Source organism: Flavobacterium esculini (assembly GCF_048284325.1).
GTDB lineage: Bacteria > Bacteroidota > Bacteroidia > Flavobacteriales > Flavobacteriaceae > Flavobacterium.
In genome coordinates this window covers 1-115,343 of the sequence record NZ_JBLVPI010000006.1, presented here as the reverse complement: position 1 = coordinate 115,343, position 115,343 = coordinate 1, and the positions used below count along the sequence as shown (strand labels likewise).

Here is a 115,343-nt window from a genome sequence, read left to right as displayed (position 1 = left end):
AAACCCTGAAACCTGGTGGCCTATGGAGCAGGATTATTATACTGATGGCTTTGCCTTTGCATTAAAAAGACCACGCTCTACACGTATTCATTTAAAAACTGGAGTCATAGTTTCTGGACAGGAATCGAAAGCAAATTACAATGGCAAGGCGATTGAGGGTGGTGCTGCAACGGTACTGGACATGCCGCTCAACTCGTTGAAAACGCTGAAGAATATCACTTTGAAAACACTCGCAAATGACGTAGTAATCGGCTTGATGGCGGTAACGCTTTTACGATGATTACCCAATCAATTAAAAATTTAAGATTCTAATTATTTTTTCTTTTAATCTTATAAAAATCGCTAATTGAATGAGAAGCTGCCCAAAAAGTAATTTTCGGGCAGTTTTGTTTTATAGAATCGTTGCATGTATTCTATCAAAAATAGTTATTGCTTTTAGTTTGATTTCATTTTTTAAAATACCTGATTCTTAGTTTTTATACAAAAGCAAATTACTAATTCAACATAAGTAACAAGCTAAAATTACAAGACTCGTAATTCGTAATCCATTTTTTTATTAAGTTGATTTGTTTATATGCTTTTTTAAATTATATTTACAAATGTAAAAAACACACTTATAATGATGTGCACCATAATATAAATAGCCTCTTTAAAACACAATAAGGCTTTCAAAAATCACAAAAATGATTCGTCTAAATATATCCAAATAACACTTGTCATATTCTTTCTGTATTCAATTATGTTCAATCTAAGACTGAGAAGAATTTCATAGCTGGACAACAATTTTTTTTGTGGGTTGAAACAGCTTGGTCTGCTTTGAATCTAGCGTTACTGAAGTAAAAGCCAATACTAATTAGTATGCCTAAATAACTAAATTGTATAAAATAAAACATGAATTACTATTCAATAATACCCACAAAAAAAAGGGACACTTATAAATGGCTCGGTTTATTTTTAGCCCTGAATACTCTTGGATCGATGTCAGCACAACAACTTTCTAAAAAGAAAGCTTCTAAATCCGAAATGGCTGCTTCCAATAAAAAAACAAATGCCTACTTATTCACCTACTTTTCGGGTGATGGAAAAGATAAAGAAGCTATTCGATTTGCCATCAGCAAGGATGGTTATAATTTCCGTGCTTTAAATAATAATATGCCCGTTGTCAGTTCAACCCAGATCAGTTCTACAGGAGGAGTACGAGATCCGCATATTCTTCGTGGTGTCGATGGAAAAACGTTTTATATGGTGGCTACCGATATGAATACGTCAAAAAATGGTTGGGGACCAACTTATGCGATGGTATTATTAAACTCAAAAGATTTGGTAAACTGGACTTCTCATGTAGTAAACATTCCACAAAATTTCCCGGAATTATCAGCAGTTAGTAAGGTTTGGGCACCACAAACCATATATGATATAGAGAAAGGAAAATACATGATTTATTGGTCAATGAGCTTCGGCGATGGCCCCATTAAATTATATTATGCCTACGCAAACACCGATTTCAGCGCATTAGAGACCAATCCCAAACAGCTTTTTTTTAGTCCTGACAACAGCACTTGTCTTGATGGTGATATCATTTTTAAAGATGGCAACTATCATTTATTCTTTAAAGCAACGGGAGAGTACCCTGGTATAAAACAAGCAGTATCCAATAAACTTACAGAAGGGTATGTACTGCAGGATAAACGTTTAGAACAAACGGATAAACAAGTAGAAGGTTCTGGTATGTATAAATTAAATAATTCTGACACCTGGATACTAATGTATGATCTTTATAGCAGTGGAAGGTATCAATTTACCAAAACGAAAGACCTGGAACATTTCACTCTAATAGACGAAGAAGTGACGATGAACTTTCATCCAAGACATGGAACCGTTATGCCAATCACTGCAAAAGAGGCTAAAAAATTAGAAAGCAAATGGGGCTACGAAAAAAAAGACACTGGTTCTACAAATTCAAACTAAAATAATTCTGAAATCGCCATTAACAAGACGGTTGCACAAGTAAATGAAATTCGCTGAACACCTATGAAAAATATTAACTCAGTGAAGCAAACACCAATAAATAAAAGAGATACCAAATAGGACCAGTAAGAATAACTTTTATATCTATGAACAAAATTAAATTTCTAGTTGTTTTTTGCCTGTTGTTTTTTGTCAGCAATGCTGTGTTGGCTCAGAAAAAAAACAAAGTACCAAAAGAAAAAAATATGAGAGGGTATCTCATGGTATATTTTAAAGACGATACCCATGGTTTGTATATGGCATTGAGTAAAGATGGCTATAGTTTTACCGATATAAACAATGCCAAACCAATTATAGCCGGCGATACGATTGCAGAGCAAAAAGGAATTCGTGACCCTTACATTTACCGAGCACCAGACGGAATGTTTTATTTGGCACTGACCGATCTACATATTTATGCCCAAAAAGCTGGTAATCGCACTACAGAATGGGAACGCGATGGAAAACAATACGGCTGGGGAAACAATAGAGGATTGGTTTTAATGAAATCTCCCGATCTGATCCATTGGACCCATACCGTACTTCGTGTGGATCAGGCTTTTCCTGAATTGGCAGACATTGGCTGTGCGTGGGCACCTGAACTCGTATATGACGATAAAAAGCAAAAGACCATGATCTACTTTACCATGCGCTTTGGCAACCAAAAAGACAAAGTGTATTATTCTTATATGAATTCCGATTTTACAAAATTAGAAACCGCTCCAAAACTTTTGTTTGAGTATCCAAAAGAGGTTGCCTATATTGATGCTGACATTACCAAAGTAGGCAATAAATACCACCTGTTCTATGTGCCGCATGACGGAACAGCGGGTGTTAAGCAAATGATTTCTGACTCCATCAATACAGGTTATAAATATGACGATAAATGGTACGACCCGGAACCGGTAGGATGTGAAGCGCCAACTATTTACAAACGCATTGGTGAGAATAAATGGGTATTGATATATGACATCTACCGCATCAATCCGCACAATTTTGGGTTTAGTGAAACCTCTGATTTTGTGAATTTTAAAAATCTGGGACACTTCAACGAAGGAGTTATGAAATCGACCAATTTTTCGTCGCCAAAGCATCCAGCGGTTATTCAAATTACAAAAAAAGAAGCCCAAAAACTGGCTAAAAATTGGAACTGCGAAATAAAATTTTAAAAACATAAAAAATGATTCTAACAAATTGGATTAAAGGCTTTGTATTTATTTTACTATTAACTTATGGTAATACTGCTGTTAGCCAAAAATCAACATCCAACAAAAAAAATAACAACCCTGCTCTAAAAGGATTGTATGCTGATCCCGATATTATATTCGCCAAAAAAACTGGGAAGTTTTATATCTACCCTACCAGTGATGGATTTGAAAATTGGTCAGGCACCTATTTTAAAACCTTTTCTTCGACAGATCTAGTCAACTGGAAAGAGGAAGGCGTAATCCTGGATCTGCCTAAAGATGTGAGCTGGGCAAAGAAAAACGCATGGGCCCCATGCATTACAGAAAAGAAAATAGGAAATAAATACAACTATTTTTTCTATTTCTGTGCTGCGCAAAAGATTGGTGTCGCTGTGTCAGACAATCCTACGGGACCCTTTGTTGATTCAGGAAAACCTTTAATCGATAAATATCCTGAAGGCATTACAAAAGGGCAACAAATTGATCCGGACGTATTCACAGATCCCCAAACAGGGAAAAACTATTTGTACTGGGGAAATTCTTATATGGCTTGCGCCGAACTTAATGATGACATGGTTTCCATCAAACAAGAAACCATCAAAGTAATCACTCCTGACAAGACCTTCCGTGAAGGCGCTACCGTTTTTTTTAGAAAAGGCAACTATTATTTCCTTTGGTCAGAAGATGATACCCGAAGCGAAAACTATAAAGTGCGTTACGGAACTTCGGATTCTCCAATGGGGAAAATAAATATACCACAAAATAATCTTGTCATTGCAAAAAACAAAGAAGCTGGCATATATGCAACAGGTCATAATTCAGTGATTCAAATTCCGGGTAAAGACGAATGGTATCTTGTTTACCATCGCTTCAATTATCCAAATGGAATCGCCATGGGCAGATCGGCAGGATATAATAGAGAAGTATGTATCGACAAACTGGAATTCAATACTGATGGCAGTATAAAACAAACAATTCCAACCCATCAGGGAATTAAAAAAGTCAAATTCAAAAAATAGTACAATGAAAAATAGCTGCCAATTTCAAAAACAAAAAAAGCACTTTCTAGGATTACTGTTTATGTGTTTTTCGGCATTTTCGACTTTCGCTAACAATCCAAATGAGGCCTATATATTCTCCTATACTTCCGGAAAAAGTTTCGACGGACTCCATTTTGCTTGGAGTATCGATCAAATCAATTGGCATCCCATAGGGCCGGAATACCATTATATCCATTCCGATTATGGAAGATGGGGATCGGAAAAAAGAATGGTTTCGCCAATACTATTTCTGGGTGCCGATGGACTGTGGCATTGCATTTGGAGCTTGAACGAAAAGGACGGAACTTTTGCCCACGCTTCGTCACAAGACCTTCTCTATTGGGGTCGTCAGTCTTACCCTGTTGTTATGATCAATAAAAACTGTTTGACTCCAGAAGTGACTTACAAGAAAGAAAAAGGGGAATACACGATTTCATGGTTGAGTAAAGATCAAACCGAAACCAAAGCTTGGTGTACCACAACCAAGGATTTCAAAAAATACTCGGAAACCAAAAATATCCCAGTAACAGAATACAAAAACTCACGAAGCACTATCCTTATCGCTGGAAAACAAGAAACTGGGTCCATCAATAAAGTGGCTTGGAGTATTGTTGATGGCTTGATTAAAACCCAACAATTATCAGCTTATAAAACCCAACTTTGGGCGGAAACCACCAAAACCGACACCGAACGTTTTGCCGACTTGAAGCCTGTGGAAGCGAAGTTCACTTTGGACGTTACAAAATCTAAAAAAATCAGCAATACGCTCTTGGGCATCTTTTTTGAAGACATCAATTACGCTGCCGATGGTGGTCTATACGCTGAACTGGTTCAAAACAGGGATTTTGAATATACTATAAGCGATACAAAAGGCCGGGATGTCACCTGGAACAGTACCAAAGCTTGGAGTCTAAAAGGCGAAACCGCCAGTTATACTATTGATTCGATAAACCCAATCCATCCAAACAACAAACATTATGCAAAACTTGCAATTAAAAAAACAGGAGCGGCATTGGTCAATGAAGGTTTTGACGGTATTGCAGTAAAAGCGGGCGAAAAATACGATTTTTCAATATTTGCCCGTGCTACTCATGGTAAAGCAGGCAAACTTCTTATTCGCTTGGTGGGTAAAAATGGAGAAATCTATGGAGAAACTACAACCCAATCGATTACTACCAATTGGAAAAAATACAATGCAGCCCTTACAGTAAAAACAACTATGGCCGATGCCAGTCTGGAAATCATTCCACAAATGACAGGAACTTTGGACTTAGACCTGATTTCGCTTTTCCCTCAGAAAACGTTTAAAGGACATAAAAATGGATTGCGTGCCGACTTGGCCCAAACATTGGCGGACTTAAAACCAAAATTCATTCGTTTTCCAGGAGGTTGTGTTTCCCATGGTGACGGAATAGCAAACATTTATAATTGGAAAAACACCATTGGCCCACTCGAAGTACGAAAACCCATGCGCAATCTTTGGGGCTATCATCAAACGGTTGGTTTAGGTTATTTCGAATATTTCCAATTTTGCGAAGATGCTGGAGCTGAACCATTACCGGTCATAGCGGCTGGTGTTCCTTGCCAAAACTCGTCAACAGGAGGTGCTGGACAACAAGGCGGAGTTCCAATGTGTGATATGGAAAATTACGTGCAAGACATTTTGGATTTAGTAGAATATGCCAATGGTGATGCAACTACCAAATGGGGGAAAAAACGTGCCGAAGCCGGACATCCGAAGCCTTTTAATCTGAAATATGTTGGCATTGGCAACGAAGATCTTATCACCGATATTTTTGAAGAACGTTTTACGATGATCTTCAAAGCAATGAAGGAAAAGCACCCTGAAATAACGGTCATTGGAACCGCAGGCCCATCATTTGAAGGCACTGATTATCAAGAAGGCTGGGATATCGCTTCAAAATTGGGTGTACCAATGGTTGATGAACACTACTATCAATCTCCGGGCTGGTTCATCTATAATCAGGATTATTATGACCAATATGATCGTTCCAAACCCAAAGTATATCTTGGCGAATATGCTGCCCACTTGCCTGGGAAACCCAATAATATTGAAACAGCCTTGGCGGAAGCCTTGTATTTAACTTCTTTGGAACGCAATGGTGATGTAGTCAGCATGACTTCTTATGCGCCATTATTGGCCAAAGACAAACATACGCAATGGAATCCCAACCTGATCTATTTCAGCAATACGGAAGTGAGACCAACGGTTGGTTATGAGGTACAGAAGCTCTATGGTCAAAACGCCGGTGACTACTATATCCCTAGTGAGATTAGCCTTTCCAACAACCAGGAAAATGTAAAAACCCGTATTGTCATATCTGTTGTTAAGGACACTAAAAGTAACGACATAATCGTAAAACTGGTCAACCTCCTACCTGTTGCCGTTACTGCATACGTTGACTTGAAAAATGGTAATCTAGGAAGCAATGAGGCTATAAAAACCGTATTGAAAGGTGATCCAAGCGACAAAAAAGCGAAACCGATAGTTTCCACTTCTCCTGTTTCAGAGTTAATGAATGCTGAATTACCGGCATACTCGTTCACCGTATATCGCATTAAAACTATTGGCTTAAATAAATAAAATTCAAAAAAGATGATACCAAATAGTATTAAAAAATCATTTTGGCTCGGACTTGTACTGGTTTCAACAGCTGCTGTTTACGGACAGTCGTCCCAACTTCAAAGTTTTCCGTTATCCTCGGTTCGTTTACTGGAGGGTCCTTTTAAAGCGGCTCAAGAAACCGACATGAAATATATTTTGGCCCTTGATGCTGATCGACTATTAGTTCCTTATTTGAGAGAAGCAGGAATAGAATCTAAATCAAAAAGTTATGCCAATTGGGAAAATACCGGTCTTGATGGTCATATTGGCGGGCACTATCTTTCGGCTTTGTCAGAGATGTATGCCGCAACCGGAAATAAGCAAATAAAGGAAAGACTTGACTATATACTTAACGAACTCGAAAAATGTCAGCAGAAAAACGGCAATGGATACATTGGAGGTGTTCCCGGAAGCAAAGCCTTGTGGGAGGAGATTGCCAAAGGAAAAATTGACGCTGGAAGCTTTTCATTGAATAATAAATGGGTGCCTTGGTACAACATCCATAAAGTATATGCCGGATTGGTAGATGCTTACACTTTGACTGGAAATGAAAAAGCCAAAAAAATGCTAATCCAACTTTCCGACTGGTGTTTGAATCTTACCGAAACCCTTTCCGATGATCAGATCCAACAGATGTTGCGCAGTGAGCATGGCGGCATGAATGAGGTTTTTGCCGATGTTGCAGCGATAACGGGCGATAAAAAATATTTGGTTTTGGCTCGAAAATTCTCTCACAAAGCAATTCTTGACCCACTTTTGAAAGATACCGATGCCCTTAACGGAATTCATGCCAATACCCAGATTCCTAAAGTAATAGGTTTTATGCGTGTTGCCGAAGTTTCTAGAGATAAAGAATGGGCAAATGCAGCTAAATTTTTCTGGAATACGGTGGTAAACAACAGAACGATTTCTATTGGAGGAAATAGCGTGAGAGAACATTTTAATTCCGCCACCGATTTTTCATCTATGTTGGAATCGCGAGAAGGCCCTGAAACGTGTAACAGTTACAACATGCTTAAATTAAGTAAGCATTTATTTCTTGCAGACCCTTCTTCAAAATATATAGATTATTACGAACGGACGACCTACAACCACATCTTGTCATCCCAGCATCCTGATGGTGGATTCGTTTATTTTACTCCTATCCGACCGCGTCATTACAGAGTTTATTCAGAATCCCAACAATCTTTCTGGTGCTGCGTAGGTTCTGGTTTGGAAAACCACGGGAAATATGGAGAACTCATTTATGCGCACGACAAACAAAATCTCTATGTTAACCTCTTTATTCCTTCGACGCTGAATTGGAAAGAGAAAGGAATTACGCTTACGCAAAATACAAAGTTTCCGTTTGAAGAACAAACTTCCATCAGGCTAACGTTGAAAAAGCCACAGCAGTTTGCCATTAAGTTCCGTTATCCTTCGTGGGTTGAAGACGGCAAAATGAAAATTACGGTCAACAACACAGCAATTAGCTTAACTAAAGACGTGAATTCCTATGTATCCATAGAACGAAAATGGAAAACAGGAGACGTAATTGCAGTGGTGCTTCCAATGCAAAATAAAACAGAACAACTTCCGGATAAATCAGCTTGGGTTTCTTTTGTACACGGACCCATTGTACTTGCTGCAGTAACAGACACAACAGACCTTGTTGGACTAAGAGCCGATGACAGCCGTATGGGACATATTGCCAACGGACCAATTTACCCAATAGAAGATGCGCCTTTGCTTGTTTCAAACAACACTGATTTAGCCACTTCCTTGAAGGCCGTAGCCAATAAACCGTTTACTTTCAGCGCTTCGGATCTTATTTATCAGGAGAAATACAAGAACCTGCAACTCGTTCCGTTCTTCCAGATTCACGATGCCAGATACATGCTCTATTGGCCTTATACGACCAAAGAAAAGTTGCCAGAAATACAAAAAGCAATGAAAGAACGTGAGGAAGCGCAAATGAAATTGGAAGCACTTACCGTTGATGTGGTTTCCGCAGGCGAACAACAACCGGAATCAGACCATAACTTCAAAGGAGATAAAACAGATACCGGAATTTTTAAAGAACGTCATTACCGAAATGGACAAGGTTTCTTTAGCTATGATTTAAAAAATAATAATTTAGAAGCCCGTAAATTGCGCGTCACCTATTTTGGTGCCGACAAGAATAGAATTTTCGACATTTATATTAATGATGTTTTATTAGCCTCGATGAATATGGATGGGACTGAAGGAAATCAATTTATAGACAAGATAATCGAACTTCCAGAAGCAATTCTGAATGCGAAACCAAAAATTTTGCAAGTACAATTTAAGGCAAAACCCAATTCGACTATAACAGGAATTTATGAAGTTCGGGTATTAAAATAAAACAATAGCCCAACTCTATAAGAAAGTTTTAATCCCATTCTTTTAATATAATTTAAATTGATACCAAATGATTAAAGAAAACAAAATAATCGTAAAAAATAAAGTGGCAGTCCTTGCCTTTATTGTCGCATTTCTATTTGTCAGTTTAAGACCCGTTTTTTCGCAAACAACAGAGAAACCCGTCGAAGTAAAAATAATGCTGGACAAACCAGTCGGTGACATGTATCCAATGTGGGCATGGTTCGGGTACGATGAACCTAATTATACCTACATGAAAGATGGCAAGAAGCTACTGACCGAACTGGCAGCACTTTCGCCTACGCCGGTATATGTTCGGGCGCACAGTTTGTTGGTAAGCGGGGATGGCGTTGCCGCTCTTAAATGGGGTAGCACGAATGCTTACACGGAAGATGCCAAGGGCAACCCAATATATAACTGGCGTATTATCGACAGCATTTTTGACACCTATATCAAGCGCGGCATGAAACCACTTGCTCAGATTGGATTTATGCCGCAAGCACTGAGTATACATCCGGAACCCTATAAACATTCCTGGAAACCAGGCGACCCTTACAGCGATATTCTGACGGGTTGGGCTTATCCGCCAAAAGACTACAATAAATGGGGGGAGCTGGTGTACCAATGGGTAAAACATAGTGTGGAACGTTATGGCAAAAAAGAGGTAGAAAGTTGGTATTGGGAAGTGTGGAACGAGCCTAACGGTTATTGGAAAGGCACTATGGACGAATACTTTAAACTCTACGATTATTCAGCTGATGCCGTAAAAAGAGCACTTCCAACAGCTAAGATCGGTGGTCTTAATATCGCTGGTACAAAGAGTGAAAACTCCCAAAAATGGACGAACGCTTTTTTGCAGCATTGCATTAGTGGCACTAATTACGTAACAGGTAAAAAAGGTGCGCCACTGGATGCTTTTCTTTTTCATGCAAAAGGAAATCCGAAATTAATAGATGGCGTGGTACGTATGGATATGTCGCCGCAATTAAAGGATATTTCTACCGGGTTCAAGATTGCCTCTTCTTATCCGGAAGTTAAGAATCTACCCATCATCATTGGGGAAAGTGACCCCGAAGGATGTGCCGCTTGTGGCATGGCTACTAACCCCCAAAATGCCTACCGCAACGGCACTATGTACAGTAGTTATACTGCTGCATCGTTTGCCAGAAAATACCTGTTGGCCGATAAATATGATGTCAATTTTTTGGGTGCTGTTTCTTGGTCTTTTGAATTCGAAAACCAACCTTGGTTCTATGGTTTCCGTGATTTAGCTACAAATGGGGTAGACAAGCCGGTACTGAATGTGTTCCGTATGTTCGGTAAAATGAGCGGTAAACGAGTAACGGTAGAAAGCAATAGGATGACGCCATTAGAAGCCATTGTAGAGAGCAGCGTACGTGGCGAGCAGACAGAAATAGGTGCACTTGCCAGTGTTGATAGAAAAACAGCCGGCATCATGTTGTGGAACTACCACGACCTGGACCAATTGGGAGCTGCAGAACCAGTTCGGGTAAGCATCAGCGGTGTTAATGCCAGAAAAGTAACACTCACCCACTACACCATCGATAGCCAACACAGTAATTCATACGAAGTTTGGAAAAAAATGGGCTCACCGCAAAATCCTACGACTGCGCAAATAGCAACACTCGAAAAAGCCGGTCAATTGGAAACCGTTGGAAATCCACAAAAAATAGACGTGAAAGCAGGCACTCTGGTGGTTGACATCGTTTTGCCCAGACAAGCTGTATCGCTTTTGAAACTAGACTGGTAAGCTATCCAGATGTCATTAGCGTCGTTTGAACTGCAATTCATGATCACCTATCGGTCTTGTTTGATTATTTATTTACAATGCCCCTTATTATCTGGGGTATTGTAATTTTTAAAGATCCTACCCCAACAACTATTACCGCTAAAAATCACATTACTTAAGCACTGATCTAAGTTCCTGACGGTATTCTGAAGCACTTTTACCTGTAAACTCTTTGAACGATTTATTGAAATAACTGAAATTATTGAATCCACTCTCATAGCATATTTCAGTAATACTTATCGGTTTTTCGGCTAATAACTTAGACGCATGAACCAAACGGTAATCATTTACAAACTTCGTAAATGTTTTATTGGCTATTTTTTTAAAATACCGACAAAAAGAAGGCACAGTCATACTTACCAATACAGCCACTTCTTCGAGAGCAATATGCTCCTGAAAATTATCTTTTACATAATTAAAAACAACATTGATACGGTCATTATCTTGCATCTGCATTTCCATAGAGAAGCCTTTTGCATTTAAAACAATACTTTCTTTGGATTGTTCGAGTTCATTTAAAATTGACAACATACTTAATAACCGCTCTAATTGAGACTGTTCCTCCATTGCTTCAATTTTAGTACCAATTGCTTTCTTAGTTTCTCCCAAAAATGAAATCCCTGATTTGGCTTGGTTAAATAAGTTTCTAATATTTTTCATTTCGGAAATATCAAAAAAGTCATTTCCAAGAAAGTCAGGCTTCATTTGTATAACCGTTTCCTTTTTATTCCCCGTTTCTTCATTCGTAAATCCGCAATGCGGTAAATTGCTTCCGATTAATATCAAATCCCCGTCATTATAATAGGAGATATGACTTCCTACTTGTCGCTTTCCAGATCCTCCATTAATATAGACCAATTCGATTTCAGGATGATAATGCCAGTGATTCGCATTATTGTTAGCATTTTCTTCATAATTAGAGAAAAAAAACGAACTTCCAAAAGAAGGTGTAATGATTTCCAAGTTGGGCAGTATAGGTCTCATGTTCCATGAATTTTAGAATTAATGTAAAAATACCTAAAATGCGAATACTATAGCTTTTTTTAACCTTTATCGATTTCGTAAAAGATAAAATAGCACATATATTAGAAAATCTTGTACTATTCTTAATGAATCTGTTAGAATAATTTAGCATCAGATAAATAATCAATTATAAATCTAAAACATTTACTATTATGAAAAAGATTGTAAAATTTAGTTTAATGCTAGCCGTAGCAGCATTAACTACCGTAGAAGCACATGCAGGGAACGCTGATTTCTCATTGGATTTAAAAAAAGAAGAAGGAAAAACTGTAAGTTTTACTTTAAGAGAGACCAAGAAAATCGACTTATCGATTTATGACACAAGTGACAATTTAATTTATCAAGAGAATGTTACTTCTGACGATAATATTAACAGAACATATGATTTGACGGCTTTCCCTGACGGAGTATATTACCTACAAGCAGAAAGCGACCTTAAAATCTCAAAGTATAAAATTGAGGTTGTGGGTAAAGTAGCCAAATTATCTGCTGATGCCATTTCTGAAGTTTACAAACCCATTTTGGTAAACAAAAACGGAATAGTAAAACTTAATCTACTAAACTTAGACAAAACTCCTGTTTCTGTTAAAATTTATAGCTCAAATGATACCGAGTTGTATAATGAAACCTTGCCTGCTGAATTGAATGTGGGTAAAATATTTGACGTAAGTAAGATGCCAGGAGACAGATATACGTTTGTTATAACGTCTAACGGAAAAACTTTTGTCGAAACAGTTGATGCCAAATGATGATTAAATAAATGTCTAATTGAGGAGGCTGTCTTTTGGGATAGCCTTTTTTTTGTTTTAAAACTAACGAAGCTAAAAACACTCATTAAGGTAATGTGACAACTATTAGAAATAAAAAGAGTATCTAGTTTTAGTCATTACCATTGAAGTCACAACTAATTTTTACCTGTTCTATTCTGAAAAAGGTAATAAAAAAATTCCAACAAAGGAATTGCAATAAAAAAAACACTGAATCACCGCTTCTGGATAAATTATTATCACTTCATTTCTAAAACTTTAAAATATTGATTTTCAAATATTTAAAATTAAAAAACAAAGCATTAACCTAAAACACGTAATCAAGATTATAATTTCTGGCACGCTACTTGGATATACCTAATCAAATAAGTAAAAAAGCGTAAGCCGAAAAGCTCATGAGTAGGCAAAACCCAAATTATATTGATTATGAAAAAAATTACCCTTTTAGTAGCTAGTATCTTCCTTATTGGAGGTGGTGTAGCGAATGCAACAGAAAAAACTAATTTTTCAATTGAGAGAAGATTACCTGTTGATTTTAGAAATGCGGAACCAATTGTGTTCACCGAAAGAGGAATCGAGTTTTTTGTGTTTCCTGACGGACAATTTGATTTTAATACACGCCCATCAAATGGTAACGATATGTACTACAAATCAAGAAGAACAAGTGCAGTAAATAAAACGTATGGTACGCCCACAAATTTTAGAAACCAAAATTACGGTGTAAAAGTGGAACATGATTATTCTGGTAAAGTAAGACGTATTGGAAATGTATTTATCAACTATGATTCAAATGATAGAATTAAACGAGTTGGTTCCGTATACATGACTTACAACCGTTATGCCTTAGAACAAGTAGGTGGATTACAAATTATCTACAACCGTCGTGGTCAAATTGTTGATATTGTTGGAAGTGTAAATGGACGTAGAGCGAATGAATACAGCCAAAACAACTATGACAATAATGATCGTGATTATAGAAATAATCAAAATAACGATTATAATAACAATCGTGATTATGGAAACAATCAAAATTCAAATGATCAGGATCAATACTATTATAAAAATGATGGTACAAAAAACCAAAAAGACACTAAAGTAACAGGAAGTTTAGATATTAGAGTAGATAAAAGATAATTAGTTTGTTAAAAATGGTTAGTTAAAAAAGTCCCGTTGGTATTCGTATCAAAGGGACTTTTGTTTGAAAACTATTCTCCGTTTTAGTCACAACCATCGATGTCGCAACTGTTCTCGGCTGTTGTATTCAACAAAGTAACTTTAGATTCAAATTTACCTTCTTCCCATACTTTATCTAATGTTTGTAAAAAAGCGGCTGCGGGTTGCGCACCGGAAATTGCATATTTATTTTCGAAAACAAAAAAGGGAACCCCTTGCACGCCTATTGAATTTGCCGCTGCAATATCTTCCTTTACTTCATTTGCAAAAGCATCAGAATGTAACACTTGTTTAATTTCTTCTGCTTCTAGTCCAACTTCAAGCCCTAATTCGGCTAATGTATTTAAATCATTGACGTTCTTGCCTTCGGTCAAATACGCTTTGAACAACAGTTCTTCTAAATCATTTGCCAGATTGTACTTTTTAGCCAAATGCAACAGACGATGTGCATTCAATGAATTTGCCAGAACTGCTTTTTCAAAATGAAAATCCAATCCTGCCGTCTTTGCATTTTGAGTCATGTTATCGAGCATGTTTTGTGCCCAATCGGTATCTTTCCTGTATTTTTCTGCCAAATGTTCCACCATAGTATCGTCAGGTGAAGCAATAAAACCAGAGTCTAACTGAAAGCTTTTCCATTCAATGGCAACAGCTTCTTTATGATCGAAAAGCTGTAACGCTTCTTCAATCCTTCTTTTTCCTATATAACAAAACGGACACATGATATCCGACCAGATTTGTATTTTTAATTTATTTTCCATCTTCCTTTAATTGAAATTCAAAATTGATTCTATAGCACAAAATTAATCAATTCGTTTTAGAGCTTTTTGAGTTTTGGAGTTTTATTATAAATACCCGAATAGTAAATATTTATTACAATCAAGGAAACAGGACATCCATGAAACCCAAAAAACCATCAAAATTGCTCTTGATGGTTTTTGTATATTTTTAAACTTCCTTTTATCCCAATAAATCCAAAACAAAAGATGGAAACAAACCTAAGGCAATATTCAAGACAATCGCTATAACGGCAACTGCATAAATAATAACCGGCGTTCCTTTTCTTTCTTCGTTTGGTTCTTTGGTATACATCGCCAAAATCAATTTGAAGTAGTACCCAACGCTTATAATAGAATTGACAACTGCCACGATTACTAAAGCCAAATAACCCGCTTGAATCGTTTGATTGAACAAAACCAATTTGGCAAAGAAACCAGCAAAAATAGGAATACCTGCCATAGAAAGTAAAGCGGCAGTAAGAATCGCTGCTAACAGCGGATTCGTTTTTCCCAGACCATGAAAATTCACAACATCTTCGTTATCTCTATTTTTACAAACGTATAAAATTACACTAAAAGCTGCGATTCCAGATAAAGAATAGGCTGATGCATAATACAACAAACTACCCGCTGAAGAGGACAAACTCAACAACGTCATCAACATAAAACCAGCATGGGAAACCCCTGAAAAAGCCAACATACGTTTGACGTTTGTTTGTCTTAAGGCCATGATATTACCAACAGTCATGGAAGCCATAGAAATAACAACTACAATAGTTTTGAATGCCTCTGAAATATCAGCATTCATAACATACAGTAATTTATACAAAGTAGCCATAGCAACTACTTTTGCCAAAGTGCTCATCAAAGCTGTCGTCAACGCAGGAGAACCTTCGTAAACATCCGGTGCCCAAAAATGAAAAGGAACTGCTGCAACTTTAAATAACATTCCAATCGTTAACAACACAATCCCAATTGGAAACCAAATTGGCAATTCAGCCGATTGTGATAATTCTATGATTTCAGTAACGTCAAAACTTCCCATCGCTCCGTAAATTAAACAGATACCAAAAAGAATGATTCCCGAAGCAAAGGACCCCATTAAGAAATACTTCATTCCCGCTTCGTTACTTTTTAAATTCATACGGTCACTTGCCGCAAGAATATAAAGTGATATGGATAATACTTCAATCCCCAAAAAGAACATCGCTAAGTTCCCAAAAGAAACCATCGCCACAGCTCCCGACAGTAAAAACACCTTTATGGCAATGAAATCAGAAATTTTAGATTTATGATTTGCGTAAAAATTATGTCCTAAAGCCACTAAGAAAATAGTAAGCACAATAAACAAAGAAGAAAACACTGTTGAAAATTTACTAACAATAATCATATTATTATAGTAACTCTGTGTGGAATTAAATTCAGATATGGTTAAACCAAGAACCGCCAATAATCCAATAATCGTTATTGGAACAATTGCTTTCCTTAAATTAAAAATTTCAAATAAAAGGCATAAAACACCTAATCCTATTATAGCTATTAATGTATTCATTTTTTATTTGACTTAGTTAATTCGGTTTATTTGAGTTAAAATTTCTTCAAGACTTGGTGTGATCAAATCAATTATTGGTTTTGGATACATTCCAAAAAAGAATAGGACAGCAATTACAATTACCAAAGTTATTCCTTCATTGATTGTTACATCAGCAAAAAGTTTTGAATTGGTTTCGCCTAACATAGCGTGTTGAAACATTTTCAACATATAATACGCTCCTAAAATTATCGTTAATCCTCCTAAAATAGCAAACCAAATATTTATTTGTGAAAGACTGTATAAAACGGTAAATTCTCCAACAAAGTTAAAAGTAGTTGGCAATGCTACAGAAGCCAAAACCAAAATCAAAAACATCGAGGTGAATTTTGGTGTTTGCGCACGAATGCCTCCCATTTCACCAATTGCTCTTGTCTGATATCTCCTTAAAATAATCTCCGCCACAAAAAACAATCCAACAACCACAAAACCGTGTGCAATCATTTGCAAAACTGCTCCACGCAATCCGTCTAATGTCAACGTATAAGTTCCAGCAGCTATTAATCCTACGTGTGCCAAAGAAGAATATGCTAATAATTTCTTCAAGTCTTTTTGTCTCAAGGCTACAATTGAACCATAAATTACACCTGCAATTCCAAGTCCAATAAAGAGGAACATGTATTCTTTAGCAGCAAGTGGCGCTAGTGGTAATTGCCAACGAATAACGCTATACAATCCCATTTTTAGCATAATCCCTGACAAAAGCATCGTTCCAACAGTTGGTGCTTTTTGGTACACATTAGCCTGCCAAGTGTGGAAAGGAATCAATGGAATCTTAATCGCATACGCCAAGAAGAAAGCCAAGAATATCCATAATTGTTCGGTTGCTGATAAATTCAATTTATATAAATCTTCCAATAAAAGACTACCTGCTTTTTGATACATATAAACAAAAGCAACAAGCATAAATAATGAGCCTGCAAGCGTATAGATAAAGAATTTAACTGCCGCTTTTTTGCGTTCTTCTGTGTCTCCATTACCCCATATTAATGCGATGAAGTAAATAGGAATCAATGATAACTCCCAGAATATATAATATAAAAGACCGTCTGATGCTAAGAATGTTCCCGCCATTGCAAATGACATAAACAAGATTAACGCATAAAATGATTTTGAATTTTTATAGTCGTTTCCAAAAGAAGAGAAAATAATAATTGGAGTCAAAACCGTAGTCAATAAAAGCATTGCCAAGGAAAGTCCGTCTGCTTTTAAAGCAAAAGAAATAGTAGGTTTTGTAATCCACTGTTTGATGAAACTGATATTTTCACCTAAATTATAGTGATTTAATAATACAATAGAACAGCCTGCAGCAGCCAATCCAAAGAACAAAGCCACTTTTGAAGCTAGTTTATCGCCTGCAAGAAAAGTTGCAAACGCACCAACTAAAAGTATAATTAATATTAGAGATACATTCATAGTATAAGATTATTGAGCTAAAAATAAATAAGAAACAATGGCACAAAGCCCTAATACGAAAACAAAAAGATAAAGACCAATGCTTCCATTTTGTATTTTCTTTCCTTGATAACTTATTTCGTTGGTAACTTTTCCGAATCCAAAAACCAAAGCTGATAAACCAGTTTCTATAGTATCTCTGAAAAAACGAGACAAGACATTAATTGGTTTAACAAAAATAGCATCATAGCATTCATCAACATAATATTTATTGTAAAGTATTTTAGAAAACCCTGTAATTTCAGCATCTTCTGTAGGAACTGCGTTTTGTTTGACGTATTTGGCGTAAGCCAAACCAATCCCTACCAATCCACCTACGATTGCAATAGCCATCAATAGGTATTCTGTAGTTCCTAAATGGTGCTCCACATTCAATAATTCCGGTAAAATAGGCGTTAAATACCCATTCAACCAACTATTTCCTGGTAAACTGATCAAACCACCTATTGTTGCCAATATCGCTAAAACGATTAAAGGAAAAGTAATCAAAGAAGGACTTTCGTGCAAATGGTGTTTTTGTTTTTCGGTTCCTCTGAATTCTTGGAAAAATGTTAAAAACATCAATCTAAACATATAGAAAGCAGTCATTATTGACGCAACCGAAGCGACAACCCATAACGGAATGTTATGATGGAAAGCCACTAATAAAATTTCGTCTTTAGAGAAAAACCCGGAGAACAATGGAACACCGGAAATCGCTAATGAAGCGATGAACATGGTGATAAAAGTAATTGGCATCGCTTTTTTCAAACCGCCCATTTTGCGCATGTCTTGCTCTCCGTGCAACGCGTGAATTACAGAACCGGAACCCAAGAACAAACAAGCTTTAAAGAAAGCATGTGTGATTACGTGAAAAACAGCCACTTCATAAGCGCCCAATCCCAAAGCCAGGAACATTAATCCCAATTGAGAAACAGTAGAATAAGCCAAGACTTTCTTAATATCATTTTGAACCAATCCAATTGTAGCCGCTACTAAAGCTGTAACTGCTCCAACAATCGCAATAATATCATTTACCAAATGCATACTCGGCAAATCAAGACTGTATAAAAAGTTTAATCTGGTAATCATAAAAATACCTGCAGTAACCATTGTCGCCGCGTGAATCAATGCCGAAACCGGTGTTGGTCCAGCCATCGCATCCGGCAACCAAGTATATAATGGTATTTGTGCTGATTTACCACAAGCTCCAATAAATAGAGCAAAAGCGGCAACTCCAATCCAATAGCTATTTAAATTGGTAGCTGTTGAAATAGCCGTTTTTAATGTAGCAAAATCTAGCGTCGAGAATAAGCTTCCAAGAATGAAAACTCCAACTAACAGACCTAAATCCCCAATTCGGTTCATGATAAAAGCTTTCTTAGCTGCATCATTGAAATCCTGGTTTTTATGCCAAAATCCTATCAGCAAATACGAACAAAGACCTACGCCTTCCCACCCGATGAACATTACTAATAAGTTACTTCCTATTACTAAAGTGATCATGAAAAATATAAACAGATTCAAATACGCAAAGAATTTGTGCATATTTTCATCCTCGTGCATGTAACTGATAGAGTACAAATGAATCAAAGATCCAATTCCGGTGACGAAAAGCAACCATAAAATTGACAATTGGTCTAATTGAAATCCGAAATCAACTTTGAAATTACTGATTTGAATCCAGTCAAAAAGTGAAATATGAATTCCTTCCGGTCGCGCTGAAATTCCACTGAAGAAATAAGCGGTTGCAATAAAAGAAACCACAACAGAACCGGTTCCAAGTATTCCAGACAGACTTTTCCCCAGACTTTTCCCGAAGAAAACATTGATTAAAAATCCTAAAAAAGGAGCAAGAACTAAAACTAAAGCTATATTGGTATTCATTTCCATTTATCCTTTTAAGTTTTTTAAATTATCGATTGTAATTGAGCCTAAATTTCTAAATATTGAAACTAGAATTGCCAATCCTACTGCAACTTCTGCGGCAGCGACAGCCATCGAAAAAAACACAAAAACTTGTCCTTGCGCATCTTGATGATAGGTAGAAAATGCCACGAACAATAAGTTTACTGCATTCAGCATTATCTCAATTGACATGAATACGATAATGGCATTTCGTCGGTATAACACTCCAAATACGCCAATACAAAAAAGTATCACACAAAGGAATATATAGTTTTCTATACCTATTTGATTTAAAATATTGTTCATCTTATTTTTGAAGTTTTTCTTTTTTAGACAATAAAACAGTCCCAATCATCGCAACCAAAAGCAATACAGACGCAAATTCAAAAGGAACCATATATTCATTTAGTAATATTCTCCCTAATACTTTTATCGACTGAAAATCTTCGCCTGTTGAAACATACTCCCCAACAATCGGTTTTGAGTTTATAAAAATCAAGATCAAAACGATGCATATCAAACAAAAAGAAACAATAGCACCTAATCTGGTAATCCTGGGTCTGTGCACTTCTTTTTGCTCATTTAAATTCATCAACATAATAGTGAATAAAAACAAAATCATAATCGCTCCTGAATAAACAATAATGTGAACAATTGCCAAAAACTGCGCATTCAATAACAAATAATGACCTGCAACCGAAAAGAAACAAATCACTAAATAAATAGCACTGTGTATTGGGTTTCTGCTAAAAATTGTCAAAAATGCAGTTGACAAAGTTATCGCTGATAAAACACAAAAAATAATAAGTATCGTAGACATTAGTTAGCGTTTTTAAGTTGAGCGTTTTTCATTGCCATTTCCAGCGGCATGACCAATTTGTCTTTTCCAAAGATAAAATCTTCTCTTTCATAACTGGAAGGAACCAATACTTTTGAAGTCGTCAGGTAAATGGCGTCTTTCGGACAAGCCTCCTCACACAATCCACAAAAAATACAACGCAACATATTGATCTCATATATTGACGCATATTTTTCTTCTCTGTACAAATGTTTTTCATCTGCTCTGCGCTCTTCCGCTTTCATTGTAATCGCTTCCGCAGGACAGGACAGCGCACACAAACCACAAGCGGTACAATTCTCACGGCCTTCCTCGTCGCGTTTCAACATGTGCTGACCGCGATACACGGGGCTCATTTCACGTACTTGCTCCGGATATTGAATCGTTACTTTTCGGGTAAACAAATGCTGAATCGTAATTATCAAACCTTTGACAATTGCAATAAGATACATTCTTTCCCAAAAAGTCATCTCCTTGTTAGAGACCTGCTTTTTTCTTCCCGATAAGGATATATTTTCTATTGACATTTTTTATTTTTATTTGAAGCTTATTCCTGCTATTCGTTTCAATCTTTTATTTTTAAAAGAAAAAATAAAAGGATTTCCACTGCTATCAGGGCTAGGGCTTTTTCGGTACTAATTAAAATCCTAAATAAGTTGCAATTTCACTTCTCAAAATTACAGTTCCGGTAATTATAATATTAATGATAGACAAGGGAATTAATATTCTCCAACCCAAATGCATCAATTGATCGTATCTGAATCTTGGAATAGTCCAACGCACCCACATATAGAAAAAGATGAATCCACACAACTTGATAAACAAAGCACCAAATCCTAAAACATTGGCAATATTCACTCCCCAATTTTCAACAACCCAATTCATCCCGGGATAATTATACCCTCCAAAGAATAAAACCGCTAAAATCGTAGAAGAAATAAACATATTCGCATATTCCGCAAATAAATAAAATCCCATTTTCATCGATGAATATTCCGTGTGGTATCCTCCAATCAATTCACTTTCGCATTCCGCTAAGTCAAAAGGAGTTCTGTTCGTTTCTGCAAAAGCACAAATTAAAAATATAATAAAAGATAACGGTTGGTAAAACACATTCCAATTCATTCCTGCTTGTTGTGCCGAAATCTCTCTTAAACTCAAGGTTCCAGTCATCATCAACAAAGCAATCATCGAAAGTCCCATGGCCACTTCATACGATACCATTTGCGAAGCCGCACGAACGGCACCCATCAAAGAGAACTTATTATTAGATGCCCAACCACCAATCATAATTCCATAAACACCCACTGAAACAACACCAAAAAAGTATAACAATCCAATGTTTAAATCCGTAGCCTGCAATAAAATATCTCTCCCAAACAAATGCAACCGGTCTCCCCAAGGAATTACGGCACTCGTCATTAAAGCGGTACTCATAGCAATTGCCGGACCTACAAAAAACAAAAATCTATTTGGAGTGTTTGGCTCAAATTCTTCTTTCGAAAATAATTTTAAACCATCGGCAAGCGGTTGAAACAATCCAAAAGGACCCGCTCTGTTTGGTCCAACACGATCCTGCAGCCAAGCGGCCACTTTTCGTTCAGCCCAAGTGGAATACATTGCCATCAACATTGTCAAAGCAAAAACTGCAACAATGATGACACTTTTTTCTATGATAATAGTACTATCCATTATTACCCAAGCTTTTTTGATTAATAATGTCTTCTTCAGTCAATGGAATTTCCACCATGCTTATTTTCTTGCGGTCTTCTTCTCTACCTAGAAGGATATGATCTTCAGTAGCGATTTCCACTTTTTGTAATTTTCTGTTGTATTTATTTTGATTGATAACCGAATCTTTTTCGAATGCTCTCGGTCCTTCGATAATCCAATCTTTTATTTCTTTGTGGTCAAAACGGCATCCATTACAAATAAATTCGTCTACTTCATGGTATTCGTCTTTTCTCCCTGTAACACGTTGAATTTCGTCACCAAACATCCAAACCGTAGTTTTCCCGGAACAAGTAGGACAATCCCTGTGCGCATTATAAGGCTTGCTGAACCAAACTCTAGATTTAAATCGAAACGTTTTATCCGTTAAAGCTCCTACTGGACAAACATCAATCATATTTCCGGAGAATTCATTATCAACTGCTTTTGAGATACAAGTCGAAATATTAGAATGATCTCCTCTATCCATTACTCCGTGTACACGATCATCAGTCAATTGATCTGCAACCATTACGCAACGGTAACAAAGAATACAACGGTTCATGTGCAATTGAATATTTGGACCAATGTTTTCTGGCTCAAATGTTCTTTTTTCTTCAATAAAACGAGATTCTGATTTCCCGTGCTCAAAGCTTAAATTTTGCAAATCACATTCTCCTGCTTGATCACAAACTGGACAATCTAACGGGTGGTTAATCAATAAAAACTCGGTTACTGATTTTCTGGCTTCGGTTACTCTTGGTGAAGATTTACTGTTCACTTCCATTCCGTCCATACAACCGGTTACACAAGATGCCATTAATTTAGGCATTGGTCTTGGATCAGCCTCACTTCCTTTGGCAACTTCCACTAAACAACAACGGCATTTTCCTCCGCTCCCTTTTAGTTTAGAATAATAGCACATTGCCGGCGGAACTACTTCTCCACCTATCATACGTGCTGCCTGCAGGATTGTTGTTCCTGGTTCTACTTCTATGCTTTGACCGTCTATGGTTACTTTCATTTTCTGAAATTCTTGACTTTATACGATTACTTTAGAAACTAAATGCTTTACTTTTTCAAAAGGTTCAGCAACAAAATGATCTCTATTTTTTATTTTTTCCGGGAAACGAATATGGTATTCAAACTCATCTCTAAAGTGACGAATTGCTGCTGCCACTGGCCAAGCTGCCGCATCACCTAAAGGACAAATGGTATTTCCTTCAATTTTACTTTGAATGCTCAAAAGCAAATCGATATCTTCTTCACGACCGTGACCATTTTCTATTCTGTGCAATACTTTTTCCATCCAGCCAGTACCTTCACGACAAGGGGAACATTGTCCACAACTTTCATGGTGATAAAAACGGGAGAAATTCCAAGTATTACGAACAATACAAGACGTATCATTGTAAACGATAAATCCACCTGACCCTAACATCGATCCTGTTGCAAATCCACCGTCACTTAACGATTCGTATGACATCAAACGATCTTCGCCAGCGGCTGTTTTATAAATTAAATGGGCTGGTAAAACGGGAACAGAACTTCCTCCCGGTACAAAAGCTTTTAAAGGTCTATCAGAACTCATTCCGCCTAAATATTCATCAGAATTCATGAATTCGTAAACACTTAATCCCAATTCAATTTCGTAAACACCAGGGTTTTTAATATGCCCTGAAGCCGAAATTAATTTGGTTCCTGTAGAACGCCCAATACCAATTTTAGCATATTCCGCACCTGAATTATTAACAATCCAAGGCACAGCAGCAATTGTTTCTACGTTGTTAACAACCGTTGGATTTGCCCAAAGTCCTGAAATAGCAGGAAATGGTGGTTTGATACGAGGATTTCCTCTTTTTCCTTCCAATGATTCAATCAATGCAGTTTCTTCACCACAGATGTAAGCTCCGGCACCACAATGAACATAAAGTTCTAAATCGTATCCTGAACCTAATATATTTTTCCCCAAAAATCCAGCAGCTTTTGCTTCGTTAATGGCTTTTTCCAATATTTTATAAACCCACATGTATTCTCCACGAATGTAGATGTAAGAAAGGTTTGCACCCAAAGCATAACTGGAAGTAATCATTCCTTCAATCAATAAATGAGGAATAAATTCCATCAAATAACGGTCTTTGAAAGTTCCTGGTTCTGATTCATCCGCATTACAAACTAAATGTCTTGGTTTTCCTGATTTTTTATCAATAAAACTCCATTTCATTCCGGCTGGGAATCCTGCTCCACCACGACCACGCAATCCTGAAGTTTTTACTTCTTCGACAACTTCGTCAGGTGTTAATGTTTTTAAGGCTTTTTCTACTGAAGTATACCCCCCATTCTGACGGTATACTTCGTAGGTTTTAATTCCGGGAATATTTATTTTATCTAATAATATTTTTTGTGACATATTATTTATCGTGTAATAGTATTGTATCGTTTTTGCAATCTGCAATTAACTGGTCGATTTTTGCTGCCGTCAAATGCTCTTTATAAAAATCACCTAATTGCATCATTGGTGCGTATCCACAAGCCCCTAAACACTCGACGCCTCTAACTTCGAATAAACCATCTGGAGTAGGCTCACCCACTTTTACACCTAATTTTTCACAAGTGTAATCCATTAAATCCTCGACTCCATTCAAACAACAAGGAGAAGTTTGACAAAATTCGAACATGTATTTTCCAATTGGTCTTTGGTTGTACATCGTATAAAACGAAACTACTTCGTAAACTTCAATTGGTTTTATCAAAAGAATTTCGGCTACTTTATTCATTAATTCAATACTCAACCAATTCTCGTGGGCATCTTGAACTTCATGCAAAACAGGCAATAATGCTGATTTTCTTTTGTCCTCAGGATAATGACTTATTAATTCATTGATGCGAGTCATCAATGCTTCCGTCATATTTATTTCTTGTTTGTGATACGTTCTTTCCATTTTTATTTTTTTTGCCACGAAGGCGCAAAGTCACAAAGTTTTATTTTAAAATCTAAAATCGTTAATCAATACTCTTTATGCGTCTAATTCTCCGGCAATAACATTTAAACTTGACAAAATAACAATTGCATCTGATAGTAATGACCCTTTAATCATTTCAGGATACGCTTGATAATAAATAAAACAAGGTCTGCGGAAATGCAATCTATAAGGCGTTCTACTTCCGTCAGTAACTAAATAGAAACCTAGTTCCCCATTTCCGCCTTCTACAGGATGATATATTTCAGCAACTGGGACAGGAATTTCTCCCATTACAATTTTGAAATGGTAAATCAACGATTCCATGTTTGTATAAACATCTTCTTTTGGTGGGAGATAATAATCCGGAACATCAGCATGAAAGTCATTTCCTTCAGGCATTTTTGCCAATGCTTGACGAATAATACTCAAACTTTCCCAAACTTCGGCATTACGAACACAGAAACGATCGTAAGTATCTCCGGATTTTCCAACAGGAATAATAAAATCAAAATCTTCGTAAGAAGAATACGGTTGTGCTACCCTAACATCATAATCAACACCCGCAGCACGTAAATTTGGACCAGTAAATCCGTAAGCCATAGCTTGTTCAGCTGTTATAGCCCCTACATTTACCGTTCTGTCAATAAAAATTCTATTTCTTTCGAATAAGTTTTCAAATTCTTTCCAAGCTGCTGGAAATTCTTCTAAAAACACATCTAATTTTCTAAAAGCTTCTGGTGACCAATCTCTTTCGAAACCACCAATTCTTCCCATATTAGTAGTCAAACGGGCACCACAAATTTCTTCGTAGATTTCATATACTTTTTCTCTAAATTGGAACACATATAAAAATCCGGTATAGGCTCCGGTATCCACACCAAGGATTGAATTACAGATAATATGATCCGTAATTCTAGCCAGTTCCATTACAATAACTCTTAAATATTGCGCTCTTTTAGGAACTTCAATATCCAACAATTTTTCTAATGTCATCCACCAACCCATATTATTTATAGGTGATGAACAATAGTTCATTCTATCAGTAAGAGGCGTGATTTGATAAAAAGGGCGGTTTTCTGCGATTTTTTCGAAAGCTCTGTGAATATAACCAATAGTTGGTTCCGCTTCTAGAATTCTTTCTCCATCCATCAACAAGATATTTTGAAAAATACCGTGTGTCGCTGGATGAGTAGGTCCTAAATTGAGGATAGAAAGCTCGCTTCCGTCTTCGTTTAATTGGGCTGCAATTCTTTTAGCATAGCGATGCTCTGGTGGTAATAATAGTTCTGACATTTATTTAATGTGAAAAATTATAATAGTGAGTATTTTTAATAATTGTCGGTAGTTCTTCCAAAGAAACGGTCATCTTTATCCGTTCTTCCGCTATCTTCCATTGGAAACTCTTTTCGCATTGGAAAAGAAATCATTTCATCCATATTCAAAATACGTTTCAATTGTGGATGCCCAATAAAATTTATCCCATAAAAATCAAACGTTTCTCTTTCCATCCAATTCGAACTTAAGAAAATGTTTGATATTGTTTTTATTTCTGGGTTTTCACCGTTGATAAAAGCTTTGATTTTAATTCTTTTATTTTCGTACCAATTGTGTAAATGATAAACCACTGCAAATTGATGATCAACATCATTGTCAGGATAGTGAATCCCACACAAGTCAGTTAAAAAATGAAAACGTAATGTTGGGTCATTTTTCAAAAAAAGAATCACCGTCGTAATTTTATCAGCAGCGACTTCAAATGAAAATATATCTTTTTCCTGCTTGAATTCAAAAACAGCCGAATCAAATGTTTCAACTAATTTTTCTTGGATTTGTATTGTTTCTAGCGCCATTATTTTATTTGATATTATAAGAAGCCAATAATTCTTGGTATTCTGGAGAACTTCTTCTTCTTACAGATTCATTTCTCACTAATTCCTGTAATTTCATAACACCATCAACAATTTGCTCTGGTCTTGGCGGACAACCCGGAACATAAACATCTACCGGAATTACCTTATCAATTCCCTGCAAAACAGAATAGGTATCAAAAATTCCACCGGAGCAAGCACAAGCACCAACAGCGATTACCCAACGAGGTTCTGACATTTGCTCATAAACCTGACGTAAAATAGGTGCCATTTTTTTTGAAATTGTTCCCATCACCATAAGCATATCCGCTTGACGAGGAGAAAAACTCACTCGCTCCGAACCAAAACGTGCTAAATCATAATGCGAAGCCATTGTAGCCATAAATTCAATACCACAACAAGAAGTTGCAAATGGTAAAGGCCATAATGAATTAGCGCGAGCCATTCCCACAACATCATTCAGTTTTGTAGCGAAGAAACCTTCACCAACAACACCTTCAGGTGGATCAACCATATTTATTTTAGAATTGCTCATTTTTTATTATTTTGAATTATAAACTTTGAATTATAAATTACAATGAAACCATTTAAAATTTAGAACTCAGCATTTAAAATAAATCTTTATTCCCACTCTAACGCTTTCTTTTTGATAATGTAGAAAAAACCTACCAAAAGCAAAAGCATAAAAATTACCATTTTAACCATTCCTTCCATTCCCAATTCTTTGAAATTGATTGCCCACGGATAAAGAAAAATTACCTCAACGTCAAACAAAACAAATAATATAGCAACCAGAAAATATTTAACTGAAAACGGAATTCTCGCGTTACCCACTGATTCGATACCGCATTCGAAGTTTTTGTCTTTGATTTCAGAGTTGCGTTTTGGGCCTAATTTCCCAGAAATAAGAATTGTCCCCACTACAAAACCTACAGCTAAAACAAACTGCATTAAAATAGGGATATAATTTAATTGATCGGACTGCATAAGTATGATTTTTTCGTGCAAAAATAAGACACAAAGATAGGTTTCAAGGAATTAAAACACAAGCTAAAAATTGAAATTAATTTCCCTTAAAATATGATTTTCTTGTAATTTTTAACGATTATAAATAATTTCATATTTACAACGTTCTTTTTTCATAATAGTGCAAAAAAAAACGTTCCGATATAATCGGAACGTTTTAAACATTCGTAGGCAAAAAAAATTAATTTTTTTATGCTTAGATCACTGCTACTTTCGCAGCAACTTTTCCTTTTCTTCCTTCTTCTTCTTCATAGCTAACTCTGTCACCTTCGCGTAATTCTTCCGCGTTGATTCCTGATGCATGAACAAAAATGTCTTTTCCTGTTTCTTCGTCTGTAATGAATCCGTAACCTTTAGATTCATTGAAAAATTTAACTGTACCTGTACGCATTGTAATAGTAATAATAATTTATAATGGAGCAAATGTAATATTTAATATAATACGAAAGACATTCTTCGCTTTTTATTTTGTAAAAATATTGATATTCAACGTTTTCAAACAAATTTAAACGGCAAACTACAGCAAGTCAATTTTAATATGCAGCTCTTTTAATTGCGATTCATCAATTGTAGACGGCGCATCAATCATAACATCTCTACCTGAATTATTTTTTGGAAAAGCAATGAAATCCCTAATAGTTTCTTGCCCACCTAAAATCGCCACTAACCTATCCAATCCAAAAGCTAAACCTCCGTGTGGCGGTGCACCAAACTGAAACGCATCCATTAAGAATCCAAATTGTGCTTTAGCTTCTTCTTCGGTGAAACCTAAATATTTAAACATCAATTGTTGCGTCGCTTTATCATGAATACGGATTGAACCTCCACCTATTTCATTTCCATTCAAAACCATATCATACGCATTGGCACGAACTTTCCCTGGATTTGTTTCTAACAAATGCATGTCTTCCGGTTTAGGGGAAGTAAAAGGATGGTGCATTGCATGGTAACGACCGCTTGCTTCATCAAATTCCAATAATGGAAAATCAACAACCCAAAGAGGAGCAAATTCAGCTGGCTTTCTCAAACCTAATCGTGTGGCTAATTCCATACGCAAAGCACTTAATTGCCCGCGAGTTTTATCAGCTGGTCCAGAAAGAACAAAAATCATATCTCCAGATTGTGCTCCAGTCGTTTTTGCCCAATTACTCAAATCGTTTTGATCGTAGAATTTATCTACTGATGATTTATAAGTTCCGTCTTCATTGCATTTTACATATACCATCCCTGACGCACCAACTTGAGGACGTTTCACCCAGTCAATTAATCCATCTATTTCCTTACGAGTATAATTCCCTGCTCCAGGAACAGCGATTCCCACCACTAATTCCGCAGCATTAAAAACTGGAAATTCTTTGCTTTTTGCTACTTCATTCAACTCGCCAAATTCCATTCCAAAACGAATGTCCGGTTTGTCATTTCCGTAGGTGCGCATGGCATATTCGTAGGTCATTCTTGGGAATTTCTCTACTTCTACACCTTTTATTTCTTTCAATAAATGCCTTGTTAGTCCTTCGAAAATATTTAAAATATCTTCTTGTTCCACAAAAGCCATCTCGCAATCGATTTGCGTAAATTCCGGCTGTCTGTCTGCACGTAAATCTTCGTCACGGAAACATTTGACGATTTGGAAATATTTATCCATTCCACCCACCATCAATAACTGCTTAAATGTTTGTGGTGACTGCGGTAAAGCGTAAAACTGTCCTTCATTCATTCGAGAAGGAACAACAAAATCTCTTGCTCCTTCCGGGGTAGACTTAATCAAATAAGGCGTTTCCACTTCACAAAAATCCAGATCCGAAAGGTATTTGCGCACTTCCATCGCTACTTTATGACGAAAAAGCAAACTGTTTTTCACAGGATTTCTCCTAATGTCAAGATAACGATATTTCATTCTAATATCTTCACCACCATCCGTTTCATCTTCAATCGTGAAAGGAGGCGTCAACGAAGCGTTAAGAATAGTAAGTTGGGTAACTAAAATTTCTATTTCGCCTGTAGGAATATTTTTATTCTTTGCTTCACGCTCAATAACAGTTCCTTTTATCTGAACCACAAATTCGCGCCCTAAGGTTTTCGCTAATTCGAAAACCGTTTTGTCAGAACGACCTTCGTCGAAAATTAATTGCGTAATTCCATAACGGTCGCGCAAATCAACCCAATTCATAAATCCTTTATCACGGGATTTCTGAACCCAACCGGCAAGCGTAACTTCTGTATTAATATGTGAGGCGTTCAATTCGCCGCAATTATGACTTCTATACATGATCCAAATTTTAGATTATTTCATCTGTTCGCCCTGTCGGCTCGGGTGCAAATTTAGGACTAATTATGAATAATGAATTGAGAATAGTGAATTTTTACACTATTGTTTTTTACCTCAATTTATTTTCCAATGTTAAGCTTTTGTCTAATGTTATTAAATTGTTATCAAAAAGTTTTTTTAATGTAAAGTATTTATTAATTTTGATGAAGAAACATAAAATATTAAAAACTATAGATATGAAAAAATGTATTATTTTAGTTGCAATGTTGTTCTCAGGGATGATTTTTGCACAAGAATCAAAACCAGTATTGGAACCTTTTGGTAAAAAGGTTAGAGCAACTTACTTTTTTGAAAATGGACAAGTGCAACAAGAAGGTTTTTTTGAAAATGGAAAATTAGAAGGTGTTTGGGTTTCTTTTGATGAAAAAGGAAACAAAACTTCGTCTGGTGAATATACAAATGGCGTTAAAACCGGTAAATGGTTTTTTTGGTCTGAAAAAGGCGACAATGGCTTTAGTAATTTAAGTGAAGTTGATTATTCCAATAACAGAATAGCTTCTGTTAAAAACTGGAGACAAGAAGCGATAGTTAACATCGACTAAAGACCAATTCCTTACTTTATAAAAAAAGCTTTCGCCTAAAACAAGGGCACTGAAAAAGGCCCTTTTTTCAAAAGACTATTAAAAACGAGATTAAATAAGACTTTGATCTTATTTAATCTCGTTTTTTTGCGAAATTTAATTTTAAGTGACCGCAGGTATTTCTAACAACTAAAAAGGAGCGAAACCATAGTGTTTTCGCTCCTTTTTAGTTGTTTTCATTTTTCGTTTTTGAGTGCCCTCGTTTTAGGTGAAAGCTTTTTTAGCTTTATTCTTTTTCGACAAAAATATTATTCATTAATATATTGACTGGAAACAAAATTTAAAAAGGTTTTAAAACCAGCACTATATTTTTTTAAATTTACAGTGTAATAAAATGCTCCTTTTTTGGAATTAAGCATATCTTTATCTTCCAACTTTTCCAATAATTTTGTAGACAATAACTTCCTGTTGAAGTTTCCTTTATCAAATTCCATGTTATAAACAGCCTCATAAAGGCTCTGTAATTGTGGCATAGTAAACTTATTTGGCAACAATTCAAACAATAACGGATGAAGCGCAGCCTTATAACGCAATTTTTCCTTGGCCAGCTCAACAATAGCAGAGTGGTCGAAAATTAATTCCGGTAATTGATTAATAGAAAACCAAGCAGGATGATAGTCTTCATTGATTTGTTGATTGTATTTTTGAATATCAATTAAAGCAAAGAAGGCAACAGAAATAATTCTCTCCGCCCCACCTCTTTTGGGTTCCGAAAAACAATGCAACTGTTCCATATACAAACCATCTAAGCCGGTAAGTCCTTTAAGTACGCGAACCGCAGCTGCTTCAGCACTTTCATCATCGTCTAAAAATCCTCCTACTAAACTCCATTTCCCTTTAAATGGTTCAAAACTTCTCTTTATAACCAGCAATTTTAAATCCTGGCCATCGTATCCGAATATGATACAATCCACCGCAAATGAGAAATTTTTTTCTTTTAAACGCCCCTTCATACCAATTAAATTTTATATACACCCCTTTAAAATCAAAAGCCCTTTAGTTAAACATTTCAATTGATTAATCACTAACTGAAAAAGCTTAACTAAACGGCATTGATTCGATTACAATAGTAATCAAAAAACTAGTTTTTGTAAAATAATTTTACCAAAACTTAGCATATAAAGCAAAAATAATCAATAATGTGATTACTATCAATACTGTTGTTTGAGGTTTTACCTTAAACATTTCGGCATCTAATTCAAATGCTTTAGGATTTACTTTTGGACCAGCGAAACTTATTGCAATCATAAGAAGCATCGTAAACATAAATGACAATCCCATACAGATGTGAAACGGTATTTCAAATCCACCTTTACCATTTGTGTAAGCTGTGTAAAGTAATGTTTCATTGCCAAATAAAGCTGGTGCAAATTCATTAAATAAAACAGATAATAGAAAACCGGCTATAACACCTACTATTGCTGCAGTACCTGTAGTTCTTTTCCAGAACATACCAAGGAAAAACATGGCAAATACACCCGGACTAATAAAACCAGTATATTTTTGGATGTAAGTAAAACCACCCACACCACCAATTCCTAATAAATCATTCCATGTAAATAGGACTGCGAGAACCATTGCTCCAAAAATAGCATATCTTCCTATGTTTACCTGAGCTCTATCGGTCGCGTCTTTTTGAATGTATTTTTTATGGACATCCAACGTGTAAATAGTGGAAATACTGTTTACTTTACCAGCCAAAGAAGCTACAATAGCTGCAGTTAAAGCTGCTACAGATAATCCTTTTAAACCAGTTGGCAAGAAAGTTAACACTGCTGAATAAGCACCGTCTTTTCCACCTACTAATTGAGGTAAATGTCCATTTTCGTATAAAACATAAGCGGCAATACCAGGCAACATAACAATAAGTGGCATTAATAATTTTAAAATACCTGCAAACAAAATACCTGTACGGGCAGTTTGTAAATCAGCACCCAATGCTCTTTGAGTAATGTATTGGTTACAACCCCAGTAATTAAGGTTGATAATCCAAATACCCGCTAAATAAGATAACATTCCAGGGAAAGTAAGGTATTTATTGATGTCGTTTTGCGATGAAGCAGCAGTTGGTTTAGGAATAATCATTTTGAAATGCTCTGGTGCTTCTCTCATCAATACTTTGAAACCCGCAATAGCATTTTCGCCAACTCCGAAATAGTGTCCAACCGTAGTCAAAGCGATATAAGAAGTAACCAGTCCACCAATTATTAAAACCGCAACCTGAATTACATCAGTATAAGCAACAACTTTCATTCCTCCTAAAGAGATCAACAAGGCAAAAACGGCAAGGCCAATCATAATAACGTGTAAATATTCACCTCCGGCCAATCCGTTGATGGCTACAGCGCCTAGATATAAAATAGAAGTCAAGTTTACAAATACATATAGGAATAACCAAAAAACAGCCATAATTAAAGCAGTTGATTCGTTATACCTTGTTTTTAAAAATTGGGGCATCGTGTAAATCTTGTTTTTTAAATAAACAGGGATAAACCAAACGGCCACAATAATCAAAGCAATAGCAGCAACCCATTCGTAAGCAGCAACAGCAATTCCTAAAAAGAATCCTTCACCACTCATCCCAATAAACTGTTCTGCGGAAATATTAGAAGCTATCAAAGATGCTCCAATCGCCCACCATGTCAATGTTCCTTCTGCCAAAAAATAAGCTTTGGCATCGTGTTCATTTTTTTCGCGTTTGCGATAAATGGTATATCCATAAGTGGATACCACAATAAAATAGATAATAAAAACTGCGTAATCCGCAAAAGCAAGGTTCTGGTTCATGAGTAATTTGTTTTTTAGAAAATTAATATAAATAAATGAGATTATTGTTGTGGGTTATTTCTTTTTTTAATGAATAATTGAACTATTTTTATATTTACCGCTGTTCAACATCCTATGCGTAAAATTATTATAAATTAAATAATTGATTATAAATTGTGATATATGTTTTAAATTCATAATTTTTTTATGAATTACGAAAGTCAAAAGTAAAATAAAAAATTTTATTTACATCATTTACAAATGTATTTTTTACATTTAATATTGTTACATCGTTTAAAACTTAAAAAAAATGTAACTAACTCGCTAATTTATAGCAGTATTTCGCAACTATTTTTTATTTATCAATGATTTTATCAGCTTGTAATAGCTTTTTATTATAAACTAATTATTATTCCTAACTTTTTGTTCCCATTTCCAGGCACTTGCAATCCCTTCTTCCAGAGTTGATTGTGTTTTCCAACCAAGAATACCGTTCGCTTTATCTGTATTGGCATAAGCCGAAATTACATCTCCTTCTCTTCTAGCGACAATTTTATAGGGCAATTTTTGTCCGCTTACTTTTTCGAAAGCTTTAATCACTTCCAAAACAGTACTTCCCGTACCGGTTCCAAGATTGAAAATTTCTATTTTATCTGAATTCTTTTTGTCAACTAACCTTTTCAAAGCAATAACATGTGCTTTTGCTAAATCGACAACATGAATATAATCCCGTACACAAGTTCCATCAGGTGTTGGGTAATTATCTCCGTAAACAGATAATTCTTTTCGCAATCCAATTCCGGTTTGGGTAATAAATGGCACCAAATTTTGTGGTGTTCCGATGGGTAATTCGCCTATTTCTGTTGATGGATGCGAACCAATTGGATTAAAATAGCGCAACAGAATAGCGTTTATACCACTTACTTTTGTAACATCAGTAATGATTTCTTCGCCTATTTGCTTTGTATTTCCATAAGGGGACATTGCCGGTTTAACCGAGGAATTTTCGTTAATCGGCATCGTATCGGCTTGACCATAAACAGTACAAGACGAACTGAAAATAAAATGAGCCTCTGGTTTTAGTTGCAATTCCTGAAGCAAATAAATTAAGGTATTTATGTTATTTTCATAATACAACAAAGGATTTTCCACACTCTCACCCACTGCTTTTGAGGCTGCAAAATGGATTACACCACCAACATCAGAATGTTTTTTGAAAAAATCCTGAACTGATGTTTTCGCTCTCAAATCCAACTTTTCAAAAATGGGCATTTTACCTGTTATAGCAACTATCCCTTTCAAAACCTCTTCAGAAGAATTGGAAAGATTATCAATAATTATAACTTCAAAACCTTCATTTTGCAATTCAACTACAGTATGCGACCCAATAAATCCTAAACCACCAGTAACTACTATTTTCATAATTTGTTTTTATAATGAACTTCTGACTGCTCTTTTAATATTGAGGCACTCTTTTCTGGAGTAATATCTCTTTGTGACTCACCCATCATTTCGTAACCTACCATAAATTTCTTCACTGTTGCAGAACGCAACAATGGCGGATAAAAATGCATGTGAAATTGCCATTCCGGATGAGACTCCCCATCAGTTGGTGATTGATGAATTCCTGACGAATATGGAAATGATGTTTCAAAAAGATTATCGTACCTGGTTGTCAATTGCTTTAGAATTATCGCAAAAGCAGTTGTCTCAGCTTCAGTAAAATCAGTTATTTTCCCAAAATGACGCTTGCTGATTATCATTGTTTCATAAGGCCAGATTGCCCAAAAAGGAACTAATGCCACAAAATGATCGTTTTCACTTACAATACGTTCGTTCAGTTTTAATTCTTCTTTCAAATAATCCTGTAAAAGATTGCTTTGATGTTTGTCGTAATAGGCTTTCAGATTATTTTGTGTTTTCTCCACTTCCGTTGGCAAGGACGATTGTGCCCAAATTTGTCCATGCGGATGTGGGTTACTACAGCCCATTACACTTCCTTTATTTTCAAAAATCTGAACGTGATTAATATAATCAACAGTACCTAAATCCGTATATTCTTTTTGCCAAGTCTGAATGATGTTTTCAATTGCAACAACAGGCATTTCCGGTAACGTCAAATTGTGTTTTGGAGAAAAACAAACCACTCGCGAGATTCCTCTTTCTGGTTGTGCTTTGAAAAAAGTTTCATTTTTATTTTCTTCAAATGCAATTTCTTCTTGCTTTAAAGCGGCAAAATCATTTTCAAAAACAAAAGCGTTTTCATACGCTGGATTTACCTCACCATTCGCTCGAACATTCCCTGGACATAAATAACAAGTCGGGTCATATTCTGGAAGTGCGTCTAATGTTACGGTTTCATTTTGACCTTGCCAAGGTCTTTTTGAACGGTGCGGAGAAACCAAAACCCATTCATTGATTAACGGATTATATCGTCTGTGCGGATCTTCGTTGATGTCAAAATTTTTCATTCTAATTATTGTTATAAAGTGATGTTCCGTTACCGATTTTAACATCATAAATTTTTAATTCTATCCCAAAAGTATCAAAATAAAGTGCCGAAAGTTTCTTTTTAACACCCTCTTCATGCCCCTTTTTTATTAAGTTGATTGTACAACCACCAAAACCACCGCCCATTAGTCGGGAACCAATTACAGCTTCTTCTTTTTTAAGCGTGTCAACAATCATATCTAATTCGGCGCAACTTACTTCATAATCAAGTGATAATCCTTCGTGAGTTTCGAACATTAGTCGGCCTAACGTTTCGATATTACCGCTATCTAAGGCTTTACATGCTTGGACAACACGATTGATTTCTTTTACAACAAAAAGGCTTCGTTTGAAAACTGCAGCACTCATTTTGTCTTTCAAACTATTCACTTGATTTTCGGTGGAATCTCTAAAACTATTGATTTTTGGATAATTTTTTTTAATAATAGCGATTCCTTCTTCACATTGCTGTCTTCTTTCATTATAAGCCGATGTCATCAAAGAATGTTTCACATTACTATCGAATAAAATCAAAGAATAATCACTGAAATTAGCATCATGGTATTCATATTCCAAGGTTCTGCAATCAATTTTTATCACTTTATTTTCTTGTCCCATGACACTCGAAAACTGATCCATTATCCCACAATTAATACCAACCCAATGCTCCGCTTTTTGTCCCATTAGTGCGATGTCTATTGGCTTTATATTCAAATTAAAAAGCTCATTAATTCCAAATAGAAAGCCACACTCTAAAGCTGCAGAAGAAGACAAACCAGAACCAACGGGAATATTACTGCTAAAAACACAGTTAATGCCTTCGAACTCAAAATTATTTATTTTCAATTGATTAACTACACCACGAATATAATTAGTCCAAACATTATCCGTCAATTCCATTGAAGCAGTAACGTCCATTTCAAATTCATCGTCAAGATCCATCGCAATTATTCTTGATGCATTTGAATTGCTTTTTTCGAAAGCAAAACAAATAATTTTGTCTATCGCTGCTGGCAAAACATATCCGTCGTTGTAATCTATATGTTCCCCAATTATGTTAATTCTTCCTGGAGAAAGCACTATTTTTTGTGGTTCAGAACCAAATGTCTCTTCAAAAAAAGCGGTCGTTCTTTTAATTAAAATATCATTCATTGTTTAGAAATTGTAAGTGTTCCTTTTTTAAATTTATGGAACTTGATGTTATTTTTATTAGTTTTTTTATCAAAAAGATTGAAACTTATAAATCGTTTTGTGATTATAGGTCTCCTCTTTTTTCAAAACTGAATTCGGAAAATTTTGCTGATTCGGCGCATCAGGAAAATTTTGTGTTTCAAAACAAATACCGCTTAGTGAATGATAATCTACATTTTCTTTTCCTTTTATTCTATTGAAACAATTACCGCCAACGTAAATATGAACTCCTGGTTGATTCGTGTAAACCGTCATTTTTAGATTATTCTTTTTATTGAAAAGCGAAGCTGCAAATTCATTTTCTTTTTCCAGAACAAATGTAGTATCAATTTTTGAAGGACATTTTTTTGGTTTACTAAAATCAAAAGATGAATTAGCAGTGTTTATGAACCCTCCAGTTGGAATATTTTCATTTGTTGTCTCCAACATTTTTTCGGAATTTACAATCAATTCCTGTTCTAAAATATCGGATTCGTGACCATCAAGATTAAAATAATTGTGATGTGTTAAATTCACAATTGTATCCTGAGTAGTGTTTGCTTTGTATGCTATAATCAATTCGTTTTCCTCAGATAAAGTGTAAGTTACCATAACTGATAAATCTCCTGGATAATTCTCTTCATTATTAGGACTGAAATACGACAACGTTATTGATGGATTTCTACCTTCATTTACATTTTCAATCTTCCATTTTTTTTGGCTAAACCCTGTATTTCCACCATGCAACGAATGATTATTATTGTTTTTATTTAAATGGATTTTTTTTTCGTTCAAACTAAAAGTACCATCCTTTATTCTTCCGGCATACCTGCCGACAGTTGTCCCAAGATAAGGAGCACTTTCTAAATCAAATGATTTTATATAGGCCTCTAAAGTATCAAACCCCAAAACTACATCTACCATTTTACCGTTTTTTAACGGCATTTTCAATGATGTAATAGTAGCGCCATAAGTAACAACCTTCAATTGCATTCCATTTTTGTTAGTTAATTCATAAGAATCAACAGCTTCGCCATCAACCATCAAGCCAAACAATTCCATTACAGATTCAGTCATAAAATGTGATATGTATTTTATTTTGATTATTTTTTTATGAAATATGAAAAACCAAAAGTAAAATAATTACGCCTATAAACATACCAGTACCTACCAGTTTTTAATATATTTGCAAAAACCATTTCTTTATGAAAATCATAACCGTTCAAAATAATCAGGGTATCCCAAAATACAAACAAATCATTTCTTCTATTGAAAAGACCATAGAAGATGGTTATTTAAAAAAGGATGAAAAGCTCCCCTCTATAAACAAAGTATGTCTCGAATTTTCATTATCCAGAGATACTGTTTTACAAGCCTATGACGAGTTGAAAAAAAGAGGCATAATCTATGCTATTCTTGGAAAAGGATACTATATAAAAAGCACGGAAGTCACAATAAAACAACGGATATTTTTACTTTTTGAAGAACTAAATATTTTCAAGGAAGACCTTTACAATTCGTTTTTAGAAAACATTGGAAAAGACGTTCAAGTAGATATTTTCTTTCACCATTTTAACATTCAAGTTTTCCGAAAACTAATAAATGACAGTAATGGCAACTACACAAAATATATTATAATGCCTACAAACCTAGTTGAAGCAGCTTCAATTATAGAAACCCTACCAGTAAATGAAGTAATCATATTAGATCAAACCAATTCCGAATTAAAAGACTATCCCGCTATTTACCAGAATCATAAAAAAGATATTTATAACGGGTTACTAAAAGGAAAATCTAAATTAAGCAAATACGAAAAACTGATTATGATTTTTCCAGGATTCAGGGAACCATTAGGCATGAAAATGGGTTTCGATAATTTTTGCAAAGACTACGCTTTTAATTATGAAGTAATTACTGAATTTAAGAATCGCGAAATAAAAAAAGGCGAAGTTTATATCATTCCGAGTGATAGGGATTTAGTTCTTGTAATCGAAAAAGCAAAACTTCAAAACCTAAAAATAGGCAGAGATTTTGGCATTATTTCCTATAATGAAAGTCCATTAAAAAAAATTGTCGAAAATGGTATAACCACAATTTCAACAAATTTTGTAGCCATGGGAAAAATTTTAGCTGAGATGATTCTGAAAGGAAAAAAAGAACAAATTGAAAACAAGAGTGCCTTGATTATCAGGAATTCTTTATAAGAAACAATTCCCATATTGGTATTCATAATTTTAAAAAATTGTAAATACCATTTTTTATTGGCAAAGAAAATATGGCTCTAATTTAAAAAAGCAAGAAAAATAATTTATTTGTTATTGTAGAATAAATTTATATATATTTGCAAATGTATTTTTTACACTTATTATTAATTCCTACGTTAAACACTAAAAAACAGCATTTTATTTGACCAACTAAAAAATGACTGGTACAAATAATCAAACACAACAATACTTTTTTAAAGCTATTAGCATGTTTAATATTAAACCAACCATTTCAGAGCCAAACCATTTGAAAATGATTTAGAAACTTTAGAATTTTTATGTTGCAATATTACAATAAAAAACGAATCATGTATTTTTTCTAATTACAAGAAACTATTATAATTAAATTATGAATAAAAAAATAGACCAATTAGCAGCTGATAATATAAGAGCACTTGCCATTTCAATGGTAGAAAAAGCAAAGTCAGGACATCCAGGAGGTGCCATGGGCGGTGCCGATTTCATGCATATTTTGTACACTGAATATCTGAATTTTGATCCTACAGAAATGGATTGGACTTTTAGAGATCGTTTCTTTATGGATGCTGGGCATTTATCAGCATTAATGTATTCTCAATATTATTTATTGGGTAATTATAAAAAAGAAGATCTTCAAAATTTTAGACAATGGGGTTCTGCTACACCTGGCCACCCAGAAGTAGATGTACTCAGAGGTATTGAGAATACTTCAGGTCCTCTTGGACAAGGGCATGCTATGGGTGTGGGAGCAGCAATTGCAGCAAAATTTTTAGATGCAAGATTTAAAGGACTCTTCAATCATAAAATATACGGTTTCATTACCGATGGTGGTGTACAAGAAGAAATTTCTCAGGGAGCAGGAAGAATCGCAGGACATTTAGGATTGAATAATTTTATTATGTTTTATGATTCTAATGATGTGCAGCTTTCTTCTATGACCCATGAAGTCACCTCTGAAAATACAGCAATGAAATATGAAGCTTGGGGATGGAATGTAATAACTATAGACGGGCATGACCATGAGCAAATTAGGAAAGCGCTGCATGAGGCCCATGAAGAATCTGAAAAACCGACTTTGATAATTGGAAAAACAATTATGGGAAAAGGTACTGTTACTGCAACCGGCGACATGTATGAAGGTGAATGTGAACTCCACGGAAAACCAATTGGTGAAACCAAAGCAGATTACACAAAAACACTTATCAATCTAAATGCAAATCCTGAAAATCCATTTGCCATTTTTGAAGAAGTTGAAACGCATTATGCCAAAATACTAGCGATAAAAGCGGAAAAATCAGCCTATAAAAAACTTCAAATAGCAAGTTGGAGAAAAGAAAATCCAGAACTATCTCAAAAGATAGATTTGTTTTTGTCCGGAAAACTACCTGAATTAGATTTAAGCAGTGTGATCCAAAAACCTAATGCGGCCACAAGAGATGCTTCCTCAGCAGTACTTGCGTATTTAGCAGAAAACGTGGAAAACATAATTGTTTCATCGGCAGATTTGTCTAACAGTGATAAAACAGATGGTTTTCTAAAAAAATCATCCATATTACAAAAAAATGATTTCAGTGGAGCCTTCTTACAAGCTGGAGTTGCAGAACTGACTATGACAGCTATTGCCAATGGAATTGCACTTCATGGAGGTGTTATCCCTGTAGTGGCAACATTTTTTGTGTTTTCCGATTATATGAAACCTGCCATTAGATTAGCAGCAATTCAAGAACTAGCGGTAAAATATGTTTGGACGCACGATTCTTTCCGAGTGGGTGAAGACGGACCAACGCACCAACCTATTGAACAAGAAGCACAAATCCGTTTAATGGAAAAAATAAAAAACCATTCTGGAGACCAAAGTTTATTGGCGCTACGCCCAGCCGATGCAATAGAAACTTCGGTAGCTTGGAACATGGCCTTAAACAATACTAAAACACCAACAGGCCTGATTCTTTCCAGACAAAATATTAAAGACATTCCTGCGCAAGGAACGTCAAGATACGAAGAGGCAACCGAAGCTACAAAAGGAGGTTATTTAGTGAAATCTACGCAAAATCCTGACATTACTTTAATCGCAAATGGATCAGAAGTTGCCACACTTTTAGAAGCAGCCGTTATATTAGAAAAGGATAAAAAACTAAAAATAAATGTAGCTTCCATTATATCCGAAGGCTTATTCATACAGCAATCAAAAGTATACCAAGACAGTATTATTCCAAAAGGAAAATTAGTATTTGGACTTACAGCCGGACTTCCGGTAAATCTAGAAGGCTTGATAGGCGATAGTGGAAAAGTGATTGGATTGGATCATTTTGGCTATTCAGCTCCCGCAACTGTTTTGGACGAAAAATTCGGATTTACAAGTGAACATGCTTGCGCAGCGATTCTTAAATATATTGAAGAAAATAAATAAACAACCAAAAACTAAACAATAAAAAGATATGAAATTTTTTATCGATACCGCAAATTTAAAAGATATAAAAGAAGCCAATGATTTAGGAATCCTAGACGGCGTAACTACTAACCCGTCGCTGATGGCGAAGGAAGGAATTACGGGAGCTGAAAATATTATTGCTCATTACGTCAAAATATGTGAATTGGTGGATGGCGATGTCAGTGCCGAAGTGATTTCAACTGATTTAGCAGGAATGATTGCCGAAGGAGAAAGATTAGCAGCTTTGCACCCTCAAATCGTGGTAAAAATTCCGATGATTAAAGAAGGTATAAAAGCGATAAAATACTTTTCGGACAAAGGAATCAGAACCAACTGTACTTTAGTATTTTCTGCAGGTCAAGCATTGCTTGCCGCAAAAGCCGGAGCCACTTATGTATCCCCTTTCATTGGCCGGTTAGATGATATTTCTACTGATGGAATGGCATTAATTGCTGAAATCAAATTGATTTATGATAATTACGGTTATGAAACACAAATTTTGGCTGCATCAGTACGCCATGTCATGCATATTTTGAATTGTGCAAAAATTGGAGCCGATGTAATAACGGGTCCGTTGAGTGCCATTGAAGGTCTATTAAAACACCCGCTTACCGATAGTGGTTTAGCAACTTTTTTAGCAGATTACAACAAAGGGAATAGTTAATTCATAACCCTTTAATCTTTTAGAACTATCCTATTTCAGCCATTTTATATAGTATGGTAGTTTTAATTCATAGGAAATAATCTAAAATCTTGAAATTGTAGTAAATCAAAGAAAAATACCATTATTTCTGCCCATTTTTTACTTAATTACACAAAAAAAGGAAGTCTCATAATCGAGCCTTCCTTTTTTATTTCCTGAAATAATGAAACTACCTTCTTATCAAAAAGTTGATTTCAAATTAAAAACTTAAAACTATTTATAAGTTCAAAACAAAATCATTCAATAATTTTGCATCATATTTTTCTTTGTCAAATGTATATAGATAGGAACCTTTTCTTGAAGACATCATATCCTTCTCCTCCAATTTTACAAGAATATCTAACGAGTTTATCTTACTGATAAAATTCCTCTTGTCCAGTTCTTTGCTTAAAATAGCTTCGTATAATTCCAACAATTGACGCATCGTGAATTTTTCCGGTAAAAGTTCAAATCCAACTGGTTTTATAGAGGTTCGATACCGCAATCTTCTAATCGCATGTTGTACCATAGAATCATGGTCAAAAATTAGTTTCGGAGCTTGAGCAACACTAAACCATTGGGCATGATAATTTTGAGTCAGTTCGGCATTATGATTTTCAATATTAATCAAAGCATAATAGGCGACCGAAATGGTCCTTTCTACTGGATCCCGATCTATTTCACTATACGTATACAATTGCTCCATGTATATATCTTGAAGTCCAGTATAGTTATCAAGTATTCTAATAGCTGCACTATCCAATACCTCATCTTTTCTAAGAAATCCCCCCATTAAAGACCACTTCCCTTTTTCAGGTTCAAAATCTCTTTTAATTAAAAGTATTTTTAATCCTTCATGATCAAATCCGAAAATGATACAATCTACTGCTAATAAAACCTTGTCAGCAGAACTATAACTATTTAACATACTAAGCTTTTTAGGGTAAATATATAAACTTCCTTTTAGGTTTCATAATTTTATTAATGTGGATTTTACACTTAGTAATTTGAAAGACCTAAACATAAAACTCAAATTCGTTTAATGAACTACTATAACTCTATTAAATATAGCACGTTGCATTATTCCGATTACTTTCATAATGAAATTCTGCTTTTAATTCTTAAAAACAGAATTCTTTTATTGAAATTACAAATAGATTAAATCTAACATTTTTCAATATCAATCGATTAAGATAATTTTATCCCATTCATTATTGCATAATTTGGCTCTTCAACTAAACGAGTAAACTACAAACAAGGCTTTTTTCACAATATAAATCTAGTTTCTAAGTCAAAAACACTTTGAAAATTAACTATTCTAGTTTTTTTTTAAAATAATTAAGAAAGGTGATTTTTTATATAATTGTTGGTTTTTTGAAACAAAGCGTAAATTTTACATAAAGTAATTGTGAAAATTTGCTTTTTTTTAAAAAAATCACAATGTTTAAGTGTTATTTTTACACTTAAATTATGAGATATATTTTTTTTAGGTGCTTTTTTTACCAGATTAATTTGTTTTTATAGATATTTTTTAATTAAATTTACAAATGTAAAATACACACTTATAAATTAACCAAAACAAAACAGAATGAAAACAAACCAACGATTATTTTTCTATTGCAATTTTTTATTGCCAAGAAAAGAATGGCTACTAGCAATAGTAGTTATGTTATTTTCTACTTATACTCTTTCTGCTCAGGAAGCTAAGGTCATTACAGGAACCGTTACGTCAACAAAAGACGCAATGTCTTTACCTGGTGTAAATGTTTCAATAAAGGGTACTAATACCGTAACAGTTACTGGCTTTGATGGACAATATTCAATAAAAGCCACATCAAAAGATGTTCTTGTTTTTTCTTACATAGGATTTTCAAATCAAGAAATTACTGTTGGAAACAAATCTCAAATAAACATAGCATTAAATGATGATTTGAATAAACTCGATGAAGTAGTTGTTATTGGGTACGGAACACAAAAGAAATCAGACCTTTCTGGATCAGTTGGTATTGTAAATATGGAATCCGCAAAAAAAACGGTAACCTATGATGCCGCAAAAATGCTTCAGGGACAAGTAGCTGGTGTAACGGTACAATCTTCTGGAGAACCGGGCGGGTTTGTAAATATTAAAATTAGAGGGCTTAACTCATTTACAAACAACAATCCTCTTTTTGTAATTGACGGTATGATTGTAGATTCTCCATTTGATTTCGCTCCGGGGGATATCGAATCAATGCAGGTATTGAAAGACGCTTCATCGGCCGCTATTTATGGAGTTCGTGGTGCTAATGGTGTTGTTATTATTACAACCAAAAAAGGAAAAGCAGGAAAACTAAATATCAAATATAAATCTCTTGTTGGTTTTCAAAATGTGGCTAAAAGATGGGATGTAACTGATAGAGTAGGATACCAAACGATTACCAGCGCAGCAGAAAAAAATGCAGGATTAAGTGTAGCTCCAGGAAACGACCCTACAAATCCACTTTATATTAATAATGTCGATACCAATTGGCAAAAAGAAGCTTATGAAACTGGCATTATAGAAAACCACTCGTTAGCGTTTAATGGTGGGGCTGAAGAATTAGCCTATAATATGAATATGGATTATTTCAAAAACAGCAGTTATATCAAATCTCCTCAAGACTATGAAAGATTGTCTATGAATATGAATTTGAATGGAAAAAAAGGAAAATTCAAGTACGGTACTAAAATAGGATATACCCAATCTAACAAAGAAAATTTTAACAGTTATGTAGGAGAAAATGCAGTTGGTGCTTTAGTTGGTGCAATTCCTACAATGCCGGTTTATGATGCAAACCGTTTAGGCGGTTACGGAGGTACAACCAACTTAACACAAAGAGCGATATCCCTTAACGTTATCGGATTCAATAACTTAATCGAAAATAACGGAAAAAGAAACCGTTTTATTGGAGATGTATGGGGAGAATATGAAATTGTAAAAGGATTAAAATATAAAATGGATGCCAGTTTTGACCGATTAGATTATGAAAACAGAAGGTACATTCCACAAAGTGATTTAGGATGGTATTATATTACTACCAAAGAAGAAGCTTCATTAGATGTATCAACAGGCAGTAATGATAAAACATTCTTTAACAACACATTAACCTACTCATTAGACATCCAAAAACATAAATTTGATATTTTGGCTGGTTGGGTACAAGAACGCAACGATTCTTACAACCACTGGTCAAGAGGTGTAGGCTATGATGCTGGTGAAATAAGCAAACTACAATATGCAGATGATACCAGTACAGGAGAAAGTAATGTAACTATAACTGGTAAATCATACATAAGCCGACTTAATTATTCTTATGATGATCGTTATTTATTGCAAGCAAACTTTAGACAAGACAAAACATCTCTTTTTAGCGAAAAAAACAATACCGCTAATAACTACTCATTCTCAGGAGCTTGGAAATTAAGCAACGAAAAATTTATTCACTTACCTGAATGGGTAAACACTATCAAATTAAGAGGTAGTTATGGTAAATTAGGAAACAATACTCTTCCTCCGTATTTTTTCGCGACAACAATCAATAGTTTTGCAGGGTATGATTTTAATAATCAATTGGCTCCAGGCACAACAGTTGTAGCTTCTTTAGATCCAAATGTACGATGGGAGGATGTAAAAACAACCGATGTGGCCCTTGAACTTGGATTGTTCAACAATGACCTGCAATTTACGGCAGAGTATTTTGTGAAAAATTCTACAAATTTATTGGTTGATGTTCCGTTACCGTTTTCTACAGGTGCTTTCCCAGCATCTATTAGAACAAATGCCGGCGCAATGAGAAACAAAGGACTTGAATTTTCTACAACCTACAACAACAACGATAATGCTTTCAAATACAGCATATCTGCCAATATAGGAACGTTGAAAAATGAAGTATTACAAATTGGTATCAATGGGAATCCAATCTATGGTGCTGCTTCAAAAACAGTAGTAGGTAGATCTATAGGCGAAATTTTTGCTTATGAAACCGCTGGTATTTTTCAAAACGCTGCAGACCTTGCTGCATCACCAACACAAACCAACGCAGGAGTGGGTGACATCAAATTCAAAGATATCAATGGCGACGGTATGATCAGTGATCTTGACAGAACATTTCAAGGTATAACGATTCCTAAATACAGCTACGGTTTTAACTTTAGTGGTTCTTACAAAAACTGGGACATCGCCATGTTTTGGCAAGGTGCTGGAGGAAACAAAGTTTTCAATAGTATATACCGCAATTTAATGTCAGGTCAATATGGTAATCATAGTACCGACATGCTAAATTACTGGACACCTACAAATACAAATACAAACGTACCTCGTCCTATTATCGGAGATCCTAACGCTAACACCCGAGATTCTAATCGATTCATAGAAAATGGAGACTATATAAGACTACAAACTATGGAAATTGGATATCAAATTCCGGTTTCTTCTAAAAGTTTTATTCAAAAAGCAAAAGTGTATGTAAATGGGCAAAACTTATTGACTATTAGTAAATATAAAGGAAGTGATCCTGATTTTAATAGCAACGACGGGTCATTCTCTAGAGGATATGATGGTGGTTCATTCCCAAATCCTAGAACTGTTTCTTTAGGACTTGAAGTGAATTTTTAAAAACAACCAAACTAATTAAAACGAATCAAAATGAAATATAAAATATTTAATTATCTAGCTGGTTTCTTTTCACTGGCAGTTATAACAACAAGTTGTGTCAACAATGAAGATTTAATTCAGCTTGACCCTAATAATGATGCTGCAGATTCATTCTGGAAAAATGATCAAGACGCTATAGAAGGTGTAAATGCCGCTTATGGTAGTTTGTTAACTGATGGTACTTACATGCGAAGTACTCCTTTATTATTAGACTTAAAAGGGGATGATTCCAGAAGTAACAGTCCATGGGATGCGATGTACAATGTAGGTCGTTTCAACTCGAATGTTTCAAATTCTGCTATTTATGGTTGGGCTTATGAAACTTATTATCAGGGAATTTACCGTGCTAATCAAGTTTTGACCAATGTAGCCACCATCAACATGACCGATACAGCTCTTAAAAGCAGAATTTTGGGGCAAGCCTATTTCTTGAGAGGATTGTATTTATTTCATGCGGTAAATATGTTTAAAAACGTACCGTTACCAACAGAAATTGCTGCTTTCTATCCTCAAAAAACAGAAGCTGAAGGTTGGAAACAAGTTATTGCTGATTTTAAAGCAGCAGCAGATTTACTTCCTACTTCTTACACTAATGTTACTGGTTTAGATGCAGGTCAAAAAGGACGTGCCACAAAAGGAGCAGCTTTAGGATATTTAGGGAAAGCATACTTGTTTACCAAAGATTTCCCGAATGCAAAAATTGCATTCAAACAAGTCATCGATTTAGGAGTTTACTCTTTAGTTTCTAATTACCGTGATAACTTTACTGACACTAACGAAAACAATTCAGAATCACTATTCGAAGTACAATTCAGCAGAAGTGCAGGTGGTGTTGATTTAGGTTGGGGTGGTGCTCCAGCTACAGGATGGGGAAAAACATCAGCAAGAGCCATTACCTATGGACCTAGAGCTTTTGGATGGACAGATGTACAACCTACAAGAACATTATTTAATGAGTTCCATGACGAAAAAACTACGGCAAATACAACAGATCCACGTTTAGATGCCACTATGTTCTATAACAAACCAGGTGGAATGCAACTTTACGGACAAAATTTCGCTACTGTTTATGCAGGAAATTTAGCAGATTTAAATGATTTATTTTGCCGAAAATATCAAAATTCTGATGGAGCGTATGCAAACGAATTTGACTGGCGTTCAGGAATAAACGAGCGTTTATTACGTTATGCTGACGTATTGTTAATGTATGCCGAATGTTTAAACGAAACTGGCGATACTCCAGGAGCTTATACGTACATTCAAATGGTTAGAGCTCGTGTAGGATTGCCTAATTTAGCTACTGCAAAACCAGGATTGTCACAAATAACCATGAGAGATCAAATTGGACACGAAAGATTCTTGGAATTCCCATTAGAAGGACACCGTTTTGATGACATTCGTCGTTGGGGTTGGTTGCAAGATCCAGTAAAATTAGCATGGTTAAAATCAAGAGATGTTGAATTTAATTCTTATGCAACAGGAAGAGAATACTTTCCTATACCACAATTAGAAATGGATAACAATCCAGGTTCAATTCAAAATACCGGATACTAATATTATTTATTTGAATTAGTTAATACTTTAATATCACATGGTAAAATTTACCATGTGATATTATAACTTAAAGACAACATGAAAAAAGCATCATTACTATTACTTGTTTTTACTTTTTGCACTCAAATTATGGTTGCACAAAAAGAAACCACAGTACTTTCTATAAAAAGTACTGCAAATGCACCTACTATCAATAAAAATATCTACGGACATTTTGCAGAACATTTAGGAAGATCTATTTATGGAGGCTTTTTTGTTGGGGATACATCAAAAATACCCAATACAGCCGGCGTTCGAAATGATGTTGTAGCGGCTTTAAAAGACTTAAAAATACCAAATTTACGTTGGCCGGGCGGTTGTTTTGCCGATACCTACCACTGGAAAGATGGTATTGGACCAAAAGAAGAACGACCAACAATTGTAAACCAATGGTGGGGAGGCGTTACCGAAGACAATAGTTTTGGAACCCACGATTTCTTAAACCTATGCGAACTACTGGGTACCGAACCTTATTTAGCCGGAAACATGGGCAGTGGCACGGTTCAAGAATTGGCTGATTGGGTACAATACGTAAATTTTGGAGGTAAAAGCCCAATGAGTGATTTGCGTATTAAAAATGGCAGAACAGCACCTTGGAAAGTAAAAATATGGGGAGTTGGTAACGAAGCTTGGGGTTGTGGCGGCAACATGACAGCCGATTATTACGCAGGTGAATACCGCAAATATGCCACCTTTATGTCAGATTGGTCCAACACAGGAGGCTTAATGCGTGTAGCATCTGGAGCGAACAGTGCCGATTATAACTGGACTGAAACCTTAATGAAAAACATCCCAGGTAATATGCTTGGCGGAGTAGCTTTACATCATTATTCCGTAATTGATTGGGACAAAAAAGGAGATGGTGTCGATTTTACCGAAGACATTTATTTTAGAACCATGACACAAGCATTAAAAATGGAGGAACTCGTTATTAAACATTCCGCCATTATGGATAAATACGATCCAAAGAAAAAAATAGCCTTGGTAGTTGATGAATGGGGCGGTTGGTACGAAGTTGAAAAAGGCAGCAATCCTGGCTTTTTATACCAACAAAACACCATGAGAGACGCCGTTTTGGCGGGAAGCACCCTGAATATTTTCAATAATCATGCAGACAGAGTTCGTATGGCCAATTTGGCTCAATGCGTCAATGTACTACAAGCGGTTATTCTTACCGATAAAACAAAAATGTTGTTAACGCCAACCTATCACGTAATGAAAATGTATAGCGTACACCAAGACGCTACTTTAATACCCCTAACATTTGAGTCGCCTCTATACACACTCAATGACAAAAATCTACCAGCCATAAATATTTCGGCTTCAAAAGACGCCAAAGGCTTAACGCATGTTTCATTGGTAAATATTGACGCCAAAAAAGAAAATAAAATAGAGATTGACATAAAAGAACTTGGAATTAAAAATGTTACAGGAACCATAATCACTTCAACTAAATTGCAAGACCATAATACATTTGACAATCCAACAAAAATTCAACCCGTAATTTTTAAAGGATTTGAAATTAAAAAAGGCAAACTTGAAATAACAATTCCTCCTTTTTCTGTTGTAACTCTAGAAGGGAAATAAAAAACACGAAAATGAAAAAATCAAATTCCATTATAAAGTTAGTACCCTATTTAGTACTTTTTTTATTGATACTATCCGTGAGTAGTTGTTCCAGTAGCGATGACAGTCCGAGCCCTGCTCCAACACCGACACCAACGCCTACACCAACTCCTACACCAACATTTGCAGGACCTACTTATGCAGATAATTATTCCTCCATTGCTGCATGGGGTTCTAATTCGCAATGGAATTTAGCCAATGTACACGACCCTTCTGTCGAAAAATGTGGCGATTATTATTATATGTACCAGACAGATGCTTCTTATGGAAACGCACATGATGGACACGGGCATTTTCATTACAGACGTTCTAAAGATCTTGTAAATTGGGAATACATGGGACCTTCAATGACAACAGCACCAGCTTGGGTAAAAGATTCATTGAATAATAAAAGGGCTCGTATGGTTCCGGCTTTACCAGCAATTGCAAACCCTAGATACGGCTATTGGGCGCCTTACATCAAAAAAGTAGGTAGCAAATACCGAATGTATTACAGCATTGTGGTAGATGAACCAATTACAGGTACTAATTTTGACACTTCGTGGTCAGAAAGAGCCTTTATTGGATTGGCAGAATCGGACGATTTAGCCACTAATGTTTGGGTTGACAAAGGAATGGTAGTATGCTCTGAACCAGACGGATTAAAACCGTATTCTTTTACAGGTACCAGAAATTGGGAAAATGCTTATTTCAAATTTAATGCCATCGACCCTACTTTTACCGTTACTCCAGAGGGCGAACATTATTTAATTTATGGTTCTTGGCATTCGGGTATTGCAGCACTTAAACTGAATCCAACCACAGGAAAACCAGATCAATTAAAAACGTTAAGCGATTACGGAACCCGCATCGCTTCTCGAAGTGCCACCAGTCGTTGGCAAGCTTCCGAAGGTCCAGAGATTATTTACAATCCGGACACTCAATATTATTATCTTTTCTTGGCTTATGATGGTTTAGATGTTCCTTACAACACCAGAGTTTGCCGTTCCAGAAGTATTACAGGTCCTTATCTTGGAATCAACGGTGCCAATGTAAGCAATGGAGCCGATGCTTGGCCAATGCTTACGCATCCTTATGGATTTAACAACCATACCGGATGGGTTGGATTTGCGCACTGTTCCATTTTTCAAAATCCAGATACCAAACAATGGTTCTATGCTTCTCAGGCTCGCTTGCCAAAGGATGTACCAGGTATCAATGCATCAAATGCCATCATGATGGGACACATTCGCGCCATAAAATGGACAGAAGACGGCTGGCCTGTAGTTGATCCCGAAAGATATGCTGCAGTTCCAGAAACTTCCATTAGCGACGCGTCATTCATTGGAACATGGGAGCAAATTACCATGAATTATCAATATGCAGTTATTCAAAAATCAACTACAATATATTTAACCGCTGACAAGAAAGTAAGCGGTGGAGTTACTGGAACTTGGTCATATGATAGCACTAACAAAACACTAATCGTCAATGGCATAAAATGTAAAGTTAGTGATGCTTGGGACTGGGAAAAAAGCACTCGTAAAGTAACCATTTCTTATTCTGGACTTACCGCTGCGGGAGTTCCAATTTGGGGTAAAAAAATAGATTGATAGATTCTTTTAATATTTAGATTAGTTAGTAAAAAATGCTCCTCTTGTTTCTTTACAGGAGAGGGCATTTGGATAAAACAAACACAGTAAAAAGCTGTAACGTCTTTAAAGAAATGAAAAAAACACTCTCCATCCTATCGCTTTTGGTACTTATTGCGTCTTGCAAAACCATAAAGCCAGATGAGGTTACGGCTTTCGCCAATGGAAATGCAAATCAAACTTTGACAATGAATAATCCCATTATCAAAGACAAATACACGGGAGATCCTGCAGCTTTGGTATACAAAGACAAAGTATATCTCTATGCCGGACATGATGAAGCACCAAATGATTTCAATTTTTATAAAATGAATGAATGGTTGGTATATTCCTCATCCGATATGGTGCATTGGCAAGAACATCCTGTACCGCTAAAAGTGACTGATTTTACTTGGGCAAAATCCGATGCTTGGGCTGCTCAAGTTATTGAACGCAACGGAAAATTCTATTGGTATGTGACCGTTTCACATGGAAATATCAATGGAAAAGCGATCGGTGTTGGTGTTTCCGACAGTCCAACAGGTCCTTTCAAAGATGCTTTAGGAAAGGCTCTTATTACCAATGACATGACCACACAAACCAAGATCGATTGGGATGATATTGACCCAACTGTTCTAATTGATGATGATGGCCAAGCCTATCTTTTTTGGGGAAATACTGTTTGTCATTATGCAAAATTGAAAGCTAACATGATTGAACTTGACGGCCCAATACAGACCATCAGTTTACCCAATTATACCGAAGCACCTTGGATTCACAAACATAACAATTGGTATTATTTGTCCTACGCCTATCAATTTCCTGAAAAAATAGCCTATGCCATGAGCAAGTCTATTAGAGGACCATGGGAATACAAAGGAATTTTAAATGAACTAGCCGGAAACTCGAATACAAATCATCAAGCTATAATTGATTTCAAAGGGGGTTCATATTTTATCTATCACAATGGGGCTACTCAGCCTAACGGTAGCAGTTTTAGAAGATCCGTTTGTGTGGACCGTTTGTATTACAATGAAGATGGAACTATGAAACGAGTAATTATGACTTCGGAAGGGATAACGCAGTAAGCAATTTTCAGTCGCAGTTTTCAGTAATTACCTTAAAAATAAACGATTAATAAAACCATCTAAACTTACATTTTCTTAAATGACTTACATGGTTTAAAAAGTGAAACATCTAAGAAATATAAGTCCATTTAAGTTGAAATCAAAAATAGCTGTAAAAGCATTAAATAGAAGAAACTTACATTTTCTTAAATAACTGATATGGTTTAAAAAAAGTAAAATATGAAATTATATAAAAAAATACATCTCCTGCTCTTCATGCTTGTGCTGACAATGACAATTCCTTCATGGTCACAAAACATTACCGTTCATGATCCCGTGATGATTAAACAAAAAGACACGTATTATTTGTATTGTACGGGACAAGGAATTAGTGTTTTTAGTTCTAAAGACATGAAAAACTGGAATCCGGAACCTACTGTATTTAAAGAAAAACCGGTTTGGGTTGACTCAGTCGTACCTGATTTCAAAAATCACATTTGGGCACCAGATATTTCATTTCACAACAACACCTATTATTTGTATTATTCAGTTTCTGCTTTCGCAAAAAACACTTCGGCTATAGCTGTAGCAACTAATACTACTTTAAATTCAAAAGACCCTGCTTATAAATGGGTAGACCACGGAATTGTAATCCAATCAGTTCCAAACCGTGATATGTGGAATGCGATAGATCCGAATTTAACATTCGATGAAAATAACACGCCTTGGTTGGCTTTTGGCTCTTTTTGGGATGGTTTAAAAATGGTCAAATTAAATCCTGATTTAAAATCAGTAGCTCAACCAGAAGAATGGTTTACCATATCAAAGCGCAAAAGAACTTTTGAATTAGCCGATACTAATCCCGGAGATGGCGCACTGGAAGCTCCCTTTATATTCAAAAAGAACGGGTATTATTATCAATTTCTTTCGTGGGACTTGTGTTGCCGTGGCGAAAAAAGCACCTACAAAGTAGTGGTTGGAAGATCAAAAAACATCACGGGTCCTTACGTAGATAAAGACGGAAAACCATTAAATGAAGGAGGAGGATCTTTATTGATCCAAGGCGACAAAAACTGGTACGGAGCTGGTCACAACAGCGCTTATACTTTTGATGGCAAAGACTACATTATTTTTCATGCCTATGAAACCAAGAATAATGGAAGACCAAAATTAGAAATCAAAGAATTGAAATGGGATGCCAATTTATGGCCTATTGTTCAATAACGCAATTAAAAATAGATGAAATGACCCTCATCACAAAATTAAAATCAGTTCCAATAAGTCTATCTTGTCTGACAAGGTGTTAGAAAAAATAAAAATTGGATTGATTATAAAGAGATAAAGACCAAATAGTAAAAACAATTAAAGTTTAGAGTTCAATTCAAGAAACTTCAAACCTTAACTTTAAAAAAAATAAAAAAATGAAACCGAATTTAATCACTAAAATTACCCTTTGTGGCCTATTACTGAATGGTATATATGTCAATGCCCAAAAAACGAATCTCGAAGTTAATATCGCCAATACAATTACTAAAATTCAACCTACGATGTATGGTGCCTTTTTTGAAGACATCAATTTTGCCGCGGATGGTGGATTATATGCTGAAATGATTAAAAACCGTTCTTTCGAATTTGAAACGCCACTAATGGGCTGGAAACAGCCAAAAAGCGACAAACATTCTTTCAATGAACAATCAGGTATTGCAACAACCATTAAAGTATTGGAAAATAAAACCAATCCAAATTTTTGCAGGGTTCTTGTAAATAATGACAAAGGATTTGAAATGATTAATGAAGGATTTCGAGGAATGGGAATAAAAAAAGAGGCTCATTATAATCTTTCTCTAAAAGCGGCGAATCACAATGGCGCTATTAAAAAAATTATCATCCAGTTTATTGATAAAAACAAAAAAGTTTTAGGCGAAACCAGCATTGTTCCCACAGCTGCTGACTGGAAAAATTATACGGCTCAACTTACAGCTACGGGAACCGAAGCCAAAGCACAATTGAAAATCACTTTCGAAGGAACAGGAACAATCGATCTAGATATGATTTCCCTATTCCCGGAAGACACTTGGAAAAACAGAAAAAATGGTTTACGAAAAGACATCGTGCAACTTTTGTATGATATGAAGCCCGGATTTTTGAGATTTCCCGGAGGTTGTATCGTTGAAGGAAGAACATTGGCACAACGCTACCAATGGAAAAAAACCGTGGGTGATGTGGATAAAAGAGAAACCTTAATCAACCGATGGAATACCGAATTTGACCATAAACCGGCACCTGACTATTTTCAGACTTTTGGATTGGGATTTTTTGAATATTTCCAACTTTCCGAAGATCTTGGCGCACAACCCTTACCTATTTTAAGTTGTGGAATGGCATGTCAATTCAATACCGGAGAATTAGTACCAATGGATGAGTTAGATCCTTATGTGCAAGATGCGTTGGATTTAATTGAATTTGCAAATGGTGGGGTTGAAACTCCTTGGGGAAGAATCCGTTCTGAAATGGGACATCCAAAACCTTTTAATTTAAAACTTATTGGTGTTGGAAATGAGCAATGGGGACCTCAATACATCGAAAGATTTAAAGTATTTGAAAAAGCCATAAAATCAAAATATCCAAAAATGACCATCGTGTCAGGTGCAGGTCCATTTCCAGAAGGCGATTATTTTGAATATGGCATGCAGGAACTTAAAAAGTTAAATGCTGAAATCGTAGATGAACACTATTATAAAAACCCACAATGGTTTAGAGAAAACGCAACTCGTTATGATAAATACGACAGAAAAGGGCCTAAAGTTTTCGCAGGAGAATATGCTGCCCAAAGTGTGGCTATTGCAAGTCCTGATAACAAAAACAATTGGGAATGTGCGTTTTCTGAAGCTGCTTTTATGACAGGTTTAGAAAGAAACGCCGAGGTGGTGAACCTAACTTCCTATGCTCCATTGATGGCGCATGAAGAAGCTTGGCAATGGACACCGGATTTACTTTGGTTCAACAATTTAGAAGCCTATGGTTCCGCTAATTATTACGTGCAAAAATTATTTTCAACTAATAAAGGAACCGATTTAATAGCCATCACAAAAGACGGAAAACCAGTAATTGGACAAAATAATCTTTTTGCTTCAGCGGTAAAAGATGTAAATACCAAAGAAGTAATCGTAAAATTAGTAAACACGGCTGCAACGGCACAAAAAGTGAATTTAGACTTAAAAGGAAGCAAATTAGCCTCAAAAGGAACTGTTATAACACTTACAAGTCCAAATTTACAAGATGAAAACTCTTTTGCTAATCCCAAAAAAATAAGCCCTACAGAAAACGAATTAAAGTTGAAAGGAGAGAAAGCTAAAATGGACCTTCCAGCCTATTCGGTAACCGTTTTGAAGATAATGTTGAAATAATCACAACATAATAATTGTATTATTGACATTTATTTTTTTTTTTACTCATAAACAACTATTTTATTGATGTTTTGATAAAAATGATCTAATTAAATTAAATTAAGTGTTTTTTATACACTTATAAAATAAATATATTTATATTTGCATCTCTCTTAAAAAGATTTTAGAATGAAAAATTACGTTATAGGATTAGACTACGGAACAGATTCTGTTCGAGCGATTTTAATAGATACAGAAAACGGGCAGGAATTGGCATCGAATGTTTGTCACTACAAGCGTTGGAAAAATAAAGAATATTGTAACGCATCTATAAATCAGTTTCGTCAACACCCTTTAGATCATATCGAAGGATTAGAATCCACCATAAAATATGTTGTTGAAAACAGCACTATAGATCCTTCCCTTATACGAAGTATTTGCATCGACACAACAGGTTCTTCACCTGTACCAGTTACTAAAGATGGGACACCATTAGCTTTGACAAAAGGCTTTGAGAACAATCCTAATGCTATGATGGTATTATGGAAAGACCATACTTCTATAAATGAAGCGAATGAAATCAATGAACTTGCCGCTAATTGGGGTGGAGAAAATTTCACAAAATATGTGGGAGGAATTTATTCTTCCGAATGGTTTTGGGCAAAAATTTTGCACATAGCCAAACAAGATGAAGCTGTAAAAAATGCCGCTTACACTTGGATGGAACATTGTGATTTAATGACGTATTTATTGATTGACAATAAAGAATTAAAATCGTTTAAAAGAAGCCGTTGCGCAGCTGGTCATAAAGCGATGTGGCACGAAGACTGGAGCGGTTTACCTTCAGAAGAATTTCTGGGGAAACTACATCCTTATCTTGCGGCACTTCGCGGAAGATTGTACGATGAAACCTATACATCAGATCTTGTGGCAGGAAATTTAAGCCAAGAATGGGCTACCCGATTGGGACTTACCACAAATACAGTTATTGCTGTTGGAACATTTGATGCGCACTCAGGTGCTGTTGGAGCAAAAATAGAAGAACATACCTTGGTTCGTGTTATGGGAACCTCAACTTGTGATATTATTATTGCTTCAGAAGAGGCAATAGGAACTAAATCAGTACGTGGAATCTGCGGACAAGTTGACGGATCAGTAATCCCTGGTTTCATTGGTTTAGAAGCTGGTCAATCCGCTTTTGGAGATTTATTGGCTTGGTATAAAGAATTACTACTGTGGCCAACAGATCATTTATTAGCTACTTCTACCCTTTTGACTGATACTCAAAAAGAGCAACTAAAAGAAGAAATGAGCGATAATTTAATTATAAAATTAACAGCAGAGGCAGAAAAAATCCCATTATCAGAAAGTGTTCCAATCGCCTTAGATTGGATTAACGGAAGAAGAACACCGGATGCCAATCAGGAAATAAAAAGTGCCATTTCTAATTTATCATTAGGCACAAAAGCACCTCATTTATTCAAATCACTAGTTAACGCCATCTGTTTTGGTTCTAAGAAAATAGTAGACCGTTTTGAAGAAGAAGGGGTAAAAATAAACAGTGTCATCGGAATTGGTGGTGTTGCGAGAAAATCACCTTATATCATGCAAACCTTGGCTAATGTTTTGAACAAGCCTATTAAAATTGCAGCTTCGGATCAAACACCGGCATTAGGTGCCGCTATTTATGCAGCAGTTGCGGCAGGAATTTATCCTAATGTAATTGAAGCCAGTCAAAAAATGGGAAGTGATTTTGATGGGGAATATTTCCCTCAATTAGATAAAGTTGCAGCCTACAACAAATTGTTGTTAGCGTATGACCAATTAAGTTCTTTTGCAGATCCGTCTCTTAAAAAACTACAACCAGAACACTATGTATAAAGATTTAAAACAAGAATGCTACGACGCAAACATGCAATTAAACGCATTGAATTTAGTAGTATATACTTTTGGAAATGTAAGCGCAGTAGATAGAAAAAATGGTGTTTTCGCCATTAAACCAAGCGGCGTTCCTTATGAAGATTTAAAACCGGAAGACATTGTTATTGTAGATTTTGACAATAACATTATCGAAGGCAACATGCGTCCTTCATCGGATACAAAAACGCATGCTTATTTATATAAAAATTGGCCAAATATTGGCGGTGTGGCACATACTCACGCTACGTATTCTGTGGCTTGGGCTCAATCACAAAGAGACATCCCAATCTTTGGAACTACACATGCCGATCACTTAACATCTGATATTCCTTGCGCAGCTCCAATGAGTGATGCACTAATCGAGGGAAATTACGAACACAATACCGGTATCCAAATTTTGGATTGTTTCAAAGAAAAAAACCTTTCTTACGAAGAAGTTGAAATGATTCTAATTGGAAATCACGGACCTTTTGCTTGGGGGAAAAACGCTGCGAAAGCGGTTTATAACAGTAAAGTTCTTGAAGTAGTCGCTGAAATGGCTCACTTGACATTACTAATTAACCCAAATGCACCAAGACTAAAAGATTCCTTAATAAAAAAACATTACGAACGTAAACACGGAAAAGACTCGTATTACGGACAGTAATTGTCCAACACATTGAACAGTTAAACGATTAAACAAATAAACGATTAAACAAAAAATATGATCGATATATCTCAAAAAGAAATTTGGTTTGTAGTAGGAAGCCAAGAATTATACGGTGAAGAAACACTACGAAAAGTAGCAGAGCATTCAAAACACATTGCAAAAGGATTAGATGCTTCATCGCACATACCCGTAAAAATCGTGTATAAAGATGTGGTAAAGTCTCCATCTCAAATTACTAATGTATGTTTAGAAGCTAATTCGAACAAAAACTGTATTGGGATTGTGGCTTGGATGCATACTTTTTCGCCTGCTAAAATGTGGATTGGCGGTTTAAGTATTCTTAAAAAACCGTTGTGCCACTTACACACACAATTCAATGCTGAAATTCCATGGGCTTCAATGGATATGGACTTTATGAACTTAAATCAATCGGCTCACGGAGATAGAGAATTTGGTTTCATTATGTCAAGAATGCGCAAAAAGCGCAAAGTGGTTGTAGGACATTGGGAAGACGAACGCGTTCAAAAAAAATTAGCTATTTGGTCCAGAGTAGTTTTAGGTTGGGATGAATTCCAAAACTTAAAAGTTGCCAGAATTGGAGACAATATGCGTGAAGTTGCAGTAACCGAAGGAGATAAAGTCGAAGCCCAAATCCGTTTTGGTTTTTCGGTAAATGGTTTCGACTCTTCGGACGTTACAAAACATATTGACACAGTTTCTGATTCCGACATAAACAAACTAGTTGAAGTATATGAAGCCTCTTATACATTAGCTCCAGCGCTTCAAAAAGGTGGTGCTCAAAGAGACGCATTAGTAGAAGCTGCTAAAATAGAAATAGGCCTTAGAGCTTTCCTTGAAGAAGGCGGTTTCAAAGCGTTTACAGATACTTTCGAAAATCTTGGTTCGTTAAAACAACTTCCTGGAATTGCAGTACAACGCCTTATGGCTGATGGATACGGTTTTGGTGGTGAAGGTGACTGGAAAACTGCAGCGATGCTTAGAGCAATGAAAGTAATGAATGTAGGTCTTGAAAGCCAAGGCGGAACTTCCTTCATGGAAGATTACACGTATCATTTTACACCTGAAAAATCATATGTTTTAGGTTCGCATATGTTAGAAATCTGTTCTTCTATTGCTGATGCAAAAGCTTCTTGCGAAGTGCACCCATTAGGAATTGGAGGAAAAGAAGATCCAGTTCGTTTAGTATTTAATGTAGCTGCAGGAAATGCAATTAATGCTTCATTAGTTGATATGGGTAACCGTTTCAGATTGATTGTAAACGAAGTAGAAGCAGTAGCGCCTATGGCTGATTTGCCTAAACTTCCTGTTGCACGTGTTTTATGGGATTGCAAGCCCAACCTCGATATTGCAGCAACATCATGGATATTAGCAGGTGGTGCGCATCATACGGTGTACAGCCAAGTGATCACCACGGAATATATGGAAGATTTTGCCGATATTGCAGGAATAGAATTGCTTGTTATCGATGAGAAAACTACTATCAGAGATTTTAAAGATAAAATCAATGCTAACGAAGCGTATTACCACCTTTTTCAACATGGCATGTAACACCAAAAATTTAAAATTATGAATATAGTAAAACGTTGTATTTATGGAATTTCCATTATGAGTTTAGCAAGTATGAGTATTCAATGTAAAGGAGATAAAAAAGCCGGAGCCGATGAAACTGCTTTAGAAGCTAAAGCTACAGACTCAGTATCTATAGCAAAAGCGGCATATGGCAAAACGGATAAAGGCGAACAAGTTGATCGCTACACGCTGAAAAACCAAAAAGGAATGGAAGTAAATATTATTACTTATGGTGGTATTATTTCATCTTTAAAAGTGCCTAACAAAGCGGGAGTTTCAGAAGAAGTTGTTATCGGTTTTAATTCTTTGGAACAATACATGAAACCCAATCCTTATTTTGGAGCCCTTATCGGAAGATATGGTAACCGAATTGCAAAAGGTAAATTTACTTTGGACGGAAAAGAATATTCTTTGGCTATCAATAACGAACCAAATGCCTTACATGGAGGACCAGAAGGATTCCACAGAGTCGTTTGGACTGCCGCTGAAGCAAAAGGTGGCGATAGCGCTTCCTTGAAATTAAAGTATGTGAGTAAAGACATGGAAGAAGGGTATCCAGGAAACTTAACTGTTTTTGTAACGTACACGCTAAAAAACGACAATTCCCTGGATGTACTTTATGAAGCGACTACAGACAAGAAAACAATCGTGAATTTGACGCAACATTCTTATTTTAATTTATCATCTGATTTTTCTAAACCAATCTTAGATCATGAAATAACTATCGATGCTGACAAATTAGTTCCAGTAGATGCGACCTTAATACCTACAGGTAAATTGACCGATGTAACGAATACGCCTTTCGACTTTAGAAAACCTAAAGTTGTTGGAAAAGACATAGAAGCTAAAGACGATCAGTTGAAAAAAGGATTGGGTTACGATCATTGTTGGGTACTAAACAATCAAGGCAAAGGCGAACGTTTTGCAGCTTCTGCCTATGATGCAGGAAGCGGAAGATTGCTTGAAGTATACACGGATCAACCAGGAATACAATTATATACCGGAAACTTTTTAGACGGAACTTTACCAATGAGAAATGGTGGGACCTATGCGCACAGAACTGGTTTATGTTTAGAAACGCAACATTATCCAGATTCTCCAAATCAAAAAGATTTTCCATCTACGGTTTTAAGCCCAGGGGAGAATTACAAAACAAAAACAACATTTAAGTTTTCAGTAAAATAAATTTAATAAAAAGACACTAACTATTATAGATTATTTTTCTATACCATAATTAATAAGTTGAATGGTTTGGTTTATCATATGGAATTAGTTAGTAAGCCCGGAAGTAACACTTTCGGGCTTTTTTATGCTTGTTTATTTTTATACAGCAAAGAAATTAAATCATCTCTTTGTCATTCCTGACAAATTTCAAGACACAAATTTGCAATATGAAAAAACTCATTCTCTTGCCTATAAATAGAATTAAACAATAATTTTTCACAAAAAAAAACCTCGAAAGCACAAACTCTCGAGGTTTTTTAGAATTAATAAGATCCTTTTATAATACTATATCTTCACCACAAAACCACCATGAGGTTTCATCGTTACTTTTAGTTTAGTGCTTTTTGACACTGCATTTTGCTGAAATCCTTTCTCATTTTCAGAAATAATAAAACCTTTACTATTGGTTACAAAAGACAAATCAATCTCCATTTCTTTTGTCGTGTTTTCTCCATTAACTCCAACGATATGCCAAACGTTATCTTTTTTTCTTGCCATTACAATATATTTTCCGGGATACCCATCAATAAATTTAGAGTCATCCCAATTGGCTGGAATATCTTTTAGATAATCGACAACATAGGCGGGCATTTTGGCCATTCCTTCCGGTATTTCGGCGATGTGTTGCACTCCGGATAAGAATAAAACAGGCAATGCTAATTCGTAAGCTGGAGTGGTTCTTCGTTTTATATTTGGAACTGCATCTAACACCATTGGCGTAAAATCCATTGGATCAAAAACATTTCTTGCAAAAGGAAGCATCGCACAATGCGTTGGTTCTAAATCAGCAATATCTTGAAAAAAGCTAATGTACTCGTACCCTTTGACTGCTTCTGCTGAAACTAAATTAGGATACGTGCGTTGCCATCCTCTAGGCAAAGTAGCGCCATGGAAATTTATTAATAATTTATGGTCAGCAGCATCCTTTAACATATCATGGTAATAGGCAATCATCGATTGTCCGTCACCCCCAAAAAAATCTACCTTTATTCCAGCAATGCCTAAATCATTAAGTCTCGAAAACTCCCTATCTCTATCGGCATGTGTGAGTAATTTGCTTTTAGGCTCCTCTAATGTACTATTCCATGATCCAGATGAATTGTACCAAACCAGTACTTTTACATTTTTTTCTTTGGCGTAAGCCACTAATTCCTTCATTTTAACATCGCCTATTCTGGTATCCCAACCGGCATCAATTAAACAATACGCCCAATTCATTTTAGAAGCATAATCAATAAACTTAAGTGTAGTTTCATAATTAATAGACTCGTCTTTTAACAAAACCCAACTCCACGAAGCCAAACCACTTTTTATAAAGGAAGTGTCCATAGGAATTGCCGGATCAGCCAAATCAGTTCCTAATGTACTTTCAGTAATTGTTTTTAAGGATCCAATGGCAACTATTCGCCAAGGGGTGTACCACGGTAATTTAGATTCTGGATTCAAAGCACCATTAGGAAAAACTTCTTCTTTTTGCGGGAAGGTTACCTGCAATGCTTTTGATGCATCGTTATACACCAATCGGGAGCCACAATAATTACTCGATAAGCCTGTTTCCGACACTAAAAGCCAAGTATTATTCAAATTAAATAAAGCAGGATACACCCACCCTTCTCCAATCGCTGGTTTTGTATTTACGGGAACACCCATCGCATAATGTTCCTCGTAAGCAGGATTGGTTTCTTTCCATCCTGTTTTAGCTTTAGACATAGGTTGCAACCAAGCTTTGGTTGTTGTGTCAAAATTATAAGTGGTTTTCTCTTCCACTATTTTTTTGATTGCTGTTGAGGTTTCTGGGAAATGGTATCGCAACGCAATTCCATCACGGGATAATTGAAAAATAATATCCATTGATTCTCCGGTACTGTTTTGTAAGCGCACCGTATATTGATTTGCAGCATAAGAAATTTGTTTTCGTTTCCCTTGCAACATGGAATAGGTTGATTTAATTGGTTTAGATTTAGAAACCGTCACTATTTTCAAACCGGTATAAAAATTGGCATCTTCTCTTATAATCCCCAAATCGGAAGTATTGATAACCAATTTGTCTTTAAAGAAAACTTTGTAAGACATCGTCTTGCTTGAAGTTAGATTAAATTCCATTTTTATTGTTTTATCCGAATTGACAAAATAATAAGCGGTTGGTTTCCCCGCAAACGAAGTCAATGATACAGCCAATAATGCTAGCAAAACTATTTTTTTCATAATTAAGTGTTTAATTTACACTTACAAGAATACAAAAATAAATTTATATAAATAACGATGTAGTTAAAATAGTATCAGAGTGCTAGTTAATTATATGAAAAACGTTTGAAAAGAGATTAAAAACTAGAAAAGAAATATTTTTACACGATTTAAGACTAAACTCTCTAATAAACTTTTAACCGATTGACATCAATCCATTATTATGAGAGAAAAAATTAAACTTTTGTTGATACTAGCTATTTATCAAGGAGATTTATACTGTAAACAATTTTCTCCTCTAAAAACTAACATGTCTGTCGATTTTTTTCGTTTCACTAAACTATCTCCAATCATTATTTCTGCTTTATGTTTTGGGAAATAGTTTATCATTTCACTTCCATTTAAAAGTTTAAGCATTGGAGTCATGTGCTCATGAGCATTCACATATTTACTTATTACTCTTGATGAAAATTCTTCATTCAAAATAGCATCTCTATATTTATTTTCAAAACAGCCATAATGACTTAATAAAATTATTAAGCTGAATACAAATAATAACATTGTGCCAAGGATAATTTTATCTTTTTTGTCTAATATTTCATTGATACTACCAACCATAATTTACATTTTATGCAGCTCTAATTTAATAATAAATTACCAACATCTTTTTATATGAATAACAAATACACACAATCAATCTCTATATAATTTGTTAAGTTTTATAAACTGCTGTTTCTGTACCAAACAAATATAAAGAAAATAGCACAAGCAGAATCGCTTAGATAAATAAGATAAAGTATAAAACCAAAAAAACCGCTTCTTTCGAAGCGGTTTTTGTACCCGGAGCCGGAGTCGAACCGGCACGGTTTCCCACAGGTGTTTGAGACCAGCGCGTCTACCAATTCCGCCATCCGGGCTTAGCTAGACATGAAATAACGACAGTTACTTCAAACGCAATAAAAGAGGTGATTGTGTTTAAATCAACCATCAATTCCTTTAACACGGTGCAAATGTAAAAAATAATATTAAATGTTCAACTAAAAATACTTAAAATTTTCCTTTCAGAGTTGAATAAATTTTATAAATTTGCACCTCGCTAAAAACGGAACACACAACTAACTACACCCGAGGCAAATACAAACATAAGGCTTTATTCGAAAGACAAAGCCGAACTGTATGGAGCGCAGCGGAATAAAAACAACAAATTAAATGTCACACCTAGAACCAGAAGCTAAAATTTTTGCTTGTTCACAAAGTGTCTATCTTGCAGAAAAAATAGCAGAGCAATACGGAATTCCGTTAGGGAAAATTACCATGTCGAAGTACAGCGACGGTGAATTTCAACCTTCTTACGAAGAGTCTATCAGGGGTTTACGCGTTTTTATTGTTTGTTCAACTTTTCCAACTGCCGACAATTTAATGGAATTGTTACTGATGATTGACGCAGCAAAACGTGCTTCGGCAAGACACATTACCGCAGTAATACCTTACTTTGGTTGGGCAAGACAAGATAGAAAAGACAAACCAAGAGTTCCGATAGGAGCTAAATTAGTAGCTAATTTATTAGATGCTGCCGGTGCAACACGAGTAATGACCATGGATTTGCATGCTGATCAAATTCAAGGATTCTTTGAAAAACCAGTAGACCATCTTTTTGCATCGACTATTTTCATACCGTATATAGAAAGTTTAGGTTTAGACAATTTAACGATTGCTTCTCCTGATATGGGTGGTTCTAAAAGAGCTTATGCGTATTCTAAATTTTTAAATTCAGATGTAGTTATTTGCTATAAACAAAGAAAAGAAGCAAACATTATCGACACCATGGAATTAATTGGTGAGGTAAAAGGCCGAAATGTAATCTTAGTGGATGACATGATTGATACTGGAGGCACTTTGGCGAAAGCCGCAGATTTAATGATTGAAAAAGGAGCATTAAGTGTAAGAGCCATTTGTACGCACGCTATTTTATCAGGTGGCGCTTACGAAAAAATAGAAAACTCGCAATTGAGCGAATTGATAGTTACCGATTCTATTCCATTAAAGAAAGAATCAAACAAAATAAAAGTGTTGAGTTGTGCACCACTTTTTGCCGAAGTTATGCACATGGTGCACCACAACAATTCCATTAGTGGAAAGTTTATAATGTAAGACATAAGTCGTGAAGTCAATGTCTTAAAGTCATGCTGATAGCCAAAAGCTAGAAGCCTAACAAGTAATATTATTTAATAACTATATTTTTTTACAATGAAATCGATTACAATTAAAGGATCAGAAAGAGAAAGCGTGGGCAAAGTAGCAACTAAAGCTCTACGTAATGCTGGATTGGTTCCTTGCGTATTATACGGAGGAAATCAGGCAGTTCATTTCTCAGCAGAAGTTATGGCTTTCAAAAACTTGGTTTACACTCCAAACGCTCACACAGTTGAGATCGATCTTGGAAAAGGAAAATCATTTAACGCTATTTTACAAGACATTCAGGTTCACCCGGTGTCTGACAAGATTTTACATATTGACTTCTTTCAATTATTTGATGACAAAGAAATCACTATGGAAGTTCCAGTAAAAATCGTTGGTAACTCTAAAGGAGTTATGGCTGGTGGAGATTTACGTTTGAATACACGTAAACTTAAAGTAAAAGCACTACCGAAAAATCTTCCAGATTTTATCGAGGCTGATATTACTCCACTTGACATGGGTAACAAATTATACGTTACTAAAGTGGCTTCTCCAGACTACAAAATCATGCACCCAGACAACACAGTAATTTGTCAAGTGAAGATTTCTCGTGCTGCTATGAAAGCGGCTCAAGAGGCAGCAAAAGCAGCGAAAGCTCCTGTAAAAGGAAAGAAAAAATAATATTTTTTCAACCATTCAAGAAAGCATCAGTTGTAAAACTGGTGCTTTTTTTTTGACCTTTATTTTGTCATTTCCAGGAACGAGAAATCTCATTATCCTTGTTTTTATTTTTAGGAGCACAGCTATCCATTTTCAGAACAACACTCCTCCTGCTGTCCGCTCTATCTTTTTTATCCTGAACTTGTTTCAGGATCCTGAAACAAGTTCAGGATAAAAAGGATGCCACTCCCATCAGGGCTATCCAGAAATATTTCACTTTCAATACCTATTTTCTAAAAATCTAATAGTTCAAGAATCTAATTAAGTCTATTTTTGCAGCATGATAAAATGGATTTCAAATTTATTCACATCAACAAAAACAGACGACACTACAGATTGTATGAAACCGGAGGTTCACGAACACAAAAACAACAATATAAAAAGCGTGAGTAATAAATTTCTAATAGTTGGACTCGGCAACATTGGCGCCGAATATGTAAACACCCGACACAACATCGGTTTTAAAGTAGTCGATTTTTTAGCTCGAAAAGAAGGAATCAATTTCGAAACCGTAAAACTGGGTTCCCTAGCCGAATATAAATTCAAAGGAAGGACTTTTTTACTTTTGAAACCCAACACGTACATGAATTTGAGTGGAAAAGCGGTACAATACTGGATGGAAAAAGAAAAAATTCCTTTGGAAAACATCTTGGTAATCACCGATGATTTGAATCTTTCCTTTGGAACCATCCGCATCAAACCAAAAGGAAGCGACGGGGGACACAACGGATTAAAGAACATCAATCTGATCTTGAATACGCAAAACTACACGAGATTCCGTTTTGGGATCAGCGATGAATTTAAAAAAGGAAAACAAGTTGATTATGTCCTTGGAGACTGGGATGACACTGAAAAAATAGCACTTCCGGAGCGATTAGAATTAGCTTCAGAGATTATAAAATCTTTTGGAACTGCCGGATTAGAAATCACAATGACCGCATTTAATGGTAAATAAAAAAAGGGAAACGTTTTAAAACGCTTCCCTTTTCTAGTAAATTTATTTTGATTATTCAATCACTATCTTCCTTACCTCTTTTCTATCTCCATCAATCACCGTCAATAAATAAAGTCCAGACTGAACATTTTTCAATTGGATATTTTCATCGAAATTTAACTTGCTTTCAAATTCATTTTCAAAAAGCTTCCTGCCTAATAAATCATGTACTAGTACCTTCACTCTATTTGATGACATACTGGCAAATTGAATATTAAAATTCCCTTTGTTTGGATTTGGATACAAGACAAAATCATTGATTTGAAAATCAGGTGCTGCCAAAGTAAAGGTTTCCGTACAAATGGTTATCGATGCCGAGTTTAATGTCCCCACATTAGCCAGATAAGCATCTCGAACTCTCAATGTCCAAACTCCTTGTTGATTTTGCCCATTAAACGCTGACAATGGCGCATATGGAGCTACAGTTTGAGCAGTAGTAATTCCACAAGCAAGTACACTTCCCAAATCATCATAATTCAGCGTTAAGCTACTATTAGTATCTCCGCAACTTCTTTCAAATAATTTCACAGTAGTCCCTTCTGGGCTTACCACCTCTATTTGTACATCTGACAAATACGAATGAGTAAAACTTACTGCAAAATTCACATCTGCTATAGTTCCAGTCGAACTCGGCACACTAACTGTTTTAGAGGTATAAGTAGCAGATTCCGGTATTGCAAAAGGCGTAGTAAAAGTATACGTATTACAAGATGAAGTAACGGAATATCCAATAGCAAATAATTTACTGTTTACCGCATAATAAATGTTTGCTGTTGGCTCGATTAAAATTCTACATTTTTTTGCAGTAACATTTGGAACCGTGATGGTTTCAGAACCATCATTTGGAGTATTCGAAACTAAAATTGCAGAAAATGTTAAACCTCCATCAGTAGAAAGCTTGATATTTATATTTGTAGATCCAGCCAAAGCATCTGAACCATTTACGGTCCATGTTATTGTTTGCGCTGTTCCTTGAGACCAACTTAAATTTTCAGTATTTTGAGATGTAATAGCAAATGGACCAACTGTTCCGCTGACATTTACAATCATTGCATCTGTACCCGTTTGAGCCGTTCCAAGCGCAGCATTATCCCTACCTGTCAAAGTAAAATGAAGTGTTCTTGCAATTGTAGCAACTGATTCCCAAGCTGTGGTTAATTTACCGGATAATACCGTATTGTAATTAGGCATATAGCGTATAGGCGAACTACTTGGATAGATCGATCTAAAAAGAGGACCATCAGCTTTAGCCGGTAAAGCGAAACTATTTGCTCCACTTGTAGTCGTAGCTGTATCATTTTGTTCCCAACAATAAGAAATAGTGTCCCCATTAATATCTGAACCAGTACCTGTCAACTTAAAAGCCGTACCGTTAGGTATTGTATAATCTAAACCCGCACTGATTGTTGGTGGGCTATTACTTAATGCTGTACTGACAGGACAGGTTTTTGTTAGTAGATTATCTTGTATTTGCTTAATGCTTACATAAGCAAAGTAATCATCCGAATTACTTTGAACATCATAATCCGTAATCCCAGCATAACCCATAATGGTTGATCCGCTTCCCGGCTCGACATTTACACCTGTTCCTTCAAGTGAATAAGAAAATGTGTGTTCTGCGCCCAGCTGATGCCCCATCTCATGAGCTACAAAATCAATATCAAAAGTATCGCCTTGCGGCTTTGCATCGCCCGGTGATGTAAAAGCACTCCCTTTGGCTAGTGGCTTAGTAACTGTTGGACTTACACACACACAACCTATACAACCTGAATTACCGCCATTACCTGTAGCTCCAAATAAATGCCCTATATCATAACCCCCTTCAGTTATAGTATTGGTTAAATTACTCTGCAACTCTTGATTCCAGGTTCCTCCAGCACCAGTTGTCGCATCAGAATATGGGTCAGTGGCTGCATTAGTATAAATTATGAGATTGTTGTTTGTAATAATATTCAATTTCACAGCTAAATCTTTATTAAAAATACCATTTACTCTTGACATAGTAGCATTCATACCCGCCAAAGCACCTGCTGTAGTTCCTCCAAAATAGGCAGTATATTCACCCGTGCAAGACAAAGCCAGTCTTAACGTTTTAAAGACTCTGTTACTAGCTGAAATTTTACCCGTTTTGTTTAATAATTGTTTGTTTAAAGCTACATCTTCGGTTTTACAGGTAAAAGGCAGGCTTCCTTTGGTTCTGTTCTTTGAATTAAAAAGGACATATACTGTTTTGTCTTTAGAATATTGTTCAATAAATTCGGAACCACTGTCTCCCCTTAAAATCATGGTTTGAATTCCCTGCGGTGAGCAACTGAAATAAAGTGATGCATTGTTATCTGTAATTCCAATACCACTATAAGCTCTGATATCTGGATATTTTGCTTGCAGCTCCGGTTCAAAATTAGAGGACTCCCAAACTGAAAATTTTTCTAAAAGACCATTCATATTCGGAATAGAAATTTCAATTTTATTGCCATTTGCTGTTTTATCCTGAAGTGGCGCCAAAGATTGTCTAATAGCAACTTCGTCTAACTTGAACAACAATTCATTATCAGCACTTGGTATCGTACTAATTCTATTTGAAATCCCACCCTTATTTTGTTCGATTCTTTTCCAAGGAGAAACATCCTGAGCGTGGATTATTGGACTAGATAGCAGCAGCAGAAGAAAGAATAGTATAGTTTTTCTCATGATTAGAAAACATTTTAGCATCAAAATTAAAGTATTTATATTAATGTATCAATGCAATACCTAATATATTAAATGAATTATTAGCTTCAAAATGCCTATTTTTGGTTTTTAAGCCATTTTTTTTTAGAAACCTAAGCGAAAATCAATTCCTCATACCGTTACTTTTAAAATAGATAGTATAAATTTGCACTTTTATAAAACATTTGCTTTGAAGATTTTTCATTCTATAAACGATTTCAGTTCCACAAAAAAAACAATCCTGACTTTGGGCACTTTTGACGGAGTTCATATTGGTCACAAAAAAATCCTGAAAAAAGTAATACAAAAAACTAAAAATGAGAATTACGAAAGTTTAGTACTTACTTTTTTTCCTCATCCCAGAATGGTTTTACAGGAACATTCCGATATAAAACTACTGAATACCATTGACGAAAAAATAGATTTATTGGAACGAATAGGCATCGAAAATCTTGTAATTCATCCTTTTGATGAGGCTTTTTCGAGATTAACCGCTGAAGAGTTTGTTAAAACTGTTCTTGTAGACCGCTTTCATATCCAAAAAATAATTATCGGTTACGACCATCGATTTGGAAGAAATCGCACTGCTAATATTGATGACCTTATTGATTTTGGAAAACAATACGATTTTGAAGTAGAACAGATATCGGTTCAGGAAATAAATGATATTTCCGTGAGTTCCACCAAAATCAGGAAAGCATTATTAGACGGAGATATGACTTTGGCCAATGAATATTTAGGATATGATTATTTCCTTACCGGAATTGTTGCCAAAGGAAAACAATTAGGAAGAACTATTGATTTCCCAACCGCCAACCTAAAAATCGAAGAAAACTACAAGCTTATTCCGCAAAACGGGGTTTATATCGTAAAAAGCACCATCAATCAAAAAACTGTTTTTGGAATGATGAATATTGGATTCAATCCTACTGTTGATGGACAAAATCAATCTATAGAAATCCATTATTTTGATTTCAATGAAGATTTATACAATCAAAAAATCAGGGTTTCCATGTTGCATAGAATTCGTTCCGAACAAAAATTTGAGTCTTTTGCTCTTTTAAAAGAACAACTAGAAAAAGACGAAAAAACCGCACTGGCCTACCTTAATAAAATTTAGCTTTCTGTAAGATTATTTTTTAACGCATTTCACAAAATATTGTCATATTTTCTGTAAATTTGGTGTATAATGTATTTTTTATCATAGTCGTATTATTTTTAACTCTCCTAAAAATTACTCATATGAAACTGCCAAAAGAATTTTACAATGGATTTATAATTTTCCTCGGAATTGGAATTTACTTTTTGTTAATGGAACTTTTGGGCCTTGCTGATTTATTTTACTTGCGCCTCTTTAATGTCTTATTCGTGTTTTACGGAACCAATAGAACGCTAAAAACAAATTTTTCAGAAGGTAAAAACATTCTTGTTTCCAATGCTGTCTCGGCATTGATCACATCACTCACAGGAGTTTTTTTAAGCATCATTGGATTAATAATTTACAGCTATTCAAAAGGTGGTGATGCTTATGTAGGATCGTTATCAAAAACATTTCTATTTGGCGGAAATCCCTCTGTGATGACGTATTCAATTTCTCTACTTTTTGAAGGAATCGTATCCGCCGTAATTGTCACATTTATGTTGCTATTATACTGGGAAAGTCGCTACTCTTCAGACAAACATTAAAATTAAAGCTCAATCACAAAAAAAGAGGGTGTTTACCAGCAATCTATAATAAGCTTTACTTTTCATCCTATTTTTTAAAAGGTCAAAAAAAGAAACCTTTACACAATTCAAATAGGCCTTCTGTTTTTAAACTTTTAAAAACAAATCGAATGAAACTACCAAAAGAATTAGTAAATGGAGGTATTATTTTCGCTGGAATTACACTCTATTTTTTGTTAATGAATGCATTAGGCTATGCTGATTTATTTTATTTACGCATCGTTAACGTGTTTTTTGTTTTTTATGGCGTTGACAAAACTATTGAAATGAATGTTTCCGAAGGTAAAAAAACTTTTATTGCTAATGCAATAGCAGCAATAATCACATCATTGATAGGAGTATTTTTAAGCATTATTGGATTAGTAGCCTACAGCCACATGCAAGGCGGAGATTCTTATGTAAAATCATTGTCGAAAACATTTCTGTTTGGCGGGAATCCATCAGTAAATACGTATTCCATTTGTTTACTATTTGAAGGGATTGCATCTTCAGTAATTGTCACTATGTTACTCATGTTATATTGGAACAACCGTCTCACAACTGATTAACATTCTCTGCAAAACATTGGCTATTGGCTTTTAGATACTATTGCATTGCTTCTTTAGAACAATTTGACTACTTTTGGTGCATCAAAAAATCGTATCGATGAGCATCACAAAACATAACTGGACGAAAGACGAAATTATCGCAATATATAATAAACCTATGATGGATTTGCTTTTTGAAGCAGCTTCAATTCATAGAGAACATCATGACCCTAACGTTGTTCAAGTTTCAACTTTATTATCCATAAAAACAGGCGGTTGTCCGGAAGATTGTGGATATTGTCCACAAGCAGCACGTTACCATACTGCTGTCGAAGGCAATGATTTAATGTCGGTTAGCCAAGTAAAAGCACAAGCCTTACGCGCTAAATCTAGCGGTTCTTCCCGTGTATGTATGGGAGCAGCATGGAGAAATGTAAAGGACGGCCCTGAATTTGATCAAGTACTGGAAATGGTTCGTACCATAAACAAACTTGACATGGAAGTATGCTGTACACTTGGAATGATCACTGAAAATCAAGCACATCGTTTGGCAGAAGCTGGCTTATATGCCTATAACCACAATTTAGACACTTCAGAAGAATATTATAAAGAAGTAATCTCAACACGTGGATTTGAAGACCGTTTGCAAACCATAGAAAATGTTCGTAAAACGAATGTTACCGTTTGTAGCGGTGGAATTATTGGAATGGGAGAAAGCATTGAAGATAGAGCAGGAATGCTTGTTGCTCTTTCTACTCTTAATCCCCAACCGGAATCAGTGCCGATAAATGCTTTGGTTGCTGTTGAAGGAACCCCAATGGAAGAAGAGAAACCAGTAGAAATTTGGGAAATGATACGAATGGTAGCCACTACTCGAATTATCATGCCGGAAACTCAAGTGCGTTTATCCGCCGGAAGAATGAACATGAGCCGCGAAGGCCAAGCCATGTGTTTCTTTGCTGGTGCCAATTCTATTTTCGCAGGAGACAAATTATTGACGACACCAAATCCAGATGTAAACGAAGACATGAAAATGTTTGAAATGCTGGGCTTAAAACCTCAAAAACCATTTACAAAAGTTTCACAGCCTCGAACCATTGAAGCAGAAAATTCACAATTTGCTCCGTTAGGTGAAAAACCAAAATGGTCAAGACCGGGACATAGCATCGAGAGAAATCTTGAAGCATCCAATAAAGAAAAATAGACTTTTCAAACACATAACAAACACCATCTGATAGTAGTAGATGGTGTTTTTTATACATTACTTTTCTTAATAAATAATTTTCTTGTTAACTGTATGTCCATTTTGTAATACAATTTTCACTAATACAATTGATTGGTTTGAAGCAAAATTTGGCACCGAAAACCCAATGCTATCTATATTGTTTTTTTGATATATTTTTCTTCCTGACAAATCATATAGTATAATTTTATCTATTACTTCTGCAGTTGAATTTATTTGTATTTGTTTGCTCTTATTAAACACGAAAACGGAGTCTTTCTCTGTTTTAAACGTTTTCACAGCTAAAGTTTTATCCGTAAAATGCAATACAAAACGATTATTAAAAGTACCTATTTCTGTATTAAAAAAATAGCTTCCGTTTTTTAAATTAAAAATTGTATTGCTTAACTTGTCTTCGATAAAAACTACCTGATCGGATAATAATCCATCAACAGCATCAATATTTATTGTAAAAATACCCTCAATAGTTGTACTGTAACCTAAAGAAACAACGTCTGTTTCATTAAATGGTAAAGCCCTACCCTGAATCACTAAATTCTTATTCTTATTAATACTATAAAAATCGATGTATTCATTTCCGTCAAAACTTTCTCCGTCAAAACCGGCATCATAATCATTAGTCGCTCCTTCTATATAGCCAATTAAAGTTTGCTTGAAAGCTCCTTCGCCATTGGATAAATTTAACCAGATTCGATCCTTCTCAATATTTATCTGATTTTGTTTTTTTATTGCATTCGATTTAAAAAAACTAGAATTATTTCCAGCAATACGCATGCTGTTATTAAAAACGACTGCTCCGCCCCCACTAATACTTGTTACAAAGAATGCTTGACCGGATGCAATTTTACCATTAGGTTTCGTATTATTTATCCCTAATTTCAAAGCGGCACTAGTTCCTACTCCTCCTGATAAATTATAAACAGCATAATCATCTGAGGTATAGACATTATTTGTTATAGCAGTATTATGAGTCCAGAGATAAATTTTTCCATCTGTGACGCCAGCATTTGTTGTAATAAAAACATCAGCATCAATTGCTGATGGATATGGATTTCCTATAAGATTTGAGGTATTGGTTGCTCCTATTGAAACTGAGACAATTCCATTATTAGGAATCCCTAAAAAAACAGCTTCATGAATAAAAGGCATAATTGTTGAATAGTTTTCAGGACCCCGGATAATATAACCGTTTCCTAAACCCATAACATTTGCTGGTGTTTCATTATGCCAATTATCTGCGGAAGCATCAAAAGAATAAAACTTATCAGAAAGTGTATCGGGAGATACATCAATCAATTTTTGCTTTGAAACAGGCGAAGACCAATAGGTATAATCCGTTTTAATAATTGGAGTAGTTTCTCTTTTCATTCGAATACTCCCTGTGTTAATAATTTGATCTTCGGATTGATAAAGAGCTGCGCTATTTTCTAGAACTAATGTTCCAGAACCTGAATAATCAAAAATTAAACCTAAAGTATTTCCGCTTGAAACTGTAACAGAATTCCCTATTCCAATAGAACAAGAACATGCATTTGCAGAGGTAAACGATGAATAATCCCCATTAAAAACCAAGGTTTTTTCAGCTGAAGGCAAGCCATTACTCCAAGCCATTCCATCCCAAATAGAACTATTAACACATAATTTAATTCTAGCGACACGATGTTTTGTTATTCCGGAAATAGAATTAAAATTCCCGCCAATCATCACTTTATTATTTGGAGTAAAACAAATACTATACAATGTACTGTTTAAATTTACTAAAAAAGTAGCATCGTAAACGCCAGTCGCAAGCAATCGCACCATACGTTTGACAGCAATTCCATTATAAGTTCCAGAAAAAGTTCCTCCTACTAACAATCGGTCATTAGGTTGAACCAAAACTGTCCTAATTTCACCGTTACTAAAACCTGTTCCTGAAGTAAAAGAAACATCTAAACTACCATTACTATTCAGTCTAACTAATCTTTTTGCAGAAGCGCCTCCATAATTTAAAAATGTCCCGCCAATAATGAGTTTATTATCCGATTGCAAGGCAATTGCATATACGTATTTATCAAAACCAATTCCAATAACAAAACCCGTATCTATACTTCCATCCGTATTCAAACGCACCATCTTATTATACGAAACACCATTAAAAGTTGTGAATCGTCCCCCTAAAACTATTTTTCCGTCTGGTTGTAACAAGACTGTTTCTACTATAGCATCCGCACCCAAACCAATATTAAAACCAGAATCAAGAGTTCCGTCAGGTAATACTCTAGCGATTCTATTTGAAGAAATACCATTATAAGTTGTAAAATTTCCAGTAATAATTATTTTTCCATCAGGTTGAAGTGCTACAGCATAAATTTGATTGCCAGCCCCTATGCCAGTTGTAAATGAAGCATTTAAATCCCCATTGGATAATACTCTAGCTATTCTATTAGCAGCAACTCCATTATAGCTAGTAAAATTACCCACTAAAATAATTTTATTATCTGACTGTATAACAGCACTCTTAATTATATTATTCGCTCCAATACTTGAAGAATTAAAAGTGGGATCGATAGCTCCATCTTCTAACAAACAAGCAATTCTATTGACACTTACTCCATTGAATTTAGTAAAGCTCCCAAAAGCCATCGTCTTATTATCCGGCAAAGAAATAATCTTTAAAACTGAATTGTCAAAACCCACCCCAGCAGTTAGATACCCAATATCTAAGGTTCCAATCAAATCAATTCTAGCAAGTCGTCCTTGGTTTTGGGAATCAAAAACAGAAAAAGAACCGCCTACATACCACGAGCCATTTAAATCGTCAGTCATGGCATAAACAGTTGCAGTTGCTGGTCCAGAACCAATGTCAAAAGTTGGGCTGATAACTCCATTAGGATCTAACAAAACTAATCTATTGACATTGGCTCCATTATAAGTACTAGTAAAAGAACCACCAACCATTATGGCGCCAACTGGATTTACTTTGATAATATCTACTCCACCAGTGCTAAATCCTGATCCGGAAATAAAACTTCCGTCAATAGAACCATTCGTATTTAACCGAATTATTTTATTAGCTAAAGTTCCATTAAAGATTGTAAAATCGCCTCCAACCAAAATTTTCCCATCTGACTGTAACAAAAGAGCTCCAATGTCTCCATTAAAACTTGTTCCAATTCCAAAAGTAGTATCAATGCTCCCATTGGTATTTAACCTGATTATTCTGTTACAGGTAGTTCCGTTGAATGAAATAAACGAGCCCGCCACAATTATTTTACCGTCAATTTGAATCTGAAGTTCTTCGGCTGAGCCGCTAGTTCCTGAACCCGTAACAAAAGAAGTGTCTAAGTTTCCGTTTGGTAATACCCGGGCGATATGATTCGCATTTACTCCATTATATTTAGTAAAACTGCCTACAACAATTATGCTTCCATCGTTTTGTAAAGCAACATTATGGACTATCCCAGTGTTTGCAGCTAGTGTAGTATTAAAAGTGGCATCAAAAGAACCATCATTATTCAGTCTAATTAATCGTCCAACAGCTGTACCATTAAAAGCGGTAAAAGATCCTCCCAAAACTATTTTACCATCTGGCAATAGCAACGAACAATATATTTTTCCGTTAAAACCTGAGCCTAATCCAAAGGAAGTATCTTTAGACCCATCTAAAAACAATCTACATAAATACGGAGTTACAGCACCATTAAAATTCAAAAAATCCCCTCCTACAATTAATTTTCCATCAGTTTGTAAAGAAACCGTTCTAACTGTATTATCAAAGCCATCGCCTTGAAGTCCATCATCGAAGGTATTAAACGCTACATCTACTTTCCCTTGTTGGGAATAGATTGAACTGAGAAAAAAAAGGCTAAGAAAAATAACGGAAAAATGCAGTTTTACTATCAAATTTATATCGGATTTATAGTTTCAATATGAATGACAAAAAATTCATAATTATTTCATTTTAAGAACATCATAAAATTACATACATTACTATTGTAATACAATACCCACTTTTAGTGATATTTATTTATGAATATTGATACTATAAAACACCCTGAGGAATTGAACATTCGCTATAGATTCAGCATAAATAATTCAAAGACCGAATCTCTTAATTTTTACTTATTGGATTCAAAAAAAATCCCATCCTGTATAAAAAAGGATGGGATTATAAAAATTTAAGTTGATTAGATTGTTCTAACAAATAATTTTCTTAGAAATTACCTGACCATTAGTTAATCCAACTTTTACTATTATCGTTTGCTTATTCAACGTAATATTTGAAGTTTGAAATTCGTTTCTGTTTACTGCATCCTTATCAAACACTTTTCTTTCAAGTAAATCAAAAACAGTAATTCGTTTTATATTTTCAAGTCCAGACTTCATTTTTAAATTCATTTTTATCTTTAGAAACCAACACCGCCTTATTAAACACTTCAAAATCAATGATTCCTAAAATTTTGTCTATATAACGCAATCCAAAACAATCATTGAAAGTTCATGCTGCCGATATAAAATTATAGGGCACCAATTTAATATCATGAACCACAGTCAGCTTTATCCTCAAGACAGATATTTTGTTCTTCAGAAAATAATCCATCAACATGATCAATAGCAATAGTAGCATTTCCAGCACCATTTATAGCATACCCCAAAGGAACTATATCTGTAATAAAAAATAATGATTTAGCTTGAATAGCTAATTTATCACTTCCCAGCAAACTATATAAAGCATACGGTTGTGTGTCGTTATATACTAATCCATCATACTCCGGGTCAAAATCATCAGTAGAATTGATTATATAACCTACTAATGCTTAACTTCCGTTTGAAGTATTAGTAGTTAAATTGAGCCAAATTCTATTAGTCTCATCTAAACCATTTTGTTTTTTTTGAAATTGATACTGACTTATAGAAATTAGTATTTACATTATTAATATCCCGCATTGAATTATCAAAAGTCACATTACCGTCAGCCTTTCTTGCACAAAAAAACCTGAATCAATGTATTTGGTTGATGTTTCCTCATTTCCTGTTCCGGAAGAAACCCCGGCACCTCCAGCTTTAGTATAAGTAGAGTAATCGATATCATCATCATTATTACCTACTATGCTGTGATTATGAGTCCAAAAACATAATGTTCCCGAAATAGTTTGTGTACCAGCTTCGGCAATAATATTTGCATAAATAAAATCATCAGCCATCAATAGCTGAGGGATATGGATTTCACAATTGACATTTACCACTTCAAACATCTAGCCTGATGTTCACGGTTACCGGAACATTTATGATCCCATTATTAGATACTCCCGTAAACTGGAACGAAGGAGTACTTGTATTTGCTCCTTCCGGAGAACGAATGGCATATCCAATTCCAGGCTTAAAAACAGTAGTTGAGGCATTTACATTGGCATAACTCTAAAACTATAAACAAAAAAACCCATTTGTCTAAACAAAATGAGTTTCTCATAAAATGCTTTAAATCAATTTAGTAAACTATTTTCTTTGTGATTGTTTTGCCGTTTTGCAATATAATTTTGACTAATAATACTTGATGATTAATACCTAAATTAGAAATAACTAACTCATTGGCATCTACATTAGTTTTCTGATATAATGATTTTCCCAACAGGTTATACACCTGAATATTATTCATAGTTTCAGCCGATGAATTAATTTTTATTTGTTTATTCTTATTAGAAACCAAAACTGTATTATCGGAAATCTCAAAATCACTATTCCCTAAAGTTTTATTGGTATTAACATATCGCAATACAAAACGATCATTAAACACTCCCGTTTCCGTTGCAAAACTATACGCGCCTTCTTTTAGATTTTTAACACTATTAGTATTCTTATCTTCAATAAAAACATCCTGAGAAGCGAGTAAGCCATCAACTTCATCAATAGTTATTGAAAAAACACCTTTGATAGTAGAACTATAGCCCAAAGGCACTTGATCATTTTCATCAAATGGTAAAGTCCTTCCTTGAATAGCTAAATTTTTATTTTCGTTGATACTATAAAAATCTATAAACTGGTTCCCATCAAAACTCTCCCCATCAAAAGCATTATCATATCCATTGGTGGCATCTGGAATATAACCAACTAACATTTGCTTGAAAGCGCCCTGTGTATTAGTTAAATTAAGCCATACCCTATTTTTTTCTGCTAGGCTAACTGGTTTTTGTTTTGAATCACTGAACTTGAAAAACTGGGAATTATTCACTCCTAAAACACCCCCAGAAACCCGCATACTGTTATTAAACACAACATTACCGGCAGCTATACCTGTTGCAAAAAATGCTTGTCCGGAAGTAATTTTACCAGCAGGCTTGTTAGAAATCTGCTCAACACCCCCAACTTTATTCCCAATCATTGTTGAAACCCCTCCCGTAAGATTATAAGTAGCATAATCATCCGAAGTGTATGCATAAGCACCAGATCCTGCACTAGCATTAGTAATATTTGTAGCTAATTGAATGGCAGTATTGTGTGTCCAAAAATAAAGGGTCCCATCTAATACTGAACTATTAGTTGTTAAAAATAAATCTGCATTTAAAGCAGATGGATAAGGATTACCTATAAGATTTGACGTTTCTTTTCCTGGAAATGGAATTGGAACAGAAACAATTCCATTGTTTGGCACGCCTTGAAAAGGAGCTTCATAGAATCCTGGAGGCGGTGTTGACGGATAATGTGGCCCTCTGATGATATAACCGATACCTATTGACATGACATTAGCTGAACTCTCTTGATTCCAATCATCAGCAGCTGCATTAAAGGAATAAAAAAAATTCGATGGAGTTTTTGGAGAAAGATTTTTCAACGTTTGAGCTGTAACTGGTGAAGACCAATACGTATAATCTGTTTCCCTAATAGTAGTATTAATTCTCTTATAAGTTATGTTTCCTGTATTAGCATTACCATTAATTTGTAACAAACTAGAGTTATTTTCGAAAGTTAAAGATCCCCCAGAAACAGTTACTTCATTGGTTAAGGTCAAAGTATGTCCTGAATTAACAACTATAATTCCTGAATTTACTTGACAAGAACAACCAACTAGATCAGCAGTTGAAGAAAAATTTCCATTAAAAATGATTTTATCCGCACTTGTCGGGGCACTCGGCGACCATGAACTTCCATTCCAGGTTGAAGTAACTGAGGCTAAATTCATTACCACATCAGCAGAGGCTGGAGAAATACATCCATTAGCCGTAGTCACGGTAAAGTTATTAGTTGTTGATGGACTTAAACCTGTAATAGTAGTAGTAGTTGTGCTTCCTGATATCGCTCCCGGATTTATCGTCCAATTTCCTGCAGGCAAACCGCTCAGAACAACACTTCCTGTACTCGTAGAACAGTTAGGTTGTGTAATATCTGTTTGCGTAAATACCGGGGCTGATGGAGCGTTTACTGTTACGGATTGTTGAGCCTCTATTGCCCCTCCACAGCCTCCTGTTATTGTATAAATAATAGCACAAGCTCCTGCAGATACTCCCGTTACTAATCCCGAAGCATTAACGGTTGCTACTGCGCTATTACTACTATTCCAAGCCCCTGTCCCACCACTTAAAACTATTGTGTTAGCTGTATAAGTTGCCGTACCTCCAATACATAATGAACTTATCCCAGTTACTGAAGCTATATTGACATTTGGATTTACTGTTATAGTTCCAGTTGCATTCACAGCACCACAACCTCCCGTTAATGGAATGCTATAACTAAAAGAACCCGATGCGGATGGTGTTCCACTTATGGTTATCGTATTCGATACCCAGGCTACAGTTACTCCAGCTGGTAAACCTATTGCTGTACCAATTCCTGTTGTTCCTGTTGTTGTATGGGTAATATTCGTCAATGTACTATTGATACACAATGTTGGTGTTGATGAAGCAATCCCTACTGTTTTGTTTGCAGTCACAGTTATAGTTCCCGTTGCATTCACATTACCACAACCTCCTGTTAATGGAATACTGTAATTAAAGGAACCCGATGTTGTAGGTGTACCGCTGATGGTGATCGTATTCGATGCCCAAGCAGCTGTAACTCCAGCTGGAAAAGTGGCAGTTCCAATTCCTGTTGCCCCAGTCGTGGCGTGAGTAATATTTGTCAATGCAGTATTGATACATAAAGTTGGTGCAGATGAAGCTACGCCAACGGTATTATTTCCATTCACTGTTATAATTCCCGTTGCACTTACAGTACCACAACCTCCTGTTAATGGAATACTGTAATTAAAAGCACCAGTTACCGTAGGTGTACCACTAATAGTAATTGTATTAGAAGACCACGAAGCGCTTAATCCCATAGGCAATCCAGTGCCAGTTCCAATTCCTGTTGCACCTGTAGTTGTATGTGTAATATTTGTCATTAATGTATTAACACAAAGTACTGGTGATGATGAAGTGGCTACTGCACTATTCAAATTGACAGTAAAAGCTCCAGAAACTGCAGTTTTAACAGGCACCACGCAAGAACTATTTATTACACAATAATAATATTGAGTACCTCCAGTAGTACTTGATGGGGTATAGCTATTTGATGTCGCTCCAGAAATAAGACTACCTCCAGAATTAGAAGCACCAATATTACTATACCACTGATAAGTCAAAGACGACCCATAAGCTGAAACAGAAATTGGTCCAAAAACCCCACCACATAAAGTCTGCCCTGCAGTCGATTGAGTATACGTAGATGCTGAGACATAAACAGGAATAGGAGCCGAATATTTAGTCCCACAACCACTTGCGCTTGATGTATATTTTACTCTATACCAAGTTGTAACAGTTAAACTCGAAGGAGCATAACTACTCGAAGTCTGTCCTAAAATTGTAGAATAAGTTCCTCCGGCAGTTAAACAATATTCCCATTGATAAGTTGGAGAGGGAGCATCTGTCGTAAATGTCATTGTAGTTATCGTACCGCCAGAACAAACAGTTTGACTCTGTGGAGCTATTTTTGCAGTATATGCATTGTCAGGATTTGAAGTTCCACACCCAAGAGAAGTTCCTGAACAGTTAGAAATACAATTATTACTAGACCCATAGATTTGAGATGAACTTCCTTGAGTAGTCATCGCACCAGTGGTGTAAAACTGACCAGTGGTTCCTGAAATATCAATATTCCCATTATCAGTTATATAATCACCATACACTTGCAATAAGCCATTGACAATAAAGGCTCCAGTACTATTGCTATTTACGATATTACCATAAACAATAAAAGTTGCCCCTTGCTCTATTGTAATACTCGCTTTATTTCCAATTAAAAAATTATTAGAAGTTGATCCAGAGGTACCTATTATTAAAGTAGCTCCACTTTTTACAGTCAGTGTAAAAGTTGCATTCCCTCCAATATTAGTAACACCTCCAATAGTAGTTGTACCAGAAGCAATAGTTAAGCTACCAGAAGCATTTAAATTTGTAAGATTATAATTAGATCCCCCAGGCTGATCAGTTACATCTTGATTAAATGTATAATTTCCAGTACCAATAGTTAAATTTTGATCGAGTGTGAGAGGATTATTTACTATTACATTAATAGCATCGGCCGGAACAACAGTTGGTGTCCATGATGTTGCTGTCGACCAAATATAGGCTCCTCCCGATGTAGAAGTTTGTCCATTCGTTTTTACAGAAAAAGCAAATAATAAAAATATAATAACATTAAATTTGGCCAAGAGTATTTTTTTGATCATCTATATTTTTGTGGTATTTAAACAAATCTAATTCTAAAATCCATGTCTTTCTAAAAGAAAAAACTTACACTAAAAAACAAATTAAAAAAAACAAATTCACACTACACAATAAAGTCGTTCATATGTCATATTTATCCGTTATCTAACCGCTTTACAGACTCCTATAAATTCAGACTTCCTGAAAATAAATCTCAAAAATATGAGCAGATTAATTTTAATCTTATTTTTATCACAATTTTGAATTTAGAAAAATGGAATTCGAAATGGAATTTGAAAAAAATAAAACCTTCCTTAGTTCTATGTAGAATGACTTGGGGAAACATGAAAAACCCGAACGGCATGTTGGTTTTGATTACAAAACTTTAAATGGCTTTTTTGTATCAGGAATAGAACTCAACCAAATTTTTAAAAGTGTGGAATTAAGTGGATTTTACCGATACGTTCCCAATCAACTTATCTAATTCAAGGACAATATTGTTGCAAAAACAGATTAGCACTTAAAAAAACGCAAGATTTTATTGACTTTAGTTAACTATCTTCATGGTTTTATAATCAATACCGATGGCGTATTATTGAGCCAAATGCTGTGAGAATCCAGCAATTTTTTCCAACTTTCTAAACTAATGATCATCAAATCCTGGTACTCTAAAAATTCTTTTTTAATCGTTCTTTCCTGCATCATCATAATGTGATTGGGCGCTATTTGTTCTATGGAACGAATTCCTTCTTGGATTTTCCGATTGTTTCTAATGTGACCCACCGCATCCAAAACCGTAATTTGAGAACCATTATTGTGAATCAGTTTTTGGGCAAATTCAATCAAAAAGGCATCTTCATCACTAAAAATAGGCATGAAAACCTGATTGATTTCATCTAATTCTTTATCCACAAGAATTCCAACTGACATTTTGCTTTTGGCGATAATTTGCCTTGTTCTTTCATCAAAAGGAGAGTTTTCAAACAAGCCTTCTTTTCCAGTAAATTTATCAATCAAGCGATCCGGATTGATGATTCTTGTCGTAAAACCAAGCACTTTACCCAGTAATGTTCCTTCAAAAATAGATTGCCCCAAACCTACTAATAACAAATCATATTCGCCTTGATTAGCCGTGTCCGTTATATCTGAATCAATATCATTTGATGCCTTAAAAAGGGTAATGATTTTTTGATTTAAATTTTCAGATTCTGAAACAACCGGTAGAAACATTTCTCGTTCATAATCTTTCACATCAAAGGAGTGCAACTCTGAACTCAAGGATAAATGCATTGCGGTAACAACAGTATTCCCACTTTGTTTTTTGACCAAACTATTAGCCACTTTCAACAATTTTTTTCCTTTTTCGGGTGTGGCAAAAGAAATCAGGACTTTATATTTACTTTTATTGCTAATTTCTTCTGGGATGACACTGCCTTTGGTCTTGAAAATATAATTAATTAAATCCAAAGCCGGACCGGTCATAAAAGTGGTTGCCAGTGCCATAATAACCATCATGGTAAAAATTTGAGTGGACAAAACACCTAAATCATAGCCAATATTCAATACAACCAATTCCATTAAACCTCTTGTATTCATTAAGGTACCAATAGACAGACTATCTTTCCAGCTATGGCCTACGAACTTTGCTGCAAGGGCACTACCAAAAAACTTACCGACCACTGCAACCAAAATAATCAAGCCCGTAATTTTCCATAAATAAGGATCGTCGATTAATCCTATTTGGGTTCTTAAACCCGTAAAAACGAAGAATAAAGGAAGTAAGATTACAACAGAAACATCTTCTACTTTTTCGATAAAAATAGTCCGGAATTTACTGTTTTCCGGCATAATTGCCCCAGCCAAAAATGCCCCGAACAAAGCGTGAATTCCTATTAACTCTGACGCATAAGAAGACAATAATAAAGTCAAAAAGAAAATAGCCACAACGGGTTTATTCATACTTTCTTTTGTAGCATTCAAATCCCCAACTCTTTTTAGGAAAGGCCTAACCAATTTTAGCATCACAATTACATAAAATACCGCCAATGCAATAACATATAACGAACTGGTAAACGAACCTGCTTTTACAATAGCAATTACGGCTGCCAGAATGCACCATGCCGTGATATCATCGGCAGCGGCACAGGTAATTACAATGGCGCCTAATTTAGTTTTATGAATTCCACGTTCCCGAACGATACCCGCCAAAACTGGAAATGCAGTAATACTCATGGCAATTCCCAGAAACAAACCAAAAGAAAGGAATTCAACACCTGGAGGTGCAAAAGAATGATATATAAAATAAGCAAGCCCCAATCCTAAAGTAAATGGAATAATAATACTGGCGTGACTAATAACAACAGCGTCATGGGCTTTATTTTTAAGCACTTTTAAATCCAATTCCATTCCAATAACAAACATGAAAAGAATTAATCCAATTTGGCTCAAAAACTGCAAGTTGCCTAACGAATCTTTCGGAAACAGCATTGCCGAAAATTCAGGAAAATACATCCCGATTAAAGAGGGACCTAAAACAATCCCTGCTATCATTTCCCCTATTACTGTTGGCTGCCCAATTCTTCTGCAAACCCATCCAAAAAATCGAGCTACCAAAATAATAGTGACGATTTGCGCCAGAAGAATGGCTAGAGGATGCTGCAAATTGTGGTTCATCGATGTTAAGAAATCAGTCCAATGTCCTTTTTCTATTTGGTGACGAACAATATTTTGTCCTATTTCCAACGTTTTCCCTTTTAGGACAATCCAATACATCAAAGCAGAAAATCCGCCTATAATTATCAGATAAAAAAATGAATTTTTAAAACTTCTCATGCAACCTGTTTTTAAATTATCAATGTTTTGCGATGCAAATATGGGAAGTGATTTTTGAGGAATAAAGGGAAACACAAGGTAATTTCCTTCGAATGTAACAAGATTGGAAAACTTTGTAATAAGTTAGATTTTCACTTTTATTAAAAAATCAGAACGATAGGTTTCGCTCAAGATTAATGTGGTGAATTTTCCGTTTTGTTCCGGATGGTTCAGCGTAATTTCATTGTGATTGAAAAATTTAACCGTCCTCATCGCAATAATCTCCTTTTTGTTCACTCTACAAAAATCCGTCTCAGGAAGCTGGCTTAAAAGAGAATCAAAATTAATATTTTTTAAAATCAAGGAGCTCCCATCAGCAAGAAAAACTTCCTTATCTCTACTATCACTCCCCGCAGTTCTAATGTATTGAATCTGATGAAAATACAACAATGCCTTCCCTTTATCAGTATTCAAATGAATGACTTTTTTAGTAATCGAAGGTTTATTGAACCGCTCCAAAGCCTTTGCGACTGCTTTTTGCAAACGCTCTTTCGTAACCGGTTTTGTGATATAATCAACTGCATCAATATCAAATGCTTCGGCAGCGTAGTTTTTGTAGGCAGTGGTAAAAATGACTAATTTATTCTGCAGTAAACTCGCAAGAGTCAAACCATCCATTCCTGGCATTTCAATATCTGAAATACACAAATCAAAATCGAGTTTTGGAATTTCTGCCAGTAATTTTTCGGGATTGTTGAATGCCTTTACGATTTCTAATTCCGGAATTTGCTCACAAAGCATTTTCAGGTACGTCAATCCAGGCAATTCATCGTCCAGCAGCAAGCATTTGAGTTTTGTATTCAAGAAGATTGATTTTTAAGTGCGCGATATAAATGTCATTTTCGACAAATTTATCCAGTTTGAACTGATTTTTGTATATAATTTTTAACCTTTGTTCCAATGTCGTTGCTCCAATACCGCTTCGTTCTTTTTTCAAGGTCTTTTTGTCTGAAATTTTATTCGAAACGGTCAAATAGAAACAATTGTCTTTGAATTCAAATAACACCGAAATAAAAGCATCAGCACTCTGCAAATCAGCATGTTTAAACGCATTTTCTATTAAATCTATCGAAATTAAAGGTGCTAAAAGTCGTTGTTCATAAAGCATTTCGCCTTCATTGATTTTAGTTTTTACTTTCAATTCAAAAAGCGGACTCACTTTAATTTTATTGATTTCTATTAGATTCAGTGCAAACTCAATTTCTTCTTTTGAAGAAACAAACTTTTTTTGGCTTTCATATAAAATGTAATCCAGCACATTCGCTAATTTATCCAACGCAAAATAGGTTTGATAAGCATGCGACTGAATTGAATTGAGAATATTTTTAAAAAGATGGGGATTAAGCTTGGACTCTAATGTTTCCAACTGTAAATTATTCACTTTCATTTCCAGTAAATGAAACTTTTCCTCAACACTTTCTTTTGCTTTTCCTGATTGGATTAATCGATAGATAAGATAGCAAAGCGCAATTATAAGTATCAGAATAATCGCCAGAAACATATAAATCATTCCATTATTTTCTTGAATTTGATTCATATTTTATGTTTAAAATACTTTAGAAAGTAAAATCATTTTCCCATTTAATGGCTCGACACGAATTTCAGCCCAATAATCGAGGCTATTAAAGTAGTGATAAAGAAAACCCTCCAAAAATCAGCTGGTTCTTTAAAAATAAAAATCCCAACCAGAACAGTCCCCACTGCTCCTATTCCTGTCCAAACCGCATAAGCAGTTCCTATTGGTAATGTTTGCGTGGCTTTATAAAGTAACACCATACTAATGGTTAAACAAACTAAAAACCCACCCAACCATAGTGTAGCGGTAACTCCTGAACTTTCTTTGGCTTTGCCTAAACAGGTTGCAAAACCCACTTCAAAAAGACCACCAATAATTAATAAAATCCAGTTCATCTTTAGTGTTTTAGAATCAAAACTGACGGAACCCCTCTCAGCCACACACTTCTTGAATCCACAAGCGTTTTCCAATTTTCATGACTAATCACCATTAAGTCTTCGTTTGACAAAAACTCCTCTTCAAGAATCTTGTCTCGCATCAAAGTGATATTTTTAGGATATTTTTGTTCCAAAGAATTTATGGCGCTCTTAATCACAAAATTGGAATCGATATGGCCATTTACATCCAAAATCACTATTTTAGAATTGTTATTATAAATTAATTTCTGGGCGTAATCCAACAAAAACGAATCTTCAGAACTAAAAATCGGAAGAAAAACTTCGTCCACTTTTTGCAAATCCTTATCAATCAAAATCCCAATAGGCATCTTGGTTTTAGAAATAATTTGCCTGGTTCTTTCATCAAAGGGGGAATTTTCAAACAATCCCTCTTTTCCGGTAAACTTGTCAATCAATCGGTCCGGATTGATTATTCTTGTGGTAAAACCAATTACTTTTCCAAGGATTGTGCCTTCAAAAATTGATTTTCCTAAACCTATAAGTAACAAATCGTAATCTCCTTGATTCGCAATATCAGCAATATCCGTTTCAATATCAATCGTCGCTTTAAAAATAGTGGTGATTTCCTGTTTTAGTATTTGAGATTCTTCAACAATTGGAATAAAACTATTTTTCTCTTTATCCTCCATATTAAACTGGTGCATTTCATCACTCAAAGACAAATGCATAACTGTAATAGTGGACGTTTCTTTTGTTTTCTTTACTAAACTATTGGCCAATCGTAAAAGTGATTTTCCTTTTTCATTATTACCAAACGAAATTAATATTCGGAATTTATTATGGTTTGCTTCTTCTTCAGCGTCAACACCATCTCTAGTTTTAAAGATATAATTGATTAAGTCCAAAGCCGGCCCCGTCATAAAAGTAGTGACCAACGCCATGATTACCATCATTGTAAACACTTCGGGAGTCAACACTTTAAGCTCTAATCCAATGTTCAGCACGATTAATTCCATCAATCCTCTGGTATTCATCAAAGCACCAATGGTTAAACTGTCTCTCCAACTCTGACCTACAAATTTAGCAGCTAAAGCGCTCCCTAAAAACTTCCCGACTACCGCAACCAGAATAATAAATCCCGTCACTTTCCATAAATAAGGATCATTAAGAAGTCCGATCTCCGTTTTTAAACCTGTAAAAACAAAAAACAAAGGCAATAAAAGTATCAAGGCTACATCCTCGACTTTCTCAATAAATATAGATCTGAATTTTGGAACATCCGGCATAATAGCTCCTGCCATAAAAGCCCCAAAAAGTGCATGAATACCAATAACTTCAGTTGCATATGATGAAAGTATCAGAACCAGAAAAAAGATGGCTACAACCGGTTTTACTATACTGTCCTTAGTTCCATATAAATCCCCTATTCTTTTCAAAAAAGGTTTTACAATAAAAATCATCAATAGAACATATATTATAGCCAGTGAAATGATATATAATGAACTAACGAATGTACCCGCTTTTACTATCGCAATTACCACCGCCAAAATACACCAAGCAGTAATATCATCAGCAGCAGCGCAGGTAATAACAATCGCGCCCAACCTAGTTTTATGGATTCCTCTTTCCTGAACGATTCGCGCCAAGACAGGGAAAGCAGTTATACTCATCGCAATTCCCATGAACAAACTAAAGGAAAGAAATTTTACGCCTTCGGGAGCAAATCTATTGTAAACAAAGTAAGCTAACCCAATCCCCAGTGCAAAAGGAATAACTATACTGGCATGACTAATTACAACGGCTTCATTAGCTTTATTTTTTAATACTTTCAAATCGAGTTCCATGCCTATGACAAACATGAAAAGTATCAATCCTATTTGGCTTAAAAACTTTAAATTCCCTAACGATTCCACCGGAAACAATGTAGCTGAAAATTCAGGAAAATACATCCCTAATAAAGAGGGACCTAAAACAATACCGGCTATAATCTCCCCTATAACTGAGGGTTGCCCAATTTTTTTAAAAACCCAGCCAAAAAAACGGGCTACAAGTATTATCGTTATAATTTGGGCTAAAAGTATCGCTAAAGGATCTTGAAAACTATGTTGCATAGAAGCTATAAAATCATTCCAAGAACCATTCTCACTTGTAGCACCGGTAATTTTTTTACTTCCTTCTAAATGTTTTCCTTTTTTAATAATCCAATACATTAAAGCAGTGAAACCACCGGTTACACCGAAATAAAATAATGCATTTTTGTAGTTTTTCATATTTATTTTTATGTGAACTTACTCCTCTTTTAAAAATGCAAAGATGAGAAAACCAAATATATAATTTATATCTCATAAATTATATTAATGTAAAATAAAAAACAAAGGATTATCCCTGTAACAATAGAAAAAGTTTGCTTTAAACTTTATGATTTATAACGGTTTTCATTACATTTGCATGCATTTTTAAAACAGCTATGAAAAAGAAAATAACAGTAGGATTTTGGGAATTAATCGCCCGAATTGTACTTAAAAATAGAATCGTAATCCTAGGAATTATTCTTGCCCTAACCGTTTTTCTGGCATTGCAATGGAAAAACCTGGGTATGACATATACCGAAGCCAATTTACTTCCTAAAAAACACACTGTAAATCAACAATATGAAGATTTTTTAAACAAGTTCGGTGAAGAAGGTAATTTGATTGTTATCGGTTTCAAAGACAACACTTTTTTCACTCCAAAAGCTTTTGCTGCCTGGAATGAATTGATGACTGGTTTAAAAAATTCCAAAGAAGTAGAACTAGTCGTTTCTTTGAATGATTTAAAAAAATTACAAAAAAACGAAGCAGAAGAAAAATTTGAATTGGTGCCGCTTATCGACCAAACCCAAACTGTAAACCCAGGATATTTACAGAAAATAAAAAACGAACTCTTTAACAGCCTCCCTTTTTACGAAGGATTATTATTCAATAAACAATCGGGAAGCATTCGTTCAGCGGTTTATTTAAACAAGAAAATTGTCAATACGGCAGGAAGAAAGACTTTCATCATTGACAATCTGGTTCCAAAAATCGATAAATTCGAGAAAACAACCGGAATCGATCTTCGTGTTTCGGGAATGCCTTACATCCGAACGATAAATGCAGAGAACATGAAAGGCGAAATTGGTCTTTTCATTGGTGCAGCTTTGTTCATTACTTCCTTAATATTCTTTTTATTCTTCCGTTCGTTTCGAGCGACATTTATATCCATTTGTATTTTGCTTTTTGGAGTGATGTGGTCTTTTGGGACATTGGGATTATTCCATTACAAAATCACGATTTTAACGGCTATTATTCCGCCATTGATTATTGTTATTGGGATTACAAACTGTATTTTCCTGATTAATAAATACCAACAGGAAATAAAACTGCATAATAATCAAGCCAAAGCCTTACAACGTGTAATTTCCAAAATTGGTGTTGCTACGCTGATGACGAATTTAACAACAGCTGCCGGTTTTGCCACATTTATGATTACGGGTAACGACTTACTTTTTGAATTTGGATTGGTGACTTCCATCAACGTTATCTCCGTATACCTGTTGACGCTGGTTGTTGTGCCAATTTTTTATAGTTTTATGCCTTTACCAAAGGAAAAACACCTGTATCACTTGAGCAAAACTTACATTTCAACGTTGTTGGATTGGGTGGAGAACATTGTAAAATACAAACGAAAAACGATTTATATCATCTACGCTTTACTACTTTTATTTAGCGTAATTGGGGTTTCACAAATGAAAGTTTCGGGAAGTTTGATTGGTGAAATGCCAAAAAGCGCCTCTTTCTTTAAAGACATTGTTTTCTTCGAAAAGGAATTCAACGGCGTTATGCCATTGGAAATCATGATTAACACCAAACGTAAAAAAGGGGTTATGAAGTTGTCCACGATGAAAAAAATGGATGAACTGCAAGAAACCATTGCTACCATTCCAGAATTATCAAAACCTATTTCTATTGTAAATTTGGTTAAATATTCCAAGCAAGCGTATTACAACGGCAATCCGGAATATTACGAGTTACCTACTTCGCAAGAACAGGCTTTCATCCTTTCGTATGCCAAAAATGCCACTAAAAATACCAAAGAAAACTTAATGAAAAGTTATGTGGATTCTACGGGACAATATGCCCGAATCACCACTTTCATGAAAGATATTGGAACCGTGGAAATGGCAAGAGTGGAACATCAGTTGCGTCAAAAAATCGACAAAGTTTTCCCAAAAGAACGTTACGAAGTGACACTTACCGGAAAAGCATTGGTTTTCCAAAAAGGAACTTCTTACTTAATTGATAACCTTATTGAATCCTTGATTTTCGCCATTTTCTTGATAGCGCTATTAATGGCCTATTTATTCAGATCGGGAAAAATGGTAATGGCGTCCGTAATTACTAATGTTTTGCCGCTTTGCATCACCTCCGGATTGATGGGGTATTTTGGGATTCCGTTGAAGCCATCGACGATATTGGTTTTCAGTATTGCTTTTGGGATTTCGGTGGATAATGCGATTCAGTTTATGGCAAAATACCGCCACGATTTACTGCAAAACAACGGAAAAGTCAAAAAATCAGTATTCAGTGCGTTGAGAGAAACCGGAATTAGTACGTTCTATACTTCGGTGGTATTGATTCTTGGATTTGCGACTTTCACACTTTCGAGCTTTAGCGGTACCATTGCGCTTGGCGGTTTGATTTCTTGTACGCTGTTGTTTGCCATGTTTGCTAACTTATTGGTTTTACCGGCATTGGTATTGACTTTTGAAAAGAAAAAAGCCAAAAAAGAAGACCTTGTAGAAGTCGAATTAGTGAATTAGTTTTTTTATTTGGAGCTATTTCCCGCTTTACACTCTATCTTTTCTTGTCTCAAAAAAGAGACAAGAAAAGGATGCCGTTTCAATCAGGGCTAGGGAATTGTGGTAACTTATAATCGATTTAGTCAATTCGCACTTTTATCCTGCACCGTTTTTTTTAACCTTGTAGGTCTTGAAATTCATTATTATAATACCTAAAAGGTTAAAAAAAACGGTGCAGGATATCCCTCAAAAATATTTCTTGAAACTCCAAATCTATCCATTCGTTTAGCCCCGATAGCAGCGGCATCCTTTGTGTTTTTTATTTAAAAACACAAAGATATAGCGGATAGCGGGAGATTGCTTCAGAAATTCGCAATGACAGCCAGATTACCCTATTTCTCGCAATGACTTTTAAAACAAATCCTTTATATTTGCACTTCGGTTACAAGACAATTTTCAATATCAATTATATACTTAAAATGAGACACACAAAAGTTAAAGACTTACTAAACAGTACCACGACGCTTCATGAAGTTAATGCAAAAGGATGGGTGAGAACTTTTAGAAACAATCAATTTATCGCGTTGAACGATGGTTCAACTATCAATAATATACAATGTGTTGTCGATTTTGAGAATACTCCAGACGAGACTTTAAAGAGAATTACTACTGGCGCAGCGATTTCTGTAACTGGAACTTTGGTAGAAAGTAAAGGCGCTGGGCAACAATTTGAAATTCAGGTGGCAAAACTGGAAATCCTTGGAGATTCGGATGCTGAGAAGTTCCCGATACAACCTAAAAACAAACCGAGCTTGGATTTCTTGCGTGAAAATGCACATTTAAGAGTTCGTACCAATATGTTTGGTGCGATTATGAGAGTGCGTTCCGTACTATCATATGCAGTTCACAGTTATTTTCAAGAGAAAGGTTTTGTGTATGTGAATACGCCAATCATCACGGGATCGGATGCTGAAGGTGCCGGTGAAATGTTCAAAGTTACCGCTTTGCCATTTGACGGAACGCCAAGAACTGAAGACGGGAAAGTGAATTACAAGGAAGATTTCTTCGGGAAAGAAACGAATCTTACGGTTTCGGGACAATTGGAAGGAGAGACTTTTGCTATGGCTTTGGGTCAGATTTATACTTTTGGACCCACCTTTAGAGCCGAAAACTCGAATACTTCGCGTCACCTTGCGGAATTTTGGATGATTGAGCCAGAAGTGGCTTTCAATGATTTAAATGACAACATGGATTTGGCCGAAGATTTTATTCAGTATGTAATCAAATATACGATGGACAAATGTCCGGAGGATTTGAAATTCCTTGAAGGAAGATTATTGGATGAAGAGAAATCTAAACCGGTTGCCGAGAGAAGCGAAATGGCTTTGCTTGACAAATTAAACTTTGTTTTGGAAAACAATTTCAAACGTGTTTCGTACACGGAAGCAATTGATATTTTAAGAGATTGTACACCAAATAAAAAGAAAAAATTCAACTATATCATCAACGAATGGGGTGCTGATTTACAAAGTGAACACGAACGTTATTTGGTGGAGAAACACTTTAAATGTCCGGTGATCTTGTTTGATTATCCAGCAAATATAAAAGCATTTTACATGCGTTTGAACGAGGACGGAAAAACAGTTCGCGCCATGGATATCCTTTTCCCTGGAATTGGAGAAATCGTAGGTGGTTCTCAAAGAGAAGAACGTTTTGACGTTTTGGTAGAAAAAATGAAAGCATTAGGAATTGACGAAGAAGAATTGTGGTGGTATCTTGATACACGTCGATTTGGTTCAGCAGTTCACTCTGGTTTTGGACTTGGATTCGAACGTTTGGTATTGTTTGTAACCGGAATGACGAACATTCGTGACGTAATTCCTTTTCCAAGAACGCCAATGAATGCGGAATTCTAAAAAGGTTTATTCGGTTAATCGTTTATTTGTTTAACCGATCATCCCGAATAAACGATTAAACAAATAAACGATTAAACTTAATGCTAAAGCAATTCTTAAATTTAAAATTATCTCAGAAATTATCTCCTCAACAAATCCAGTTGATGAAGTTAATTCAATTGCCTACGCAAGCTTTCGAACAACGTTTATTGGAAGAAATGAACGAAAATCCAGCGCTGGAAACTGGAAAAGAAGAAGAGGATTATGAGAAAGATGAGTTCGAGAACGAAGATTATGACGATTATGATGATGCTGAATCGGAGCGAATTGATGCCGAAGACATTAACATAGACGAATATTTAAGCAACGACGAAACACCGGATTATAAAACACAAGCCAACAATTATAGTGATGATGACGATGATCGCGAAACGCCTTTTGCGGCTCCTGTAAGTTTTCACCAGGATTTAATCAATCAGTTGAATACGTTCATCTTGAATGATGAAGAGCGTGAAATTGCCGAATTTCTGGTAGGAAGTATCGATGACATGGGTTATATCCGTCGTAGCGTTCCTGATATGGTGGACGATATGGCATTTACCCAAGGAATTTACACCGATGAGAAAATGGTGGAAAAAATGTTGCAGGTTATTCATGAGCTAGAACCTTCGGGCGTGGGAGCACGAGATTTACAGGAATGTTTATTGTTGCAATTGAAGCATAAAACACCTACGGAATACGTGGAATTAGCCACGGATATTATCGAAAATCAGTTTGATGCGTTTACCAAAAAACATTACGATAAATTAATTCAAAAATACAATGTTTCGAATGAGCAGCTTAAAAAAGCCATTCACGAAATAGAAAAACTGAATCCAAAACCAGGTGGCTCTTTTACGGGAAATAATAAAGTTACTGAAAACGTAGTTCCTGATTTTGCCATCAGAATTGTGGACGGTGAACTGGAATTGACCTTAAATGGACGAAATGCTCCTTCCCTGCATGTTTCTAAAGATTATCAGGAAATGATGCAAACCTACAAGGATTCCCGTGATAAATCAGCGCAGCAAAAAGATGCGGTACAGTTTATCAAACAAAAACTGGATTCGGCTAAATGGTTTATCGATGCGATACGCCAACGCCAAGAAACGCTTTTTGTAACCATGAATGCCATTATGCATTATCAGGAGGAATATTTCCTTGACGGTGATGAAACCAAATTGAAACCCATGATTCTAAAAGACATTGCCGATATGGTAGGTCTTGATATTTCGACCGTTTCTCGTGTGGCCAATAGTAAATATGTAGAAACGCCTTATGGCACCAAACTGATAAAGGAATTCTTTTCGGAATCGATGAAAAATGATCAAGGGGAAGATGTTTCTACGCTTGAAATCAAGAAAATTCTTCAGAATACTATTGAGGAAGAAGACAAGAAAAAACCACTTCCGGACGATCAACTAGCCGAAATCCTTAAAGAGAAGGGCTATCCAATTGCAAGAAGAACGATTGCTAAATACAGGGAACAACTCGATATTCCGGTAGCGAGAATGAGGAAGAAAATGTAATCTGGGATTTAAAATACTAAAAGGGGAAACTTGTTTCAAAACAAGTTTCCCCTTTTTTTTATGAGAAAAATTTACTGTTTCACAATATGTTAAATATCATTAGAAGTGGGTATTGTTTAGGGAGTTGAAAAAATTGAACTTGCAGAGTGGGAGTTTGAAAAAAACATCATCTTAAAAAATCGTATTTTGTCGATTTTAAATGACTAAAAACAAAACAATTATACCATCCTGATTTGGAGAGTGATATTTATGAATTAGACTTCAGTTTAAAGAACATCCTAACTTTAATAATAACCATATATGAAGATTGTAAATTTTACATTAGAAAATTTTAGAGGTTACAGAAAACCAATAACCATTTCATTTAACGACTTAACAGTTTTAATTGGAAAAAATGATATCGGTAAATCTACAATTTTAGAAGGTTTAGATATATTTTTTGAAAATAGAAAATTAGATTCCGATGATGTAAATCTCGAAGCTAAAAAGAACAAAGATGCTGTTAAACTTACAGTTGTATTTTCAAGTCTTCCAAGTGAGATTAATCTTGATGCCGGTGCTAAAACAAATCTAAAAGATGAATTTTTACTTAATCCTGAATTGCTTCTAGAAATTAAAAAAGATTTCTCAACTGTATCAAAACCTAAAACCTTCATTGTCTGCAATCATCCATCTAACATAGACGCAAACGACTTACATACTTTAAAAATTAAAGAGCTACAAAGCAGAGCAAAGCATTTGAACGTTGCTGGTGATTTTAAAGCAAGTGTAAAAAATGAAATACGAAAAGCAATCTGGGATAATCTTGGGGTAGCATTAACTTTAAATAAAACTGAATTAGAAATTAGCGAAGAAGGAGTCAAGGACATCTGGGACAAAATATCTCCAGAACTTCCTTTATTTGCTCTTTTTCAATCTGACAGAAAAAATGATGAAAAAGACAAAGAGATCCAAGATCCTTTAAAATTTGCAGCTGAACAAGCTTTTAAAAAACATTTAGTAGCATTAAATAAAATAAAAGAAGAAGTTGAAAAAGAAGTTGCTGAAATCGCGAACTTGACAATTGAGAAATTAAAGGAAATGAATGAAGAAGTTGCTAAGCAACTTTCTCCTCAATTTCCAAAAGAATTAAAATGGCATACACTTTTCACTCCAACTCTAACAAGTGATGACATACCAATGAATAAACGTGGAAGTGGAGTAAGAAGACTTTTATTGATCAATTTTTTTAGAGCGGAAGCAGAAAGGAAAAAAAAGGAAAAAAATATTCCAAATGTAATTTATGCAATTGAAGAACCTGAAACTTCTCAACATCCTGACTGGCAAATCAAACTTATCGATGCTTTAAAAGAGCTTGCAGAAAATGGAACTGCGCAAATAATAGCAACAACTCATAGTCCATCATTGGGTAGTTTAATTCCTATTGAAAATCTAAGATTTATTTACAGAGATGGAGCTGAAAATAAAATTGAGGTTGGAAGCGACAGTAACTTAGAAATTATTGCTAAGACATTAGGTGTTTTACCTTCTCTTGAAAAACAACCTGAACAGGTAAAAGTTTTTTTATGTCTAGAAGGTCCCAGCGATATAGCTTTTTTCAACAATATAGCACCATTATTCGGAGTTGATTTAATAAACGACAATCGAATTGTTGCAATCAGTTTAGGTGGTGGGACTTTAGGACATTGGGTTACAAATAATTATCTAAAAAAGCTAAATAAGCAAGAAGTACATATTTATGACAAAGACGAAGATCTAAAATATAAAGAATTTGTTGATGAAGTAAACAATAGAGGATTAGAACATTATGCTGTCCTTACCAAAAAAAGAGAACTTGAAAACTACTTTCATGAAAGTATTGTAATTCCAAGTTTCCAAATAAATGATGGTTTTCCAATAACAATAGTAATTGATGATGAATCAGATATTTCTACATCTATTGCAAAATTAAGGCATCAGCAAAGAAGTCCATTAAAAGTATGGGAAGAGCAGGGAAAACATTATCGAGATAAATGCTCAGGACATGTAAAAAAGCATTTGAATTCAAATACTTCCTCTCAAATGACAATTGCTCTACTCCAACAGAGAAATGCTTATGATGAAGTTAATCATTGGTTTGAAGAAATTAAGAAACGATTAAACTAACAAACCAAATTTACTAACCTTACCCTTAAAACCCTGTATGATATTGTAGAAAAAGGTTTAGGTGGAAAAGTAAAAATTCAGATTGAACTATAGTCATATCACAAGGAAATTAAAAAAACCCTTTCGGAGTTCTAAACTTCGAAAGGGTTTGTCGTTTCAATACTTTTATATTCCAATCCAGTTTTGGCTCCCTCTCCTTTGGAGAGTCCCGAAGCTTCGGGAAGAGAGAGGATTTACTTATCCTGATCTTTCCGCATCGCATGATAATATGCGGCACGGCTCAACGGTTCATATTCTTCGGTTTCGCCTAACATGACAAGTTTGTCATTATCAGTTTTGCGGAAACTATAATTAGCCAGATTTCCGGTGCGGGTGCATACGGCGTGAACTTTGGTGACATATTCGGCAGTCGCCATCAATGCAGGCATCGGACCAAAAGGATTTCCCTTGAAATCCATATCCAATCCGGCAACAATTACTCGGATTCCCTGGTTTGCCAAATCATTACAAATCTTGACAATTTCGTCATCAAAAAACTGCGCTTCGTCAATACCCACCACATCACAACCTTGCGCTAAAATAGCAATATTTGCGGCCGCAGGAACGGGCGTAGAACGGATTTCGTTAGCATCATGCGAAACTACCCTATCGTCATGATAGCGTGTATCAATTTCTGGTTTGAAAATCTCCACTTTTTGTTTGGCAAATTGCGCTCTTTTCAGACGACGGATGAGTTCCTCGGTTTTACCCGAAAACATGGAGCCACAAATGACTTCAATCCAACCAAATTGTTCTTTATGATTTACTGTATTTTCGAGAAACATTTTGTATTTTTCTGACTTAAAAAATGAATAGTTTTTATTACTTTGTAACGGATAAAACCGACTTAAAAATTTTATACTTTTACGTCGTTTCAAAAGTATGACATTTTTATTAAAGGTTACTTCTTCCTTATGCTAAATAAAACTCAGGAAGAAATTTATTGAAAAAGACCCGCCTAACACACTATAATTTCAAAGTTATGAAAAAAAAATTGGAAGCCGATTTAATCAGCATTGCACACAGAATATTACAACTAAAAAATAAATCTGATATCAATCAATTATATCTGGAAACGCAGAAACTGTATGAAAAACTTTCTGTCTTGCGATTTGTAGACGAGCATTTTAGTGAAGCAAAACCAACTATTGGAATTGTTGAAATAGAGAAAAAAATTGAGGAAGTTTTTGACCAAAAGGAAACTGTACAATCCGAAACTAAAACAACTGTTGAAGAGATTACAATCGAAAAAAACACAGAAAAAACGGGATTATTTCAGCCAATTGCAACTATTGTTCCTGAGGAAATAATTACTGAAGAAACTATCGAAACGCCTCTAGAGAAAAAAGAAGAAATCGTTGCAGCGGAAGAACCAGTAATTGAAGAAGAAATAGTAGCAGAAGAGGAAACCGCAATTGAAGAAGAAATAACAGCTCCGGAAACTGCTCCATTCCTGCCCGCTTTCGAATTATCAGAAGAAGAGGAAGTGGAAGAAGAAAAAGTAGCTGAAATTGAAACGCCAAAGAAAATGGAAGCAGTCCAGATTTCTTTCGAAGATTTATTAGGTGGGAATTATAGTGATACCCAGTTTGTAAAAGTACATCCGCTTGAAAATATCCCTACTGCCATTGCAATTGATTTCGAAGAAAAACAATTGGATACTATTGAAGAAGTGAAACCGGAACCGGTGGAACCAAAAACAGCTTCCTTAAACGAAAAGTTAGCTAAAAATATCAATATTGATTTGAATGATCGCATTGCATTTACAAAACACCTTTTTGGTAACAGCAGTGAGGATTACAACCGTGTTTTAAATCAATTAATCACGTTTGACACGTTCTACGAAACTAGAGATTTTATTCAGGAAATGGTAAAACCAGATTATAATAACTGGGAAGGAAAACAAGATTACGAGGAACGTTTTATGGACATTATCGAGAAAAAATTCTTGTAATTCTGTTTGAATTGTTCTGAGTGTTCCTTCGAACAAAAACAAAATAATAAAAAAAGGAATGGATTTTAAGTTTTAAAATTGATTCCGTTTTACTTCTTATCTCGAAAATTCGGGATGTGTTTAATTTTTTAATTTATGTCAAAATTATATATCGTTCCCACACCTATCGGCAATCTCGAAGACATGACTTTTCGAGCGATTCGGATTCTTAAAGAAGTCGATTTGATTCTCGCCGAAGACACGCGAACTAGCGGAAAATTGTTGAAGCATTTTGAAATTGGCACGCACATGTACAGCCATCACATGCACAACGAACACAAAACCATCGAAAATTTAATTTCGAGATTAAAAGCCGGAGAAAATATCGCCTTGATTTCGGATGCGGGAACGCCTGCCATTTCTGATCCTGGTTTTTTATTAACCCGAGCTTGTGTCGAAAATGGAATTGACGTAGAATGTTTGCCTGGTGCAACGGCTTTCGTTCCTGCATTAGTCAATAGCGGCTTACCCAATGACAAGTTTGTTTTTGAAGGATTTTTGCCTGACAAAAAAGGACGTCAAACTCGCTATTTAGCTTTGGCAGAAGAAACGCGCACAATGATTTTATATGTTTCTCCGCATAAATTAGTAAAAACTTTAGCGGAATTCATTACCTATTTTGGCGAAGACCGACAAATATCAGTTTCACGGGAATTATCAAAAATGCACGAAGAAAACATCCGTGGAACGGTCAAAGAAGTCGTAGCCCATTTTGAAAAAATAGCACCAAGAGGCGAAATTGTCGTCGTAGTCAGTGGAAAAACAATTACCAAAGACCCTAAAAAATCAAAATTTTCATCAGAAGAATAATATAAATATGAATACAGCATCTTTCTTAGAAAAACTAAAAGAAACTCCGGAAGCAATTGCATTTACAGAAACCATCGCTACCATTGAAGAAAACTATACTTTTACTCCAACTACATTTCAAAACGGTTCTCAAATCAATGCCGCAGGAGAAAATTCCGGCTCTTGCAAATTATTTGCTTTTGCCCAATTACAAAACTTAACCGAAGCAGAAACATTAGCCTGTTTTGGAGCCTATTATTTTGACGACGTTTTGAAAAACCCAGAAGGAACGGATCATCAAAACATTCGTAATTTCATGAAAACAGGATGGAACGGAATTCAATTTGATAGAATAGCTTTGATCTCAAAATAGCATTGCTAAAATTGTAAAACTCTTTCCTAAATATAAAAAACCAAACTATATGCGTTGGACCATTAAATCAAAACCTTCCGAAGATACCGTGAAACATCTCGCTCAAGCTTTGAATGTAGAAGATTTTGTGGCAACATTATTAGTGCAACGTGGCATTGAAACTTTCGAGGGTGCCAAACGATTTTTTCGTCCCAGTTTAGATGATTTACACGATCCATACTTGATGAAAGATATGGAAAAGGCGGTAGAACGTATCGAAAAAGCGATTGAAAACCAAGAGAATATTCTCGTTTTTGGCGATTATGATGTCGATGGAACAACAGCTGTTTCCCTCGTTTCTTCGTATTTAAGAACCTATTATCCTAACGTTGCCACTTATATTCCGGATCGTTATGATGAAGGGTACGGAATTTCTTTTAAAGGAATTGACTTTGCCGATGATAATGGATTTTCACTTATCATTGCTTTGGATTGTGGTATAAAATCCATAGATCATGTGGCCTACGCCAAAGAGCGAAACATTGATTTTATCATTTGTGATCACCACAGACCTGGAGTAAACTTACCTGAAGCCGTTGCGGTTCTCGATCCAAAACGGGATGATTGTAACTATCCGTATGATGAATTATGTGGTTGCGGAATTGGTTTCAAATTGATTCAGGCTCTAGGTCAAAACCGTGAGGAAACCATCGAAGACTTATTTCCTTATTTGGATTTGGTTGCGGCTGCCATTGCGGCTGATATTGTCCCGATGACTGGCGAAAATAGAGTATTGGCATATTTTGGATTACAAGTCATCAACACTCAACCGAGACCCGGAATCAAAGCTTTGATTCACCAAGTAAAAAAACAAACCTTAGATATTACCGATGTCGTTTTTATCATCGCACCAAGGATCAACGCTGCGGGTCGCATCAAACACGGTAATCATGCGGTGGAATTATTAACCGAATTTAATTTTGAGCAGGCGCAACAATTTGCCTCTGAAATCGAAAAATACAATTCCGACAGGAAAGAATTAGACAAACAAATCACCAAAGAAGCACTTTCGCAAATTGAAGACAATCAGGAAAAAGAGCGATTCACTTCCGTAGTTTTTCAAGAAGATTGGCACAAAGGAGTCATTGGAATTGTAGCTTCCCGATTGATAGAAACCTATTATCGTCCAACCTTAGTTTTTACCAAAAGTGGCGATAAATACGCAGCTTCTGCTCGCTCTGTAAAAGGATTTGATGTCTATAATGCACTCGAAGCTTGTGCGGAACATTTGGAGCAATTTGGTGGTCACATGTATGCTGCCGGAATGACTTTAAAAGAAGAAAACTACCAACTTTTCAAAGATGCTTTCGAAAAAGAAGTCGAAAAAACCATCCATCCTGATATGTTGACTCCAGAAATTTCAGTTGACGCCGAAATTAATTTTGCCGATATTACTCCAAAACTGACTCGGATTCTAAAACAATTTGAGCCATTTGGACCGCAAAATATGACCCCCGTTTTCTTAACCAAAAATGTAAAAGATACCGGTTACGGAAAGCCAATGGGTCAAGAAGACGAACATTTAAAACTGTTTGTAAAACAACATAATTCCGAGGGCATTGCTGCGATAGGCTTTGGCTTAGGCAAAAAATTAGAAACTACTAAAAACGGCCACCCTTTTGAAATGGTTTATTCTATTGATGAAAATGAATGGAAAGGAAATGTCAGTTTACAATTACGATTAAGAGATATTAAATAATATGGTTACAAAAATGAAACACTCACACGATCCTTATGCAGCCTTACGTTATAAAGAATTCAATACTTTTTTATTATTACGTTTCGCCATGGTTTTTGCCTGGTCCATGCAGTTTATCATTATTGAATGGCAAGTATACAGTATCACCAAAAATCCACTTTCATTAGGAATAATTGGATTAATGGAAATAATTCCTGCTATTGCCATGGCCTTATTCGCAGGACATATTGTAGATCAAAAGGAGAAAAAAGGACTTCTTTTCAAGTGTATTTTAGGATTTTCAGCAATCAGTTTTGGGCTGTTTATGTTAACTTGGCCGCCAATTGTAAGTGGATATTCTACACAAGCAATTTTGTATGGCATTTATTTTCTGGTTTTTCTGGGCGGAATTGTACGTTCCTTTCTCGGCCCAACGATATTTTCGCTTTTATCATTGATTGTTCCGAAAAAAGTGTATCCAAACGCAGCCACATGGAGTAGTACGGTTTGGCAAATAGGCGCTGTTTTAGGACCTGCTGTAGCGGGTTTTTCAATTACTTTGATTGGTGTTCACTGGTCAATGTGTTCCGTTTTTTTATGTTCCGTTTTTTCTTTAATCGTTTTGTCCCAAATAGCCGCTAAGCCTATTTTGAACCCAAAAATTGGGGAACCCATTATGGAAAGTTTGAAAGAGGGCGTGAAATTTGTTTTCCATAACAAAACCATTTTGGGAGCTTTATCACTGGATATGGCGGCGGTTCTTTTTGGCGGAGCGGTAGCTTTGTTACCCATTTTTGCCCAGGATATTTTAAAAGTCGGACCCGAAGGTTTTGGTGTGTTGCGAGCTGCTCCAGCTGTTGGTTCTTTCTTAACACTGATTATTTCAGCCTATGTGCCAATGAATAAAAACGCGGGAATAAAGCTTTTGTCAGCGATTTTTGCTTTTGGAATCTGTATTATTGTCTTTGGACTTTCCACTATTTTCTGGTTGTCTGTATTGGCATTGTTTTTAAGCGGTGCTGTTGATGGAATTTCGGTGGTGATACGTCAAACTATTTTGCAATTGAAAACTCCGGATCACATGCGGGGCCGAGTTTCGGCAGTGAATTCAATCTTTGTGGGCTCTTCCAATGAATTGGGTGCTTTTGAAAGCGGATTAACAGCAAAATTAATGGGAACGGTAACTGCAGTTGTTTTTGGCGGAAGCATGACACTTTTGATAGTGCTTGGAACGGGAATATTCTCGCCGGGCTTTAGAAAACTGGACTTACAAAAGGACATTGACGAACATGAAAAAGGCGATTAACAAACAGAGATTTTCTCAAAACACTTTATATAGCTAGTCGGTAAAATAATCTCAGGATTTCTTACCGATTTTTTTATGTCTTTTTTATATTTTTTTATTTAGAATAAATCTAAATAATTATTATATTTGTTTTAAACAATTTTCATATGAAAGAAATAAAACAGATATACTACAATGATTCAGGAACTTCTTTTTACTGGAAAAAAGAAGATGAAGTAATAACAGACAAAATTCAATTGATTTTTAGAGAAACGGGGTTTTATTTTACCAAACACGAACTCCAAGTTTTTAAATATTGCATTGAAGAAAGTAGCATACTAAATAAATGTTGTGACGATTGCGAACTTAAAAACAAATGCCAGAAATTCTTACTAAAAACACCTTGTTCCCAAATTGATTTGTCCGTTTCCATGGAAGAATTAAATGCCGTAAAAGACTTGGTGGAAGGGACTTTGTTTAAAATGAATCTGGATGATTATTTATATGGTGTAGGGATGAATTAGTTTTCATACTTTTTGATTTCGAAAGTATCGCCATCAAAAACACCATACGTGAAATACGTTATCCAGTCACCAAGATTAACATATTCGGAATTTTCACCAACCGTTACTTTCATTGGCAAGTGACGGTGTCCAAAAACAAGGTAATTGTAATGTTTGGTTTCTAGTTTTCTTTTGGAATAGAGAATCAACCATTCCTTGTCTTCACCAAGAAAGGTTACATCTTCATCACCGGAAATCAATTTATTTTTTACCGAAAGATATTGCGCCAATCCTACTCCAATATCAGGATGAAGCCATCTAAAAAGCCATTTTGAGAATGGATTTGTAAACACTTTTTTCATGCGTTTGTACCCCAAGTCACCGGGACCTTTCCCATCGCCATGACCCACTAAGAACGTTTTATCACCAAAAGTATATTCCTGATTATCATGATACACCGGAATATTCAACTCTTTCTGGAAATAATCATCCATCCACAAATCATGATTTCCCACGAAGAAATAAATAGGGATTCCGCTGTCGCGAATTTCGGCCAGTTTACCCAAAACACGAATAAATCCTTTTGGGACCACTGTTTTATATTCGAACCAAAAATCAAATAAATCACCCACTAAAAAAATAGCTTCCGCGTCTTTTTTTACCTCATCGAGCCAAGCCACAAATTTTTGTTCTCTCGGAAAACTCAATTCCGGGGTTGGGGCTCCAAAATGCTGATCGGAGGCGAAATATATCTTTTTGTTGTTCGGTAATTTCATGAAGCTACAGTATCGATTTCATATTGTCACTTGCAAACCATTCGGCGAAAGAAGATTCGGTTTCCTGTAATTTTAGGGAGAACAATTTAATTCCTTCCGGTAATCTTCTCATTATTCTTTGAGAAAAATCGACTACCATATTCTCGCTTGTTGGCTGATAGTCTACCAAAATAACGTGATGTCCCCGATTTTTTAATTCGTTTGCTAATTCAATATGAGGAGTGGTTTCGTTAAAAACCGTAGCATGGTCAAATTGATCTACAATTTCTTCTTTTACAATTTTTTTCAAATCAGAAAAATCGATTACCATTCCAAATTTTACGTCGTTACGGTTTTCGATTGGCTGCCCTATTACGGTTACTGACAATTTATAACTATGCCCATGAACATTTTTACATTTCCCGTCATAACCATACAAAGCATGACCGGTTTCGAAACTAAATTGTTTTGTAATTCTGATATTGCTCATCGAAGTTTAATTTTGATTGCAAATTTAGCAAATTGATATGAGAAATGAGTTGTAAATCTTGGTATTTGGATTCCAATGGTGCCTAGCCCTGATGGAAACGGCATCCTTTTGAGAAGCTGATTTTTCTTCACCTTCTCAAAAGATATAGTGGACAGCAGGAAATAGCTCCTAAAGAAATTCTAAAAAGATTACTTTTTAAATTGAGACAACGCCTTTTTGGTAAAATCAGATAATACTAATCTCCCCGAAATAGCGGCACGCTCCAGCAATAGTGTTTCCCAATCTTGGGTTCCTTCCCACAACACTTTTTTCATTTCCAGTAACGCTTCCGGGTTATAACTGGCCAATTTAGCACTGAAATCAGTTATTGCGACATCAAGTTCTTGGATAGTTTCGAAAGTATTGGCATACAAACCCTTGTCTTTTGCCCAATCGGCGGTTTTCCATTCGTGTGCTGCCAGCGTCATTTCAGCCATGGCCATTTTTCCAATTTTTCTGGAAACTACGGGTTCAATTACAAAGGGTCCAATTCCTATCGCCAACTCTGATAATTTGATCGAAGCATTGCTTGTTGCCAATGTATAGTCGCAAGCCGAAGCAATTCCTACGCCACCCCCAACTGCTTTTCCGTGAATGCGCCCAACAATTAGTTTGGAGCAATTTCTCATGCCATTAATCAAATGTGCAAATCCCGAGAAGAATCTGGTTCCTTCTTCTAGACTAGAAACCGCCAAAAGTTCATCAAACGAAGCTCCGGCACAAAAAGCAGCCGTGCCTTCGCTTTTTACAATAATCACCGATACAGCGGCATTCGTACTCAACCTATTGAACTCCTTTGTTAGACGGTCTAACAATTCTCTTGGAAAGGAATTGCTCGCCGGATGACCAAATTCAACTGTTGCGATTTTATTTTCGATTGTTGTGATGATCGAACCTGTTGGAATTTCTGTTACCATAGCACCTATTTTGATGTAAAGTTAAAAAAAGTAAAGGATGCTTTTGCTTTTTTTTCAAATAGTATGGATTTGTATTTATGAAATTTGCTTTTTGCTTTATTAATATCTTATATTTGCGATCTAGTTTGGGGGATTAGCTCATTTGGCTAGAGTGCTTGCCTGGCAGGCAAGAGGTGACCGGTTCGAATCCGGTATTCTCCACCAGTAAAATCAAGCCTTACAGAGATGTAAGGTTTTTTTATTTTATCTAAGTGCCCTTTTAGAGTGTAGTTTCGGAAAATTATATGAAGTAATTCTAGTCTTACTACTTTTTTAGTCGAAAATCTTAAATTGCCCTTCAATATTCCGCTTGTTCCATTTATTTGAAGTTGGATATGGAATTTGAATAACGCACCAAGCCGTATTATGAACATGGAAAATCATTGTCAATTTATTATTTCTTCTCCAATCCCGCACAACTATGTACGAAAAGACATTTTCTTGAATGTGAATCCATTTTTTTAATTTAAATTTTTCAGAATGTGTCAGTAATACTATTTCTGATGGTCTTGTTTCTTCGGCTTGAAAAGGATAGAATCCAACACATTTAAATAAATTTAGTGGAGCGTGTTTTTCATATTTGTTATAATAAATTCCGAAAGCATACTTTTCAATAACTCTTTTTAATCTATCAATTTCTGGTTTAAAATAAGTTCTACCATCTTCTTCTTGAACTAGGGAATTTAATAGCCGTTTATATAATGTACTATTTCGCTCTCTAGATTTGTAAATTTTCCCTCCTGATTCTGTTCTTGTAACTAAAGGTCCACTTTCGGATAGCGTAGCCAAAACATTCAAAAAATATTCTTCATCTAAAGAAAATGAATTATTGCATATTTGACACGCTGGAATTGTTATTAAATTATTCGGATATGGTTTTTCCAATAAACCTTTTGATGGAACATGTTCTCGATTATTTGCCTTTTCTCCGCAATACAAACATTTCAAATCGTCTTTCAAAATCGAGTTTTATTAAAAAATTACATCAAACGTTCTAGGATTACATAGGGTATAGGATTAAATTAAGCCTATTATTCGGATTTGCCAAATACAAAACCAAATTTCCATAAACCAAATGCTCAAATCTGTTTTAGTTTTATATGTTCATTTTTATTTTATCATATTAACTAATGTATAATGCTTTCCTTTTTTCCAAATATTTAGCAACGATTCAAAAGGTTTAGGAAGGCAACTAACAACAGAATCTACAATTTCTTCAGCTGTCTGTTTACCTACTCCGTTTAAACTAAATTTACCTAAACTATTTGTATCAGAGCGTGAATGTTGTATTAATGCTTCAAGTATATCATTAGCTGAATCAATAACCTTATCTTTAATCATCTCTTCAATTTTGAAAATTATGCAGTTAGAAAAATCTGCATCAGAATTTAGGAGTATTAATTCTGTCCCACCCGAGTATTTCCAAGAAGTTTCTAGTTCTAATTCGTCAATGAATAGTGCAAAAAGTTTTTGACTAAATTCCCATTTAAAGCTTACTCCATTGCTGTATTTTACAACTCCTACTTCTTCTTTATCTGGAGCATAAATGTCATTCCAGTATGCTCCGTAACCTGCACAATACACATGAAGTCTCTCACTAGTTCGACTATCTAAATACCCAAATCTTTTGATGATGTCTTCATATCCAAGTTTAGAAAATTTGGGAGCGAAAAGAATACAGCAAATTGCATTATTATGTTCCTGTCTATGTTGTTTTATTGCGTTTAATGATGGAGCTTCAATCATATTATTCAGATTATTATTTATGGTTTGACTTAAATGAGGTATTAATGTCCTATCACTTTAAAATGAAGTGTGCTTAGTAGCCTTCAATTTTCGACTTTGTAGAAAACATAATAAAGAGATTTAAATTATCCTAATCTTCATTTGGATAGAGACGTGTATTAGTGTAATATTTTATTTTTTTATTTCGTTCCACTTTTCAATAATTCTGAGAATTACATGTAGATTGTCAACACATGCAAATATCATTTGATAACCTTGTATTACACATGGTAAACTTCTGTCTATTTCAATCAAATTAAACGAATTTTCAATATCACTACTTGGTAAATGGGCATCTCCGTGTCTTAATTCGTATACTCCAACAAATGTGCTTAATATTTGTCTTGCTTCTTCTTGTGGTATCTTTAGCGATAAAAGGTTTTCGACAGTTTTTAAAGAACCCCATTTTGTGTTTTTAGGAGGTATTGCAATTTTCTGGAGAGACTCTACGTCAATGTCATCAACAATTATTCTTGCAATATCCTTAGCAAGAGAGAATAAACCTTTCTCATCAACAGCTCTAAATCTGTTTATTGATTTTATTATATTATTAATTGAACTGTGTCCTCTGAAAAACTGGATACTGAGTTGCTTTTTAGCTGCTTCATTTATTTCATTAATAACACTTTCAATGAATTCTTCAGGAGCAAGAGTGGAGGCAGGGTCTGCTTTTACCTGAGATGCGTGTAATTCTTTGGATATACCACCTTCTGGAGAAATATTGTGTCCTGCCCAAATTTGTTGTTGCCATAATGGCAAATTACCTATGTCTTTTGCATATACCGTAATTAGACCTAAGTCATTCATTCCAAAATGAATTCCCCAAGCTGGTGCGCATGAAACACTACCTGTGTCTTTTGTATACCAATTTAAAAAGCTACCCCGCTGTGATAATAAAGTTGAAACTAAATCTGGTTTAAACCAAAGCCATTTACCTCCTTTTTTCAAGTCACTTCCGCTTTCTTTATTTCCTGTCACATCAACAATGTAAAAAATATCAATTGGTTGTTTATCTCCTAATACTATTGGGCTTATTTTAGATGGATTAATCCATTCGTATTTCCAAAGTTCTGCTATAATTCTATACAACTTCTTCCCTTTAAAACTTTTTTCATAAAATTCAGATTTTACATTAGTGTCATTTGGAAAAGAAGTCATATCAGGCACGTCATCATCTTCATCAATATCAGTTCTGCCTACATGAGAAACTGCTATTTTCTGTCCAAATGAAAATCCGCCTTCATGGATTTCTAAAACTCTACACTCCCAAAAATCTTTACCGTCTTTACTATCTTTAGAATCTTCATTCCATGAAAGAGTAGATTTATTGTCGAATATTTTATCTCTACTGAAATAAGAAGTTATGTATAATCCGCAACCTCTTGCACACAAATAGTCTTTGAGAAATTGATTTTTGATTTGAAGAACTATAGGTAAGCCTTCATCATCTCGTTCAAGTTTTGCAACTTCTACGTATCCTTCTTTTGGGCATAGCCAAATATCTCCTTCTCTTTTTAATCCTAAACTAATAACTAAATCTTGATGCAAGTGCCATTCATTGTTGTCAAAATTGTTATCAAAACTTTGATTTAAGACTAAATGTATTCCTTCAAAATCTTCACCTTCGTATAAGTCAGATTGCATATATTTTCCACCAAAAAAGCTAAAACCATGTATATGACTTATCCCAATATCACTCCAATTCAAATTTTCAGTCTCAGTTTTTTTGTCAACAGAAATCATTACAGAACCATGACCAATAAATTCTTCTTGGTAGCCAATTTTACCAAAACCTATATCATTTCGTATTGATTTTTCTGCACGAAGAGGAATCCAAACTGAATTATCCAATTTGCGTTTTCTCAAATCTTGCATTTCAAACCATGATTGATTCATATTCTGAGTGATGTTATGTTTTAATATTGCACTTAAGGTCTTGCTAGTACAGCAGGTTTGAGACTAAATAAAGCTCTATTTCGGATTTGTCAAATCATCTCAAATACAAAACCAACTTCCCATTAAGTAAATTGCCCAAATCCATTGTAATTAGCTGTAGTTATTGTAGACTTACGAGAATTTGAATCTTTTTTTCCAAGTCACTTGTGTCAATTTTACCTTTAGCTATTGACAAAGCTTTTTCATAGAATGGTAATATAAATTTTGAAAAGCTTCTTTTCTTAAAAGGGTTAGTTTCCTTTTCCATTTTTTCAAACCGTAAATCACCAAATTTTAATAAAAGAGTTGTTGTAAAACTAAGCTCATTATTAATATTTCTCTCCATCACTTTTTCAACCATATTATGAAACTCTGTATCATTTTGATGAATATCATCTTTCCCATGGTACCTTTCTAATTGTTCGTGAAGTTCTATTTGCTCTATTGATGGGCTATCAAATCTTATATTATGTCCCTCAAACATATCCGTTCCTGAATTATACCAAATACCAGAATCATGAAATTCATCAAAAAATTTAACTGCATTTGCAATTTTAAATCCTTGAAGTCCATTTTCATTACCAAGTATTGTTACAGTACATTTATTGGGGAAGTAACCAATCACATCTTTGTCTACTTTATAACTTTCAAAATGTTTAAAAAATTCCTGTTTGAATGTTTTTAAAAAAGAGGTTACATTTTCAATTAAAGGAAATAATTGGTCTTGAAGATTTAACTGATAATATGTGGTTCCGTCTATATTGACAGGTTCAGAGTCATGTAGAATAAATTCTTCATCTGATAAAGAATAAGTTGAATGGAAAAAATTGTTTCGTATTGCTGTGTGAATATTTTTTTCAATAAAGTCAACAATATTTATGAAATTAGAATCATAAAGTTTTTCGAGTAAAAAATTTTGCTTTTCACTAATTCCTAAGAAGCGTTCATACTTTTTAGTTTTCCAATATAAATATGATGATGGTTTTAGACCTAGATTAATATTGCATAAACTGCCAATTATATTATAAAAATCACTATTTTCTTGAAAAGTAGAATATATTAACAATCCAATTCTAATTTTCTTTTTTGGTTCTGCTTCAGTATTGTAAAGTTCTATGTAATATTCCATAGCCTCGAACCATTCGTATAAATTAGTTATTAATTTATGAGTTCCTAGACCTCGATAATTGATTAAAGTTTGAACAAAATCAAACTCATTTTTTGTTTTTGCTCCTTCAAAAAGGCGTATCAATTCGTTGTTAATTTCCTCCATTGTTCTGAATAATTATTGCTAACTTATTAATTTGATGACTCTGCTACAGCTTTACACCTTATTTTTGGTGATTGTCTGTATTTATGTACACATTTTTTCAAAACCCAATTTACATTTTATTCTTTACAAATCATCGAATGAACATTTTATTTGTAAGATACTTTTTAAGCTTTAGGAAAACATATCTTTCAATGGTTTTGCTTCATAGAATATACTATTCATTAAAATATCCAAACCCTATTTTGTTAATTTCCTTTACGACCTGAACCTTGTCAATATAATTATTCAGTGTTACTTTTGCTGACCTTTGATATCCCAAAGACTCAATAAAACCCGTTTTAGTATGCAATTTGGTTAAAAACGTTTTTCGCAAATGCTTAATACTAAAATCATCAGAGAGTCCCGCTTTCTTTCTAAAAAAAGTAAACGAATGGCTTAATTGGGTTTTAAGAGTTTTTCTAGAAATATCATAATCATCGGCAATCAGATATTTATCAGCACCTAAATATTTCTTATACTCTAATCTATTCAATAAGTTCTCTAACTCAATTGAGGTTGGAATCATAACTTTTTTAGGAGCCTTGGTGTTGTTCCAATTATGAGCCCTTTCAAATTTTAAATCTGTTCCAACTAAATGTTGAATATTTCCATCATCATCTAAAACAATATCGGAAAACTTTAAAACCATGGTTTCTTCTATTCTCATACCTGTATATGCAACTAATTCAATAGCATCTTTAGTATAATGGAAAAACCGGTCAAATTGATCACCACTTTCCAGTGTAAATTGACCACCAGTTCCGGAGCAAACTGACCACCACTTTCCAATTCAAATTGACCACCTAATTTTGGGGTAAATTGATTATTAAAAACTACTGACTTTTTCATGTTGTTAGAACCATACATTCGTTAAAAAAATACGGATTATGGCAAACAAAATAACAGACATGAGTAAAATTAGAAAAGTAATTAAATTCTATTGTGACGGAAAAAGCAAGTTATTTATAAGTAGCTACTTATCCCTTTCCAGGAATACGGTAAAGAAGTATATTTCTTTATTTGAAGTTCTCGGATTAAGCTTTGAATTAATTGATAAAAAAACAGATGCAGAACTAGAGCTTTTGTTTTCACAGACTACTGTGGAATCAATTAGTCCCAAATTGCAGACACTCCATAGTTTTTTCCCTAAAATGGAGCGTGAACTAAAAAAAGTTGGCGTTACCATACAACATATGTGGGAACAATATATTGCCATAAACCCTGAAGGTTACAGGAGTTCTCAATTTGCTCATCACTACAAAGTATGGAGTAAACGAGTCAATCCCGTAATGCATATGAATCACAAAGCCGGTGATAAAATGTATGTGGATTATGCCGGAAAAACACTCTCCATTATTGATAACGACACTGGGGAAATCAAAGAAGTACAATTTTTTGTAGCTATCTTGGGAGCCAGTCAATACACGTATGCCGAAGCTTCCATGAGCCAGCAAAAGGAAGATTTTGTCACTTCGGTAGAAAATGCCATGCGTTTTTTTGAAGGCACTCCTGAGGCAATTGTCCCCGATAATTTAAAATCTGCAGTAATAAAAAGTAGTCGTTTTGAGCCAACAATTAATGAAACCCTGGCCGATTTAGCCGAACATTACGAAACTACAATCTTGCCAGCCAGAGCTTATAAACCCAGAGATAAGTCATTAGTTGAAGGAGCTGTTAAGATATTGTACAGAAGGATTTATGTAAACTTAAAAGAAACTAAATTCTTTAGCCTTGAAGAATTAAACCAGCAGATATGGGATTTATTGGATACTCATAACAGTCGAAAACTCACAGGACGCCCTTACTCTCGAAAAGAATTGTTTTTAGAAGATGAGAAACAAAAACTGCGCCCACTGCCACAAGAGCGCTTTGAAATCAAATACCAATCCTTTGCAACGGTAATGCAAAACGGGCATGTCCAATTAAGTCAAGACAAAAATTACTACAGTGTTCCATATCAGTATGTAAAGAAAAAAGCGAAACTCTTGTACACCAAATCAACCGTGGAGATCTATTATAAATACAATCGAATAGCTGTTCATGAACGAAATTACAAACCT

91 protein-coding genes, 2 tRNA genes and 1 pseudogene (1 of these 94 running past the window's edge) are annotated in these 115,343 nt (G+C 35.2%); 45 read left to right on the top strand and 49 right to left on the bottom strand.

What is annotated here, in order from left to right; translation table 11 throughout:
* The 7 genes from ACNQGG_RS07265 to ACNQGG_RS07235 all read left to right on the top strand — a co-directional run.
* A protein-coding gene (locus ACNQGG_RS07265; RefSeq protein WP_417962590.1) for a DUF4450 domain-containing protein crosses the window boundary here: on the top strand, positions 1–280 show its 3' end. Its footprint begins 3,422 nt before the window's first position; only the last 280 of its 3,702 coding nucleotides appear in the window; its start codon lies off the left edge, out of view; it ends in the stop codon at positions 278–280.
* 611 nt (positions 281–891) lie between these two features.
* Positions 892–1,968 carry a glycoside hydrolase family 43 protein gene (locus ACNQGG_RS07260; RefSeq protein WP_417962588.1) on the top strand — a complete coding sequence of 359 codons (1,077 nt, stop codon included), beginning with the start codon at positions 892–894 and terminating at the stop codon, positions 1,966–1,968.
* 245 nt (positions 1,969–2,213) lie between these two features.
* Complete coding sequence (locus tag ACNQGG_RS07255) at positions 2,214–3,176, top strand: glycoside hydrolase family 43 protein (protein WP_417962586.1); 963 nt, start codon at positions 2,214–2,216, stop codon at positions 3,174–3,176.
* Between the two features lie 11 nt (positions 3,177–3,187).
* Complete coding sequence (locus tag ACNQGG_RS07250) at positions 3,188–4,213, top strand: family 43 glycosylhydrolase (protein WP_417962584.1); 1,026 nt, start codon at positions 3,188–3,190, stop codon at positions 4,211–4,213.
* 4 nt (positions 4,214–4,217) lie between these two features.
* A complete protein-coding gene (locus ACNQGG_RS07245) occupies positions 4,218–6,839 on the top strand; it encodes an alpha-L-arabinofuranosidase C-terminal domain-containing protein (protein WP_417962582.1) in 2,622 nt (873 codons plus the stop codon).
* A gap of 12 nt (positions 6,840–6,851) precedes the next feature.
* Complete coding sequence (locus ACNQGG_RS07240) at positions 6,852–9,224, top strand: beta-L-arabinofuranosidase domain-containing protein (RefSeq protein WP_417962580.1); 2,373 nt, start codon at positions 6,852–6,854, stop codon at positions 9,222–9,224.
* Positions 9,225–9,291: 67 nt separating this feature from the next.
* Positions 9,292–11,013, top strand: a complete 1,722-nt coding sequence (locus ACNQGG_RS07235; protein ID WP_417962578.1) for a GH39 family glycosyl hydrolase — start codon at positions 9,292–9,294, stop codon at positions 11,011–11,013.
* Positions 11,014–11,163: 150 nt separating this feature from the next.
* On the opposite strand, the gene ACNQGG_RS07230 is transcribed toward ACNQGG_RS07235, so the two are convergent.
* Entirely contained in the window at positions 11,164–12,036 is an 873-nt protein-coding gene (locus tag ACNQGG_RS07230; RefSeq protein ID WP_416856102.1) for an AraC family transcriptional regulator, read from the bottom strand.
* 191 nt (positions 12,037–12,227) lie between these two features.
* Here ACNQGG_RS07230 and ACNQGG_RS07225 point away from each other — a divergent pair, with 191 nt between their 5' ends.
* Positions 12,228–12,824, top strand: a complete 597-nt coding sequence (locus tag ACNQGG_RS07225; protein ID WP_416856101.1) for a hypothetical protein — start codon at positions 12,228–12,230, stop codon at positions 12,822–12,824.
* Between the two features lie 444 nt (positions 12,825–13,268).
* Positions 13,269–13,976 carry a hypothetical protein gene (locus ACNQGG_RS07220; protein WP_417962575.1) on the top strand — a complete coding sequence of 236 codons (708 nt, stop codon included), beginning with the start codon at positions 13,269–13,271 and terminating at the stop codon, positions 13,974–13,976.
* Positions 13,977–14,059: 83 nt separating this feature from the next.
* Here the strand turns inward: ACNQGG_RS07220 and ACNQGG_RS07215 are convergent, their stop codons facing one another.
* The 17 genes from ACNQGG_RS07215 to aspS all read right to left on the bottom strand — a co-directional run bounded on the left by ACNQGG_RS07215 (position 14,060) and on the right by aspS (position 30,401).
* Positions 14,060–14,776 carry a DsbA family oxidoreductase gene (locus tag ACNQGG_RS07215; RefSeq protein WP_417962573.1) on the bottom strand — a complete coding sequence of 239 codons (717 nt, stop codon included), beginning with the start codon at positions 14,774–14,776 and terminating at the stop codon, positions 14,060–14,062.
* Between the two features lie 199 nt (positions 14,777–14,975).
* On the bottom strand, positions 14,976–16,346 hold the full coding sequence (locus ACNQGG_RS07210; RefSeq protein WP_417962571.1) for an NADH-quinone oxidoreductase subunit N: 1,371 nt from the start codon (positions 16,344–16,346) through the stop codon (positions 14,976–14,978).
* A gap of 12 nt (positions 16,347–16,358) precedes the next feature.
* Positions 16,359–17,801, bottom strand: a complete 1,443-nt coding sequence (locus ACNQGG_RS07205) for a complex I subunit 4 family protein (RefSeq protein ID WP_417962569.1) — start codon at positions 17,799–17,801, stop codon at positions 16,359–16,361.
* Between the two features lie 9 nt (positions 17,802–17,810).
* Positions 17,811–19,706 (bottom strand): NADH-quinone oxidoreductase subunit L, encoded by a 1,896-nt coding sequence (nuoL, locus tag ACNQGG_RS07200; protein WP_417962567.1) that lies wholly within the window; start codon positions 19,704–19,706, stop codon positions 17,811–17,813.
* Positions 19,707–19,712: 6 nt separating this feature from the next.
* Positions 19,713–20,033: an NADH-quinone oxidoreductase subunit NuoK gene (gene nuoK / locus ACNQGG_RS07195; RefSeq protein ID WP_035668725.1), complete on the bottom strand. Its 321-nt coding sequence runs from the start codon at positions 20,031–20,033 to the stop codon at positions 19,713–19,715.
* Position 20,034: 1 nt separating this feature from the next.
* Positions 20,035–20,547, bottom strand: coding sequence for an NADH-quinone oxidoreductase subunit J family protein (locus tag ACNQGG_RS07190; RefSeq protein WP_416856095.1), 513 nt, complete (start codon positions 20,545–20,547; stop codon positions 20,035–20,037).
* Positions 20,547–21,092 carry a NuoI/complex I 23 kDa subunit family protein gene (locus ACNQGG_RS07185; protein WP_416856094.1) on the bottom strand — a complete coding sequence of 182 codons (546 nt, stop codon included), beginning with the start codon at positions 21,090–21,092 and terminating at the stop codon, positions 20,547–20,549. The genes ACNQGG_RS07190 and ACNQGG_RS07185 overlap by 1 nt, the downstream gene beginning before the upstream one ends.
* A 112-nt stretch (positions 21,093–21,204) precedes the next feature.
* The gene (gene nuoH / locus ACNQGG_RS07180) at positions 21,205–22,257 is read right to left on the bottom strand and encodes an NADH-quinone oxidoreductase subunit NuoH (protein WP_417962564.1); all 1,053 of its coding nucleotides are present in this window, start codon (positions 22,255–22,257) and stop codon (positions 21,205–21,207) included.
* Positions 22,250–23,299 carry an NADH-quinone oxidoreductase subunit G gene (locus ACNQGG_RS07175; RefSeq protein WP_417962562.1) on the bottom strand — a complete coding sequence of 350 codons (1,050 nt, stop codon included), beginning with the start codon at positions 23,297–23,299 and terminating at the stop codon, positions 22,250–22,252. Before ACNQGG_RS07175 ends, nuoH begins: the two co-directional genes overlap by 8 nt.
* 18 nt (positions 23,300–23,317) lie before the next feature.
* Positions 23,318–24,685 (bottom strand): NADH-quinone oxidoreductase subunit NuoF, encoded by a 1,368-nt coding sequence (gene nuoF / locus ACNQGG_RS07170; protein WP_417962560.1) that lies wholly within the window; start codon positions 24,683–24,685, stop codon positions 23,318–23,320.
* A 1-nt stretch (position 24,686) separates the two neighbouring features.
* Entirely contained in the window at positions 24,687–25,217 is a 531-nt protein-coding gene (locus ACNQGG_RS07165) for a complex I 24 kDa subunit family protein (RefSeq protein WP_417962558.1), read from the bottom strand.
* Positions 25,218–25,292: 75 nt separating this feature from the next.
* Complete coding sequence (locus ACNQGG_RS07160; RefSeq protein WP_416856090.1) at positions 25,293–26,531, bottom strand: NADH-quinone oxidoreductase subunit D; 1,239 nt, start codon at positions 26,529–26,531, stop codon at positions 25,293–25,295.
* Between the two features lie 35 nt (positions 26,532–26,566).
* A complete protein-coding gene (locus ACNQGG_RS07155) occupies positions 26,567–27,088 on the bottom strand; it encodes an NADH-quinone oxidoreductase subunit C (RefSeq protein WP_417962556.1) in 522 nt (173 codons plus the stop codon).
* A 4-nt stretch (positions 27,089–27,092) separates the two neighbouring features.
* Complete coding sequence (locus tag ACNQGG_RS07150) at positions 27,093–27,641, bottom strand: NADH-quinone oxidoreductase subunit B (protein ID WP_417962554.1); 549 nt, start codon at positions 27,639–27,641, stop codon at positions 27,093–27,095.
* Between the two features lie 86 nt (positions 27,642–27,727).
* Entirely contained in the window at positions 27,728–28,093 is a 366-nt protein-coding gene (locus ACNQGG_RS07145; RefSeq protein WP_039110432.1) for an NADH-quinone oxidoreductase subunit A, read from the bottom strand.
* A gap of 235 nt (positions 28,094–28,328) precedes the next feature.
* On the bottom strand, positions 28,329–28,523 hold the full coding sequence (locus ACNQGG_RS07140; protein WP_007137066.1) for a cold-shock protein: 195 nt from the start codon (positions 28,521–28,523) through the stop codon (positions 28,329–28,331).
* Positions 28,524–28,649: 126 nt separating this feature from the next.
* Positions 28,650–30,401 carry an aspartate--tRNA ligase gene (gene aspS / locus ACNQGG_RS07135; RefSeq protein ID WP_417962552.1) on the bottom strand — a complete coding sequence of 584 codons (1,752 nt, stop codon included), beginning with the start codon at positions 30,399–30,401 and terminating at the stop codon, positions 28,650–28,652.
* A 236-nt stretch (positions 30,402–30,637) separates the two neighbouring features.
* Between aspS and ACNQGG_RS07130 the strand changes: the two genes are divergently transcribed.
* The gene (locus ACNQGG_RS07130; protein WP_417962550.1) at positions 30,638–31,003 is read left to right on the top strand and encodes a toxin-antitoxin system YwqK family antitoxin; all 366 of its coding nucleotides are present in this window, start codon (positions 30,638–30,640) and stop codon (positions 31,001–31,003) included.
* Between the two features lie 287 nt (positions 31,004–31,290).
* On the opposite strand, the gene ACNQGG_RS07125 is transcribed toward ACNQGG_RS07130, so the two are convergent.
* The 6 genes from ACNQGG_RS07125 to ACNQGG_RS07100 form a co-directional block, all read right to left on the bottom strand.
* Positions 31,291–31,995 carry an NUDIX hydrolase gene (locus ACNQGG_RS07125; protein WP_417962548.1) on the bottom strand — a complete coding sequence of 235 codons (705 nt, stop codon included), beginning with the start codon at positions 31,993–31,995 and terminating at the stop codon, positions 31,291–31,293.
* A 148-nt stretch (positions 31,996–32,143) separates the two neighbouring features.
* Entirely contained in the window at positions 32,144–33,829 is a 1,686-nt protein-coding gene (locus tag ACNQGG_RS07120; protein ID WP_417962546.1) for a sodium/sugar symporter, read from the bottom strand.
* 381 nt (positions 33,830–34,210) lie between these two features.
* On the bottom strand, positions 34,211–35,230 hold the full coding sequence (galE, locus tag ACNQGG_RS07115) for a UDP-glucose 4-epimerase GalE (RefSeq protein WP_417962544.1): 1,020 nt from the start codon (positions 35,228–35,230) through the stop codon (positions 34,211–34,213).
* Positions 35,227–36,279, bottom strand: a complete 1,053-nt coding sequence (locus ACNQGG_RS07110; RefSeq protein WP_417962542.1) for a UDP-glucose--hexose-1-phosphate uridylyltransferase — start codon at positions 36,277–36,279, stop codon at positions 35,227–35,229. The genes galE and ACNQGG_RS07110 overlap by 4 nt, the downstream gene beginning before the upstream one ends.
* 1 nt (position 36,280) lies before the next feature.
* Positions 36,281–37,450 carry a galactokinase gene (galK, locus tag ACNQGG_RS07105; RefSeq protein ID WP_417962540.1) on the bottom strand — a complete coding sequence of 390 codons (1,170 nt, stop codon included), beginning with the start codon at positions 37,448–37,450 and terminating at the stop codon, positions 36,281–36,283.
* A 69-nt stretch (positions 37,451–37,519) separates the two neighbouring features.
* Positions 37,520–38,545 (bottom strand): aldose epimerase family protein, encoded by a 1,026-nt coding sequence (locus ACNQGG_RS07100; protein ID WP_417962538.1) that lies wholly within the window; start codon positions 38,543–38,545, stop codon positions 37,520–37,522.
* A gap of 128 nt (positions 38,546–38,673) precedes the next feature.
* Here ACNQGG_RS07100 and ACNQGG_RS07095 point away from each other — a divergent pair, with 128 nt between their 5' ends.
* The 3 genes from ACNQGG_RS07095 (at position 38,674) to fsa (ending at position 42,806) form a co-directional block, all read left to right on the top strand.
* Positions 38,674–39,672, top strand: coding sequence for a GntR family transcriptional regulator (locus ACNQGG_RS07095; RefSeq protein ID WP_417962536.1), 999 nt, complete (start codon positions 38,674–38,676; stop codon positions 39,670–39,672).
* Positions 39,673–40,081: 409 nt separating this feature from the next.
* Positions 40,082–42,121, top strand: coding sequence for a transketolase family protein (locus ACNQGG_RS07090; RefSeq protein WP_417962534.1), 2,040 nt, complete (start codon positions 40,082–40,084; stop codon positions 42,119–42,121).
* 28 nt (positions 42,122–42,149) lie between these two features.
* Entirely contained in the window at positions 42,150–42,806 is a 657-nt protein-coding gene (gene fsa, locus ACNQGG_RS07085) for a fructose-6-phosphate aldolase (RefSeq protein ID WP_143387200.1), read from the top strand.
* Between the two features lie 256 nt (positions 42,807–43,062).
* On the opposite strand, the gene ACNQGG_RS07080 is transcribed toward fsa, so the two are convergent.
* On the bottom strand, positions 43,063–43,752 hold the full coding sequence (locus ACNQGG_RS07080; protein ID WP_417962531.1) for an NUDIX hydrolase: 690 nt from the start codon (positions 43,750–43,752) through the stop codon (positions 43,063–43,065).
* A 660-nt stretch (positions 43,753–44,412) separates the two neighbouring features.
* On the opposite strand from ACNQGG_RS07080, the gene ACNQGG_RS07075 reads away from it, so the two are divergent.
* From ACNQGG_RS07075 to ACNQGG_RS07025, 11 genes are all read left to right on the top strand, one after another.
* Positions 44,413–47,457: a SusC/RagA family TonB-linked outer membrane protein gene (locus tag ACNQGG_RS07075; protein WP_417962529.1), complete on the top strand. Its 3,045-nt coding sequence runs from the start codon at positions 44,413–44,415 to the stop codon at positions 47,455–47,457.
* Positions 47,458–47,487: 30 nt separating this feature from the next.
* Positions 47,488–49,050 (top strand): RagB/SusD family nutrient uptake outer membrane protein, encoded by a 1,563-nt coding sequence (locus ACNQGG_RS07070; protein WP_417962527.1) that lies wholly within the window; start codon positions 47,488–47,490, stop codon positions 49,048–49,050.
* Positions 49,051–49,128: 78 nt separating this feature from the next.
* Positions 49,129–50,676, top strand: coding sequence for an alpha-N-arabinofuranosidase (locus ACNQGG_RS07065; protein WP_417962525.1), 1,548 nt, complete (start codon positions 49,129–49,131; stop codon positions 50,674–50,676).
* Between the two features lie 11 nt (positions 50,677–50,687).
* Complete coding sequence (locus ACNQGG_RS07060; RefSeq protein WP_417962523.1) at positions 50,688–52,307, top strand: arabinan endo-1,5-alpha-L-arabinosidase; 1,620 nt, start codon at positions 50,688–50,690, stop codon at positions 52,305–52,307.
* Positions 52,308–52,420: 113 nt separating this feature from the next.
* On the top strand, positions 52,421–53,413 hold the full coding sequence (locus tag ACNQGG_RS07055; RefSeq protein WP_417962521.1) for a glycoside hydrolase family 43 protein: 993 nt from the start codon (positions 52,421–52,423) through the stop codon (positions 53,411–53,413).
* Between the two features lie 219 nt (positions 53,414–53,632).
* Complete coding sequence (locus tag ACNQGG_RS07050; protein WP_417962519.1) at positions 53,633–54,616, top strand: arabinan endo-1,5-alpha-L-arabinosidase; 984 nt, start codon at positions 53,633–53,635, stop codon at positions 54,614–54,616.
* Between the two features lie 197 nt (positions 54,617–54,813).
* A complete protein-coding gene (locus ACNQGG_RS07045; RefSeq protein ID WP_417962517.1) occupies positions 54,814–56,799 on the top strand; it encodes an alpha-L-arabinofuranosidase C-terminal domain-containing protein in 1,986 nt (661 codons plus the stop codon).
* A 168-nt stretch (positions 56,800–56,967) separates the two neighbouring features.
* The gene (locus ACNQGG_RS07040) at positions 56,968–58,659 is read left to right on the top strand and encodes a ribulokinase (protein WP_417962515.1); all 1,692 of its coding nucleotides are present in this window, start codon (positions 56,968–56,970) and stop codon (positions 58,657–58,659) included.
* Positions 58,652–59,344, top strand: coding sequence for an L-ribulose-5-phosphate 4-epimerase (locus tag ACNQGG_RS07035; protein ID WP_417962512.1), 693 nt, complete (start codon positions 58,652–58,654; stop codon positions 59,342–59,344). The genes ACNQGG_RS07040 and ACNQGG_RS07035 overlap by 8 nt, the downstream gene beginning before the upstream one ends.
* Positions 59,345–59,401: 57 nt before the next feature.
* Positions 59,402–60,916, top strand: a complete 1,515-nt coding sequence (araA, locus tag ACNQGG_RS07030; RefSeq protein ID WP_417962510.1) for an L-arabinose isomerase — start codon at positions 59,402–59,404, stop codon at positions 60,914–60,916.
* Between the two features lie 18 nt (positions 60,917–60,934).
* Positions 60,935–62,122 carry an aldose epimerase family protein gene (locus ACNQGG_RS07025; protein ID WP_417962508.1) on the top strand — a complete coding sequence of 396 codons (1,188 nt, stop codon included), beginning with the start codon at positions 60,935–60,937 and terminating at the stop codon, positions 62,120–62,122.
* Between the two features lie 324 nt (positions 62,123–62,446).
* Here ACNQGG_RS07025 and ACNQGG_RS07020 read toward each other — a convergent pair whose 3' ends face one another.
* The 3 genes from ACNQGG_RS07020 to ACNQGG_RS07010 form a co-directional block, all read right to left on the bottom strand.
* Positions 62,447–64,366, bottom strand: coding sequence for a glycoside hydrolase family 97 protein (locus tag ACNQGG_RS07020; protein ID WP_417962506.1), 1,920 nt, complete (start codon positions 64,364–64,366; stop codon positions 62,447–62,449).
* Between the two features lie 243 nt (positions 64,367–64,609).
* Positions 64,610–64,963: a hypothetical protein gene (locus ACNQGG_RS07015; protein WP_417962504.1), complete on the bottom strand. Its 354-nt coding sequence runs from the start codon at positions 64,961–64,963 to the stop codon at positions 64,610–64,612.
* Positions 64,964–65,182: 219 nt separating this feature from the next.
* Positions 65,183–65,262: transfer RNA gene (locus ACNQGG_RS07010), tRNA-Leu, on the bottom strand.
* Between the two features lie 292 nt (positions 65,263–65,554).
* Between ACNQGG_RS07010 and ACNQGG_RS07005 the strand changes: the two genes are divergently transcribed.
* The 3 genes from ACNQGG_RS07005 (at position 65,555) to pth (ending at position 68,198) form a co-directional block, all read left to right on the top strand.
* Entirely contained in the window at positions 65,555–66,496 is a 942-nt protein-coding gene (locus ACNQGG_RS07005) for a ribose-phosphate pyrophosphokinase (protein ID WP_417962502.1), read from the top strand.
* 96 nt (positions 66,497–66,592) lie between these two features.
* Positions 66,593–67,204 (top strand): 50S ribosomal protein L25/general stress protein Ctc, encoded by a 612-nt coding sequence (locus tag ACNQGG_RS07000; protein ID WP_417962500.1) that lies wholly within the window; start codon positions 66,593–66,595, stop codon positions 67,202–67,204.
* 319 nt (positions 67,205–67,523) lie between these two features.
* Complete coding sequence (gene pth / locus ACNQGG_RS06995) at positions 67,524–68,198, top strand: aminoacyl-tRNA hydrolase (protein WP_417962498.1); 675 nt, start codon at positions 67,524–67,526, stop codon at positions 68,196–68,198.
* Between the two features lie 51 nt (positions 68,199–68,249).
* Here the strand turns inward: pth and ACNQGG_RS06990 are convergent, their stop codons facing one another.
* The gene (locus ACNQGG_RS06990; protein WP_417962496.1) at positions 68,250–70,928 is read right to left on the bottom strand and encodes a zinc-dependent metalloprotease; all 2,679 of its coding nucleotides are present in this window, start codon (positions 70,926–70,928) and stop codon (positions 68,250–68,252) included.
* A 208-nt stretch (positions 70,929–71,136) separates the two neighbouring features.
* On the opposite strand from ACNQGG_RS06990, the gene ACNQGG_RS06985 reads away from it, so the two are divergent.
* The 4 genes from ACNQGG_RS06985 (at position 71,137) to bioB (ending at position 74,402) form a co-directional block, all read left to right on the top strand.
* Positions 71,137–72,066 carry a bifunctional riboflavin kinase/FAD synthetase gene (locus ACNQGG_RS06985; protein WP_417962494.1) on the top strand — a complete coding sequence of 310 codons (930 nt, stop codon included), beginning with the start codon at positions 71,137–71,139 and terminating at the stop codon, positions 72,064–72,066.
* 122 nt (positions 72,067–72,188) lie between these two features.
* Entirely contained in the window at positions 72,189–72,632 is a 444-nt protein-coding gene (locus tag ACNQGG_RS06980) for a hypothetical protein (protein ID WP_417962492.1), read from the top strand.
* A 149-nt stretch (positions 72,633–72,781) separates the two neighbouring features.
* Complete coding sequence (locus ACNQGG_RS06975) at positions 72,782–73,219, top strand: hypothetical protein (RefSeq protein ID WP_417962490.1); 438 nt, start codon at positions 72,782–72,784, stop codon at positions 73,217–73,219.
* Between the two features lie 97 nt (positions 73,220–73,316).
* The gene (gene bioB, locus ACNQGG_RS06970) at positions 73,317–74,402 is read left to right on the top strand and encodes a biotin synthase BioB (RefSeq protein WP_417962488.1); all 1,086 of its coding nucleotides are present in this window, start codon (positions 73,317–73,319) and stop codon (positions 74,400–74,402) included.
* Positions 74,403–74,468: 66 nt separating this feature from the next.
* Here bioB and ACNQGG_RS06965 read toward each other — a convergent pair whose 3' ends face one another.
* The 4 genes from ACNQGG_RS06965 to ACNQGG_RS06950 all read right to left on the bottom strand — a co-directional run bounded on the left by ACNQGG_RS06965 (position 74,469) and on the right by ACNQGG_RS06950 (position 79,678).
* Entirely contained in the window at positions 74,469–78,326 is a 3,858-nt protein-coding gene (locus tag ACNQGG_RS06965; RefSeq protein WP_417962486.1) for a T9SS sorting signal type C domain-containing protein, read from the bottom strand.
* A gap of 294 nt (positions 78,327–78,620) precedes the next feature.
* Complete coding sequence (locus ACNQGG_RS06960; RefSeq protein ID WP_417962484.1) at positions 78,621–78,809, bottom strand: T9SS sorting signal type C domain-containing protein; 189 nt, start codon at positions 78,807–78,809, stop codon at positions 78,621–78,623.
* Positions 78,810–78,961: 152 nt separating this feature from the next.
* Entirely contained in the window at positions 78,962–79,144 is a 183-nt protein-coding gene (locus tag ACNQGG_RS06955; protein ID WP_417962482.1) for a hypothetical protein, read from the bottom strand.
* Positions 79,145–79,384: 240 nt separating this feature from the next.
* A complete protein-coding gene (locus tag ACNQGG_RS06950) occupies positions 79,385–79,678 on the bottom strand; it encodes a hypothetical protein (RefSeq protein ID WP_417962480.1) in 294 nt (97 codons plus the stop codon).
* A gap of 8 nt (positions 79,679–79,686) precedes the next feature.
* Here ACNQGG_RS06950 and ACNQGG_RS06945 point away from each other — a divergent pair, with 8 nt between their 5' ends.
* Positions 79,687–79,839 carry a hypothetical protein gene (locus ACNQGG_RS06945; RefSeq protein ID WP_417962478.1) on the top strand — a complete coding sequence of 51 codons (153 nt, stop codon included), beginning with the start codon at positions 79,687–79,689 and terminating at the stop codon, positions 79,837–79,839.
* A gap of 72 nt (positions 79,840–79,911) precedes the next feature.
* Here the strand turns inward: ACNQGG_RS06945 and ACNQGG_RS06940 are convergent, their stop codons facing one another.
* The 6 genes from ACNQGG_RS06940 to ACNQGG_RS06915 form a co-directional block, all read right to left on the bottom strand.
* Entirely contained in the window at positions 79,912–84,123 is a 4,212-nt protein-coding gene (locus ACNQGG_RS06940; RefSeq protein ID WP_417962476.1) for a T9SS sorting signal type C domain-containing protein, read from the bottom strand.
* Positions 84,124–84,661: 538 nt separating this feature from the next.
* Positions 84,662–86,932 (bottom strand): cation:proton antiporter, encoded by a 2,271-nt coding sequence (locus ACNQGG_RS06935; RefSeq protein ID WP_417962474.1) that lies wholly within the window; start codon positions 86,930–86,932, stop codon positions 84,662–84,664.
* Positions 86,933–87,055: 123 nt separating this feature from the next.
* Complete coding sequence (locus ACNQGG_RS06930) at positions 87,056–87,775, bottom strand: LytR/AlgR family response regulator transcription factor (RefSeq protein ID WP_417962472.1); 720 nt, start codon at positions 87,773–87,775, stop codon at positions 87,056–87,058.
* The gene (locus tag ACNQGG_RS06925) at positions 87,738–88,481 is read right to left on the bottom strand and encodes a sensor histidine kinase (protein ID WP_417962707.1); all 744 of its coding nucleotides are present in this window, start codon (positions 88,479–88,481) and stop codon (positions 87,738–87,740) included. Before ACNQGG_RS06925 ends, ACNQGG_RS06930 begins: the two co-directional genes overlap by 38 nt.
* A gap of 71 nt (positions 88,482–88,552) precedes the next feature.
* The gene (locus ACNQGG_RS06920; RefSeq protein WP_417962470.1) at positions 88,553–88,882 is read right to left on the bottom strand and encodes a DMT family transporter; all 330 of its coding nucleotides are present in this window, start codon (positions 88,880–88,882) and stop codon (positions 88,553–88,555) included.
* A 2-nt stretch (positions 88,883–88,884) separates the two neighbouring features.
* Entirely contained in the window at positions 88,885–91,155 is a 2,271-nt protein-coding gene (locus ACNQGG_RS06915; RefSeq protein WP_416856046.1) for a cation:proton antiporter domain-containing protein, read from the bottom strand.
* Positions 91,156–91,352: 197 nt separating this feature from the next.
* Here ACNQGG_RS06915 and ACNQGG_RS06910 point away from each other — a divergent pair, with 197 nt between their 5' ends.
* The 5 genes and pseudogenes from ACNQGG_RS06910 to ACNQGG_RS06890 all read left to right on the top strand — a co-directional run.
* Entirely contained in the window at positions 91,353–93,725 is a 2,373-nt protein-coding gene (locus ACNQGG_RS06910; RefSeq protein ID WP_417962468.1) for an efflux RND transporter permease subunit, read from the top strand.
* A 458-nt stretch (positions 93,726–94,183) separates the two neighbouring features.
* Complete coding sequence (gene asnS / locus ACNQGG_RS06905; protein WP_416835862.1) at positions 94,184–95,620, top strand: asparagine--tRNA ligase; 1,437 nt, start codon at positions 94,184–94,186, stop codon at positions 95,618–95,620.
* Between the two features lie 80 nt (positions 95,621–95,700).
* Positions 95,701–97,167, top strand: coding sequence for an RNA polymerase factor sigma-54 (gene rpoN / locus ACNQGG_RS06900; protein WP_417962466.1), 1,467 nt, complete (start codon positions 95,701–95,703; stop codon positions 97,165–97,167).
* 300 nt (positions 97,168–97,467) lie between these two features.
* Positions 97,468–99,312 (top strand): ATP-binding protein, encoded by a 1,845-nt coding sequence (locus ACNQGG_RS06895; protein ID WP_417962464.1) that lies wholly within the window; start codon positions 97,468–97,470, stop codon positions 99,310–99,312.
* Between the two features lie 12 nt (positions 99,313–99,324).
* A pseudogene (locus ACNQGG_RS06890) lies at positions 99,325–99,405 on the top strand (transcriptional regulator); the annotation flags it as partial.
* A 140-nt stretch (positions 99,406–99,545) separates the two neighbouring features.
* Here ACNQGG_RS06890 and ACNQGG_RS06885 read toward each other — a convergent pair.
* Positions 99,546–100,136 (bottom strand): thymidine kinase, encoded by a 591-nt coding sequence (locus tag ACNQGG_RS06885; RefSeq protein ID WP_417962462.1) that lies wholly within the window; start codon positions 100,134–100,136, stop codon positions 99,546–99,548.
* 197 nt (positions 100,137–100,333) lie between these two features.
* On the opposite strand from ACNQGG_RS06885, the gene ACNQGG_RS06880 reads away from it, so the two are divergent.
* From ACNQGG_RS06880 to ACNQGG_RS06855, 6 genes are all read left to right on the top strand, one after another.
* Positions 100,334–101,305 (top strand): hypothetical protein, encoded by a 972-nt coding sequence (locus ACNQGG_RS06880; protein WP_417962460.1) that lies wholly within the window; start codon positions 100,334–100,336, stop codon positions 101,303–101,305.
* A 135-nt stretch (positions 101,306–101,440) separates the two neighbouring features.
* Positions 101,441–102,154, top strand: a complete 714-nt coding sequence (gene rsmI, locus ACNQGG_RS06875) for a 16S rRNA (cytidine(1402)-2'-O)-methyltransferase (protein ID WP_039108596.1) — start codon at positions 101,441–101,443, stop codon at positions 102,152–102,154.
* A 7-nt stretch (positions 102,155–102,161) separates the two neighbouring features.
* Complete coding sequence (locus tag ACNQGG_RS06870) at positions 102,162–102,506, top strand: HopJ type III effector protein (protein ID WP_417962458.1); 345 nt, start codon at positions 102,162–102,164, stop codon at positions 102,504–102,506.
* A 49-nt stretch (positions 102,507–102,555) separates the two neighbouring features.
* Positions 102,556–104,244: a single-stranded-DNA-specific exonuclease RecJ gene (gene recJ / locus ACNQGG_RS06865; RefSeq protein ID WP_417962456.1), complete on the top strand. Its 1,689-nt coding sequence runs from the start codon at positions 102,556–102,558 to the stop codon at positions 104,242–104,244.
* Between the two features lie 13 nt (positions 104,245–104,257).
* Complete coding sequence (locus ACNQGG_RS06860) at positions 104,258–105,529, top strand: MFS transporter (RefSeq protein ID WP_417962454.1); 1,272 nt, start codon at positions 104,258–104,260, stop codon at positions 105,527–105,529.
* 146 nt (positions 105,530–105,675) lie between these two features.
* A complete protein-coding gene (locus ACNQGG_RS06855; protein WP_417962452.1) occupies positions 105,676–106,032 on the top strand; it encodes a hypothetical protein in 357 nt (118 codons plus the stop codon).
* On the opposite strand, the gene ACNQGG_RS06850 is transcribed toward ACNQGG_RS06855, so the two are convergent.
* From ACNQGG_RS06850 to ACNQGG_RS06840, 3 genes are all read right to left on the bottom strand, one after another.
* Positions 106,029–106,787, bottom strand: a complete 759-nt coding sequence (locus ACNQGG_RS06850) for a UDP-2,3-diacylglucosamine diphosphatase (RefSeq protein WP_417962450.1) — start codon at positions 106,785–106,787, stop codon at positions 106,029–106,031. The genes ACNQGG_RS06855 and ACNQGG_RS06850 overlap by 4 nt on opposite strands.
* Positions 106,788–106,791: 4 nt before the next feature.
* A complete protein-coding gene (locus tag ACNQGG_RS06845; RefSeq protein ID WP_417962448.1) occupies positions 106,792–107,256 on the bottom strand; it encodes a 6-pyruvoyl trahydropterin synthase family protein in 465 nt (154 codons plus the stop codon).
* A 188-nt stretch (positions 107,257–107,444) separates the two neighbouring features.
* Complete coding sequence (locus tag ACNQGG_RS06840; protein ID WP_417962446.1) at positions 107,445–108,212, bottom strand: enoyl-CoA hydratase/isomerase family protein; 768 nt, start codon at positions 108,210–108,212, stop codon at positions 107,445–107,447.
* 127 nt (positions 108,213–108,339) lie between these two features.
* Between ACNQGG_RS06840 and ACNQGG_RS06835 the strand changes: the two genes are divergently transcribed.
* Positions 108,340–108,416: transfer RNA gene (locus tag ACNQGG_RS06835), tRNA-Ala, on the top strand.
* A 108-nt stretch (positions 108,417–108,524) separates the two neighbouring features.
* On the opposite strand, the gene ACNQGG_RS06830 is transcribed toward ACNQGG_RS06835, so the two are convergent.
* The 6 genes from ACNQGG_RS06830 to ACNQGG_RS06805 all read right to left on the bottom strand — a co-directional run bounded on the left by ACNQGG_RS06830 (position 108,525) and on the right by ACNQGG_RS06805 (position 114,132).
* Positions 108,525–109,211, bottom strand: a complete 687-nt coding sequence (locus tag ACNQGG_RS06830; RefSeq protein ID WP_417962444.1) for a hypothetical protein — start codon at positions 109,209–109,211, stop codon at positions 108,525–108,527.
* 150 nt (positions 109,212–109,361) lie between these two features.
* Positions 109,362–109,997 (bottom strand): hypothetical protein, encoded by a 636-nt coding sequence (locus ACNQGG_RS06825; protein WP_417962442.1) that lies wholly within the window; start codon positions 109,995–109,997, stop codon positions 109,362–109,364.
* 171 nt (positions 109,998–110,168) lie between these two features.
* On the bottom strand, positions 110,169–111,932 hold the full coding sequence (locus tag ACNQGG_RS06820) for a hypothetical protein (protein WP_417962440.1): 1,764 nt from the start codon (positions 111,930–111,932) through the stop codon (positions 110,169–110,171).
* Between the two features lie 160 nt (positions 111,933–112,092).
* The gene (locus ACNQGG_RS06815) at positions 112,093–113,244 is read right to left on the bottom strand and encodes a hypothetical protein (protein ID WP_417962438.1); all 1,152 of its coding nucleotides are present in this window, start codon (positions 113,242–113,244) and stop codon (positions 112,093–112,095) included.
* A 214-nt stretch (positions 113,245–113,458) separates the two neighbouring features.
* Positions 113,459–113,950, bottom strand: a complete 492-nt coding sequence (locus ACNQGG_RS06810; RefSeq protein WP_417962436.1) for a hypothetical protein — start codon at positions 113,948–113,950, stop codon at positions 113,459–113,461.
* Between the two features lie 14 nt (positions 113,951–113,964).
* Positions 113,965–114,132: a hypothetical protein gene (locus ACNQGG_RS06805; protein ID WP_417962434.1), complete on the bottom strand. Its 168-nt coding sequence runs from the start codon at positions 114,130–114,132 to the stop codon at positions 113,965–113,967.
* Positions 114,133–114,170: 38 nt separating this feature from the next.
* Here ACNQGG_RS06805 and istA point away from each other — a divergent pair.
* Positions 114,171–115,343 (top strand): IS21 family transposase (gene istA, locus ACNQGG_RS06800; RefSeq protein WP_417962432.1); only part of this gene is annotated, 1,173 nt, incomplete at its 3' end.

Excerpts from the sequence above, each read along its gene's own strand:
- ACNQGG_RS07260 (WP_417962588.1), top strand. The coding sequence starts at position 892 with ATGAATTACTATTCAATAATACCCACAAAAAAAAGGGACACTTATAAA.
- ACNQGG_RS07255 (WP_417962586.1), top strand. The coding sequence starts at position 2,214 with ATGAGAGGGTATCTCATGGTATATTTTAAAGACGATACCCATGGTTTG.
- ACNQGG_RS07250 (WP_417962584.1), top strand. The coding sequence starts at position 3,188 with ATGATTCTAACAAATTGGATTAAAGGCTTTGTATTTATTTTACTATTA.
- ACNQGG_RS07245 (WP_417962582.1), top strand. The coding sequence starts at position 4,218 with ATGAAAAATAGCTGCCAATTTCAAAAACAAAAAAAGCACTTTCTAGGA.
- ACNQGG_RS07240 (WP_417962580.1), top strand. The coding sequence starts at position 6,852 with ATGATACCAAATAGTATTAAAAAATCATTTTGGCTCGGACTTGTACTG.
- ACNQGG_RS07235 (WP_417962578.1), top strand. The coding sequence starts at position 9,292 with ATGATTAAAGAAAACAAAATAATCGTAAAAAATAAAGTGGCAGTCCTT.
- ACNQGG_RS07230 (WP_416856102.1), bottom strand. The coding sequence starts at position 12,036 with ATGAGACCTATACTGCCCAACTTGGAAATCATTACACCTTCTTTTGGA.
- ACNQGG_RS07225 (WP_416856101.1), top strand. The coding sequence starts at position 12,228 with ATGAAAAAGATTGTAAAATTTAGTTTAATGCTAGCCGTAGCAGCATTA.
- ACNQGG_RS07220 (WP_417962575.1), top strand. The coding sequence starts at position 13,269 with ATGAAAAAAATTACCCTTTTAGTAGCTAGTATCTTCCTTATTGGAGGT.
- ACNQGG_RS07215 (WP_417962573.1), bottom strand. The coding sequence starts at position 14,776 with ATGGAAAATAAATTAAAAATACAAATCTGGTCGGATATCATGTGTCCG.
- ACNQGG_RS07210 (WP_417962571.1), bottom strand. The coding sequence starts at position 16,346 with ATGAATACATTAATAGCTATAATAGGATTAGGTGTTTTATGCCTTTTA.
- ACNQGG_RS07205 (WP_417962569.1), bottom strand. The coding sequence starts at position 17,801 with ATGAATGTATCTCTAATATTAATTATACTTTTAGTTGGTGCGTTTGCA.
- nuoL (WP_417962567.1), bottom strand. The coding sequence starts at position 19,706 with ATGAATACCAATATAGCTTTAGTTTTAGTTCTTGCTCCTTTTTTAGGA.
- nuoK (WP_035668725.1), bottom strand. The coding sequence starts at position 20,033 with ATGAACAATATTTTAAATCAAATAGGTATAGAAAACTATATATTCCTT.
- ACNQGG_RS07190 (WP_416856095.1), bottom strand. The coding sequence starts at position 20,547 with ATGTCTACGATACTTATTATTTTTTGTGTTTTATCAGCGATAACTTTG.
- ACNQGG_RS07185 (WP_416856094.1), bottom strand. The coding sequence starts at position 21,092 with ATGTCAATAGAAAATATATCCTTATCGGGAAGAAAAAAGCAGGTCTCT.
- nuoH (WP_417962564.1), bottom strand. The coding sequence starts at position 22,257 with ATGGATAGTACTATTATCATAGAAAAAAGTGTCATCATTGTTGCAGTT.
- ACNQGG_RS07175 (WP_417962562.1), bottom strand. The coding sequence starts at position 23,299 with ATGAAAGTAACCATAGACGGTCAAAGCATAGAAGTAGAACCAGGAACA.
- nuoF (WP_417962560.1), bottom strand. The coding sequence starts at position 24,685 with ATGTCACAAAAAATATTATTAGATAAAATAAATATTCCCGGAATTAAA.
- ACNQGG_RS07165 (WP_417962558.1), bottom strand. The coding sequence starts at position 25,217 with ATGGAAAGAACGTATCACAAACAAGAAATAAATATGACGGAAGCATTG.
- ACNQGG_RS07160 (WP_416856090.1), bottom strand. The coding sequence starts at position 26,531 with ATGTCAGAACTATTATTACCACCAGAGCATCGCTATGCTAAAAGAATT.
- ACNQGG_RS07155 (WP_417962556.1), bottom strand. The coding sequence starts at position 27,088 with ATGGCGCTAGAAACAATACAAATCCAAGAAAAATTAGTTGAAACATTT.
- ACNQGG_RS07150 (WP_417962554.1), bottom strand. The coding sequence starts at position 27,641 with ATGAGCAATTCTAAAATAAATATGGTTGATCCACCTGAAGGTGTTGTT.
- ACNQGG_RS07145 (WP_039110432.1), bottom strand. The coding sequence starts at position 28,093 with ATGCAGTCCGATCAATTAAATTATATCCCTATTTTAATGCAGTTTGTT.
- ACNQGG_RS07140 (WP_007137066.1), bottom strand. The coding sequence starts at position 28,523 with ATGCGTACAGGTACAGTTAAATTTTTCAATGAATCTAAAGGTTACGGA.
- aspS (WP_417962552.1), bottom strand. The coding sequence starts at position 30,401 with ATGTATAGAAGTCATAATTGCGGCGAATTGAACGCCTCACATATTAAT.
- ACNQGG_RS07130 (WP_417962550.1), top strand. The coding sequence starts at position 30,638 with ATGAAAAAATGTATTATTTTAGTTGCAATGTTGTTCTCAGGGATGATT.
- ACNQGG_RS07125 (WP_417962548.1), bottom strand. The coding sequence starts at position 31,995 with ATGAAGGGGCGTTTAAAAGAAAAAAATTTCTCATTTGCGGTGGATTGT.
- ACNQGG_RS07120 (WP_417962546.1), bottom strand. The coding sequence starts at position 33,829 with ATGAACCAGAACCTTGCTTTTGCGGATTACGCAGTTTTTATTATCTAT.
- galE (WP_417962544.1), bottom strand. The coding sequence starts at position 35,230 with ATGAAAATAGTAGTTACTGGTGGTTTAGGATTTATTGGGTCGCATACT.
- ACNQGG_RS07110 (WP_417962542.1), bottom strand. The coding sequence starts at position 36,279 with ATGAAAAATTTTGACATCAACGAAGATCCGCACAGACGATATAATCCG.
- galK (WP_417962540.1), bottom strand. The coding sequence starts at position 37,450 with ATGAATGATATTTTAATTAAAAGAACGACCGCTTTTTTTGAAGAGACA.
- ACNQGG_RS07100 (WP_417962538.1), bottom strand. The coding sequence starts at position 38,545 with ATGACTGAATCTGTAATGGAATTGTTTGGCTTGATGGTTGATGGCGAA.
- ACNQGG_RS07095 (WP_417962536.1), top strand. The coding sequence starts at position 38,674 with ATGAAAATCATAACCGTTCAAAATAATCAGGGTATCCCAAAATACAAA.
- ACNQGG_RS07090 (WP_417962534.1), top strand. The coding sequence starts at position 40,082 with ATGAATAAAAAAATAGACCAATTAGCAGCTGATAATATAAGAGCACTT.
- fsa (WP_143387200.1), top strand. The coding sequence starts at position 42,150 with ATGAAATTTTTTATCGATACCGCAAATTTAAAAGATATAAAAGAAGCC.
- ACNQGG_RS07080 (WP_417962531.1), bottom strand. The coding sequence starts at position 43,752 with ATGTTAAATAGTTATAGTTCTGCTGACAAGGTTTTATTAGCAGTAGAT.
- ACNQGG_RS07075 (WP_417962529.1), top strand. The coding sequence starts at position 44,413 with ATGAAAACAAACCAACGATTATTTTTCTATTGCAATTTTTTATTGCCA.
- ACNQGG_RS07070 (WP_417962527.1), top strand. The coding sequence starts at position 47,488 with ATGAAATATAAAATATTTAATTATCTAGCTGGTTTCTTTTCACTGGCA.
- ACNQGG_RS07065 (WP_417962525.1), top strand. The coding sequence starts at position 49,129 with ATGAAAAAAGCATCATTACTATTACTTGTTTTTACTTTTTGCACTCAA.
- ACNQGG_RS07060 (WP_417962523.1), top strand. The coding sequence starts at position 50,688 with ATGAAAAAATCAAATTCCATTATAAAGTTAGTACCCTATTTAGTACTT.
- ACNQGG_RS07055 (WP_417962521.1), top strand. The coding sequence starts at position 52,421 with ATGAAAAAAACACTCTCCATCCTATCGCTTTTGGTACTTATTGCGTCT.
- ACNQGG_RS07050 (WP_417962519.1), top strand. The coding sequence starts at position 53,633 with ATGAAATTATATAAAAAAATACATCTCCTGCTCTTCATGCTTGTGCTG.
- ACNQGG_RS07045 (WP_417962517.1), top strand. The coding sequence starts at position 54,814 with ATGAAACCGAATTTAATCACTAAAATTACCCTTTGTGGCCTATTACTG.
- ACNQGG_RS07040 (WP_417962515.1), top strand. The coding sequence starts at position 56,968 with ATGAAAAATTACGTTATAGGATTAGACTACGGAACAGATTCTGTTCGA.
- ACNQGG_RS07035 (WP_417962512.1), top strand. The coding sequence starts at position 58,652 with ATGTATAAAGATTTAAAACAAGAATGCTACGACGCAAACATGCAATTA.
- araA (WP_417962510.1), top strand. The coding sequence starts at position 59,402 with ATGATCGATATATCTCAAAAAGAAATTTGGTTTGTAGTAGGAAGCCAA.
- ACNQGG_RS07025 (WP_417962508.1), top strand. The coding sequence starts at position 60,935 with ATGAATATAGTAAAACGTTGTATTTATGGAATTTCCATTATGAGTTTA.
- ACNQGG_RS07020 (WP_417962506.1), bottom strand. The coding sequence starts at position 64,366 with ATGAAAAAAATAGTTTTGCTAGCATTATTGGCTGTATCATTGACTTCG.
- ACNQGG_RS07015 (WP_417962504.1), bottom strand. The coding sequence starts at position 64,963 with ATGGTTGGTAGTATCAATGAAATATTAGACAAAAAAGATAAAATTATC.
- ACNQGG_RS07005 (WP_417962502.1), top strand. The coding sequence starts at position 65,555 with ATGTCACACCTAGAACCAGAAGCTAAAATTTTTGCTTGTTCACAAAGT.
- ACNQGG_RS07000 (WP_417962500.1), top strand. The coding sequence starts at position 66,593 with ATGAAATCGATTACAATTAAAGGATCAGAAAGAGAAAGCGTGGGCAAA.
- pth (WP_417962498.1), top strand. The coding sequence starts at position 67,524 with ATGATAAAATGGATTTCAAATTTATTCACATCAACAAAAACAGACGAC.
- ACNQGG_RS06990 (WP_417962496.1), bottom strand. The coding sequence starts at position 70,928 with ATGAGAAAAACTATACTATTCTTTCTTCTGCTGCTGCTATCTAGTCCA.
- ACNQGG_RS06980 (WP_417962492.1), top strand. The coding sequence starts at position 72,189 with ATGAAACTGCCAAAAGAATTTTACAATGGATTTATAATTTTCCTCGGA.
- ACNQGG_RS06975 (WP_417962490.1), top strand. The coding sequence starts at position 72,782 with ATGAAACTACCAAAAGAATTAGTAAATGGAGGTATTATTTTCGCTGGA.
- bioB (WP_417962488.1), top strand. The coding sequence starts at position 73,317 with ATGAGCATCACAAAACATAACTGGACGAAAGACGAAATTATCGCAATA.
- ACNQGG_RS06960 (WP_417962484.1), bottom strand. The coding sequence starts at position 78,809 with ATGAAGTCTGGACTTGAAAATATAAAACGAATTACTGTTTTTGATTTA.
- ACNQGG_RS06950 (WP_417962480.1), bottom strand. The coding sequence starts at position 79,678 with ATGTTTGAAGTGGTAAATGTCAATTGTGAAATCCATATCCCTCAGCTA.
- ACNQGG_RS06945 (WP_417962478.1), top strand. The coding sequence starts at position 79,687 with ATGTTCACGGTTACCGGAACATTTATGATCCCATTATTAGATACTCCC.
- ACNQGG_RS06940 (WP_417962476.1), bottom strand. The coding sequence starts at position 84,123 with ATGATCAAAAAAATACTCTTGGCCAAATTTAATGTTATTATATTTTTA.
- ACNQGG_RS06935 (WP_417962474.1), bottom strand. The coding sequence starts at position 86,932 with ATGAGAAGTTTTAAAAATTCATTTTTTTATCTGATAATTATAGGCGGA.
- ACNQGG_RS06925 (WP_417962707.1), bottom strand. The coding sequence starts at position 88,481 with ATGATTTATATGTTTCTGGCGATTATTCTGATACTTATAATTGCGCTT.
- ACNQGG_RS06920 (WP_417962470.1), bottom strand. The coding sequence starts at position 88,882 with ATGAACTGGATTTTATTAATTATTGGTGGTCTTTTTGAAGTGGGTTTT.
- ACNQGG_RS06915 (WP_416856046.1), bottom strand. The coding sequence starts at position 91,155 with ATGAAAAACTACAAAAATGCATTATTTTATTTCGGTGTAACCGGTGGT.
- ACNQGG_RS06910 (WP_417962468.1), top strand. The coding sequence starts at position 91,353 with ATGAAAAAGAAAATAACAGTAGGATTTTGGGAATTAATCGCCCGAATT.
- asnS (WP_416835862.1), top strand. The coding sequence starts at position 94,184 with ATGAGACACACAAAAGTTAAAGACTTACTAAACAGTACCACGACGCTT.
- rpoN (WP_417962466.1), top strand. The coding sequence starts at position 95,701 with ATGCTAAAGCAATTCTTAAATTTAAAATTATCTCAGAAATTATCTCCT.
- ACNQGG_RS06895 (WP_417962464.1), top strand. The coding sequence starts at position 97,468 with ATGAAGATTGTAAATTTTACATTAGAAAATTTTAGAGGTTACAGAAAA.
- ACNQGG_RS06885 (WP_417962462.1), bottom strand. The coding sequence starts at position 100,136 with ATGTTTCTCGAAAATACAGTAAATCATAAAGAACAATTTGGTTGGATT.
- ACNQGG_RS06880 (WP_417962460.1), top strand. The coding sequence starts at position 100,334 with ATGAAAAAAAAATTGGAAGCCGATTTAATCAGCATTGCACACAGAATA.
- rsmI (WP_039108596.1), top strand. The coding sequence starts at position 101,441 with ATGTCAAAATTATATATCGTTCCCACACCTATCGGCAATCTCGAAGAC.
- ACNQGG_RS06870 (WP_417962458.1), top strand. The coding sequence starts at position 102,162 with ATGAATACAGCATCTTTCTTAGAAAAACTAAAAGAAACTCCGGAAGCA.
- recJ (WP_417962456.1), top strand. The coding sequence starts at position 102,556 with ATGCGTTGGACCATTAAATCAAAACCTTCCGAAGATACCGTGAAACAT.
- ACNQGG_RS06860 (WP_417962454.1), top strand. The coding sequence starts at position 104,258 with ATGAAACACTCACACGATCCTTATGCAGCCTTACGTTATAAAGAATTC.
- ACNQGG_RS06855 (WP_417962452.1), top strand. The coding sequence starts at position 105,676 with ATGAAAGAAATAAAACAGATATACTACAATGATTCAGGAACTTCTTTT.
- ACNQGG_RS06850 (WP_417962450.1), bottom strand. The coding sequence starts at position 106,787 with ATGAAATTACCGAACAACAAAAAGATATATTTCGCCTCCGATCAGCAT.
- ACNQGG_RS06845 (WP_417962448.1), bottom strand. The coding sequence starts at position 107,256 with ATGAGCAATATCAGAATTACAAAACAATTTAGTTTCGAAACCGGTCAT.
- ACNQGG_RS06840 (WP_417962446.1), bottom strand. The coding sequence starts at position 108,212 with ATGGTAACAGAAATTCCAACAGGTTCGATCATCACAACAATCGAAAAT.
- ACNQGG_RS06825 (WP_417962442.1), bottom strand. The coding sequence starts at position 109,997 with ATGATTGAAGCTCCATCATTAAACGCAATAAAACAACATAGACAGGAA.
- ACNQGG_RS06820 (WP_417962440.1), bottom strand. The coding sequence starts at position 111,932 with ATGAATCAATCATGGTTTGAAATGCAAGATTTGAGAAAACGCAAATTG.
- ACNQGG_RS06815 (WP_417962438.1), bottom strand. The coding sequence starts at position 113,244 with ATGGAGGAAATTAACAACGAATTGATACGCCTTTTTGAAGGAGCAAAA.
- ACNQGG_RS06810 (WP_417962436.1), bottom strand. The coding sequence starts at position 113,950 with ATGAGAATAGAAGAAACCATGGTTTTAAAGTTTTCCGATATTGTTTTA.
- ACNQGG_RS06805 (WP_417962434.1), bottom strand. The coding sequence starts at position 114,132 with ATGAAAAAGTCAGTAGTTTTTAATAATCAATTTACCCCAAAATTAGGT.